Annotated in this window: 77 protein-coding genes, 1 pseudogene and 1 CRISPR repeat array (1 of these 79 running past the window's edge); of the genes and pseudogenes, 46 read left to right on the top strand and 32 right to left on the bottom strand. The window is 48.0% G+C overall.

What is annotated here, in order from left to right; translation table 11 throughout:
• Together ACJMM9_RS02530 and ACJMM9_RS02525 are read right to left on the bottom strand one after the other, a co-directional pair.
• Positions 1-569, bottom strand: the 5' portion of a protein-coding gene (locus ACJMM9_RS02530; RefSeq protein ID WP_405323557.1) for a hypothetical protein. 421 nt of this gene lie to the left of the window's left edge; only the first 569 of its 990 coding nucleotides appear in the window; the start codon lies at positions 567-569; its stop codon lies beyond the left edge, outside the window.
• 24 nt (positions 570-593) lie between these two features.
• A complete protein-coding gene (locus ACJMM9_RS02525) occupies positions 594-3212 on the bottom strand; it encodes a DEAD/DEAH box helicase (protein ID WP_405323555.1) in 2619 nt (872 codons plus the stop codon).
• 73 nt (positions 3213-3285) lie between these two features.
• Between ACJMM9_RS02525 and rfbA the strand changes: the two genes are divergently transcribed.
• The 9 genes from rfbA (at position 3286) to ACJMM9_RS02480 (ending at position 13308) form a co-directional block, all read left to right on the top strand.
• Positions 3286-4173, top strand: a complete 888-nt coding sequence (gene rfbA / locus ACJMM9_RS02520) for a glucose-1-phosphate thymidylyltransferase RfbA (protein WP_405323552.1) — start codon at positions 3286-3288, stop codon at positions 4171-4173.
• A 117-nt stretch (positions 4174-4290) separates the two neighbouring features.
• Complete coding sequence (locus ACJMM9_RS02515) at positions 4291-6492, top strand: M6 family metalloprotease domain-containing protein (protein ID WP_405323549.1); 2202 nt, start codon at positions 4291-4293, stop codon at positions 6490-6492.
• A 186-nt stretch (positions 6493-6678) separates the two neighbouring features.
• A complete protein-coding gene (locus ACJMM9_RS02510; RefSeq protein WP_405323546.1) occupies positions 6679-7320 on the top strand; it encodes a hypothetical protein in 642 nt (213 codons plus the stop codon).
• Between the two features lie 325 nt (positions 7321-7645).
• The gene (locus ACJMM9_RS02505) at positions 7646-8338 is read left to right on the top strand and encodes a hypothetical protein (RefSeq protein WP_405323543.1); all 693 of its coding nucleotides are present in this window, start codon (positions 7646-7648) and stop codon (positions 8336-8338) included.
• Positions 8339-8552: 214 nt separating this feature from the next.
• The gene (locus tag ACJMM9_RS02500; RefSeq protein ID WP_088640863.1) at positions 8553-9689 is read left to right on the top strand and encodes a dTDP-glucose 4,6-dehydratase; all 1137 of its coding nucleotides are present in this window, start codon (positions 8553-8555) and stop codon (positions 9687-9689) included.
• The gene (rfbC, locus tag ACJMM9_RS02495; RefSeq protein ID WP_405323540.1) at positions 9689-10252 is read left to right on the top strand and encodes a dTDP-4-dehydrorhamnose 3,5-epimerase; all 564 of its coding nucleotides are present in this window, start codon (positions 9689-9691) and stop codon (positions 10250-10252) included. Before ACJMM9_RS02500 ends, rfbC begins: the two co-directional genes overlap by 1 nt.
• A gap of 70 nt (positions 10253-10322) precedes the next feature.
• Complete coding sequence (locus ACJMM9_RS02490) at positions 10323-10769, top strand: low molecular weight protein-tyrosine-phosphatase (RefSeq protein ID WP_088640865.1); 447 nt, start codon at positions 10323-10325, stop codon at positions 10767-10769.
• Between the two features lie 17 nt (positions 10770-10786).
• Positions 10787-11911: a polysaccharide biosynthesis/export family protein gene (locus ACJMM9_RS02485; RefSeq protein WP_405323536.1), complete on the top strand. Its 1125-nt coding sequence runs from the start codon at positions 10787-10789 to the stop codon at positions 11909-11911.
• 17 nt (positions 11912-11928) lie between these two features.
• Positions 11929-13308, top strand: coding sequence for a mannose-1-phosphate guanylyltransferase/mannose-6-phosphate isomerase (locus tag ACJMM9_RS02480; RefSeq protein WP_405323534.1), 1380 nt, complete (start codon positions 11929-11931; stop codon positions 13306-13308).
• A 214-nt stretch (positions 13309-13522) separates the two neighbouring features.
• Here ACJMM9_RS02480 and pheS read toward each other — a convergent pair whose 3' ends face one another.
• From pheS to ACJMM9_RS02465, 3 genes are all read right to left on the bottom strand, one after another.
• A complete protein-coding gene (gene pheS, locus ACJMM9_RS02475) occupies positions 13523-14545 on the bottom strand; it encodes a phenylalanine--tRNA ligase subunit alpha (protein ID WP_073443178.1) in 1023 nt (340 codons plus the stop codon).
• Positions 14546-14636: 91 nt separating this feature from the next.
• A complete protein-coding gene (locus ACJMM9_RS02470) occupies positions 14637-21317 on the bottom strand; it encodes a hypothetical protein (RefSeq protein WP_405323530.1) in 6681 nt (2226 codons plus the stop codon).
• Between the two features lie 9 nt (positions 21318-21326).
• Entirely contained in the window at positions 21327-22640 is a 1314-nt protein-coding gene (locus ACJMM9_RS02465; RefSeq protein ID WP_405323527.1) for a type II secretion system protein J, read from the bottom strand.
• Between the two features lie 316 nt (positions 22641-22956).
• On the opposite strand from ACJMM9_RS02465, the gene ACJMM9_RS02460 reads away from it, so the two are divergent.
• Together ACJMM9_RS02460 and ACJMM9_RS02455 are read left to right on the top strand one after the other, a co-directional pair.
• Positions 22957-24294: a type II secretion system protein J gene (locus tag ACJMM9_RS02460; RefSeq protein WP_405323524.1), complete on the top strand. Its 1338-nt coding sequence runs from the start codon at positions 22957-22959 to the stop codon at positions 24292-24294.
• Between the two features lie 13 nt (positions 24295-24307).
• The gene (locus tag ACJMM9_RS02455) at positions 24308-31522 is read left to right on the top strand and encodes a hypothetical protein (protein ID WP_405323522.1); all 7215 of its coding nucleotides are present in this window, start codon (positions 24308-24310) and stop codon (positions 31520-31522) included.
• 122 nt (positions 31523-31644) lie between these two features.
• On the opposite strand, the gene gpmI is transcribed toward ACJMM9_RS02455, so the two are convergent.
• From gpmI to uvrB, 4 genes are all read right to left on the bottom strand, one after another.
• Complete coding sequence (gene gpmI / locus ACJMM9_RS02450; RefSeq protein WP_073443165.1) at positions 31645-33279, bottom strand: 2,3-bisphosphoglycerate-independent phosphoglycerate mutase; 1635 nt, start codon at positions 33277-33279, stop codon at positions 31645-31647.
• A 119-nt stretch (positions 33280-33398) separates the two neighbouring features.
• Positions 33399-34142, bottom strand: a complete 744-nt coding sequence (gpmA, locus tag ACJMM9_RS02445) for a 2,3-diphosphoglycerate-dependent phosphoglycerate mutase (RefSeq protein WP_173353400.1) — start codon at positions 34140-34142, stop codon at positions 33399-33401.
• A 223-nt stretch (positions 34143-34365) separates the two neighbouring features.
• On the bottom strand, positions 34366-35439 hold the full coding sequence (locus ACJMM9_RS02440; protein ID WP_405323519.1) for a hypothetical protein: 1074 nt from the start codon (positions 35437-35439) through the stop codon (positions 34366-34368).
• Positions 35440-35607: 168 nt separating this feature from the next.
• Positions 35608-37839, bottom strand: a complete 2232-nt coding sequence (gene uvrB / locus ACJMM9_RS02435; protein ID WP_405323516.1) for an excinuclease ABC subunit UvrB — start codon at positions 37837-37839, stop codon at positions 35608-35610.
• Between the two features lie 231 nt (positions 37840-38070).
• On the opposite strand from uvrB, the gene ACJMM9_RS02430 reads away from it, so the two are divergent.
• Positions 38071-38337, top strand: coding sequence for a hypothetical protein (locus tag ACJMM9_RS02430; RefSeq protein ID WP_088640874.1), 267 nt, complete (start codon positions 38071-38073; stop codon positions 38335-38337).
• A 4-nt stretch (positions 38338-38341) separates the two neighbouring features.
• Here ACJMM9_RS02430 and atzF read toward each other — a convergent pair whose 3' ends face one another.
• Both atzF and ACJMM9_RS02420 read right to left on the bottom strand, forming a co-directional pair.
• Positions 38342-40099 (bottom strand): allophanate hydrolase, encoded by a 1758-nt coding sequence (gene atzF / locus ACJMM9_RS02425; RefSeq protein WP_405323512.1) that lies wholly within the window; start codon positions 40097-40099, stop codon positions 38342-38344.
• 11 nt (positions 40100-40110) lie between these two features.
• Positions 40111-41109 carry an ROK family protein gene (locus ACJMM9_RS02420; protein WP_405323509.1) on the bottom strand — a complete coding sequence of 333 codons (999 nt, stop codon included), beginning with the start codon at positions 41107-41109 and terminating at the stop codon, positions 40111-40113.
• 296 nt (positions 41110-41405) lie between these two features.
• Here ACJMM9_RS02420 and ACJMM9_RS02415 point away from each other — a divergent pair, with 296 nt between their 5' ends.
• The 8 genes and pseudogenes from ACJMM9_RS02415 (at position 41406) to uca (ending at position 50797) form a co-directional block, all read left to right on the top strand.
• Positions 41406-42386 (top strand): ABC transporter substrate-binding protein, encoded by a 981-nt coding sequence (locus ACJMM9_RS02415; RefSeq protein WP_405323506.1) that lies wholly within the window; start codon positions 41406-41408, stop codon positions 42384-42386.
• A gap of 24 nt (positions 42387-42410) precedes the next feature.
• A pseudogene (locus tag ACJMM9_RS02410) lies at positions 42411-43355 on the top strand (ABC transporter permease subunit); the annotation flags it as partial.
• Positions 43356-43461: 106 nt separating this feature from the next.
• A complete protein-coding gene (locus ACJMM9_RS02405; RefSeq protein ID WP_405323503.1) occupies positions 43462-44310 on the top strand; it encodes an ABC transporter ATP-binding protein in 849 nt (282 codons plus the stop codon).
• Between the two features lie 15 nt (positions 44311-44325).
• A complete protein-coding gene (locus ACJMM9_RS02400) occupies positions 44326-45042 on the top strand; it encodes an urea amidolyase associated protein UAAP1 (RefSeq protein ID WP_405323500.1) in 717 nt (238 codons plus the stop codon).
• 10 nt (positions 45043-45052) lie between these two features.
• Positions 45053-45709, top strand: a complete 657-nt coding sequence (locus tag ACJMM9_RS02395) for an urea amidolyase associated protein UAAP2 (protein ID WP_405323497.1) — start codon at positions 45053-45055, stop codon at positions 45707-45709.
• Positions 45706-46347: a DUF1989 domain-containing protein gene (locus ACJMM9_RS02390; protein ID WP_405323494.1), complete on the top strand. Its 642-nt coding sequence runs from the start codon at positions 45706-45708 to the stop codon at positions 46345-46347. Before ACJMM9_RS02395 ends, ACJMM9_RS02390 begins: the two co-directional genes overlap by 4 nt.
• A 14-nt stretch (positions 46348-46361) precedes the next feature.
• Positions 46362-47195, top strand: a complete 834-nt coding sequence (locus tag ACJMM9_RS02385; protein ID WP_405323491.1) for an alpha/beta hydrolase — start codon at positions 46362-46364, stop codon at positions 47193-47195.
• A gap of 11 nt (positions 47196-47206) precedes the next feature.
• A complete protein-coding gene (uca, locus tag ACJMM9_RS02380; protein WP_405323488.1) occupies positions 47207-50797 on the top strand; it encodes an urea carboxylase in 3591 nt (1196 codons plus the stop codon).
• Between the two features lie 33 nt (positions 50798-50830).
• Here the strand turns inward: uca and ACJMM9_RS02375 are convergent, their stop codons facing one another.
• From ACJMM9_RS02375 to cysS, 4 genes are read right to left on the bottom strand one after another with little or no spacing between them, the layout of a single operon-like run.
• A complete protein-coding gene (locus tag ACJMM9_RS02375) occupies positions 50831-51985 on the bottom strand; it encodes an acyltransferase family protein (RefSeq protein ID WP_405323485.1) in 1155 nt (384 codons plus the stop codon).
• A 3-nt stretch (positions 51986-51988) separates the two neighbouring features.
• A complete protein-coding gene (locus ACJMM9_RS02370; RefSeq protein WP_405323482.1) occupies positions 51989-52645 on the bottom strand; it encodes an MBL fold metallo-hydrolase in 657 nt (218 codons plus the stop codon).
• A 9-nt stretch (positions 52646-52654) separates the two neighbouring features.
• Positions 52655-54013, bottom strand: a complete 1359-nt coding sequence (locus tag ACJMM9_RS02365; RefSeq protein ID WP_405323586.1) for an MFS transporter — start codon at positions 54011-54013, stop codon at positions 52655-52657.
• 36 nt (positions 54014-54049) lie between these two features.
• Complete coding sequence (cysS, locus tag ACJMM9_RS02360; protein ID WP_405323480.1) at positions 54050-55504, bottom strand: cysteine--tRNA ligase; 1455 nt, start codon at positions 55502-55504, stop codon at positions 54050-54052.
• Positions 55505-55714: 210 nt separating this feature from the next.
• On the opposite strand from cysS, the gene ACJMM9_RS02355 reads away from it, so the two are divergent.
• Positions 55715-57700, top strand: a complete 1986-nt coding sequence (locus tag ACJMM9_RS02355; protein ID WP_405323477.1) for a carbohydrate-binding domain-containing protein — start codon at positions 55715-55717, stop codon at positions 57698-57700.
• 77 nt (positions 57701-57777) lie between these two features.
• On the opposite strand, the gene ACJMM9_RS02350 is transcribed toward ACJMM9_RS02355, so the two are convergent.
• From ACJMM9_RS02350 to ACJMM9_RS02335, 4 genes are all read right to left on the bottom strand, one after another.
• On the bottom strand, positions 57778-58446 hold the full coding sequence (locus tag ACJMM9_RS02350; RefSeq protein WP_405323475.1) for a Crp/Fnr family transcriptional regulator: 669 nt from the start codon (positions 58444-58446) through the stop codon (positions 57778-57780).
• Between the two features lie 191 nt (positions 58447-58637).
• A complete protein-coding gene (gene trxA / locus ACJMM9_RS02345) occupies positions 58638-58976 on the bottom strand; it encodes a thioredoxin (RefSeq protein ID WP_405323583.1) in 339 nt (112 codons plus the stop codon).
• 180 nt (positions 58977-59156) lie between these two features.
• On the bottom strand, positions 59157-60566 hold the full coding sequence (locus ACJMM9_RS02340; protein WP_405323472.1) for an endo-1,4-beta-xylanase: 1410 nt from the start codon (positions 60564-60566) through the stop codon (positions 59157-59159).
• A gap of 119 nt (positions 60567-60685) precedes the next feature.
• Positions 60686-62086, bottom strand: coding sequence for an endo-1,4-beta-xylanase (locus ACJMM9_RS02335; RefSeq protein ID WP_405323470.1), 1401 nt, complete (start codon positions 62084-62086; stop codon positions 60686-60688).
• Positions 62087-62332: 246 nt separating this feature from the next.
• On the opposite strand from ACJMM9_RS02335, the gene ACJMM9_RS02330 reads away from it, so the two are divergent.
• Both ACJMM9_RS02330 and ACJMM9_RS02325 read left to right on the top strand, forming a co-directional pair.
• Entirely contained in the window at positions 62333-63229 is an 897-nt protein-coding gene (locus ACJMM9_RS02330; protein ID WP_405323467.1) for a flavodoxin, read from the top strand.
• A gap of 98 nt (positions 63230-63327) precedes the next feature.
• Positions 63328-63915 carry a fibrobacter succinogenes major paralogous domain-containing protein gene (locus tag ACJMM9_RS02325; protein WP_405323464.1) on the top strand — a complete coding sequence of 196 codons (588 nt, stop codon included), beginning with the start codon at positions 63328-63330 and terminating at the stop codon, positions 63913-63915.
• A 38-nt stretch (positions 63916-63953) separates the two neighbouring features.
• Here the strand turns inward: ACJMM9_RS02325 and ACJMM9_RS02320 are convergent, their stop codons facing one another.
• Both ACJMM9_RS02320 and ACJMM9_RS02315 read right to left on the bottom strand, forming a co-directional pair.
• Entirely contained in the window at positions 63954-65348 is a 1395-nt protein-coding gene (locus tag ACJMM9_RS02320) for a hypothetical protein (RefSeq protein WP_405323461.1), read from the bottom strand.
• 171 nt (positions 65349-65519) lie between these two features.
• The gene (locus tag ACJMM9_RS02315) at positions 65520-66713 is read right to left on the bottom strand and encodes a TraB/GumN family protein (RefSeq protein ID WP_405323458.1); all 1194 of its coding nucleotides are present in this window, start codon (positions 66711-66713) and stop codon (positions 65520-65522) included.
• A gap of 148 nt (positions 66714-66861) precedes the next feature.
• Between ACJMM9_RS02315 and ACJMM9_RS02310 the strand changes: the two genes are divergently transcribed.
• The 11 genes from ACJMM9_RS02310 (at position 66862) to ACJMM9_RS02260 (ending at position 78797) form a co-directional block, all read left to right on the top strand.
• Positions 66862-67458: a hypothetical protein gene (locus tag ACJMM9_RS02310; protein ID WP_088640893.1), complete on the top strand. Its 597-nt coding sequence runs from the start codon at positions 66862-66864 to the stop codon at positions 67456-67458.
• 77 nt (positions 67459-67535) lie between these two features.
• Positions 67536-67985, top strand: coding sequence for a hypothetical protein (locus ACJMM9_RS02305; protein WP_405323456.1), 450 nt, complete (start codon positions 67536-67538; stop codon positions 67983-67985).
• A 35-nt stretch (positions 67986-68020) separates the two neighbouring features.
• Positions 68021-68689 carry a (d)CMP kinase gene (gene cmk, locus ACJMM9_RS02300; protein ID WP_405323453.1) on the top strand — a complete coding sequence of 223 codons (669 nt, stop codon included), beginning with the start codon at positions 68021-68023 and terminating at the stop codon, positions 68687-68689.
• 36 nt (positions 68690-68725) lie between these two features.
• Complete coding sequence (gene rpsA, locus ACJMM9_RS02295; protein WP_088630876.1) at positions 68726-70495, top strand: 30S ribosomal protein S1; 1770 nt, start codon at positions 68726-68728, stop codon at positions 70493-70495.
• Positions 70496-70566: 71 nt separating this feature from the next.
• Positions 70567-71964 (top strand): bifunctional phosphopantothenoylcysteine decarboxylase/phosphopantothenate synthase, encoded by a 1398-nt coding sequence (locus tag ACJMM9_RS02290; protein WP_405323449.1) that lies wholly within the window; start codon positions 70567-70569, stop codon positions 71962-71964.
• Between the two features lie 9 nt (positions 71965-71973).
• Positions 71974-72921: a hypothetical protein gene (locus ACJMM9_RS02285; protein ID WP_405323447.1), complete on the top strand. Its 948-nt coding sequence runs from the start codon at positions 71974-71976 to the stop codon at positions 72919-72921.
• Positions 72922-73147: 226 nt separating this feature from the next.
• The gene (dnaB, locus tag ACJMM9_RS02280) at positions 73148-74572 is read left to right on the top strand and encodes a replicative DNA helicase (protein ID WP_405323444.1); all 1425 of its coding nucleotides are present in this window, start codon (positions 73148-73150) and stop codon (positions 74570-74572) included.
• A gap of 9 nt (positions 74573-74581) precedes the next feature.
• Positions 74582-75364, top strand: coding sequence for an MlaE family ABC transporter permease (locus ACJMM9_RS02275; protein WP_405323442.1), 783 nt, complete (start codon positions 74582-74584; stop codon positions 75362-75364).
• Positions 75365-75373: 9 nt separating this feature from the next.
• Positions 75374-76168, top strand: coding sequence for an ABC transporter ATP-binding protein (locus tag ACJMM9_RS02270; RefSeq protein WP_173354510.1), 795 nt, complete (start codon positions 75374-75376; stop codon positions 76166-76168).
• Positions 76169-76188: 20 nt separating this feature from the next.
• Positions 76189-77382 (top strand): hypothetical protein, encoded by a 1194-nt coding sequence (locus ACJMM9_RS02265; RefSeq protein ID WP_405323439.1) that lies wholly within the window; start codon positions 76189-76191, stop codon positions 77380-77382.
• Positions 77383-77525: 143 nt separating this feature from the next.
• The gene (locus ACJMM9_RS02260; RefSeq protein WP_405323437.1) at positions 77526-78797 is read left to right on the top strand and encodes a hypothetical protein; all 1272 of its coding nucleotides are present in this window, start codon (positions 77526-77528) and stop codon (positions 78795-78797) included.
• A 175-nt stretch (positions 78798-78972) separates the two neighbouring features.
• On the opposite strand, the gene ACJMM9_RS02255 is transcribed toward ACJMM9_RS02260, so the two are convergent.
• The gene (locus tag ACJMM9_RS02255) at positions 78973-80409 is read right to left on the bottom strand and encodes an alanine/glycine:cation symporter family protein (protein ID WP_405323436.1); all 1437 of its coding nucleotides are present in this window, start codon (positions 80407-80409) and stop codon (positions 78973-78975) included.
• A 43-nt stretch (positions 80410-80452) separates the two neighbouring features.
• On the bottom strand, positions 80453-81670 hold the full coding sequence (gene fabV / locus ACJMM9_RS02250; RefSeq protein ID WP_405323435.1) for an enoyl-ACP reductase FabV: 1218 nt from the start codon (positions 81668-81670) through the stop codon (positions 80453-80455).
• A gap of 243 nt (positions 81671-81913) precedes the next feature.
• Here fabV and gltX point away from each other — a divergent pair, with 243 nt between their 5' ends.
• From gltX to queA, 4 genes are all read left to right on the top strand, one after another.
• Positions 81914-83374: a glutamate--tRNA ligase gene (gene gltX, locus ACJMM9_RS02245; protein WP_173465511.1), complete on the top strand. Its 1461-nt coding sequence runs from the start codon at positions 81914-81916 to the stop codon at positions 83372-83374.
• Between the two features lie 231 nt (positions 83375-83605).
• Positions 83606-84742 (top strand): BON domain-containing protein, encoded by a 1137-nt coding sequence (locus tag ACJMM9_RS02240; RefSeq protein ID WP_405323433.1) that lies wholly within the window; start codon positions 83606-83608, stop codon positions 84740-84742.
• 20 nt (positions 84743-84762) lie between these two features.
• On the top strand, positions 84763-85746 hold the full coding sequence (locus tag ACJMM9_RS02235; protein WP_405323430.1) for a helix-turn-helix transcriptional regulator: 984 nt from the start codon (positions 84763-84765) through the stop codon (positions 85744-85746).
• Positions 85747-85748: 2 nt separating this feature from the next.
• Entirely contained in the window at positions 85749-86795 is a 1047-nt protein-coding gene (gene queA / locus ACJMM9_RS02230) for a tRNA preQ1(34) S-adenosylmethionine ribosyltransferase-isomerase QueA (RefSeq protein WP_088640909.1), read from the top strand.
• A 4-nt stretch (positions 86796-86799) separates the two neighbouring features.
• On the opposite strand, the gene ACJMM9_RS02225 is transcribed toward queA, so the two are convergent.
• The 8 genes from ACJMM9_RS02225 to ACJMM9_RS02190 all read right to left on the bottom strand — a co-directional run bounded on the left by ACJMM9_RS02225 (position 86800) and on the right by ACJMM9_RS02190 (position 99985).
• On the bottom strand, positions 86800-87324 hold the full coding sequence (locus ACJMM9_RS02225) for a hypothetical protein (RefSeq protein WP_405323426.1): 525 nt from the start codon (positions 87322-87324) through the stop codon (positions 86800-86802).
• A complete protein-coding gene (gene hpt / locus ACJMM9_RS02220) occupies positions 87321-87842 on the bottom strand; it encodes a hypoxanthine phosphoribosyltransferase (RefSeq protein ID WP_405323424.1) in 522 nt (173 codons plus the stop codon). The genes ACJMM9_RS02225 and hpt overlap by 4 nt, the downstream gene beginning before the upstream one ends.
• Positions 87842-90262: a DUF3536 domain-containing protein gene (locus tag ACJMM9_RS02215; protein WP_173830884.1), complete on the bottom strand. Its 2421-nt coding sequence runs from the start codon at positions 90260-90262 to the stop codon at positions 87842-87844. Before ACJMM9_RS02215 ends, hpt begins: the two co-directional genes overlap by 1 nt.
• Before the next feature lie 65 nt (positions 90263-90327).
• Positions 90328-92214: a glycosyl hydrolase gene (locus ACJMM9_RS02210; RefSeq protein WP_405323420.1), complete on the bottom strand. Its 1887-nt coding sequence runs from the start codon at positions 92212-92214 to the stop codon at positions 90328-90330.
• 141 nt (positions 92215-92355) lie between these two features.
• Positions 92356-94161: a glycosyl hydrolase gene (locus tag ACJMM9_RS02205; RefSeq protein WP_405323417.1), complete on the bottom strand. Its 1806-nt coding sequence runs from the start codon at positions 94159-94161 to the stop codon at positions 92356-92358.
• A gap of 188 nt (positions 94162-94349) precedes the next feature.
• Positions 94350-96239, bottom strand: a complete 1890-nt coding sequence (locus tag ACJMM9_RS02200) for a T9SS type A sorting domain-containing protein (protein ID WP_405323414.1) — start codon at positions 96237-96239, stop codon at positions 94350-94352.
• A gap of 310 nt (positions 96240-96549) precedes the next feature.
• Positions 96550-98865: a glycosyl hydrolase gene (locus ACJMM9_RS02195; protein WP_405323411.1), complete on the bottom strand. Its 2316-nt coding sequence runs from the start codon at positions 98863-98865 to the stop codon at positions 96550-96552.
• A 121-nt stretch (positions 98866-98986) separates the two neighbouring features.
• A complete protein-coding gene (locus tag ACJMM9_RS02190) occupies positions 98987-99985 on the bottom strand; it encodes an aldose 1-epimerase (RefSeq protein WP_405323408.1) in 999 nt (332 codons plus the stop codon).
• A gap of 507 nt (positions 99986-100492) precedes the next feature.
• Here ACJMM9_RS02190 and mnmE point away from each other — a divergent pair.
• The 4 genes from mnmE (at position 100493) to ACJMM9_RS02170 (ending at position 106732) form a co-directional block, all read left to right on the top strand.
• Positions 100493-101977, top strand: a complete 1485-nt coding sequence (gene mnmE / locus ACJMM9_RS02185; RefSeq protein WP_405323405.1) for a tRNA uridine-5-carboxymethylaminomethyl(34) synthesis GTPase MnmE — start codon at positions 100493-100495, stop codon at positions 101975-101977.
• Positions 101967-102821: a GRP family sugar transporter gene (locus ACJMM9_RS02180; RefSeq protein ID WP_254917478.1), complete on the top strand. Its 855-nt coding sequence runs from the start codon at positions 101967-101969 to the stop codon at positions 102819-102821. Before mnmE ends, ACJMM9_RS02180 begins: the two co-directional genes overlap by 11 nt.
• A gap of 136 nt (positions 102822-102957) precedes the next feature.
• Positions 102958-105150 carry a M6 family metalloprotease domain-containing protein gene (locus tag ACJMM9_RS02175; RefSeq protein ID WP_405323403.1) on the top strand — a complete coding sequence of 731 codons (2193 nt, stop codon included), beginning with the start codon at positions 102958-102960 and terminating at the stop codon, positions 105148-105150.
• 112 nt (positions 105151-105262) lie between these two features.
• The gene (locus ACJMM9_RS02170; protein ID WP_173465500.1) at positions 105263-106732 is read left to right on the top strand and encodes a pitrilysin family protein; all 1470 of its coding nucleotides are present in this window, start codon (positions 105263-105265) and stop codon (positions 106730-106732) included.
• A gap of 143 nt (positions 106733-106875) precedes the next feature.
• On the opposite strand, the gene ACJMM9_RS02165 is transcribed toward ACJMM9_RS02170, so the two are convergent.
• Positions 106876-107778 (bottom strand): Rpn family recombination-promoting nuclease/putative transposase, encoded by a 903-nt coding sequence (locus tag ACJMM9_RS02165; RefSeq protein WP_088640921.1) that lies wholly within the window; start codon positions 107776-107778, stop codon positions 106876-106878.
• A gap of 444 nt (positions 107779-108222) precedes the next feature.
• Here ACJMM9_RS02165 and cas12a point away from each other — a divergent pair, with 444 nt between their 5' ends.
• From cas12a to cas2, 4 genes are read left to right on the top strand one after another with little or no spacing between them, the layout of a single operon-like run.
• Positions 108223-111996, top strand: a complete 3774-nt coding sequence (gene cas12a, locus ACJMM9_RS02160; protein ID WP_405323400.1) for a type V CRISPR-associated protein Cas12a/Cpf1 — start codon at positions 108223-108225, stop codon at positions 111994-111996.
• Between the two features lie 41 nt (positions 111997-112037).
• Positions 112038-112604 carry a type V CRISPR-associated protein Cas4 gene (gene cas4, locus ACJMM9_RS02155; protein ID WP_173465497.1) on the top strand — a complete coding sequence of 189 codons (567 nt, stop codon included), beginning with the start codon at positions 112038-112040 and terminating at the stop codon, positions 112602-112604.
• Positions 112591-113559, top strand: coding sequence for a type V CRISPR-associated endonuclease Cas1 (cas1, locus tag ACJMM9_RS02150; RefSeq protein ID WP_405323397.1), 969 nt, complete (start codon positions 112591-112593; stop codon positions 113557-113559). The genes cas4 and cas1 overlap by 14 nt, the downstream gene beginning before the upstream one ends.
• Before the next feature lie 3 nt (positions 113560-113562).
• Positions 113563-113835, top strand: coding sequence for a CRISPR-associated endonuclease Cas2 (gene cas2, locus ACJMM9_RS02145; RefSeq protein WP_173465495.1), 273 nt, complete (start codon positions 113563-113565; stop codon positions 113833-113835).
• Between the two features lie 183 nt (positions 113836-114018).
• Positions 114019-115320: direct repeats of the CRISPR family, unit length 36 nt; unit sequence GGCTATACGCCTACGAAAATTTCTACTCTTGTAGAT.
• Positions 115321-115343: the final 23 nt, after the last annotated feature.

The following is a 115343-nucleotide window of genomic DNA, read 5'->3' as shown; positions in this document are numbered from 1 at the left end:
TATAAGATAACGTGTGTCCAGTCGCCTTCGATAAGTGCGCCTGTATCAAACTGGAATGTTGCGCCGAGCCAGTGCGTGTGGTAGTAGTGCGTGAATGGGGTTAGGTTTTCGTATTTGTTGTTCTGGAATTTGCAGAAACCCTCGAAGCCGAGTAGATTCCAGCCGGTTCCTATGCTTGCGCCGGCATCAAAAAGGAGGAACGGCAATGGTGAAAATGTGACGGTTACGATCGGGCGGATGGTGAGCGGTGAAAATTCCACCGAACCTTTTAGTTCGACATCGGCGCTGGATAGAAGTGCTCCTTCGCCAAGCGGGGTGGGAATCGTGTATGAGGTCGCCCAAGTTGCTTTGGCGAGAATCCCGTCGAAAGGCCCGGTCACTTTGGCGAAGTGGTCGCCACCTTTTTTGTAATCGCTTTTGAGGTAGTATGCACCATCAACGGTTAGCGTATGCTCGAATTTTTTTTCGTCTTCGGCAAAGGAATGCGTTGCAGAAAACGGAAGTATTATGGCGACAAATGCCGCTGTCGTAAATACACCTGAAGTTTTTTTTATAAGAGAATATTTCATACCAACATCCTCTTCTAATATAATCTAAACTTCGCCGATGTGTGCAAGTTTTAATAGCGGCATTCCTGCTTCTCGGCTTTCTTCGAGATTAACCGTGAAGTCGATGCTCCAGTCGTTAAACCCTTCTTCGTCCTGGAGCATTTGCTGTATCTGCATAATGTTCCCTTCGTACGTGACGATAGTGTGGCTGAGTGCTCGACCTTCTACGTCCATGCGGAACTTATGGTGCTCGGCAGTGTAGGCTGCCATCGTTTCGATGAGCCGTTTTTCCGTCCACGGCGTTCCTTCGGCATCGGCTAAAAGTTCGCCTTCGGCAAGGTCGTCGGCGAGGCTGTCCAAGACATCCGAGAAGTCTTGCTTCTGCAAGCTCATCATGATCTGGAAAATGCGCTGGCGTACCATGTTGAGGAATCGCTTCTTGTCGTAAGTGATGTCTGCGGCGGCCTTGTCTGCACCGAAAGCCTTTTCGACTTCGTCTTCGGAAGCGCCTTCGTCCAAGCGCTTCTGGTAGTCTTCCGGGTGCGCCATCTTTTCCCATTCTTCCAAGAGGCTCGAGTCCACGCGGCGGATCATTTCACCGAGGTAGTCCTGCATTTCCAAAAGCTCTTCGTTCTTATAGCCGTCGGGCACTGTCTGCGAAAGCACCTTGTAGACGCCGTTCAAGTGACGGAGCAAGATCGCTTCCATGCGCTGCAAGTTGTATTGCTTCACGTAACCGCTAAACGTCGTGAAATTCTCGAACATCTCGCGCACGATGGACTTGGGTTCGATGTTTTCGTCCACCCACGGGTGAATGTCGGCGAACGCGTCGAACGTGTCGTAAATAAAATCGCGCAACGGCTTCGGATATTCGACCTTTTCAAGTTCTTCGAGGCGCTGGTTGTATTCCATGCCTTGCGCCTTGAGTTCGTTCATGCGGGCGTCGCGAACCTTGCTCTGCTGGATGCGCAAAATGGCTTCGGGATTCTCGAGGATGCTTTCACACAAGGTAATGACGTCGAGTGCGTATTCCGGTGAATCCTTGTCGAGCTTTGGGAGTGTGTCGAGCAGGTACAGCGAAAGCGGCTGGTTCATCGAGAAGTCGTCTTGCAAGTTCATATTCACGCGCAAGTGGCTGTAACCTTCGGCGACGGCCTGCACGAATTCGATAATCTTTTTCTCGACGAGACTCCTGAACAGCAAAAAGGCGCGGTGCTGCAATTGCTTCTTGCTTGCTACGCTTTCGTGGCAATCCTTGAGGAGCGCGCGCATGGCGCGGCAGCCGTCTGTCGGGCGGCTCAAAATGTTCAAAAGCATCCCGTGATTCACCTGGAAGCTTGAAGTAAGCGGCTCCGGTGAAGCGTCAATCAAACGCTTGAACGTGTTTTCGTCAAACGGAATGTAGCCGTGCTCAGGCGGTTTACGCTTTTGGAATTTTTTGCCGGTGGTGCGCGATTTCGCTTCGAGTTTCAAATTTTCAATGACGTGTTCCGGCGCTTGTGCGACCACATAGCCGACATTGTCAAAACCTTTACGACCTGCGCGACCAGCTATCTGGTGGAAATCTCGTGCGGTCAAAATGGCGGTCTTGTCGCCGCTGTACTTGCAGAGCTGCGTAAAGAGCACTGTGCGAATTGGCACGTTCACGCCCACGCCGAGCGTGTCCGTTCCGCAAATGACTTTGAGCAAACCTTGCTGGGCGAGCTTTTCGCAAAGAATGCGGTACTTCGGCAAGAGCCCCGCATGGTGCAACCCAATGCCCTGCTTGAGCCAGCGCTTGACATCTGGACCGTACGGGCTTGAAAAACGGACTTCCTTGATGGCTTCGTTGATCTTGGCTTTTTCTTCTTTGGTGCAGAGGTCAAGGCTCATGAAGTTCTGCGCGTTGCTTGCCGCTGCGGCCTGCGTAAAGTGGACGACGTAAACTGGAGCCTTGCCTTCGTTCACGAGCTTTTGCACTTCGGTCGAAATTTCGGTAGTGCTGTAGCTAAAGTCCAAGGGCACCGGACGCTGCGTCGAGCGGACGGTCACGGACTCGCGGCCAGTGTGCTTGGTCATGTCGCGTTCGAAAAATTCCGTAGCGCCAACGGTCGCGCTCATCAAGAGAAATCTCGATTGCGGGAGCGTCAAAAGCGGAACTTGCCAAGCGACTCCGCGTTCCTTGTCGCTGTAATAGTGGAACTCGTCCATCACGATGTCTGTGATGGTAAGCGTTTCGCCTTCGCAGAGCGCCATGTTCGAAAGAATTTCAGCTGTGCAGCAGATGATGGGGGCGTCGCGGTTGACGGTGGCATCGCCGGTTGAAAGCCCGACGTTCTCGGCACCGAATTCCTTGCAGAGCGCCATCCACTTCTCGTTCACGAGCGCCTTGATGGGGCACGTGTAAACGCTACGGCGGTTGTGCACGAGGCTATCGAAGTGCAGCGCAAGCGCGACCATGGATTTTCCGCTTCCGGTCGGTGTATTGAGAATGACGTTCTTGCCATCTAAAAGTTCGAGAATGGCTTCTTCTTGAGCGGGATACAGCGTAGTTCCTCGGCTCTCGGCCCACGCCATAAATTGTTCTAAAACGTCTTCGGATGATATGTCCGAACGGTGACCGTTGAACTTTTCAATGAGTTCATTCAAAAAATCTTTGAGAATACGCTTGTTTTGCTCTGCCATAATGTCGTAAAAATAACTTTTTGAAAATAAATAGTAATAACTTTTCTATTTTCGAAATCACAGGAGATTTGTTATGAAAGGAATCGTACTTGCTGGAGGCTCCGGCACTCGTCTGTATCCGCTCACGATGGTTACATCGAAACAGCTTTTACCGGTCTATGACAAGCCGATGATTTATTACCCGCTCTCGACCTTGATGCTGGCGGGCATTCGTGACATTCTCATTATCTCGACGCCTACGGACTTGCCGAACTTTGAACGCCTGCTTGGCGACGGCTCTGCCATGGGCCTCAACTTGAGTTACAAGGTTCAGCCGAGTCCAGATGGACTTGCACAAGCCTTTATCTTGGGTGAAGAATTTATCGGTAACGATTGCTGTGCGATGGTCCTTGGCGATAACATCTTCTACGGAAACGGATTTAGCCAGCTTTTGAAGGATGCTGTCAAGAATGCCGAGAAAAATGGCCGGGCAAGCGTGTTTGGCTACTACGTTGAAGACCCGGAGCGTTTTGGCGTTGTAGAATTTGATGACCAAGGCAAGGTGATTTCTGTCGAAGAAAAGCCGAAGGAACCGAAGAGCAATTACGCCATTACGGGCCTTTACTTCTATGACAACCGCGTGGCTGAATTTGCCGAGAAACAAAAGCCAAGCGCTCGCGGCGAACTGGAAATAACCGACCTCAACAAGACTTATCTTGACAAGGGTGAACTTGACGTGAAGCTCCTCGGTCGCGGCTTTGCATGGCTTGACACCGGCACGATGGACAGTCTCATCGAAGCGGGCGAGTTTGTGAAAATGGTCGAAAACCGCCAGGGCATCCAGATTTCTGCCGTTGAAGAAATTGCGTACAGAAATGGCTGGATCAGCAAGGAAAAGCTCCTGGAATCTGCGGCCAAGTACGGGAAATCGCCTTATGGGCAACACTTGAAGAAAGTCGCTGAAGGAAAAATTCACTACTAGGGGATCGTTGCTAGGATTTTTGCTTTTTAGCTCGGCTTTGCGGCCGGGCTTTCTTTGTATAAAGAAAATTTTTGTTATATTATCTCAATTCAAGCTCAAAAAAGAAGGAGGAGAGCGATGAACCTTGTTCGGTTCGTATTGCCAATATTGTTTTTGGCTGCATACTGTTTTTCAAATCCAGCCCGTAACGTCACATTTCCATTGAAACAGCCTGACGGAACAACGGTCCAGGTCCGTCAAGTGGGCGATGAATATTTCCATTTTTACGAAACTACGGACGGCTATATATTGCAAGAAGATGAACATGGCTTTTACGCTTACGCCGGAGCTGATGGTAAATCTTCTGGAATCTACGCTCGAAATGCGGGGGATCGCAACCAGGCGGATAAAGAATTTCTCTCAAGCCTTAATGAAAGATTGATCTACGAAAAAATGCTAGAAGATGCATCGCGTACTGAAAAATACAAGCTTGATGCTCCTATGTTTTCTAATTCTCCAATAATGCGTTTGCCTGAAGTGAATAGATCAATTACGCAGGGCGATGTCCGTGTGCTTGTAGTTCTTGTTGAATATGCAGATGTGAAGTTTAAAAGTGCAGATCCTAAAACCCAGTTCAATGATTTTCTGAATAAGGAAGGGTATAATGAATATTATAATATTGGAAGTGTTAGAGATTACTTTGTAAAAAGTTCCAATGGGGTGTTTCGCCCTACTTTTGATGTGTATGGGCCTGTAACGGTTTCTGGAACGCGAGCCTCTTATAGTGTAGAATCTACTAGTAGTTTGAATTCCTATGCGGCTAGATTGATTATATACGAAGCTTTGGATATGTTGAAAGATGAAATTGATTTTAGCTTGTATGATAAAGATGGCAATGATTGGGTTGATTATATCGGCTTGATTTATGCCGGTGTTGGATCTAATGGCTCGGGTGTAAAAGAAGCTATTTGGCCACATAGTAGTTCTTTAGATTATACTATAGAATTGGGTAATGGCAAAAGTGGCTATAGATATGCTTGTGCAAATGAAATAAATGTGACTTCGTATTACTACGATGAAACTACGGATGTTATAGAGGGAATAGGCACGATGGCTCATGAATTTAGCCATGCTCTGGGATTGCCCGATTTGTACAATACCAAGTATAATGATGGCTGGGATCGTGGTACGCCGAGTGTATGGGACGTCATGGATCAAGGTTCGCATAATTGTCCGGATAATGAAGACTATGCGACCGATTGTGCTCCTCCGCTTTATTCTGCATTTGAACGCATGTCTTTGAATTGGCTTTCTCCGGTTGAACTTGATTTTGAAGGCGCTGTGAAACTTGATAAAATTGAGGAAAACGTAGCTTATCAGATTACTAATAAAGAAAATTCAGATGAATTCTTTTTGCTGGAATACCGAACGAATAAAGGATGGGAATATCAATTGCCTAATTCAGGATTGTTGATTTGGCATATTGATTATCTTCCTTCGGTATGGAGAAGACTTACTCCTAATAATGATAGAACTCATTTGCGGGTGGATATTGTTGAGGCCGGTCCTGATTTTTGGCCTCGTGAATCAAACTCGTTCCCGGGAAGTGATAATGTAACTGAATTTGATCAGTTTGTTTTTTGGAATGGGCAAAATATGAATATAACGCTTTCTGATATTAGTGAATCGGAGGATAAAGAGTATGTCACGTTTAATGTCCGCATAGAATCAAGTTCTTCTGTAGAATCGTCGTCCTCTGAAAGCTTGTCGAGTTCGGAAATAGAATCTTCAAGCAGCGAACTTGAAGCGTCCTCAAGTTCCGAAGAAGAGTCTTCAAGTTCGGAGGAATCTTCGTCAAGTAGCGAATCTGAATCTTCTTCGTCCGAAGAACAAATGTCTAGTTCTGATGAATCGTCCTCTAGCTCGGAACCAGTTTCTTCTAGCTCCGAAGAATCCTCGTCAAGCGATGTTCCTGAATCGTCTTCGTCAGAACAGTCACAGTCTAGTTCGGAAGAGAATTCTTCGAGTTCTGATGCGGAATCGTCTTCTTCTGAAGATGTAGAATCGAGTTCTAGCGAGGGCCTTGTTGGCGTTTCTTCGAAAATATTGGCTCAGGGTGTTCACGTGAATGCGAAAAATGGGGCTATTTATGTATACGCTCCGCAGCAAGGCCGAAAAGTGGTTAGAATCTTCTCGCCAATCGGTAGTTTGCTGCTCGAACGAACGATGGACGGTTCCGAACTTGTTGTGGACGACAAAATTCTTGGAAAAATGAGCTTGATCTTGTCTGTAAGTCAAGAAAATAGAGCTTTGTTTACGGGAACGGTTAATATACGCTAGCTGTGGCACTCTAAAAAAGATTCCTTTCTTTAGTAAAAGAACCCGAAATGCTTTGTAATTTTATTGTAAGTAAATTGTATTTTGTTAAAATAAAATAACTGCAATTTATATTTAAATGTGTTAATTTGCTTTAAAAAATGTTATTTTAAATATGTGTGGTACTTTTTTTTAAAGAAGGAGATAAATATGAAAAAAGTCACTCTGTCAGCTGCAATTTTGGCGTTGGCAATGATGGGCTGCTCTGATGCAGGCCTGGATAACTCTGTTGCTTCGGTGAATGACGTAAAGACCGAACAGGATCGTACGTTCTTGGCTAAATTGACGCCAGAACCGATTTCCAGTGGTGAAGTTGGCCTTGAACATTCCGGATACAAAAGATATGTGTACCCGGAAGACGGAATTGCTGTTAGAGTACACTCTAGACCTGATGACTTTACCTGGAAATCAAGAGGTCGAGCTACAATTTGGGTGGAAACTTCTGTTGCGGCTGATTTAGCTACTATTGTTTCGGTTGCTGTTGCTGGATGCACTATGGCGAACAATGGCGATGTGACATGCGCACATCATAGAGCCAATTGGGACTCTAAGGCTATGACCAGGGGCTTTGACGTTTACACCGCTGAATTGCCCGTTCCCTATGAACAAGTGGGCGTTGTGGCGGCTTATGGTGCGGTGTGGAATCTCGGTAAGCCGAGCCAGAATGAGTTTAGTAGCGTGACTTATGGTGGTACTTTGCCGGATAGCTTGGCTTATTCTGTTTACCAAAAGTACGTTTTGCAGGCTGTCTACAATATTAACCATAGACGCCCCATCGACGAAATCCCATAGTACGTTGTCTTAGGACTCTCTTTGGTAAAAAAAAGGAACTCGGCCTCGCGCCGGGTTCTTTTTTTTTTTATATGTATGGATAACTGAATTTTTAAGTGTAAAATAATGCTAGTTTATAAATGAAATTTTTAGCTTATGTTAATTGATGGAATAGTTTTGTTTATAGAATGTTGATAAGTTTGTTTGTTTTTAAAGTGATAATGAAATTTGTTGATAACATGTTGTTTGTTTAAAATAAATTTTAATTTTTTAAATATTTTATCTTGATTATGTTGTAAAAGTGAATATATTTTGTTGTACCTCATATAACATATAAGGAGATAATATGAAGAAAATTACTTTGTCTGCCGCAATTTTGGCAATGACGATGATGGGTTGCTCTGATATGGGCGTTGACAATTCTGTTGCTTCTACGAATGAAGTAAAACAGGAACAGTCTCATAATTCCTTGGCTAAATCAGTTAACTATAATTGGGCTTCTGTCTTCAATCGCCTTCAAAATATGCAACCTACGAATCCCAATGGCGATGGTTATCAGTATTTTGCGTTTCCAGAAGCCGGTATTGGAATTATGTTCCAAACTCGTGATGATCTTGATTGGGATGGCTGGGAAGCTCAAGGTGAATTGTATGTAGCTGATAAGCCGTATAACCCAAATACAATTTATGTTGCTGCAGGTCTTTTCTCTGATTGCTCATTTGATGCACCTTATTATACTACCGCGAATTGCCGTGGGTGGAAACTTGTAGGCGAGGCAGAGGGTAAAAATGTAAGCGGTGTTCTTGCTGTTTCTCCTCGAAATCCTCGTGGGCAAAAGCTTTCTAAGGATAAGTGGTACATGGAAGTAGGTGCGGTCTCTGCATTTGTCGGTGTTTGGAACGAGGGTTCACCTTATGAAACTGTGGAGAATGGGGCTACTTACCATGGTGGAATGTTCGAGGATCATGGTGATCAAAAGGCTCGTGCGATCTATAGAACGTACATTTGGCCTAAAGTTCGCGATAAAATGCTTTATTAATTCTATTTCCTAGTCCCATTTAGACTAAAAAGAACTCGGCCTTGTGCTGGGTTCTTTTTTGCATAGAAAAATAACCAAAGACAAATGTCCAATAACCATTGGCTATTGACAATGACTGACAACCAAATTCTGACTTTTTCCCCACTTCCTACATCTTACTTCCTGCTGTCTACGGTGTACCTTTCTATATTTCCCATGTAAATTGGAGAAATGCATGAAACGATCTATTGTTATTACAGGCGGGGCTGGCTTTATCGGTAGCCATGTCGTGCGCCTGTTCGTGAACAAGTATCCTGAATACAAGATTATTAACCTCGACAAGCTTACATATGCAGGCAACTTGGCTAACCTCAAGGATGTCGAAGATAAGCCGAACTACAAGTTTGTGAAGATGGACATTTGCGACTTTGACGCGTTCTACAAGCTCATGCAGGATGAACAGGTCGATGGCATCATCCATCTTGCTGCTGAAAGCCACGTGGACCGTTCCATCAAGGATCCGTTTACTTTTGCTCGTACGAACGTCATGGGTACGCTCACGCTTTTGCAGGCCGCGAAGCTCTACTGGGAAAGCCTCCCGGAAAAGTACGAGGGCAAGCGCTTCTACCATATTTCGACGGATGAAGTTTACGGTGCGCTCAAGATGAACCACCCGGAGGGCATCACGCCTCCGTTCACGACGACTGCCTCCAGTTCGGAACACCATTTGGCTTACGGTGATGATTTCTTCTACGAGACGACGAAGTACACGCCGCACTCCCCGTATTCTGCTTCGAAGGCTGGCTCCGACCATTTCGTGCGCGCGTTCCACGACACCTACGGCATGCCGACCATCGTCACGAACTGCTCCAACAACTACGGGCCGTACCAGTTCCCCGAAAAGCTCATTCCGCTGTTCATCAACAACATCCGCCACAAGAAGCCGCTCCCGGTTTACGGCAAGGGCGAAAACGTTCGCGACTGGCTCTTTGTCGAAGACCACGCCCGTGCGATTGACGTGATTTTCCACAATGGCAAAATTGCTGAAACTTACAACATCGGCGGCTTCAACGAATGGAAGAACATCGACATCATCAAGGTCGTCATCAAGACCGTCGATAAGCTCCTTGGCCGCGCCGAAGGCGAAGACCTGAATTTGATTACCTACGTGACGGACCGCCTTGGCCACGATGCTCGCTATGCGATTGACTCCACCAAGCTCCAGAAGGAACTCGGCTGGGAACCGTCGTTGCAGTTCGAAGAAGGCATCGAAAAGACCGTGCGCTGGTACTTGGACAACCAGGAATGGCTGGACAACATCACGAGCGGCGACTACGAAAAGTATTACGAGAAAATGTACGGAAATAGGTAATGGGAAAGTTTAATTTCATAAATACTGAAATTGAAGGCGTAAAGATTATTGAGCCTACCGTGTTTGGCGATGCCCGCGGTTACTTTATGGAAACCTACAGCAAGCGCGACTTTGCCGAAGGCGGTATCGATGTTGACTTTGTTCAAGATAACGAGTCGCGTAGCAAGAAGGGCGTTCTCCGCGGTCTCCACTTCCAGAAGCAAAATCCGCAGGGCAAGCTTGTCCGCGTGATTGAAGGCGAAGTTTTTGATGTGGCTGTTGACCTCCGTAAGAACAGCAAGACTTTTGGCAAGTGGGTGGGCGTTACGCTCTCCGCCGAGAACAAGAAGCAGTTCTACATTCCCGAAGGCTTTGCTCACGGCTTTGTGGTGCTTTCCGAGACGGCGTCGTTCGTTTACAAGTGCACACGCTTCTACGCCCCGGGCGATGAAGGCGGCCTTATGTGGAATGATCCTGAAATCGGTATCGAGTGGCCGGTAGGGGATGGCTTTGAACCGCTTCTTTCTGAAAAGGATACGAAGAACCCGTGTCTCAAGGACCTTGGTTTCGCGTTTGAACTTTAGTGCCTGCTGCACTGTTGCTACAAAATCGGAACTATTAACTTGACTTTTAATTTGCTATTTTTTGATTACTATGAAAAATATTCTTGTCGTTTGCACTGGGAACATCTGCCGTAGCCCTACAGGGGAATACCTTTTGAAAAAGGAACTTGGACCGGGCTTTAATGTGATGAGTGCTGGGCTTGGCGCATTGGTTGATAATCCGGCTCATGAGATATCGCAGAAGATTGCATTGCAGCATGGCATTGATATGAGCGCCCATAAAGCGCGCCAAATCAATTTGGATATTCTCAAGTGGGCTGATTTGATTTTGGTGATGGAAAACGGACATAAAAGGGAACTTTTGCATAAATATCCGTGGCTTGAAGGTAAGGTTTTCCGTTATGGTGAATCTCACCAGGTCGATATTCCGGACCCGTATCGAAGACCTGAAAACGCGTTTGTCCTCGCATGGAATTTCATTTCCAAGCTGACACCGTATTGGGTTGAAAAGATTAGACAAAGTGAAGCTAATAAATAATTTAAAAAAGGTAATGTATGAATAAAATAGGTATAGCTCTTTGTGGTGTTGCTGCCGCTGTCCTGAATGGCTGCTTTGCGGCCCCTCAGATGCGGATGGACATCCCTACAGATTCCACAACCTATAATGGAATTACTTTCAAGTTGCATTCCATTGAAAAGGGCGATATGGGTGAACCGGTGGTTGCCGCTGTTAATCCATCCGAAGGCAAGTTGGAAGAGTTGATGGTAGATACGCTCCCTGACTTGGAGTACAGGATTGGACCTCTGGATATGGTGCAGGTGGTTGTGTGGGAACATCCGGAACTGACCTCTCCGATGGGACAGTACCAGCCGGCCGGCCAGAAGGTGACGACTGATGGTAAGCTTTTCTATCCGTATGCCGGTGAACTTCAGGTGGCGGGTCTTACGGCTCAGGAACTCCGTCTTGAAATCACTAGACGCCTTTCTGACAAGATCCTTAATGATCCGCAGGTGGATGTCCGTGTGACGGGTTACCACAGCCGCAAGGCTTTTGTTACGGGTGCCGTGAATAAGCCTGGCTTTGTAAACTTTGATGAAAACCCGATGACGCTTCCGGATGCGCTTGCTGCTGTCGGGGGCTTTGACGAAAAGGCAGATCCTACGTTTGTGCAGCTCCGCCGTGGCAACAAGGTCTATAATATCGATTACATCCGCGCCTTCAAGGACAATATTGCTATAGAACGAATCCTTGTAAAGCCGGGTGACCAGGTCTTTGTTCCGCTGAAGTCTGATACGGAAAGAGATAGAAAGGTCTATGTGCTTGGTGAAGTTGCAAGAAGCGGCATTGTTCGAATGGATAACTACCTGAGCTTGGCTGAAGCCTTGGCTGCTTCTGGCGGTGTAAATGCCATAAATGCTTCTCCAAAGGATATTTATGTTATTAGAAATACTTCGCCGGAAAAAATTGACATTTATCAGCTGAATGCAAAGAACGCCATGGCGCTTGCGATGGCCGACCGCTTTGAAATGAATCCGCGCGATATTGTATATGTGGATGCTTCTGGTATTGCAACGTGGAACCGCCTTATCAGCTTGATTACACCGACGATGGGCATGGTTAAGCAGAGTCTTGATATAGGCTACGACATCCAGCTTTTACATAACAACGGCTGGAAATAATCTATCATAGGTTAAATATGATTAACTTGATTTTATGTGGTGGTAGTGGAACGCGCCTTTGGCCGATTAGCCGCTCTCTCATGCCGAAGCAGTTCGCACGTCTCTTTGACGGTGCGTCCCTGTTCCAGCGCACGGTAAAGACGAACTCCCGTATTTGCAGCGCTCAGTATATCGTGAGCAATGCGGAACAGTATTTCTTGGCCAAGGACCAACTCGAAGAAGTGGGCGCTAATGATGTCCGCTTCCTTTTGGAACCGGTCGGTCGCAATACGGCTCCGGCAATTGCCCTTGCTTGCCTTGGCCTTGATCCGGAAGATGTCGTTCTCGTGTCTCCGTCGGACCATGTGATTCGCAAGGCCGAAGCTTACGAAGAATGCTTGCGCAAGGCTGAAGAATTTGCAAAGAAAGGTTTCATGGTCACTTTCGGCATCACGCCGACGGGGCCGGAAACGGGGTACGGCTACATTGAAGCAAACGGTGACGATGTCAAGCGCTTTGTTGAAAAGCCGGACTTGGAAACCGCAAAGAAGTATGTTGCCTCTGGAAGGTTCTTCTGGAACAGCGGTATTTTCTGCTTCAAGGCTTCGACGTTCCTCGATGAACTTTCGACGTACTCTCCGGATATCTTGACGGCTGCAAAGATTGCCTTTGCCAATGCCAAGAAAGAAAACAAGGGTGCTCTTGTCCGCGTCGATCATGACGACATGATGAACATCCCGTCGAATTCCATCGACTACGCCGTGATGGAAAAGTCTGCAAAGGTAAAGGTCGTGCCGAGCGATATCGGCTGGTCTGACCTCGGCGCTTTCGATTCCCTCTATGGTGAATTCGACCATGACGAAAATGGCAACAACGTGAACGCAAAGCACTTGGCCATTGGTTCCAAGAATTCGCTCGTGCTCGGCGGTCAGCGCCAGATTTGCACGATTGATTTGGACAACATGCTCATCGTGGATACGCCGGATGCTCTCTTGGTTGCTCCTCTTGCAAGCAGCCAGAAGGTCAAGAAGGTCGTCGACGAACTCAAGGCTCGCGGCTCCGACTTGCCGAAGGTCCCGCAGACGGTCAACCGCCCGTGGGGCACGTACTCCGTGCTTGAATCGACGGACCGCTACAAGATGAAGCGCATCGTTGTTCGCCCGGGCGAACGCCTCTCGTTGCAGAAGCATTTGCACCGTTCGGAACACTGGGTCGTTGTGAGCGGTACGGCAACATGCACTGTTGGCGATAAGGTATTCTACGTGCGTCCGAACGAATCGACCTACATTCCGTCTGGAACGATTCACCGCTTGCAGAACGAAGGCAAGCTCCCGCTCGTGATCGTTGAAGTCCAGGTTGGTGAATACACCGGCGAAGACGACATCATCCGTGTGCAGGACGACTACAAGCGTTCTTAGGAGTAGACAGTAGGAAGTAGACAGTAGGAAGTCTTAACAAAGGCGGGTCTTGCGGCCCGTCTTTCTTGCTTTGTCATCCCGGCGTCCTTTGGCTTGTCATCCCGGCCCCTGTGCCGGGATCGCCATTTATAAAATAAAAAGCGAACCTCAACGGTTCGCTTTTTAATCTTTCGTCTTTAGTCTGAAGCCGCGAAGCGGCGTTCTTTCGTCTAACTTAGAACTGGCTCAGGAATCTCTGATCGTTGGCGGTCAAAAGCCCGATTTCCGGAATCTCGTGACGGAGCATGGCGATACGGTCGAGACCGAAGCCGAATGCAAAACCAGTGAACTTTTCAGCGTCGATGCCGCAGTTCTTGAACACGTTCGGGTCCACAGAACCGCAACCGCCGATTTCCATCCAGCCCGTGCCCTTGCAACGACGGCAGCCCTTGCCACCGCAGAACACGCAGCTCACGTCCATTTCTGCGGACGGTTCCGTGAACGGGAAGAAGCTCGGACGGAAGCGAGTCTTGACGCCTGCGCCAAAGAGTTTGTTCATGAACACCTGGAGCACGCCCTTGAGGTCGGCGAAGCTAATGTTTTCGTCAACGACAAGACCTTCGCACTGCTGGAACATTGGAGCGTGGGTGGCATCGTTATCGACGCGGAACACGTGGCCCGGAGCAATCATGCGGAAAGGCGGCTTGTGCGTTTCCATGTAGTGAATCTGGGTGCCCGACGTGTGCGTACGGAGCATGACCTTATTGTCCACGTAGAACGTGTCCTGCATGTCGCGGCTCGGATGGTCAGGCGGAGTGTTGAGAGCTTCAAAGTTGTACCAATCCGTTTCGATGTCGCGGCCGAAGTCCACATCAAAACCCATCTGCGCAAAGAAGTCGATGATTTCTTCGCGAACGTCGTACAGCGGATGCGTAGAGCCGGCAGCGATGCCAGCGCCCGGGAGCGTGATATCGACAGCGCCACTGGCGAGCTTCTTCTGGAGAGCGGCTTCGTTTGCGGTTTCGATAGCCTTGTCGATAGCTTCGGAAACGGCAACCTTCAGTTCGTTCACGAGCTTGCCGTAAGCGGGACGTTCTTCGGCGCTGAGCGAACCCATCTGCTTCATGAGGTCGGTGACGGCGCCTTTCTTGCCGAGGTACTTTACGCGGAGATTGTTGACCGCTTCTTGATTGGTGAGGTCCGTTTGTGCAAGTTCTGCATCAAAGGCCTGCTTGACATTGTTAATAGCTTCACTCATAGTACGGCAAAATTTAGAAAAATAGCGGCCTCATTGCACGAGTTGATGCAAAAAAACTCCCCGGTAGGGGAGTTTGCTAAAAGTGAAGGTTCTATTCCACTCTACATTTTATCATGCTTTCTTTGCAGGACGTGTAAAGGACGCGTTCACAGGGATTTTCACCTGCAAGGCAAAGACCCAGAGTGGCATCGTCGCATGTCCCGTTGCTGCATGTTGACGCGTTCGAGTTTGAACCAATGCCGTTGCCCCTTATCGTGATGTGGGCCTTTCTGTCGTCGCTTCGGCAATAGACATTTCGATTTTGCCACCCGTCAACTTTGATGAATACGGAATCGTTGCATGCGACATCGACGGTATTCCAGTCGCCCCATTCGTTGTGGCCTCCGAGCTGCTTGATGGTATAGCCAGCCGTAGTAACTTCCGTAAAGCATTCATAATTGATTTCTCCGGCATTGACGTATATGGAATATGTATTGGTGCCTGGATTGTCGGATACATAGATATCTTCTGATATGACGCCTGTGTTAGACTTGCTTCCTCCGGCGATTCGTTGACCGTTCATCCGAATTTGGATGTCATAGCAGTTCACTCCCATGTATGTTCCACTAATGTTGACTTTGGATCCTGCAAGAACCTTGTTTTTACTTGTCTTGCAGTTAAATAATGTGCTGTCGATGACATTTAACTTTGCTGAACATATCCTTTTCCCGTTTTTGGAGAAAAGCGTATAGGTGCCCGCTAAATTAGAGGTCTTGGATACAGGGATGATTTGCTCGGCATTCCTGTCGATCCATATATCTTCTGTCTTGAAGTTTGTTGATTGCAGGTAGACGTACATGCCGGATTCCATTCCGCTGGTAAAGTTTGCAATAAAGTTGGCGGAAGTTTCATTGGGTGTGAGATCCTTTTCGAAACTGCATGTGGCCTTGATTTCAGCAGGGGCGCTAGAACTGCTTTCTATCGGTGCAGTCGTGGAACTGCTTATGGTCTTAGAGCTGCTCGATAATCCAGGACGTGTGACTGTGATGGACATCGGTCCGCAGGTGGTGACGTTTTTCCCATTTAGAATAAGCTGTACAGTATAGATGCCCGAGGCAAGGTCTGCGGTGGGCGGCAGCTCATGATCGTATTTGCTTCCATGGCCCTTGTGAACGTGAGTTTCCTTGACCACTTCACTGATGTTGTCGAGAAGGACTGCTTGCATTTCCCATTCTGTTTCTGCGGTTGCGGTCAAGTCTGCGGAAACCTTCGTTCCCGTTACCTTGCAATTCGAAACCTGGATATTGTTAGAGATTGTTGCTGTTCCGCAATTTTTTTGGTTTCCGGAAACGGATATCTTGTATGTGTATTCTCCTGTTGAAAGAGCCGGAGACCATTCTTGCGTTGCGCCGGTTCCATTCCCGGTAGCGGATGCTCTTGTGATTCCTTCGGAGTCTTCGGCTGTGAGTATATATTCGCAGCTTGAATTTGGACATCCTGTAAATCCGTATGTTAAAGTGACTTTGTCTGTTCCGCTCGTCGTTTCAGTCTTTTCGACACTGCACGTGATGTCGATTGGCGAAATAATTACGGGTACTGTCGTGCAGCTGACATAGCCGCTATCAATGCTTTTGGCCCTGATTTCAAAAATGCGGGTTATTGCGGTCTCGCTCTTGTTGACTTGATCGTAAAGCCCTTCTTCGTTGAATGTGAACACGCCGTTTTCGGGGCAGGAAAGTTCGGTCATTTCTTCTATGGCACCTCCTGATTCTTTTACAGAACAGCCATTGATGGCCGCACCTTCCAGATTGGTGATGGTCGATGTCAGTCTCCATGAAATTCCGTTGTATGTCGCCTTGCAGTTGCTGATGTTGAGAGCGTAAGGGCAAGATGATAAAACAGAATTCACGTGATAAGATGAATAGGTGCTTTTAAGGGTTATTGCCTGGACAAATTCTGGGTTGAACGAATCCAGGTTCGATAAGTCGTTGACGTCAAAAGAATGCGTTCCGTTAGTTGTAATTTCTTTTGGAATGCTGAGGTTCCCGTTTTTGTCTTTTAAGTACAGGACAATCTTGTCGCCTTCTGCTTCTACGAAATCCGAAATGTCAATCAGCAAGATGGAGCCGCGTAGATTGACGATGCCTCCGTTTGCATCGACCGGAATTTCGAGAGTCTCCTCTGAATAGCCGTATATTGGAGTGTCTGAATTGTAGATCTGTGCGTTTTGGGAGCAGCGTTCGATTTCACCGACCCAGAAGGAACCGCAGCTTGTCCAGGTCCCTTCGAGGCTGGACTGGTCGGAGCATTCTGAAATCTTGACTTTGGCATCGTTGATGGTTGTCGTCCCGTACGGTGTTGTATAAGATGTTCCGTGAACATCCTCTTCGGAGAAGTTGTATATAGATCCGCTAAGCTCTTTCCCAAAGAAGACTCCGTTTGCATCATGTTCGTTCCACCATGTTAAAAACCAGTTCCTGTTGAACTTGTTCCCTTCGCAGCCGGATGTTGCGTTGCCGGTCGCATTGTCACAGCCATTGTAGTAATAGGTTATTTTGCAGCCGTGGTCTTCAAACCAGCTCGAAAGCCCGACCCACGGAGAAACATTTTTGTTCTTGGGAACGCGCCCGCCAAGGTAGTTTGCTTTAAATGAACAGTTAATTGTTGGATTTTCAAAACAGTCATCTGCGAAGAAGTAACTGCTCCAGCCGATATCGTAGATTTTGAAGGATGGGTCCGAAATGCTGAAGCCGACATAGCGGCTGTGCTCATCGCGAGAACCCAGGAACGATGAAATGTCCAGTTCGGCTGTGGCTGTGGAATTTTCGACGGTTGCCGTTATGGACAGCTTGTTTTCTATGGAAAGCTCAATCCACAATTTAATCATGTCCTCGGACCTTATCGAAAGCTTCTGTGAAGAAGATTTCTTTAGGACTGCATTTGTGCAATTGCTGCTCGTGACGGTATTTGCCTGGCTGGTTCCTTTGCAGACTCGCGCCGTCAAGGCTTTGCCGTTGCTTGCATCGCCAAAAATGTTCAGGATGGTGTAAGAGCTTGCAGAAGCGTCCGAGCTGAATATAAAGCCGGAACTCCATTTCTTGTTTGCGTTTTCAAGAATCGTTGTCTGCATCAGGGTACTCATGGTTCCGTGGATGCCAGCTTCTCTTGTGTTCAAGACGATTGTTGGGTTGTCGTTTTGTATGCCGTTGCTGAGTGTTATGGACCCGTTTTGGATTAATGGCGGAATACTTGCGCTATTTCCGTTGTTGGGGTACATGAGCTGCCAATCAGCATTGACTCCGGAAACGGAGCATGAATGGAGCTTCCCGCCTTCGCAGGAATTGATGCACTTTGTGGCGTTCCCGGAGCAGAATGCCGTTAACGTAGTAAAGTCTTCGTAGAAACAGTGCTTGTCCTTGTCGTTAAATACGGCGGTGATGGTATTGTTCGACGTTATTGGGCTAAGCGTGTATTCGTGGCCTGTTATGGATTTCGATGCTGTTGCGCAGTTTTCGCCATCGCATTCCCAACGTGAGAACTTGTCAGAACCTTCTTCTATATATTTTGTCTTGAGCTTCCAGCCGGCATAGACATTGCAGACGATGTTTCCATCGCTATTATTTTGACAGTAGCTTGAATTTGTGACGTCCGTGAAGTTGTCATCGTCATCGGCAAGCCAGATGGATACGCCGGAACCGCTAATTTCTGTACCCTTTGTTTTTACGGTCAATGTATACCGCTTTCTTTTTAAAGAGGCGTAGAGCTTGTATTCTCCATTTTGCTCGGCCTGCTGTATGGAATTGTTTTCTATGGGCAGCAGAAGTTCACAGTAGCTAGGAACATTGTTCATGTCCTTCAAGTGGATGGCCGTGTTTGTTGCGACGCTCCATTTATTATTTGCTGTTGTGACCTTTACGTTTGTTCCTACGGCGCGAACCCATTCTCCAGAGACAAGGTCGTCGCAGTCGAGGTTGTTTGCCTTTTGGTCGAATCCTTGTTCGGAACAGATTTGGCTGTTCTCGCTCTTGCTGCAGTATTGACCTATGCTGCCACGCTCTACCGTAACATAGCCCGTCATGGTAACGCTTGTTGAAGAGAATTGCTTGATGATGCATCCGCTCATCGGGGTTCTTAAATAGATCTTGACGCTGCCCTGTTCTGCCGTTGCGGTCGTGGATACCGTAAACAAGTCAATTGTAGGTTGGTTGGGCGTGAATGTCAACGTGTAAACATCTTCAATATCGGAGGTTTCGCGCTTGACTAAAGAAGTTCCTGTAACTGGAGTGACGTGCCACCCGCTTGGGCGCGATGAAACGGCGATGTCGATTGTTGCGGGGCTTGGGTGCGAAGACGTTTCAACGGATGCGGAAACGGTTAAGTTGTTGCTTGTGGTGATGTCTATGAATTCAGCCGGGAATCTAATGGCAGGAGAAGAGCCCGTCTCGCCAGTGACGACTACATAGAAGGGGATGTCGCCCGTTTCGCCTTGGTGCTTACAGTTGTAGACATCGTCTGCGAGCATGTTGCCGTTTTGGTACAGCAGTCCATAAGTATTTAACGATGGATCGCAAGTGATTTTTGAGGGGTCTTTTTGTTCGTGTGCGCCATTTAGGTTGACAATGTCGTAGTAGTCGATGAGTTTCCCGTCAGGATTTTTAGTCAAGTAAATAACACGGGGGAGTATGACTGCTGAAGGAGATATCGGCTGTGCGGCTGCATTTCCGGATGTCTCGATTTTTTCGCGGCTTGAGTATTGCGATTCCAGAGAGATGATGAGCTGCGGTGACGTGGCTACATAGTAGGAATCGTATTGTACGGATGATCCTGAAATGACTGTTCCGCCTTCCTCTTCGTCTGTGCCTTCGGAGAGCTTCGTGTATTCCGGATTTTCTTTAATGATGCCTGCGTTTGCAAGAGACTTTAAAACGCTTCCGTCAAATTCAAGATTGTTGCCGCCCTGGTATTTTTTGAGCTTTTTCCCGTCGGCCATGATAACGCTACCCTTGAAGTGGATGCCGTTAATTTCGTTTATATCTTCTTTGGAATAGACGAGATAGTTGTAGGTGGCTCCCTGGCGCCCTTTTAGCTGGCCTGAGGCCCCTTTTTCAAGATAAAGAAATACGATGCTTCCGTTAGATGTCGGCGGCAAATTTACGTTTCCAAGGGATGTGGTGACGTCAAAGACGAATTTACCTACAAGCTCTTTGTTGACCGATTTGTCTTCTTGATACTGCCATTCGATAATCAGGTATTCGTCGTTGTAGAGCTTGTTTTCCTTTTTGGCATTGACATAGCACATGTTGAGTCTATCGATAAAGCTATCGTCGATATAAAATTTTTTATTGAGCCCGCAGAATGTATTTGCTTTCGCGGCTTTCCATGCGGATTCGTTCTTTAAAAGAATGGGTTCCGGGATTCTATGCGTTGTCGGCGAAATCATCTGGCCGTGTTTATTCATTTTATTGATGTGTTCCCAATAATTCCCGCTGACATTTTTGAGAACGTTGTCTGTTGCGCTCCATTCCTGGATTCGTTCATTGGAAACTTCACTTGCGTTAAACGAGAAAATACGCGCTTGTCTACAGTTGTCTTCGTCATCGTTTTTGCAGCGGTCCCTGTTGGCAAATGGGCGGGTCCATCCGTCCATATAGGCTCCGTAAGTATAGCTGCTGTTTGTTTGCGTTTCGATTTCGAATTGATCGTTGTTGTAACGGTAGACTTTGCCGCCTACGGTAAAGACGCGCTTCCCGTTGTAGTCGCCGCAGTTGTTGTCGCCCGTATTGCAGTAGGTCTTGATCTTGTATGGCATGTACAAATTTGCGCCGATGGCAAAATTTGTGTTGTTGTTTACATATCGAGACAGTTCAAGCTGTTCGTTTCCGCCGTCAGGGGCTGTATACTGATTGGTGAACACCCAGTTCAAGCCGACGTTGATGTCGTAGTCGTTCTCTCTGACAATTCTACCGCCGATAGTCAAGTTCCTGCTTACAAAAATTTTGCATAGTTGACTGATGTTGCCTTTTACATAAAGGTCTCCGTAAACCCTGATGGGCTGACCGTGTGGACATGTGACATTCCCGCCAATGTAAATGATGGATGTGTCGATGCCTGTTGTGCCGTAGATGAGTTCGCCGTCGCTGTTTAGGTTTCCACCGAGATAAAAATCTCCATAGTGATGAACGGTTCCTCCGTAATTTGCGTTGCCTGTGACAATCATGTCGCCCTTGACGACAGGGGTGTTGCTGTATGCCCAGTCGCCGTTGATGTTGCCTGAACCAATGGTGTCGTTACCGGTGATGCCATTGCTTGCGCCGTGGAATGCCTTGTTGAATGTGAACCGTTCGCTGTTCTGGGGAATTTTTATACGGTAAAGTCCGTCTACTTTGAGAATGGCGACTTCGGTGTGTTCTGTTCCATTGCGAGATGTTCCCTTAGAAACAAGCTTGAGCTTGTATGTATTTTTTTCGGTATTGACGCCGGTAAGCCAGACGTCGTAACTTTGGCTTGTGCGGTCTAATTGCTGCAAGACGGAGTTTAAATGTATTGGCCGCTTGTTGTTTTCGAGATATTGCTTGATGACTCCGCCGACGTCGTTTGCGTGGTTGGTCATCCAGGCGCGAGTGTTTTCGATGCCTGCTATAGCGCTTTGGTAAGCTTCTTGCCGTAGCATTCGCGTGGCACTGGAGCGGTTCTCTGATGTGAGCCATTTAAATGTCGCTGTTGCTGCGATTGTTGCAACAAGCATGAACAGAAGGACTGTTATTAAGGAAACACCTTTCTTGGACATGAACATAATTCCTCCTTAATCCTTTGTGCCATTGCTTGGAATGGGGATTATGAGCGAAAGAACGCTGGATTCTCCGTGGACGCCTGTGGTTAGCTCTAAACGTAAAGCCTTGACGTTCTTTTTTTCGGTGGGTGCTATTTCTGCACCGCTAAATGTGTAATTCGCGGTTTCAACTTTTTTAAGTACAACTTCGCTAATCGTTATTTTTCCGCCGGCGACAACGGGGGAGTAGCTTGCGAAAGTAAATGACATGCAGACATTTTCGATTTTGTGCATTGTTCTGAACCTGAACTTGCGTGCGCCTTCGGATGCTCCTGCATGTGTGGGCGGGTAGAACATGAAGTCGTTTATTTCGTTTGGACGTGCTCCGTCGTTTGTGTAGCGGAATCCGACTCCCATGTAATCGCGACCTGGGCAGAATAGACGGCTTGCGTCGCTTGCGTACGGCATTGAAAACGAAATTTCGTACTCCGTATTGGTTTCAAGCGTGATCTTTGCGCATCGCTCTTGCCAGTTGCCTGAAAGGTCGGTGGCTTGTGCAAGGAAAACCTGATTTGCGTTTCTTCCGTCGAGGACCGGTTCCTGATTGTCGAAATTGTAGTTCGATGCAAATCCGGATAAGACGACGCTTAAATCGCCGTTGGGCGGTTCGACTTTTGTGAATGCCAGATTGTCGTCGCCATAACGGGGGATCAGTCTAAATTTGTGGACACTTGTGTCTGTGGATGGCAAAATGTGCGATGTACTTTCGGTTGCTCCTGGTTCGGCGGCTGTAATATTGAATCTTTGGACGCCATCGGCCATTGCGACAACGTTTGCGCTGCTGCTTGGGCATAGGTCTGTATCCTCTGTTCCAGAAACGGTCTTGCATCCTCTCATTAGGACGCTCCCATCGACATACCAGAAGATTGAATCGACGGCAACGTAGTGCCCGTCCTGATCATAACGGATGCGCTTGTATATCAACGTGTCTAGGTTGCCGTTATTCCCGATGCGGTAAGATGAAGAGTCTTTTTTGGTATTGTCTGCGTTGTCAGGGTCGATAAACACATCGTGGATGTGGTCTGTGCTAAAGTTGTCCATTGAAGCGCCTGCGGCGGCTGCTTCTTGTGAGCTTTTTGCTCCGAGTTGTGTGACGTCCTCTTTAAGTATGGAACTTATGTTGCCTGCGTTCTGGTTGGCCTGTAGCATGTTCTGGGTACGGACGCGCATCTTTGTGCTGTCGCTGAACGCCTGGCCTGCGATGAGAACGATTCCTCCGAGGAGAGCGATGTAGACCATCAGCTCGATGAGCGTAAAACCTGATGACGCTTGGCTAAAATTCTTCATTCTCTTCCCTCGTAATCGTTTTAAGTCAATAGAAGTAAAAATATGTAATTATGATTACATTTTCTAAAATTAAAAATAAGTTTTATGTATGCAAAAGTGATAAAAATTTCTTTTTTATTGTCTGATTTTGCCCTAAAATTGATGAAAATCAATGCTTTCTGAAATCTTTGAAGATTTCTGTCAAAAAAATTCCACATTTATGTTTTTTTACATATATCCGCTGCGTACGGCCTTTTCATGTTTTTTTGAATTTATCTTTCTCCATATATATAAATGAGTTGTCTTATTCCCTGTGTGGAATAGAGTTGGAATGAGTATGATGTTTTGTTCTGTGGGTGATTTGTGCCCGAAATGTCGCCGTAAGGCGGGCTTTACCTTAGTGGAATTGCTTGTCTATATGGCGATTCTTGGTGTTGTTGTCCTCGTTGCAGGGCAAGCTCTTACGGACAGTACAAGAGTTCGTGTTCGTACTCAAAACATGCTTGCTTCTTCGCAGAATGCAGAAAATGCGGCGAGTCTCCTGAAAGAGGATATCGCCCAGATGGGGGCGAAGGAATACGAAACAGACAAGTATTCTGGTTCATTTAATGTTGTCCGTGGTGTATTCATGGATCCTGACAATGCAGATGTTGGTCAGGTGGACAAGTCTTCTTATTCATTGCATCAAGGAAGTGGCGAATTTGATAGCCTGTACTTTAGACGTATCCGCTATGATGATGATGGCAAGTATGTGGCCCTTGAAGCAGTCTCGTGGTATGTGCGCGATGGAGTCCTTTATCGTCGCTGTGCGCGTCTGGAAAGTGCGTCCGGGGCGTCTGCGGATGAATCCTGTCCTGACGACGGAGATCTGGAAGTCGCTATCGCAAAGGATATGGCGCGTTTCAAGGTCGTTCCGGCGAAGCCCAAATTGCTGAATTCCAGCACGGGCAAAATCCTTTTCCCGCCTTCTGAAACGTCTTCGGATTTTCGTTTGCTTTCCCGTTACGATGGCAGCAAGATCCTCCGCTTGAACCTTGCTCCAGAGGAGGGCGGCAGCATTGTCAAGATTTCAGGTTTCACTTCGAATTTCGATGATGAAAACGATTCTTACTCGACTGAAAATAAGATGAACCAGGTCTATGCCGCAGAGGCAAATTCTAGTGCCGGAAACTGGTCTAGCCTGTGCTCTGAAATGACGTTTGCTCCAGGAATAGAATATGAAATTTCTTTTAAGCAGCCGCTTATGACGGGGACCGATTATTCGCAGTCTTTTATTCCAGGTAAAGATCATTTGTCTGTTGGATTGCGTACAAAATCAGGTGGAAAAATAGCGGGCTTTGATGATTTTCTGTTCTTGCCGCCGAACGATGAATCCTCTGCCGCCATTATTCGCAATTTCCGATTCTCTGTAAATAATGAAATCAAGGCGTGCCTTGCCTTTACGTTTGTCTTCTTCTCGCCGCTTGCAGAAAAAGGAACTTTGAATATTGCAAACTTGACGGTGAAAAAAATACAGGATGTGAATTACGAGTTTGATCCGAGTTATGTTCCTGATGTCTTGGACAAGAAAAATATTCGTGCGTTCTTTGTGGATCTGAGAATAAATAAGCACGGCGAACAAGGTGGATCAAAATACGTTTTTGCAACGCCGAGTAATGGTGCGGCGGCAGAGTAGTAGGGGTGTGTTTATGCAGAAAAATTTTAAGCAGGGTGTATCCCTTATAACGGTGCTCTTGTTCATGCTCGTGGCAACGATTGCTGCTACGGCGACTTTTAAGTGGCTGAATTCTGAAGGCCGTTCGAGTGCGGCGCGCCTGATGCGCAATGAAGCGCGTCAAGCGGCTTTGGCGGGCATTACATCTGCACGTACATGGATGACGTACCACGGAAATGAAACGGGTGCAATTATCCGGCAGTTCAGAGGGAACGGGCACAAGCCGGTTCATTTGAACAATGTACTTGGCAATAATATTGATAGCGATAATCAGAAATTCGATGTCTGGCTTGTCGGTGCTGAATCAAATTCGTCTCCTTACACGGTGAAAATCCTTTCGACAGGTGAATCTCGTAATGGCACCAAGCACAGCGAAGTTGCGATTATGAAAATTTCGGGACTTTACCAGGTGAAAGTTCCCGAGAAGAAAATAAGCATATCGTTTGATAGGGCCTTCTTTGGTAAAACCAAAGGTATTACTGGCGATGACGCGATGGAATCCGCCATTGTCAATGGTGATTTTGGCGAAGACAACAACGTCCCGTCGATTTCAAAACCTCTTTTGGTGACGGGCGATTTTTCGTTCCAAGGTTCTGCAAATATGGGCGGTGACTTGTATGTTGGCGGCAATTTCAGGAACAAGGGCAGCATTTATTTTGGAAATGTCGATATGGACAGGAACTCCAATAACTATGCAAACTGCAAAGATCCTGACGCCAATGATGATACCCTTATTGTTTATATTGGCGGCTCGGTTGGCACCTGCGAAGGCGGCATTATTGCTGTTTGCGGAGACCTTTATGTCGGTGGAAGTGTCCCGCCGAATTGCGATATCAAGGTTGCTGGTAATTTTACTGTCAATGGACACATGGAACGCGGTACTGATGATAATTCAAAAGGTGTTGGCGTAAAAAAGAACATGGTCTTTACGGATAGGGCCAGCTGGACAAAGAATGAGATGAATTATTTCAGCAGTACCGGCGGCGGTACCGTTTCTTCGTTTAAGGTGGGAAATAATCTTGTCTTGCCTCCGACAATGGATGGCAAAATGGATTTGCAGAACAATTATTCGTTTAGCTTGTCTGGAAAAGTGATGAGCTATACCACGGCCAATACGATTTTGATGAATCAGAATCAGGGATTTGGATTTGCTCAGAAGCCATATGGCGTATTTGTCGAGGGAACGACGGCTTTGGAGGCTATGGGGCCAAGACCTCAAGATAAACGATATTTTTCTTTTAGTGCGACGAAGGGCATTGAAAACCGTAGGGTTTCCAAGTGGAGTGAGTCAGACCCGCTGTTAAAAGCAATTGGCGATGAATATTGGTCTCGCCTCAAAAAGATGTACACTTATCAGGGACTTATTGGCCCTGATGGTGAAGTTCCGGTGCCTATTTTGCTGAATAACGAAGATTTGTGGACAACGAAAACCATGAATAAGTTCTGTGAAATCGATACCGTGTTCAATATGGACGATAACCATATTCAGAAGATCAATGAATGCTATGCGAAGGCGGGCGAAAATGAATTGTACAATGGTTTCTTGATTCTGGAATGGAATGAAATTGAAAAGGTGGACCCGACTAAGACCTTGGATGGCAAATTTGTCTTATATGCGCGTTCGAAACTGGGTGACGGTCACATGGTCATGATGCCTGCAACGACTGAAAATTCCGTGGTTCTGCTATTTCTTGAATCAGGTGCCGGCTTGCTAAAGGGCGACGGCAAAGTGATGAATTATTTCATCTATTCCAGAGGCGATATTGATGAAGTCCAGGAGATGAATGTCGAAGGTTGCGTCATTATGGACAATGGCTCGACGCTTTTGAAATATCAAGGCCATAACAACTTCAAGTACAAGGCTGAAGTTGTCGAAGCTGTGCAATCAGCCGGGTTCATTATTGGAAACGAGGAATTTGAAAAACTGGCCAATAAGACTAGTGGCGCTACGACGACATCGGGAAGCTCTGAATTGAGCGATACTGTTTATGTCGCAGTCTCGTCCCAATTGAAAATTACGATAGAATCTGAATATAAAAATGAAGAATCTTATGGCGGTAATACTGAAAATGTGAAACCTTCGATTCTCATAATGCCACGAATTATCTATCTGCCAAGAGATGCTAAAGGCAGCCTTTCGGATTATTACAATGTCGTGAATTTGAATGGCGCGAATGAACAAAAGAATCCGAACAACGTGTCCTGTAGCCCAACGGGGCTTCCCGCTGTTGAAAAGTTTAAGCTGTATGGTACGACTCTCCCGCAGGACGTCTTTAGCTGTAATTACACAAGCAATAACTATGAGAAAATGGGATTTTATGTTGTCGTTAGCGGTTCTGCTGGCGATGTCCCGGAAATTTCATTTGATAGGACTTCTGCTGAAATTACTAAGGGACATTCGGTCCTTGTGAATTTGCGATCCACAAAATCAAAGCCTGCGACGGTTGATATCTACCAGTCCCGTGAACCGGAAGGCTGGACCGTTACTGGGGCGACTCCCAAGAAGGAAAATGCGGATGGCTCTAAGCTATATACAATGCCTGTCTCTGGTAACATGACGGCATTCGAAGTGAAAATGGATGAAACCGCATCGGAGATGGGTTCTATTGAATTTCAGCTGGTGGAACCTTGTGAAAACTGTACGATTGCACCGGCAGGCCCTACAACGATGAGCGTTGTTGCTGAAGGTTCGTTTACGGTGGAACGTCGAGAAGTTGGAACGTATTGCAGTTTGCCTGAACACAAGGATGACGATGCTTGCAAGCCGGGTGGCGAATTGCATAATAAGATCCAGGCTCCAGATTGTGGAAGCCTTGTTAAAGATGGGGTTACGTGGGTAACCGCAGAAGGTGTTGGCTGCAATACTGACGAGCTGAACAGAAAATGGTTCTGTAGTATTTATATTACGACGCCGGTTACATTGAAAAAGTCTGATAGTTTCGATGATACTTATTGTGAAGTCATCATGCCGCCGAACAATAAGATCATCTCTGCAAAGAATGACAAGGAATACCTTTACGCATCGATAAAGCGTAAACAGTATAATTTGCATATCGAGTTTAACGGTGCCGAAGATTCGGGTAATTATGTTGATGTATCTTCTAAGACTGGCTTAAATGGGGAAGCCCGTAAAATTTATACATGCCGAAAAGGTGAAATTTGCGATTATCCGATTTATGCCGGCAACTATTATGAATTGAAGGTTGGTGATGATGCCGGGTCGGACCATTTTACGCATTTCTCGTCTGAACCGAGCAATGTCGCCAATGAAGGCCGTAGACTTACAATTTATGCGTCGGATAGCTATTCTATCGTTGCTAACTATAACGACCACGATACTCATTGTTTCTACGAAGATTTTGCACCAGATGAAAATAACAATGGATTTACAGCGTTCTGCGATAAGAGCGACGATTTTCCGCGCTGTATCGATGTGTGTTTTTCTAATCCAAATCCGGGACAGTCCTGCAAGATTTCAGAGGCTAAGCACTGGGCCGGACTCGAAGATGGCGCAAATCCCGACTGGGTGATGGTCTATGACAATAGGCAGGCGACATCTTCATGCCATTGGGACTATTCTTCGTGCAACTGCTCTACTGAAAATTATAAGGCTTGCCGTCTCCAGTGCAGAAAACGTGTTTGCACCACGGTTAAGTCTGGCGATCTTTTGGAACCTTCTATTTCGAACAACTACATCGCCGCTAATGCGGCTTCGGACGCTTCTGCGGAAGAACCGAATGGCTCGCAGAGTGTCATTCTCAATACGAAAGAAAATGGCAGCAATGGTACGCTCACTTCCATTTTCTCTACAGCGATTATCGATGTCAATACAGTTACGAACGACTTTTCCAATTCAGGCTTTATCTTTAGATCGAACGATGATGGCTCGGAATACTATTCCTTGAGCGTCTATGGCAAGCATGCGGGTGGTGCTTTCTCTCCGTATGTCTACGCAAAACTCTGCTATGTCAAGGGGCAGACGGCTTCTGATGAAGACGGCGCCTGTGTCGAAAGGTTCCTTTCTACAAACGAATGGAATGTTTCTGAAACGGGCGGATTTACCAATTTGACAAAGATTGCCCTTGTCCTCAAAATCCAGAGTAATGTTGTCGTTGCGGATTTGCAGCTTGATGGTAATTCTATTACAAAATCTTCAACGGAGTTTATGTTTGATCTTGGCGAATTGTTTGGTTCGACGCTTTTGCTGAACGATGCCTTCCATGAACATTCTGGATTTAAGCTTTCGAATAAGGACTTTAAGCTGTACGATATTTCCTGGTCGAATTCGGCTTATGGCGATAATGCCTGCTGGGATCATCCTAAGTTGGTCTGCTCGTTTAAAACGAACTACCTGGGTGGCGTTGTTCCTCAGAATGAATATGTAACACCCTGGGTGGGCGTTAGCTCGTACACGATGAACAGCTATAAAAAATGCCAAATAAAGTATTATTACAATGGCTGTGACAATACGACGATGATCCGGCTAATTCCGACGATGCCGAACTTTAATATGGGCTTGCTCTATCAGCGTTACCAGTGCTTTATGGGAAATGGCTTAGGCTATTATTGGGATAACGGCTCGGAACTTGAAGGATCCAGCTATCGCTTTGCTACAGAAGGCAAGCATGGCTATTATTATCAAGATGTCGAATCTAAACTAGGTGGCTTTGCGATGGATGCTAAAGTCTCTCTGGAATGTCCTCCTAGTGTCAAGACTGAGGTGCCGTCATCCTTGCTTGCAGTCCAGTCTTGTGGTGAATTCTATGTTGGCGATATTATGATGTGCTCCAAGAATATTGATTTCTTGAATAGCACAGAAAATGTCGTCTGCACGGATTCCTGTAGTTTTGCCGTTTCAAATGAAGATGGCGTGAATGTCCGTAAATCGAAACTTCTGGTAGGGCTTAACAATCCCAACAATTTCAATATGCGAATTTCGTTTACGGATAAGAAAGGAATCCTTTCCTCGTTCTATACAACTTCAATGGATGGAAATCTATCTATTGATGTGAACGGTATATCGAATGAAGATGGCTTTGATCCGCAGCATGTGATGCGTGTAAACATAAAGGTGATTGATGGTGGCTTTGTTGAATTGAACCAGCTGAAAACGAGCTGCCCTAACGCGCTTAGCATAAATTCTTGCAAGGTGCAGTATAATGGTACGTATTGGGATATCTCGGCTGATGTGAATAACGCGGATTACTGTACGGTTGAAAAGCCTGTAATATCAAACGCTGAATTTGTGGGGGGCAAGGAACCAACGGGCTGCCAAAAGACTTTCCGCTTAAAAGAAGAAGATCTGTATTCAAAAGATGACTTTGAACAAACTTATGAGTTTACAATTAAAGCTTCTAAAGGCACGGGAACGGATCAGGAAAACGAAGAGCTTACATGCGATCCGTATAAACTGATTCCTCTTGAAATCGCCTGCAATATTGATGAAACGAAAAATACTGTCAAGCGTGGCGCTGGTGTCCCGCCTTTGAATATATCGTTTACGAACTGCCCCGAAGGTGGTTGCTCTTATTCGATTAGCTTTGAAGGTGAAAATGTCGCCAGCGGTAATACCAAAAAGAAGGGTTCTTCTGATGAAACCTACACGTTCAATGATCTGAATACTCCGTCAAAAATGCTCCGCGCTGGAGAATACAGCTTTACAGTTTCTTCGGGTGGAAAAGAAAATTCGGATTGTAGTTTTGTTGTCGAAGACGTTCAAGGAAAGGCTGAAGCTTCGAACTGTGTCATTGATGAAGATACGAAGGTGTTTACGGCAAAGGTGAATCTCCTTGAAGGCGAAAGCTGGTCCGGTCAGATTTATGTTACGGATCAGTTGGGTTTCCCGATTGGTAGCGCTCAGCAAGTCTATGAAAATGAGACTGCTTCGGAAATCAGCGTAGATTTGTCCTCGGTGCCATTCTCCAAGGGAATCAATACAATTAAGTTTATTGTAAATGGCGACCTGAATGGAAGTCATGGGTGTGAAGCCCGCTATACGCCACCTGAGGAAAAGGATGATTTGGAACTGGAATGCCCTTCCTTCATTTCTGTTGACGGCTATAGTGAAACTTTTGAAATGACCCCTTCCAAGGTTGTAGGCTGCGATGATGGAAAGTGCTTCTGGAGTGTTTCTGGAGATGCTTCGATTTCCCCGTCAAGTGGCTATACATCTGGCCCTGTTACGGTTACGGAATCTTACGTGAGCAGCAGTAAGGAATACACGTTTACGTTGGGACACGAAGATCTTGAAAGCCGCAGCTGCCGCGTTGTTGTAGAAAGAACTTCGGATTTTGAACTGGATTGCAATATTGCAACGCAAACGGATGTGGAGCCTGGAGAGACGATTAACGTTCAGCCTTATTCCGTGACCGGCTGCAATTCGAATTGTTCGTACCGTATAGAAATGCAAAATTCTTCTGGCTCTGATGATTACATCAGCGTGGTTGGAGGTTCTGGATCCAATTACAATGGCGAAAGGATTTCCTTTAAGGGTGCAAATTCGGGTGGAACGAAGAGGTATCGATTGACGGTTACCGACGCGATGAAATCCTCGAAATCCTGCCTGTTCGATATTGTTTATGCGAATTCCGGATGTCGTTCGACTGGTGATGACTATTTGATTTCGTATGATAAAAAAGATGTATCGTTGAACAAGACTTTTGTCGCTGGCTGCCATGATGTCAAAGTGGGCAAGCTTTGTGCGAATGCCAAAATTGAAAAAGAAGCATGCCGTTGTGAAGATGGTATGCCTCATAAGTTCAAGGTCAACGGACGCGAAATTGAATGTGGAATTTACTTTGATAATACGATTCCGAAACAGTTGACTCTGAATATGGAAATTCCGGAAAATTGCTCGGTATATGGCGATATAAAACTGTACGACTGTGAGTATGATCCGGATTATGTTGGAGTTGGTACAAAGTTGACGTATGAATTTGTTCCTTTTGGACCGGGGGCAAATGAAGTTTATACGGCGGCATTCAGCTCAGGTCATAAATTGTATTGCAATGTGGATCAGACGGAACCTTATGATCGTGTTGTCGGATCTATTGGCGATTGCGAGATTAGAATTCCTGCGTACAACACTCGAAATTACGGTAGTGCTTGCGAACTTCTGGGTGATATGGATTATATCCTAAATATCAATGAGGATGCTCCCAACGATTTGACGTGCAAATTAGATTGGTAAATAAGAAATAGGACAATGCAAAAAAGGAACCCTCGCGGGTTCCTTTTTTAATGCTTTTGGATTGCTCTCGCCTTGAACGTCATTGCGAGCCACGAAGTGGCGTGGCAATCCAGTCACAATGATTACTTGATGATGAGCATGGAATCGTCCCAAGCTTCGTGCTTTTCGAGGCCGAGGAGGTTGGCCGTCGTTGCAGCGATGTTGGAAAGACCCCAGTCGCCTTCCTTGAGGCCGAGCTTGCCGCCAGTGACGTTATCGTAAAGGATGCACGGCACCTTGTTGAGCGTGTGGCTCGTCTTGGCCTTGAAGGAACCATCCTTGTTGACCTTCGGCATGCCGGTCTTCTTGTCGATTTCGTACATTTCGTCAGCGTTACCGTGGTCTGCCGTGATGATGGCAACACCACCGAGAGCGTCGATCACCGGGAGCAAACGGGCGAGACCGATGTCCACAGCTTCGATAGCCATCGTTGCAGCGCGGAAGGAACCGGTATGGCCCACCATGTCGCCGTTCGGGAAGTTGCAGCGGAGAGTCTGGTACTTGCCGCTCTTCAAAGCTTCGATCATGGCGTCGGTGATTTCGGCAGCCTTCATCCACGGGCGCTGTTCGAACGGAACAACGTCAGATTCAATTTCGAGGTAGGTTTCGCCGTCAAACTTGCTAGAACGGTTACCATTCCAGAAGTAGGTCACGTGGCCGTACTTCTGCGTTTCGGAACAAGCGAACTGCTTCACGCCGGTTTCGGCAAGCCATTCGCCGCTGGTTTCCTTGATGGCCGGAGGCGGAACGAGGAAGCGGTTCGGGAGCTTGAGGTCGCCGTCATACTGGAGCATGCCTGCGTAGCAGACGTGCGGGAAGCGCTTGCGATCAAATTCATTGAAGGATTCTTCTTCGAAGGCGCGCGTGATTTCGATAGCGCGGTCGCCACGGAAGTTGAAGAACACCACGGAGTCGCCATCGTTGATGGTGCCAACCGGAGCGCCGTCCTTAGCAATCACGAACGGCGGGAGGTCCTGGTCGATAGCCTTGGTTTCGCCACGGAGGGTTTCGATAGCCTGCGTAGCGTTGTCGAAATAGCGGCCTTCGCCGAGCACGTGGGTCTTCCAGCCGAGTTCCACCATCTTCCAGTTAGCGTTGTAACGGTCCATGGTGATCTGCATACGGCCACCGCCGCTAGCAATGCAGACGTCGAATTCCGGAGAGCGGAGTTCGTCGAGGAACTTTTCGAACGGGCCAACGTAATCGAGTGCGGAGGTTTCCGGAACGTCACGACCGTCGAGGAGGATATGAACGCGAACCTTCTTGACGCCTTCCTTCTTGGCCTGAGCAACCATGGCCTTGAGGTGAGCGATGTTGGAGTGGACGTTACCATCGCTGAAGAGGCCGATGAAGTGGAGAACGGTGTTCTTTTCACGAACGTTGCCGGAGATTTCCTTCCAGGCGTCGCGGCCGAAGATGTCGCCACTGTTGATGGCGTCTGCAACGAGAGCTGCACCTTGGTTGTAAACCTGGCCAGCACCGATGGCGTTGTGGCCGACTTCGGAGTTACCCATGTCTTCGTTGGTCGGCATGCCGACGGCGCGGCCGTGAGCCTTCAGGAGGACGTTCGGGTACATCTTGAAGAGGTTGTCGAGAGTCGGGGTGCGGGCTGCCTTGATGGCGTTGCCTTCAACCTTATCGGTGATACCAAAACCGTCCATCACGATTGTGACAACGGGTCCCTTGATGCCAGGGAAATTGGAAAGCTTCTTGAGCATGTTGTGTCTCCTTGTACACGGCCCTGCATTTGGCCTCTGAAATTAATTCCGAGCACAAATTTAGAAAACACCGGAACCTATTGGTTCCGAGTTTTCCAAAGACACAATGATATGGCGCGCTACTTTTTCTTGCCCTGGTTTGCGACGGCTTCCATCTTGGCTTTGAGAGCTTCCTGGTCACCCAGGTAGTAGTGCTTTACCGGGTTCAAGTTGTCGTCAAACTCGTAAACAAGCGGGGTCGCTGTCGGAATGTTCAGGCCGAGAACTTCTTCCTTGCTCATCTTGTCGAGGTACATCACCAGTGCGCGTAGGGAATTGCCGTGTGCCGCGATCACAATGCGCTTGCCGGCCTTCATTTGAGGCTTGATTTCTTCAAGGTAGTAAGGGATCACGCGGGCAATTGTCGTTTCGAGGCTTTCGTTCTGTGGGAGGAACGATTCATCGACATCGCGGTACATGGCCTGCTTCTTTGCGCTGCGTTCGTCATCATCGGCAAGCACGGGCGGCTTGATGTCAAATGAGCGGCGCCAGATTTTCACTTGATCCTCTCCGAACTTTTCGGCGGCTTCGGACTTGTTCTTGCCCTGCAAGTCCCCGTAGTGGCGTTCGTTCAGTTTCCAGCTCTTTACGACTGGGAGCCAGGCGCGGTCCATTTCATCAAGCATGTGGTTCAGCGTGTGGATGGCGCGTTTCAGGTAAGAGGTGTAGCAGAGGTCGAAATCGTAACCTTCAGCCTTCAAGAGTTGGCCTGCGGCAGCCGCTTCTTCGTGACCCTTTTCGCTGAGGTCTACGTCCATCCATCCCGTAAAGAGGTTCTTCTTGTTCCATTCGCTTTCGCCGTGGCGTACAAGCACGAGTTTAATCATGAGGATTCTCCTATTCTATTTAATCATCACGATTTAATTATAGAAAATAATTTGATAAAAATTAGAATAGACTAATAAAATTAGATTTATATAATAAAGTTAGATTTGTCTAATTTAAATTTTATACCATGTTATTCAAAATAAGATGGTGCGAAATAGCTAAATACAAAAAAGACCTCCACGGGGGAGGTCTTTTTAATGAGATTCCGTATTTAGACGGTTATTTCTTTTTGTAGAAATGCAAGGTCAATTCTACGTCGCCGTTTCCGTCAGGAGTGGTGTTCTTCAAGATAACGAAAGCGTAGAATCCTGCACCGGTACTCGGCTGGTAGTTCGGAGCGATTGCGACGAAGAATACGTCACCGGCCTTGGTTATGTCCGTAATTGTGGGCTGAAGAGCGCTTTCCTGATAGAGGAAGTCGTCAGTAGTCGGCTGGGCGTGATCGTCTTCCGGAAGCCATTCGCGGCCCCAGTCGTCAGCCTTCGGTTCGCGGGCCAAGTTGTCGTAGATTGCGAATTTGATGTCCGTTGCGCTGCTGACGTTGACTTTACCCTTGCTGTCGACGCGAGTAAAGCAAATATCGCCAGTTTCGGTCTGTGTGATTTCGCCAGTAGCCATATTGATGCACTTTCCATAAGCCGTACTGAACAAGACAGTCATGGTGTCAAGCGGATTTGTCGGAGCAGCTTCGCTTGAAGAAGAGCTTTCCGGAATCTTGCACTTGGCTTCTGGACGCGTAAACGGAATGGAATCGAGTTTATTGGATTCGATATATCCGTCAGTAGCTTCTGCGAAGATCATGAGCTTAAAATCGCCGCATGCGGAATAGCCTGGATCGTCGAGGTTTGTCTGGAGGGCGTATGCGCCAAGATCGACTGTTGTGCGGCCGAGCGCATCAACGTCAAGCACATTGCCGAGGGAATTGCCTTGTTCATCCCTGAACTCTGCAGATCCCATCAAGGTTCCTGTAGCAACGTTGACGACATTTACCGTAACCTTTGTGAAATGGGCTGCGTCCATGTCTTCTACGGAGGAGGAGTCGTTTAATTCAAGCCTTAAAATACCGTCGAACTTGACGTAGTTTAGGGATTGAGATAGAATTTCAGCATTTGTAAATAAAATAGCGGTATTTTCGGAGGGTTCTGGTGGTACCCATACGCTAGAAGATGAATTCTGCGGATTAGGCGGCTGGATCGGGCCATCCCCGCCACTTTCACCACAAGCAACGAATCCCAATGTGCCTAATGCAATAACCGATGAAAAAAGAAGAGGTGTTGTAAATTTAGAACTCATTGTAATACCCTTTTTAAGTAACCTTTTAGTGAAAAATAAACAAAAATTGTAGAAAACGTACCAGGAAATTAACTTTTTATAATAATACAAAAATGAATTTACATTACTTTATTGGCGTGTATGCGAATGTGATTTAAATTATAATAGTTTTGTAAACAAAATTATACACTAAGCGTCGAACGAGCGTATAATATCGCGGATTCGGGCGGCTTCTTCGAAGTCGAGGCGGGCTGCCGCTTCCTTCATTTGACGTTCCAGGTCGGCAAGCTTGGACTGGACTTCACTGGATCCTTCGCGGAGCTCAGGATGACGATTGCCGGTTGCTGCATTCTTTCGTCCCTCGTCTGTAGCTCGCTTGCGAGCGTTCTCTCGTCTAAATCGCGAGGGCTGCAACGGTTCCATCGGGCGGATACCGGGGGTGAAGTCTGTGGAATCATCATCAATTCCGAATTCCGAATTCCTATCTCCTAATTCATCCTCAAGCGGGTCGATGATTCGCAAGTCTTCTTCAATCTTGCGGGTGACTGACTTAGGCGTGATATGGTGCTCGGCGTTAAATTCTTCCTGGAGGCCGCGGCGGCGGTTCGTTTCGTCGATAGCTTTTTGCAGACTTTCGGTCATGTTGTCAGCGAATAGGAGTACCGTGCCGTTCACGTTGCGGCTTGCGCGGCCCATCGTCTGGATGAGGCTGCGGTAGTTGCGCAAAAAGCCTTCTTTGTCGGCATCGAGAATCGCGACCATGCTCACTTCGGGGAGGTCGAGGCCTTCGCGCAAGAGGTTGATGCCCACGAGTACGTCAAATTCGCCACTGCGCAGTCCACGGATGAGTTCGTGGCGTTCGAGCGTCTTGATGTCGCTGTGGAGGTACTTCGCGCGGACTCCAGCTTCGATGAAAAATTCCGTGAGGTCTTGCGCCATCTTCTTGGTAAGCGTCGTGACGAGCACGCGGTCGCCGTTTTTGACGACTTCTTCGATGCGGTACAGGAGCACGTCCATTTGCCCTTGGATCGGGAATAGCTCGATTTTCGGGTCCAGAAGCCCGGTCGGTCGGTTGATCTGTTCCGTGACAACGCCGTTTGTCTTTTTCAGTTCGTAGTCGCCGGGGGTGGCGCTCACAAAAAGCACCTGTTTCGGGTACATGTACTCGAATTCGGCAAAGTTCATCGGGCGGTTATCGAGAGCACAGGGGAGGCGGAACCCGTATTGCACAAGCGTCGTTTTGCGGGATTTGTCGCCTTCGGCCATGCCGCCTACTTGCGGAATGCTCACATGCGATTCGTCGATCATCAAGAGCCAATCGTCGCCAAAGTAGTCAATAAGCGTGAAGGGGCGTGTGCCCGGGGCGCGGTCTTCGATGATGCGCGAGTAGTTTTCGATGCCGTTGCACATGCCGGTTTCGCGGAGCATTTCCATATCGTAGCGTGTGCGGCTCGAAAGGCGGGCCGATTCCAGCACCTTGCCTTCCTTGTCGAGTTCCGCAAGGCGTTCGGTCAGTTCCATCTGGATGCGTTGCAGCATGCCCGCGCGATTTTCTTCTTTGGTCACAAAGTGCTTTGCGGGGGCGATGGTGAGTTCTTCGACTTCCTTGATGACTTCGCCGGTGACAATGTTAAAGCGGCAGAGGCGATCGACTTCGTCGCCGAAAAGCTCGATGCGCAGCCCGTCTTCGTCGTAACTCGGGTGGACTTCGATGACGTCGCCACGGACGCGGAATGTGCCGCGGTCGAGGCTAAAGTCGTTGCGTGAATACTGGATGTGGACAAGGTCTCGCAGAATCTTGTCGCGGTCGTAAATGTCGCCCTTCTTGATGCGGACCATCAAGTCGAAGTATTCGCTCGGGCTTCCCAAACCGTAAATGCAGCTCACGGAAGCGACGATGATGACGTCGCGGCGGGTGAGCAAGTTGGCCGTAGCTCGCAAGCGGAGCTTGTCGATTTCATCGTTGATGCTAGCGTCTTTTTCGATGAACGTGTCCGTGTGCGGAATGTACGCTTCGGGCTGGAAGTAATCGTAATAGCTCACGAAGTATTCTACCGCGTTGTTCGGGAAGAACGACTTGAATTCCTGATAGAGCTGGGCGGCGAGTGTCTTGTTGTGCGTGAGGATGAGCGTTGGCTTGCCGACATTCTTGATGACGTTTGCCATCGTGAAAGTCTTGCCGGAACCGGTCACGCCGAGAAGCGTCTGGAACTGTTCGCCGTTCTTGAAACCTTCGGTCAACTCTTCGATGGCTTTGGGCTGGTCGCCTGCGGCACCGTAAGGACTAACGAGGTCAAAATCCGCACGAGTGGGCGCCTGGAACTGCTTGAGTTTTCCGGGCAAGCTCTTGGAAGGCGGTAGCGGTTTCGCTATCGGTTTTGCATACGGATCAGGAGTAATAGTCTTACGTGCGCGTGCCATAATTTTAGACGAGAGAACGGACCTGCGGTCCTACAGACTAAAGACGAGAGAAAAAATAGTAAGTGAAATTAAGCTTGTCATCCTGAGCGAAGGGCGTAGCCCGAAGTCGAAGACAACTCAGAAGGCGAGCGTTGCAAAAATGAGCTTGATCATTTTTATAACCGAGCCAAGGAGTTGGAGCTTCAGCTCAATCCAGTGAAGTCTTGCTTTGAAATTTCTATATTGCATTTCATGCTTTGCAATCGAATTCTTGGTACGACTCATCACGGCACTTACAAGAAAGTGGTCGATGTTCCTCTTTTGCGTGAGGAACTGACGGCGCGTTCTATCCGCTGCATTGCACGCGATGGCGTCGAAATAGAAATCGATGTTTACGAAGACTTGCAAGAAGGCGATATCGTCGCCGAGACGGACTTTAACGTGTACGCGATAAAGATTTATGTGCCCAAGAAAAAGCCCGCTGAAGCTCCAACTCCGAAGTTTAAGAGCTATTTGTAGAAATCTAAAGAGAATTTCTGTATTTTCTCCAGTCTCCGTATTCCGAAATGTCTTTCGCTTTGCCCTTTCGATACAGTTCTAGGACGGAACTGTCGGCTACGAATCCCGAAACGAATCTCCCGTCAATAGTTTTTACTTTTCCAATTGAGAGTGGGGCGGGAACGCGCTTGACGAATTCGCCGAAGTCTTGTGCTGAAAGTCCGTAAATCTCGATGTAGAAACTTTGGCCTTCGCCATTGGATGCTGCGATGAGGGCTGGCTTGGGAATTGGACCGCTCAAGGCGAGCATCTTGTATTCGGGGGCGGTATTGGTAGCTTCGAGAAAAACGGCACGGGAAAGTTCTTTGTGAAGAGGGCATCCTTTGAGGTGCGCTCCACAAACGGCAAGTGGAATTTTTGAGGCGAGATAACCTTCTACTTTCTTAGCGGCGTCGAGCAGTTTGTAGTCGTCGAATGCTTTCCCGACGAGAGTCACGCCAAACGGGAGGCTTGATGTATTCCCGTTTTCGCAGAAGGCGTCTTCGGAAGGAATCGCCAATGCGGAATAATCCAGCAAATTCATGTAGTTGGTGTAGTACCCTAAATTCGAGTTTAGTTCGATGGGGTTCTTTTCGACATCGGCGGTCTTGTAAATGGTCCCTGCGGTGGGTGTGAGCAAAAAGTCTACGGATGAGATAATCTTGTCTGCAATTTTCTTGTAAGCTTGCAGCGTGTGGAACCCTTCGAAAACTTCAGAAGGGTGCGGGGTACGCTTGGGCATGATAATTGATTTTGTGACCGGATGGATTTCATCCGGGTGTTCTTCGATAAACTTTCCTACGGCGTTGTAGCGCTCGAATACCCACGGGCCTTCGTAAAGGAGCTTCGCTGCCTTGAGGAATGGCTCGAATGGAATAATGACCTTGGTGCCGCCTGCTTTTTCGAATGCTTGTACAGTCTTTTCGAATGCTTTGCGGTAACCTTCGTTTCCAAAAAATTCCAATTTGTCCGGAACACCGAATGCCCATTTTTCAGGGAGGCGTGTGCGATTGGCTTCTCCGTGAATCCATGGCGCTTCGCGAGAATATGGGTCTTCGCTATCTTCGCCTTGTGCAATGTTCAAAACTTCTTGGGCGTCATTAGTATCTAGCGCAAATATGCTTACGCAATCAAGGCTTCGGCAGGCCGGAATAACGCCGCTTGTGCTGAGCAATCCTCGAGTCGGCTTTATACCAACCAGTTTGTTGAAGGCTGCGGGAACGCGCCCAGAGCCTGCGGTATCTGTACCGAGAGAAAAGCTGCATAATCCGTAAGCGAGCGCTGCGGCAGAACCGCTGCTGCTTCCGCCAGAAATGTATTCGGGTACAAATTTGTTTGGAATGGAACCATAAGGACTGCGGACGCCGACAAGCCCTGTGGCGAACTGATCCATGTTTGTTTTGCCAAGCGGTATGGCGCCTGCTTCGATGAGACGACTTACGACGAACGATGATTTTTGCGGCTTGTAAGCGTAAGCGGGGCAGGCTGAGGTGCTTTCTAGACCTTCGAAATCAATGTTGTCCTTGATGGCAAAAGGAATGCCGAATAAAGGCTTGTCCGCAGGAATGGCTTTGTAATTTTCAAGCGGTTCCAAGTATTTTTCGAGAGCTTCTCGAGAAAGTCGGCTAATCCAAATCTGCGATGGCGCTTTGTCCATTTCTTTAAGGATGTTTTCGATGACCGCGCGTGGAGTCGTTGTTCCATTGCGGTAGGCATTTAGCAGAGTTGAAATTCTAAGGTCCATAAAACCTCCTTTTAGGATTCCAGTATGCAATCCATTGCAAGGCTGTAGAGTCCTGCGAAATATTCGTTTTCGGTATTGGGTTTGATGATGATTCGCGGCAACTGTAGGCGATTCAAATGTTTTCGCAGATGTAGAACGATGGCTTGTTCGCTTATTTCGTTGGCGAGTCCGCCGGTAATGACAATCTGCGCGGGGTCCAGAAATACGGTGGCGGCGACAACAAGCTGGTTGACGATGGGAGAGGCGTATTCGATGTCGCTGAATGCGGCGTTTTGACTGTTCTTGTCGAAGCTGAACGGAAAGTACGAAAGTTCTCCGGCCAAGTTTGAAGTCCCTCGTAAAATTTTACCATCGACGATAAAGCCTCCGGCAGGCGTGTTTCCCTTGGGGAAGAACAGCAGGGCGACATTCTTCTCGTCGCTGTTTGCTTTGGAGTAGCCTAGCGCAATCGTGTTCATGTCGTTTTCAACGATGGTCGGAATTTTGACGGCCTCTTCGATTCTTTCGGCGAGGTCGATCCCGCGAAGTTCCTTGATGTCGCAGAATTCGATTATTCCGTTGTTGACGCAGCCTTGTACTCCGATGACGAGGACGCCTATGCCGGATTCCTTTTTCAAGATTTTTCGGATGTTTGCAATGATGACTTCTGCTGAAAGATTCTTTTCTCTAAAGGCTCCGTTTTGCTTGATGTTCCCGGCGGTATCTTGAACGCGGTAACGCAAGAATTTTCCTTCGTGATCGGCGTGGGCGAATAGGCAAAGAATTTTTCCTTTTTCGTGATTGTACTGGTAGGCCATTGCTGGGCGGCCTCCGCTAGAAATTCTTTGTTCGTCTTCGATGATTTCACCGGAGGCTGTTAATTCGTTTAAAATGGTACCGCATGTGACAACGCTCAGCCCTGTTTCTTGAGCGAGTTCTGCTTTGGTTGCGGATCCCAAAGAAAGTAATGCCTTTTTTATGGCTTGCTTATTATGTTGCTTTAAATCGGCTGTCGTGTTAGTTTGTTTCATGGTCAAAAATATAATGACGGTTTGGTACTTTTGTAAAGACATTAAAAAAGTTTTTTTTGAAAAATTTTTTGAATAGACTAAAAATTCTTTTATTTGCATAAAAATGTCGTTTTACATTCTGTGAAATACCCCTATACTTTTTAAAAGTCTTTTACAAAGTGTGGTGCTACAGAACTGTTACAAAAACCATAAATTCCAGAAATGTGGCGATTTTGACGAAAAAACGGCAGTTTGAAAGTTTTGGCACACCGTTTGCTATTGGTGTTGTGAAAAGAAATCCAAAAAGTGAGGAAAATATGAATTTGAAAAAGATCCTTCTGACATGCATTGCCGTTGCCGCCGCTTCTGTATATGCTCAAAAGCCTGTGCTGAAAATTGCCTACAGTGATTGGCCGGGTTGGACCGCTTGGGAAATTGCCGACAAAAAAGGTTTCTTTAAAAAGCATGATGCCAATGTTAAACTGGAATGGTTTGATTACGGCCCGTCTATGGACGCGTTTGCTGCTAAGCAGGTCGATGCCGTTGGGGTGGCTAATGGTGATGCGATGATGATGAACGCTACGGGCGCCCGTAACTCGATTATCTTGATCAACGATTACAGTAATGGTAACGACAAGATTATCGGTGCTCCGGGAATCAACTCTGTTAAGGATCTCAAGGGCAAAAAAGTCGGTGTCGAAATTGGATGCCTTTCTCACGCGCTTTTGATCAATGCGTTGACGAAAAATGGACTCAAGGAATCTGATATTACTTTAGTCAACATGCCTACGCATCAAGCGGTGCAGACTCTTGAAAGTGGCGAAGTTTCCGCTGTTGTTGCCTGGGTTCCGCACTCTGTAAATGCTCTCGAAGTCGTTAAAGGATCTAAAGAGATTTATACCAGCGCAAATGAACCCGGAATCATCTACGATGTCCTTGCCGTCTCTCAGGAATCGCTGATGAAAAACAAGGCTGAATGGCAGAAGGTTGTTGCCGCTTGGTACGATGTCATCGACTTCTTGAACGACCCGAAAAATAAGGATGAAGCGGTCAAGATCCTTGCAGCTCGAGTGGGAATTTCCGAAAAGAAATATGCCACGTTTATGAGTGGAACTCGATTCTTGACGGCAGAAGAAGCGTCCGCACGATTCAAGAAGGGTAGTGGCTACAGCTCCATTTATGGCTCCAGCAAAAATGTCGACGCCTTCTTTGTCAAGAACAAGGTTTACGACAAAAGCGTGAATGTCGACCGCTATATCATCCCTTCGTTTACGGAAGCTTTCCTCAAGACGAAATAATGAACCTTTAAAAATGGAATAATCATGGTAAACCCGATTGGAATTCAAAAGCATGTTGGGAAAAAGTGGACGACTGTGCTGACGGTACTCTCGTTCATCATTCCCCTTGCCATCTGGAGCGTGGTGAGTTACGTCCCCTTTGTGTACCACCCGCTCGTCAAGGTCGTCGATGCCGGCGGAAGCATGTTTTGCCAACCGGGTGACGAAATTGAACGCAGTAACTTTGAAGAAGAGAACCGGAATCTCCTTGAAGCTAATGAAAAGCCTATGACGGGAATCCGCGTGAATCCCGCTTATCTTCCGGCTCCGCACAAGGTTGCAAAAGCTCTCGTCACGGCTTTTATGACCGAACCGAAGCGCGATGGTGATGTCTGGTTTTACGAAAGCATTCTGCATTCAATCAAGATTGTGTTCCTTGCATTTTTGCTTTCGAGCTTGATTGGTGTGCCTCTAGGTGTTGCGTGTGGCGCAGTTCCGTTCTTTGAAAAGCTGACAGGTCCGTTTATCGAATTTTTCCGGTATTTCCCGGCGCCTGTGTTTGGAGCTTTGGCGGTTGCCATCCTCGGCATCAATGATGCTCCCAAGATTGCGATTATCATCATCGGTACATTCTTTCAGCAAGTTCCGATGCTGTGCGCCACGACGCGTCGCGTAGATTCGACTCTCATCGAAGCGGCCCGTACTTTGGGAACATCGCCGATGCGTATTATGTTCAAGGTTGTATTGCCCGATATCGCTCCGAAGATGTACAAGGATATGCGCATTCTTTTGGGTTGGGCTTGGACTTACCTCATTGTCGCAGAAGTGGTGGGAACGAGTTCTGGCATTACCTGGTTTATCAATCAGCAGGCGAAGTACCGCAACTTTGACAACGTCTATGCTGCCATCATCATCTTGGGCATCATTGGACTTGGTTGCGATATGATCCTCAACTTCCTCGGTCGTGATTTCTTTGCCTGGGAAGGTGGCCGCGTGGGTGTCAGCTCTAAGATCAAGAAAGAAATTCTTGCCCCAAAGGATAATGTTTTCACGTTCTGCCTCACCCCCGAAGAAAAGGCGCTCAAGGAGAAGTATCATGAAAGGCCGTAAAGATTGTTTTGAAGATTACATTTTGGAAGCCTGCCATATAGTCAAGGACTTTGAGAAGACTTCTGAAAAAGGAACGCATCGGGTTTTAGATGATATCTCTTTTGGTGTGCGTCGTCGCGAGTTCCTTTCGATCATTGGCCCGTCTGGTTGTGGAAAGTCGACTCTCATCCGCATTGCGGCGGGGCTTGAAACTGCGACTCGTGGAGAGTTTAGACTTGATGGAAAGATTGTTCGCGGTTCCGGAGCTGAAAGAGGAATGGTTTTTCAGAAATATTCGCTTTTCCCGTGGCTTTCGGTAAAGAAAAATGTCATGTTTGGGCTGGAATCTACAGGGCACGATAGCGATGATGCCGAAGAAATTGCTTCTCAGTGGCTTGAAATTGTTGGACTTGAAAAGTACGGCGAATATTTCCCGAAGCAACTTTCTGGCGGTATGCAGCAGCGAGTCGCTATTGCGAGAGCCTTGGCCCCGCAGCCGCGCGTGCTCTTGATGGATGAACCGTTCGGAGCGCTTGATGCGCAGACGAGAGCGCAGATGCAAAAGTATCTGCTTGAAGTCTGGAAAAACATCGATATCACCATCATTTTCGTGACGCACGATCTTGATGAAGCCGTATTCCTTTCGGACCGCATTTTGACTTTGCAAGCCAATCCCGGAAAGGTCAAGGAATTGGTTGATGTCAACATTCCTCGCCCGAGAAATAAGGAAACCCTTACTTTGCCTGAGTTCGTCGAAACGCGCAAATACATCGAAGAACTCATTCGCCCGCCCAAGGTAAACGAAATCACTGAAGAAGAATTCAACATCGTGAACATGGTCGGGAAACAACTTTAAAAAACAGGAGCTAATATGTCTGAATCTAGAGTCCTTTGCGAACAAGTGATTGCCGGTGGCTGGAACTATTCTCGAATCGTCAAGCGCGGCCAGAAAATTCGACTCACCGACATTGAGGGTGGTGCGAACGCCTCCTTGATGTGCTACAACGCCCACAATTTCACGGAACGCTTTAACCTGGGCGATACCCTGAAAATCCAGCACATTTGCAGAATTGCAAAGAACTGCTGCCTTTATGGCGATATGGGCCGTATCTTGTTGAGCGTTGTCGAAGATACTGTGGGCTGGCACGATCCGCTTTGTGGCTGCACACATGCCTCGCTGATCAAGGAACGTTTTGGCGAAAAGGATTATCAGAGCGCCCACAACGATTTTTACCGCAATGGTTACGACTCTTTGCTTGTTGAAATAGGCAAGCACGGCATGACCAAGAGAGACTTTACGGAACTCATTAACTTTTTCAGCAAGGTTGTGGTGACTTCTGACGGAAAGATGACTTTTGTAGAGAATAATTCTAAGCCTGGTGACTATGTGGAACTGCGTGCCGAAATGGATACTTTGGTCGTTATTGACACGGGTATGCATCCGTTGAATCCGAGCAAGGAATATTTGCGTAAGCCCGTGAAGGTCGAACTCCTCACTTGCGATATCGCTGGTGCCGAAGATCCTTGCTTTACCTGGTGCCCGGAAAACGGTCGCGGCTTTATCAACACGGCAAACTACAACTTGTAAGAGGTCTATCATGTTTACGAAGTATTTGGAAAGTACGCTCAAGGAAGAAGACGCTTGTTATGTTGAAGATGTGGCTGCAGGAAAGGGCTGGCTGCATTTGATCAAGAAAGGTCAGATTTTCCGCATTTTGGACCTCAAAGGAAACCAGGCTGTCGATACGCTGTTCATCAATGCGAATGACCCGTCGGAACGCTATAGCGTCCAGCAGACGGTGCAAAGACAGGCGAACTGCTTGGTCGGTGTTGGCACAAAGCTTTATTCCAATGACGATCGCCCGATGCTTACGGTTGTTGCGGATACTTGTGGCGACCATGATACGCTCGGAAGTGCTTGCTCTTGTGAAAGCAATACTTGCCGCTATTCGCTTGACAAGCGTTATATGCATGCCTGCCGTGAATCGTTCTTGAAGGTGCTGCTTGAAACGCCGAATCTGGACAAGCGTGATCAGGTGAACAACTTGAACTTTTTCATGTATGTTCCGTTTGACGAAAAGGGAAACCTCAACTTTGCCGATGGCATTTCTTCACCGGGAAAGTATGTGGAAATGCGTGCCGAGATGGATGTTCTTGCCGTCGTGAGCAACTGCCCACAGCTGAACAATCCCTGCAATGCTTACGATCCGACGCCGGTAAGGATGATTATTTGGGATTCAAAGGAGTCCGTATGAACTCGAAGCTTCTTGAAAGCCCGCGTCGCGTAGAAGATGCGGTATCGGATGTGACCGTCCTTGCCGGGGACGGTTACATGCTGCCCCTCAAGAAGGGACAGATTCTCCGCTTGGTCGATGTAGAAGGCAACCAGTCTGGCGATGTGCAGATTTATAATGCGAACGACCCGACGGAGCGCTACAATGCTAACAACACCATTACGGCCCAGGCGAATACGATGATTGAGCTTGGTACTGTCATCCGTAGCAACTGCGGAAACGCCATGCTTACGGTTATTGCGGATACCTGCGGCGAACATGACACGCTTGGAAGTGGATGCTCTGCGGAAGGAAACGTTGTGCGTTATACGAATAAGACTCGTTATATGCACAGCTGTCGCGATACATTTGTGCGGACGCTTGAAAATTACGGTTTGAGCAAGCGCGATCAGACTTGCAATTTGAACTTTTTCACGAAGGTCATTTTGGATGATAAGGGGCGCCTTGAATTTGCCGATGGCATTTCGGGTCCAGGAAAATACATTGAACTTCGCGCCGATATGGACGTTCTGTTTTTGCTTTCGGATTGCTCGCAGTTGAACAACCCTTGTAACGACTACAACCCGACTCCAATTCGACTTTTAGTTTTTGACAAATAATTTTGGATGCCGCTATGGACAACAACTACGTTTATCGAAACTTCACCAGGGAATCGCTTGGAAAAGCCTACGACAACAGCAGTGCTGTTGAAAATAGTTCTGAAATTTTGGAAGGCTTCAATGCTCGAAGCGCTGAAATTTCAAAGCAGTTCCAAGATTCGATGAATTTGCATTATGGCCTGGATTCTAGGGAACGTATTGATTACTTTAGTTGTGGTAAAAAAGACGCCCCGCTTTTCGTCTTTATCCATGGTGGGTATTGGCAAATGCGTAGTAAGGACACCTTTCGCTTTTTAGCGAAGGGGCCTCTTGCTCAAGGATTCGATGTGGCGAGTATTGGATACCCGCTTGCTCCTAGCGCAAGTATTGGTGAAATCGTTGCAAGCGTCCGTAATGCGCTCTATTATTTGCGCTGTAATAGTGATGTCCTTGGCTTTGACGATTCGTGTATTTACGTATCGGGCTGGTCGGCTGGAGCGCATCTTGCTGTTAGTGTGCTTGATGAAACTGGCGTATGTGGGGCGCTTGCCATCAGCGGTATTTATGACTTGAAACCTATTTCGCAATGCTTCTTGAACGATAAACTACAGCTTACCGAGAATGAGATTCTTTTGTACAGTCCGCTCCGTAGGCCGTTTGTCAAAAAGCCGATTGCCGTAGTTGTTGGTGCAAATGAACTTCCGGAACTCCGTAGGCAAAGTGCAGAATTTGCGATGCACCGCGCCGAAGAAGATATTCCCGGTTCGTTCAATTTGCTTTCGAACCATAACCATTTTACGATCCTCGAAGAGCTTGAAAATCCCGAAGGATCCCTGACGCAACTTCTTGTACAATTGATTAAATACTAAAGGAGATAGCCATGTTCAACAAAGTGCTTGTAGCAAACCGTGGCGAAATCGCTTGTCGCATTATTCGTACCCTGAAAGAGATGGGAGTAAAATCTGTTGCCGTTTATTCTGACCCGGATGAAACCGCAGCTCATGTATTGATGGCTGATGAAGCCGTTCGTATTGGCCCTGCTCCAGCTAAGGACAGTTACCTGAATGTTCCTGCCATTTTGGATGCTATTAAGTCGACTGGAGCCGAAGCGGTTCACCCTGGTTACGGTTTCTTGAGTGAAAATGCTGATTTTGCAAAGACTCTAGAAGATAATGGAATTGCTTTTATCGGACCGACTCCGAAACACCTCATTGAATTTGGCCTGAAGCACCGTAGCAAGGAACTTGCACAGGAATTTGATGTTCCGCTAGTTCCCGGTTCCGGTCTTTTGGAAAGTTTGGATGATGCTATTGCTCATTCCAAGGAAATTGGCTATCCAGTAATGCTTAAGAGTACCGCAGGTGGTGGCGGTATTGGCATGAGCATTTGCCACAGCGAAAAGGAACTCGTTGAAAGCTTTGATAGAATCAAGAGGTTGAGCGAAAACAACTTCAAGAATGCAGGCCTCTTTGTTGAAAAGTATGTGGAACGCGGTCGTCATGTCGAAGTACAGGTCTTTGGCGATGGCGAAGGAAATGCTGTCGTGCTTGGTGAACGCGATTGCTCTGTGCAACGTCGTAACCAGAAAGTCATTGAAGAAACTCCTGCGCCGTGCTTGCCCGAAAAGACCCGTGAAGCTCTCCATGAGGCGGCTCTGCGACTTGTACAAGGCGTTTCTTACCGTTCTGCCGGTACTGTTGAATTTATATACGACGCTCCGAACGATCGTTTCTATTTCCTCGAAGTCAATACGCGTTTGCAAGTTGAACACGGCGTCACCGAAACGGTTTATGATGTTGATTTGGTGCGTTGGATGATTGAACTTGCTGCTGGAAATCGTCCCTTCGAAATTGGCGCAAAGTTTGTGCCACATGGACACGCTATGGAATTCCGCGTTTATGCCGAAGATCCGGGAAAGAATTTCCGCCCGAGCAGTGGCCTTTTGACGGAAGTGAATTTCCCGGAAGGCATTCGCGTTGATACATGGGTTTCTCGTGGCACGGAAGTCAGTGCTTTTTATGATCCGCTTTTGGCGAAAGTCGTTGTCGCTGGTGAAGATCGTGAAGACAATATCGAAAAGGCAAAAAAGGCTCTCACCGATGTCAAGCTTTATGGCTTTGAAACGAACATCAAGCTCTTGCGCGATGTGCTTGAAATGCCGAATTTTGTTTCGGGAAAGGTTTCGACCTGGATCTTGAACGACTATAAGTATCGTGACAAGATTTTTGAAGTTCTCGCGCCGGGTTTGCAGACAACGATTCAAGATTATCCGGGCCGCTTAAAGTATTGGGATGTGGGCATTCCTCCTAGCGGACCTATGGATAATTACAGCTTTAGGCTTGCGAACAAGATTGTTGGTAATGCCGAAAATGCGGCTGGAATCGAAATGACGCATTCGGGATGTACGCTTGCGTTCCATACGGATGCTGTGATTGCGTTTACCGGTGGTGATTTTCCGGCGACTGTAAACAATATGCCGTGCCTGAAGAATACGCCTGTCGAAGTTCACGATGGTGATGTTCTCAAGTTCGGAGTTTCTAAGGCTGGGCAACGCTGCTATTTGGCGATTCGCGGTGGCATTGATGTTCCGGACTATTTAGGTAGCAAGTCCACCTTTACTTTGGGTGGCTTTGGCGGTCACGGTGGACGCGCATTGACTGCAGGAGATATTCTCCATATTGGAAACGATGCTTCTGGTGAAACGGTTATTCCGGCGGCATCGGCGATTCCGTCCATTGGAAATGAATGGAAAATCGGTGTAATGTATGGTCCTCATGGCGCTCCGGATTACTTGACGACCGAAGACATTGAAGAATTCTTTGCGGCAACATGGGAAGTGCATTACAACTCTTCTAGAACGGGTATTCGCTTGATTGGTCCACAGCCTAAGTGGGCGCGCCCCGATGGTGGTGAAGCTGGGCTTCATCCCTCGAACTTGCACGATAATGCGTATGCCGTCGGAACCGTAGACTTTACGGGCGATATGCCGATTATCTTGGGTGTTGATGGTCCGAGCCTTGGTGGTTTCGCTTGCCCGGTGACGATTGTGTCTGCGGAACTTTGGAAAATGGGACAGCTGCGCAGTGGCGACAAGGTTCGCTTTATTCCGCTTTCTGTAGAAGAGGCTGAAAAGATCCGGATCACTCGCGAAGAAATGCTTGCCGCCCCAGAAAAGGCTTCGAAAGCGGCTCCGGCGCTAGTTCCTGCTCCAGTGACGTCGCCGATTATTTCGGAATACAACACTGATTCTGAAATGGAACATATCGTTGTTCGAGCTGATGGCGATGATAACGTACTTGTCGAATTTGGCCCGGCAATTATCGATTTGCGCCTCCGTTTTACGGCTCATGCATGGATGCTCGCTGTCAAAGAAAAGTTTGCGGATGTGCTGATTGATGTTACTCCGGGTATCCGCTCTATACAAATTCACTACGATATCAAGAAAATCCGTCAGAAAGATGTCTTGGAACGTCTCTGGGATTTGGCTGAACACTTGAGAAAGAACAAGCTTACGAAAGTTCCGACGCGAACTATTTATTTGCCGCTTTCGTGGGATGACCCGCAGACTCGAGTTGCTATCGAAAAGTATGTAACGACGGTTAGACCGGGCGCTCCTTGGTGTTGCCCCAACAACATTGAATTCATTCGCCGCGTCAATGGCCTTGATTCCATTGATGATGTTAAGCGGATTGTTTTTGATGCGGACTATCTCGTGATGGGACTTGGGGATGTTTACCTTGGCGCTCCTGTTGCAACTCCGCTCGATCCGAGACATCGTTTGGTCACGACCAAGTACAACCCTGCACGTACATGGACTCCTGAAAATGCAGTGGGCATTGGTGGTGCGTACATGTGCGTTTACGGAATGGAAGGCCCTGGCGGTTATCAATTTGTCGGACGTACGGTGCAGATGTGGAACCGCTTTAAAAAGACTAGTGATTTCCCGTTGCCGTATCTGTTGCGCTTCTTCGACCAGATTCGTTATTACGAGGTTAATGCGGAAACCCTATTGCAAATGCGAAAGGACTTTATTGCTGGCAAATTCCATGTCACCGTAGAGAACAGCTCGTTTGATATCGAGGAATACGAAAAATTCCTGAAGGACAATGCTGCTTCAATCTCTGCATTCGAAGAAAAGCGTACCAAGGCTTTCGAAGAAGAAAAGGAACGCTGGATTGCAAATGGCCAGTTCACTTTTGAAAGCCACAGCGCAGAGTCCGCTCCGGAAGCCGAAATTACGCTAGCCGAAGGAGAAGATGGTGTTTACAGCCCTGTAGCCGGTTCTCTTTGGAAGCTGGTTGTCGCAAAGCCTGGAACGTCGGTAAAGGAAGGTGATACTCTCGCGATCATTGAAAGCATGAAGACCGAAATTCCTGTAATCGCAACGAGTGGTGGCGTTGTGTCGCAGATCTTTGTGAAGGAATCTTCTGAAGTTCGAGCTGGGCAATGCCTAGCATCCGTGAAATCCTAAAAGCAAACCCCTAATCACAATCAAGCCTTTGCATTATTCCCTAATGCAGAGGCTTTCTTTTACGCTGATTTTTTCTTTGCCGAGTAGGCGGTGGAGCTTGCAGCGGAAAAGCGGGATGGCGGCGATGGTGCCGAGGGCGACAATCGGAATGGCGATATAGGCGATTCCTGGTTGGTTGATTTGCGGTCTGAAAAAGAGTCGCAAAATCAGGACAATCCACCAGTGAACTGCGAGAATCACGAGAGCGTTGCGGGAAATGTTTCGCAAAATGCCTTTGGTGATGCGGATGGGTGCGATGTCTGGAATTTTGCTTGCAAGCAGGAATGTGGCTATGAGACCGATAATGCCTGTGATGGAACTTGCAATAAACTGAGGGAGACTCTTGCCCAAGTCGTTGTTCATGATGCTGAAATTCGGACTCGGCGATTCCAAGAATGCGTATGCGATAAAGCTTGCGATTCCGATGGCGGCAACGATGGCCGTATTTCTTGCGGCGTGGGCTGCGCCTGCGGAAATGGCTCTGTGAATCTTCTTGATTGGTTCCTTGCAAAGATACCCGCATCCGAAGAAGAATAAAATTGTGAGGTCGCGCTCGATGCCCAGCGGCAAGTGAAAGTGGCTTTCATTCAGAAGCCAACCGCAGAGAAGGCCTTCTATGGACATCACGGCAAAAAACAGCTTGGGGTTGACTTGCTTTTTGGACATCTCGTGAAGCAGGTAAAATAGCAAGCTGACGGAATAAAGCGTAAACACGAACCACAGTGGCCCCGCGCCGACTGAAGATTTTCCGGCGATGAAAATTTTAGCGATGTTCCAATAAATATATTGCCATGTGTTGTTGATGTCGGGAATGGTATTCACGACCATCATCGTGGGCGATTTCGGAAACAACGCGAAGTTATAAACAACGGGGTCTAGCGCGAAAAACAGAAACGAAAGGAAAAGATAGGGGAGTAAGAGAACGCGCGTTTTGTGGGTAAAGTAACTCTTGAAATTGGTGAAGCGCTTGGTGCTGAAAAGGAATCCCGAAATAAAGAAAAATGCCGACATGCGGAGCGCACTCAGGTGCCACATTCCGAGGTGCGCGTTCGGAAAATTTTGTTCAATGTGGAACAGGCAAACGAGCAAAAGGACGAATCCCTTGAATTCGTCAATCCAGCCGATTCTCGCTTGCCCGTTATTGCCCACGATTTAGTACCATCCCTTTTCGTTGCCGATTGTGGTGCTTGGTCCGTGGCCGGGGAATACGACTGTTTCTGCCGGGAGCGTGAGGAGTTTTGATTTAATGCCACTTACGAGGGCAAATTCGTCACCGCCGTAGAGGTCGCTGCGTCCACGGCTCCCTGCGAAAATGATATCGCCCGGGAAAAGGAGCGGAGGAATATTATCTTGTCCGTTGACCTTGCCCGGATTTTCACAGAAGAATGCGAGGCCGCCCGGGGAGTGCCCTGCCACGTGAATCACTTGCAGGCGGATTTCCGCAATTTCGACGATGTCGCCTTCGTTAAGGTTGCCGCCGAGAGCCGGGGCTAAATCGTTGCAGGGGAGGCCGAACATTTGGGCTTGTTCGTTCTGTACGCCTAATAAGAATTCGTCGTCTTTGTGCGCTTCGGCCTTGACGCCAAAAGTGCGTTCTGCAAATGCGTTCCCGAGAACATGATCCAAGTGCAAATGCGTGTTCAAAACGCGCACGACTTTGAGACTTTCGCTCTTGAGGTAATCCGTGAGTGCCGTTTGTTCACGGGCATTGCTCACGCTCGGGTCTATCAGGATGGCTTCGCCCTTGCTGTTGCTCAGGATGTAGCAGTTCACTCCGAATGGATTGAATACAAATTGCTTTATTTCCATAATAAACCCTTAATGTTTCCTATGGCGATTGCGTAAGCGACGCTGGAGACGGCGTTCCCGTTTGAGGGTGTCCATCGAGACCGTGTGGAGAATGTCAATAACGCGTTCGCGGGCATAGGACTTGTTCAGTTTTTTGTGCGTCACGTAGTCCAACAGGCACACGCATAAAAGTAACAATCCGACAAAAATCGAGAGCGAAATCGGCCAAAGATGAACGGTGAATTTGGCTGCAACGAGACCGAAAGCGGGCGGCATCAGGATGGAACCGATGTAGGAACCGGCGAGCTGGATGCTGATCGCTTGACTCGAAAGAGATTCTCCAAAACGTGCAGGGGTCGCGTGAATCAGCGAAGGATAAACGGGAGCGCAACCGAGTCCGAGCAGACAAATGCAGGCGGGCTGCAAGTTTAGCGGAAGCGGGATTGAAAGAATGAGGCAACCCACAGAGACAATGAAAATTCCAGCGTAAATCAGTCGGTGGTCGGTGAATTTAATCGCAAAGAAACCGCTTGCGATGCGACCGATCATCACGGAGGCAAACATGAGCGAGACGATGAATGCTCCGATTTCGGGCTTGAATCCGCAGGCGATGAGGTAAGTGCCGCACCAAAGGCTTGTCGAGATCTCGAGTGCCGAATAAAAGAAGAACGTGAGGAACGAAAGTTTCATTCCCGGGACGCGGAGCGCTTCGCGGATGCTGATGTGCGGCGCGTTGTTTGAATTGCTGTCGGGGCGCGCGGCATTCCCTGACGCATTCCCAGATGAACTGTTGCCAGGACCCGCAACTTTCGCATTTCCAGGATCGGTGCTTCTAGAACTTGCCGGGATGGTGACGTTTTCCGAGAGTCCTCCGCGCGCTTCCGCTCTTTTCCACAGCGGAAGTGAAATTAGAATCAGTACGAATATTGCGGCGAGGGCGATGGCGACATATTCGTATGCCCCACGCCAACCGCCATCGGTCATAATCGAGAACGAAAGGAGTGATGGCCCGAGCGTAGCTCCGATGCCCCAGCTTGCATGCAACCAGTTTGTGTGCTTGGATTCCAGATAAATGGCGGCGAAGTTGTTCATCGCTACGTCAACGGCTCCTGCTCCAATGCCCATCGGAATGGCCCAAAGGCAAAGGATGTTGAACGAGTCTGCGAAACCGTAACCGAGCGATGCAATTGCGGTCAGTGCAATGCTGTACGCGACGAGTTTCCCGGTGCCCAAGATGCGGAGAACTTTCGGTGTGCAAAGGCTAGAGACGATTGTCCCAAGCGATGCGATAATGGATAGAATGCCCGCCGCAGAAATCGGCGTTTTAAGGTCTAGATGCATTAAGGGCCAAGCCGCCCCAAGAATGGTGTCGGGGAGACCTAGCCCAATAAATGCAACGTATATGACAACGAGGAGGAAAATAACTTATTCCTTCACGCTCCAGGTCGTGCCTTCCTTAGAGTCCTTGATCACGATGTTCATCGCGGCAAGTTCATCGCGGATGCGGTCGCTTTCGGCCCAGTTTTTGTTGGCGCGAGCTTCCTTGCGGGCTGCGATGAGAGCTTCGACCTTGGCGGTATCGATGTTGTCGTTTGCGCCCTTCTTGGCGTATTCTTCGCGCGGCTGGTCGAGCTTGAGACCAAAGATCTTGTCGAAGTCAGCCACGAGTGCAGCCTTTTCGCCGTCATCGATTTCGCTCTTGAGCATCGTGTTCATGATGCCGAGTGCGCGAGGCATGTTGAGGTCGTCACCGATCGCGTCCTTGAATTCCTGCTGGAAAGCCTTGGCTGCTTCGCTTGTGATGGCGGTTGCCTTGCCAATTAGCGGGTCTGTCTTTTTGTGCAAGCTCTTGAAGGCTTCCTTGGCACCGGTGAGGGCTTCCCAAGTGAAGTTCAGGTAGTTGCGGTAGTGGCTGCCGAGTGCAAAGTAGCGGTAGTCGAGCGGGTTGAATCCGCGTTCCATGAGGAGCGTGACGGTCAAGAATTCGCCACTGGACTTACTCATCTTGCCAAACTTAGTCTCGGTCGTGCCGTCTTCAAGCTTTTCTTCGCTTGCGGTGCGGAGGAATTCTCCGTGCATCCAGAAGCGGCTGAACGGAACGCCGTTCGCGCATTCGCTCTGTGCGATTTCGTTCGTGTGGTGAACGCGGATATGGTCCGTGCCGCCGCAGTGGATATCGAGCGTCGGACCGTTGTACTTCATGGCCATGGCGGAGCATTCGATGTGCCAACCCGGGAAACCAACGCCCCACGGGCTGTCCCATTCCATAGCGCGCTTCTTGTCGGTTGGGCTGAACTTCCAGAGAGCAAAGTCAGTGGCGTTCTTCTTTTCGCCCATGTCGATGCGGCTGCCTTTACGGAGGTTTTCCACGTCGAGGCGAGCAAAGTCGGCGTAGCGCGGGAACTTGAGGCTGTCGAAGTAGATGCCGTCCGAAGTGCGGTAGGTGAAGCCCTTTTCTTCGAGCGTCTTTACCAAGTCAATCTGTTCCTTGATGTGGTCGGTGGCGCGGGTCCAGCGGGTCGGTTCCTGGATGTTTAAACGGTGCCAGTCGGCCATGAAAGCGTCGGTGTAGAACTTGGCGATGTCCCAGACGGACTTGCCTTCGCGTTTTGCGCCCTTTTCCATTTTGTCGTCGCCGGTATCGCCATCGCTCGTGAGGTGGCCCACGTCAGTGATGTTCACGATGTGGTTGACCTTGTAGCCGTAGTAGTTGAGCGTACGGACCAAAAAGTCTTCAAAAATGTAAGTGCGGAGGTTGCCGATGTGGGCAAAGTGGTACACCGTCGGGCCACAACAGTACATACGCACGGCGGGAACGCCTTCGGGAAGAGTGAACAGTTCTTTCTTGCGTGATGCGGTGTTGTAGAATTGAAGTGCCATAAAGCCTCCGGTTAATGCGGCGCAACATGCGCCAAACATGCTAATGCGCGAGGCAATTTAGAAATTTTTACAAGGGGCGGCAATTGTGCAGGACCAATAACCAGCTATAGGATTTATTAAACCCTGTTGTGTTGACTTCAACAGAAATTGCGTGGCGACAAGGTCTATTTTGGAGTATGGAATTTATATTAAGAAAAAATGGAGTGTTCTATGAAATTATTGAAATTGTCCGCGGTCGCTGTTTCTGCGGCCTTGGGCTTTGTGGCTTGTGGTGATGATAATGGTTTAAATGGTCTTACGCCTGTGGAAACGTCCTCAAGCAGTGAGGCTTTGGGCGGTGATGTGTTCAGTTCGAGCAGTGATGCCCTGGGTACGGTAATTTCCAGCTCTAGCGAGGCTGTTCCTGGCATGGAATCATCGAGTTCTGGTAATGGCAATCCTGGCGGTGAAATTTCCAGTTCGAGCGATGCTGTCCCTGGTGTAGAATCTTCTAGTTCTGGCAATGGCAATCCTGGTCACGATTTATCCAGCTCTAGCAACGTCGTTCCCGGCAGTTCTACTTCAGGTGATGATGAATCTGACCTGGAAGATTCGAGGACCTTGGACGGAACGCAAATTCTCCTGAAACTTGCAGGGACTACGGCGACTGTCGAAAACAACAATGGCTGCGTTGAAGTTGCGGATAAGAGTGCAACTATCACTTGCCCGGGCGCGTATTACGTGACCGGCGAATCGTCTGACTTCCAGATGGTGGTGAATACTCCGGCTGCAGAAAATGAAGGCAATACGGGAATTTATCTGTACAACGCGACCATCAAGAGCTCGAACGCTCCGATTCTTGTGAAAAATGCTGACAAGACGGTTCTTCATCTGGTCAAGGGTACGACCAATCTTGTTGAAGACGGTAGCGGAAATCATTTGTTTACAAAGGTCAATGGCGCTCAGGATACGGCGAAGGCTGCCATTTATTCCAGGGACGATTTGAACATCAAGGGTGCAGGTTCCTTGACTGTCAAGGGCAAGTTCAGAAATGGCATCCAGTGCAGTAACGATCTTAAAATCAAGAATGGCAACATTACAGTTGAAGCCGAAGAAAACGCCATCAAGGGCAAGGGCAGTCTCCAGATTTCTGGCGGTACGCTGAATCTCACGGCCAAGAAGGGCGACGGTCTCGAAAGCGACGAATGTGAAGAAGGCCCAGATGGCAAGTGCAAATCCTTCATCGAAGGTAAGGGCATTGTCGATATTCGCGGTGGTAACATCACTATCAAGGCGGGCGACGACGGTATCGATGCCGCAAACTTCGTTGTTGTGAGTGATTCCACCGAGGCCGCTACCGTCAAGGTGAAATCGACGGGCAAGGGCATGGTGGCCGAGAAATTTATTTATGTCAACGGCGGTACCATTAACGTGGAAGCTGAAGACGATGCATTGCATACAAAATATAAGGTTTTTATGAATGCCGGAGATGTGACCGTTTCTTCGAAGGACGATGGTATCCATGCGGATTCAGCTTTGCATTTGAAAGGTTCGACAATCAATGTCATCACGGCTTCCGAAGGTCTTGAAGCTTACAAGATTTTTGCAGAAGGTGGCATAACCTCGACATTTGCAACCAATGACGGCTGGAACGGTGCTGGTGGCGCTAAGGAAAATTCTGGCGGTTATTCCATGTTTAGCGAGAGCAGTGGCCATATTGTCGTGAGCGGTGGTTACCATTACATCAGCGCTAAGGGAAGTATGATTGATGTTTTCGATGCGAACGGTTCTGGAAAGCAGACCGGTGGCGTGTTGATTCTTGAAATTACTGGTCAGAGCTACGAGTCCGGCATGGGCGGTGGCGGCGGTGGCTGGGGCGGCGGTTTCCCAGGTGGTGGTGGCTTCCCCGGCGGTGGCATGGGTGGTGGAGGATGCTCTTCCAACATGGCCGGAGGACTTATTGATACGGATACTGGTTTCGAAATAACCGGCGGTGTCCTCCTTGCGTTTGGCGACTTTTCGACAGACATTCCCAAGTGCGCCTCTATGGCCTACACAAGCGAAAACTTCTATGGCTCCGATAAGGCCGCTTTCAAGCCGCAATACAAGGGCAATACGATCCTTTACGGTGGTGAAGTGACTGCTGTTGGTCAGGTGCAGACCAGTGGAATGAAGGAACTGAAGTTCCCGAACGGCATGGTCTACATGTACAAGTAGTTTTTTGATCTCAAAATTAAAAGGCTTCTTCCTGAAAAATGGAGGAAGCTTTTTTTGCTATGTACGTTTTGCTGCTTTTATAGCAGTTGTTTCAGTCCTTCGATATTGCGAATGACGATCGCTCCGCGCTTGATTTCCACAAGACCTTTGGCGGCGAAATCCTTGAGCATGCGGGCGACCACTTCTCGGGCGGAGTTCACGTCTCGCGCAATTTCTTCTTGCGTCTTTTTAATCTCGGTTTTGCCTGTGCTTTTGTATGCGTCAAAAAAGTAAGAGGCGAGGCGCTGGTCAAATCGCTTGAACAGCATTTGCTGAATGGCCCAAATTGTCTGTGAATAGCGTTCCGTTTCGCGTTCAAAAACGAAGGAGCGCACGTGGATGTTGGTGTCCATCAGCTTGGCGCAAACGGAGGACGGAATGACGAGTACAGTTGTATCTTCTTCGGCGGTGACGATTGCTTCAAACGTGAGTTGGTGGATCACGCACGAGGCTGTCGAAACGCAAAATTCGTTCGAGTGCGCACGGTAAAGCGTGACTTCTCGGCCTTCATCCGAGATGAGGCTCACGCGGATGCCTCCGCTCAAAATGAGGATGATCCCGAGGCATGCGGAACTGTTGCTGCTGACAATCTGGTCTTTGTTGAAATGCTTTGTCAACGCGCGCTGTGAAACTAACGCTTTTTCTTCAAGCGAAAGTTTTTCCCAAAATGGAATTTTCTTGACAATTTGACTAATCGGTTCGACCATAACGTGCTCCCTCTAGAGGGAATATATAAAATCATTTTGTTTGTCATTCCCGGCTTGACCGGGAATCTCCTTTTTTAAAGGAGTAGGAAGTATTTGTGTTTGAAGTGCTTATGCATAAAATGCCCGCGCACTCGGACTCTGCTCCATACAGACTGTGGCGGGCTTGGTTGGATTGAATGGGAGAATAGAAATTATATCATTTTTACGATTTGGTCTTTCGGGCGGACGCCGACGGCAGAATTTGTGACCTTGCCATTTTTCATGACGACGAGCATGGGGATGCTTGTCACGCGGAACATCGCGGCGAGATCCCCTTCTTCATCGACGTTGACCTTGCCGACCTTGACCTTGTCCTTATATTCCTCGGCGATTTCCGAGATGGTGGGCGAGAGCATACGGCACGGGCCGCACCAGCTTGCCCAGAAATCTATCAGAACGGGCTTGTCGGATTTGAGGACTTCTTGTTCAAAGTTTTCTCTAGTGATTTTTAATTCAGCCATTGTTTTACCTTTCCTTTTTTTTGTTTTTATTTTAAACTCTTCTCTGGGGTTTATCCCCTCTTTACACCTATATTTTAGATATTCGCAAGGCTTTAAACTGTGACTAGGTCACATTAACGAAAAAAAATTTTTTTGGGTATAAAAAAGGCCGCGATTTATTTCGCGACCTTTATCAGAGTTGTCATCCCCGTCGATGAAAGGGAATCTCCATTACTTGATGGCGATTCGTTTGGTAAGTCTTGCTATTCCTTGACGAACGCGAACAACGTATAATCCTTCTGGAATTGATGAAAGCTCTATGTTGCCTTTGACATTCTTTGTGCTGAATACGAGGTGACCCTGCATGTCGAATATGTCGATCTTCGCGGCAGTCTTCGAAGCCAAACCTGTTACGAACAATGTGCGTCCGGCAAGGTGTATGGAAATGTTGTTTGCAGAAACACTCGGTTTGATTGCGATTAAAGAATCGCCGCAGTTCCCGGTTTCGCAATCTTTAGGCGGGTTGAGCACTGAATCTGGGTAGGGCGTTTTGACTTCGGAGGCGGGGTGTGCTTTGAGGCTTGCCATGACGCTGTCATATGCGGGCTTTGGGTTGTATTGCTTGTCAAAGAGAAGTCCTTCGGTCTTGCCCTGCTGTTCGTCGAGCCAGCTGTGCGCATCGGTCAATCCCCAGATCACGAATTCACCCATGTTCGGTTCTTCGAGGAACACGTCCATGAATTGGCGGTACAGGTGTCCTTGCTTGGCGTAGTCTGCATCAGTGAGCTTGCCTGCCGAACCTTTCGGAAAACCGATGTCGAGTTCGGTGATGTTGAGTGTCACGTTGAGTTCTGCAAGAGCCTTGGCGAGTGCGCGTACGTTTTGCGGAGTCGTTTCGTGTGCGATTTCGATGTGCGTCTGGGTGCCTACGCAAGTGATAGGAATGTTGTTTGCTTTCCAGCGCTTGACCTGCTCCACGACAAAGCTTGCCTTGGAACCTTCGCGGAGGCCCCATTCAATGGAATAGTCGTTGTAGCAGAGTTCTGCATCCGGGTCGGCTTCGTGCGCCCATACAAATGCGGAGTCCAGAAATTCTGCGCCGATGCCTTCGTACCACACGGAGTTTGTAGAACGCCAGTCGGCATTGTAGTCGTCATTGACGGCTTCGTTTACCACGTCCCATTCGGCGATTTGACCTTTCCAGTGGCCGACGACTTTGGTGATGTGGTTCTTGAGGACGGCGAGCAGCTTTTCTTTTTGTCCACTGTAGTTGTTCACCCAGTTTGCAACTTGGCTATGCCAGGCGAGAGCGTGTCCGCGAACGCGCAGCCCGTTTGCCTGTGCGTATTTGACCATCTTGTCACCCTTTTCGAAGTTGAATTCGTCTTCCTTGGGCTCGGTGGCGTCGAACTTCATTTCGTTTTCGGCGACGACGACGTTGAATTGCGTCTTGTGTATTTCTTCGAATTCCGGTTCGATGGCGTCGTTGAACCATTCGCTGTTCAAGATGGTGCCGATAAAGCGGCCGCGCTCCTTAGCGAGTTGCCGGATGGTTTCGTCGTCGGCGTTGGCGTTCATAAAGCCTGCGCCAATAATTGCGGCACCGAGTGCAATACGTGACAAAGAATGAATCTTTTTCATTTTATATCCCTCTATCAACCCATTTGCACCAACCCGAAAGATATATAAAACATTCGCGAAAGTCAAACAAAAAAGGGACCAGGAAAAATCCTGATCCCTGGTTCATTAAGAGGTGAAATCTATTTTATGGAAACCTTTTGTGTTAAATTCGAGAATCCGCTTTGCACTCGTACCACGTAAAGGCCTTCGGCTATTGTAGTGAGGTCAAAGACGCCCTTGTTGTTTTCTGTGCTAAAGACTGGGCGGCCTTGCATATCGAAAATGTCCACTTTGGCTGTCTTCGAGGTAAATCCCGTCACGAACAGCGTACGTCCGGCAACATGCAAAGAAAGGCTGCTCGGTGCGATGAATGGCTTGATGGCGTCTGTCGTATCCTTTTTCGTTGAATCCTTCTTGCTGGAGTCTTGAACAACGGTGTCTTTCTTGGCTGTATCTTTGGGCGGTTCGTAAGTCTGGAGTCTCACCAAGATGCTGTCGAAAGCGGGCTTCGGCTTCAAGTTGTCGTCATAGATAAGGCCTTTTTGCCTGTTTAGGCCGCCAAGCCAGCTCCATTTGTCAGAAACGCCCCAAATCAGGTACGTGTCCGCATTCGGTTCTTCGAGGATGATGTCGAGGTATTGACGGAAGGTTTGTCCTTGGCGTTCAAGGTCTTTCTTGCTGACGTTCACGCCGCTCTTGAATCCGATATCGAGTTCGGTGATTTTCAGCTTGACGTTAAGTTTTGCAAGTTCCTTGGCTAGGGAACGGAGGCTATCCGGCGAACCGATAAAGTGCTTGTCGGTGGTGGTGTCTTCCACGTGCGTCTGGGAACCCACGCAATGGATAGGAATGCCGTTTGCAACCCAGCGCTTCACTTGTTTCAGCAAGAACCCTGCCTTGGCTTTGGGGTTGATGCCTTGTTCGAGATTGTAGTCGTTATAGCAGAGTTCTGCATCCGGGTCCACAGCGTGCGTCCAAACGAATGCGGAGTCGATAAATTCAGGACCGATACCCTGGTACCAGACGGAACCGGTGCGCCACTGGGGTTCGTTGTTGCTGATGGCTTCGTTCACCACGTCCCATTCGGCGACTTGACCTTTCCAGTGGCTGACAACCTTTTCGATGTGGTTCTTGAGAACGGCGAGCAATTTCTTTTTATCGTTCTTGTAGTTGTTTACCCAGCCCGGAACTTGGCTGTGCCAGGCGAGGGCGTGGCCGCGAACGCGCATCCCGTTTTGTTTGGCGTACTTGACCATCTTATCGCCGTTGTTGTAATTGAATCTTCCTTCTTGCGGTTCGGTCGCATCAAACTTCATCTCGTTTTCGGCAACGACGATGTTGAACTGTTGTTTGTGAATCTGTTCGTAATTTCCAGGAAGTCCGCCGCTGAACCACTGTGAGTTCAGAATGGCGCCGATGTAGATTCCGTTTTTATCGGCTAGGGATCTAAGGGTTTCATCTGCGGCGAAGGCGTTTGCCAAACCTGCGCCAAGTAGGGCCGTGCTAAGCACAAGACCCGCAAAAGCGTGAGTCTTTTTCATCTTTTGTACTCCTTTTAACCCTAATCCTAATGAGTACCCAATATTATTTAAGATAAACAAAAAGTAAGCTAAAAGATGTAAAGAAAAATATGCAAGGGAATGAGTTTATTTTAGGTGGCTAAAATCAATCAAAAAAAGCGAAATTATCAAAATATTTTCTTTTGGGGGTTGTGGCAAAATCTATTGAACACCTCTTTGAGGAAAATAAATATCTTTTTATCTGTAAAGTTTAAGTTGGAGGTTCTCATGTCTCGTTCCTTGAAGTTTTCGCTTGCTTTGTCGGCTGCGGTTGCCGCATCCGCATTGCTTTCTGCCTGTGAAAAACAGGATGCCCAGCAGTCTAAAACTCAGCCCGCGCCGATTGCTGAAGTAGCTCCGCAACAGTCCAAGTCCGTTGTGGTTTATTTCTCTCAGACCGGTGCGACCAAGAAGCTTGCTCAGATTTTCAAGGAAGCCCGCCATGCCGATGAAGTCGAACTCCAGCTTGTAAAGCCGTTCCCCTCGACATACGACAGCACGATTGCCGAAGTGCGTGCCGAACGCGAAAGCAAGCAGTGGCCAGCTCTTGTGAATGCAAAAGTGGAACTCGCCAAGTACGATACCGTGTTCCTCGGCTATCCGATCATGTTCGGGACTTTCACGCCGCCGATTTACACATTCCTTGAAGCAAATGATTTGAGCGGCAAGGCTGTGGTGCCGTTCTGCACTTACGGTAGCGGTGGTCGCAAGGCTAGTGCAAGCGAACTCAAGACTCTTGAACCGAACGCCAACGTGACGCTTGCTTATGGAATTTCTAACAAGCGAATCAATGCTGAAGGCGGTGTCGAAAAGGCTAAGGAAGAAGTCGCAAAATTCTTTGCAAATCTCGAAACGGGCAAGACTGAAGAAATGCTTGCCGGTGGCTTCTCGGAACAGCGCCCGCTCACGGCTGAAGATTCAGCCGTGTTTGCCGCAGCTACCAAGGATTACGCTTATTTGGGCTTGAAGCCGCTCAGCGTCTCGACGCAGGTTGTCGCTGGAATGAACTACCTCTTCGTTTGCGAAATGAAGGCTTTCGGTGGGCCGGTTACACAGACGAACGTCAAGATTTTCAAACCGCTTCCGGGCCGTGGCGAACCGGAAATGATCGTCGTCGAAAAGTAAATCATAACGTCATGCCCGACTTGATCGGGCATCTCTCATAACGTCATTGCACGTCATTGCGAGCGTAGCGAAGCAATCTATACAATCAAAATTTCACAATGAACTATTTATCTTCTATCCTCCTTTTAGCCCTCGTCGCGTCCAGCGCATCTCTTGCCGCCCCCAAAGCAAAAAAGCAAGAACTCAAGGACCCGCGCGATAAGCAAAAGTACCGCCTTGTCAAAATCGAAGACCGCACTTGGATGGCAGACAACTTGAATTACAAAATGCCGGGCAGCACTTGCTATAGGGAAGATGACGATAACTGCATGGTCTACGGGCGCCTCTACACTTGGGATGCGGCAAAGTCCGCTTGCCCTGCCGGGTTCCGTTTGCCAACAAACGAAGATTTCGAAAGCTTGTGGAAAGCTGCTGGTGCCGACTTCAATGCCGGCTATTTGATCAAGGCGAATTACGGATGGTCTGGTGAAACGAACGGAAACGATACGCTCAAATTCAGCGCTATGCCATCCGGCAACATGTTCGATGACGGCACTTATGGCAACGAAAGCAAGTTCGCGTTCTTCTGGAGCGCAAACGTTGAAGGGAACGAAGCTTCGGTGTGGTATCTTTCGTCAAAGTCAATGGGCTTTAGCTACATGATGAAACCGAAAGCGTTTGGATTCTCAGTCCGCTGCGTGCAGTAAGCGGACTCGTCCGATCGCCGATATGGCGTGTTTGCTTGTTAATCTTCTACTTCATCGTCTGCATATTTTGCTTTGATTGCTTTAACTACTTCGTAACGGCCATAGGTGAATTCTTTGAATATCACTCCTTCCGAAACGCATTGGTAAATCGTGCCTGGCTCTGCTAAAGCTCTATATGAAGTTACTTCCACTCTCGGTAAAGTGAATATTTCCGTTCCTTCTTTTTCTTGTGTGCATCGATTGTTTTCTTTAGCTTCTGCTATTTCTTTATCTGTTTGTAAAATCCATACCCCTTTTTCATTCTGATGATAATGGACTTCTTGCGTCCAGGAACCGTTTTCATATCGGTAGTAATTTTGTGGAATACAGAAATTAAGGATAAAATCTGTATAGGTTGGATTTGGACCTGTGAACGCTCCTGTTTTCTGATTATAAAAACATACTTCCAGCAGACCTCCGACAAGGTCTCCTGTAGAGGCTTCTTTGGGTAAATCTAAAATGTCATATTCTTCGTCTGTTAACCCATTCCTTCGAGAGTCGTTATCTTGCTGCGGAATCAATTCGGTTTCGGTCCACTTTAGTTCCGGCCAACTCAAATATGGTTTCAAACCTTGAGAACAGTAATAACGTTTGCCGTCTTTCTCACCATATTTTTGCTCATCGTTAAACGAGCAAAAACCAAGTTCCGGGTCATAATCGATTTTAATCCAAACGGGAAAGTGTGAGGGATCGGCGTCTATTTGTGTTAGGTAATAATTTTTTCCTTCATCAGTTTCTAACACGCAGGTATCTTTTGCGTCAAATTTCGAAAAACAGTTGTATTGGAATTCTTTAACCTCGCGCCAACCACCCCAACCAGCAAATTTGAAAAATGCCGTATCTCGTCCGTTTTCTGTTCGGATGGTGAACTTTCCTAAATCGCGATCTCCGCTATAGCGCTCCCAGCCACCGTTGCTCGTATAGGCATAAATCTCGTTAAATTTCATTCCGGTTCCGTCTGCATAGGAGTGTATGCAGGCATCGCCTTCTTGAACGTCCTTATCGCAACGAATCCAAGACTCTCTTTTTACCCAAGAGCCTTTTTCACATCTATAGTAATCACGGTACCAGTCGTAGCCGAACTTTCCGTAGTGATTTTCTATCGAGTCTATCATGCTCTCGTTCTCGGCGGTACATGGTGTTTCGAACATGGATTGATCGACTTCAGCGGAATCTGTTTCGACAGAATCAACTTTGGCAGAATCTGTGGTGGCGGAATCAGTTTTTACTGGTTGGACTTTGGCAGAGTCGGCTTCAATGGGATTGACTTCGGATGACTCTGGCGAAAAAGGAGTTCCTTCCGATGCTGTATCGCTACAGGCAATGAGCGATGCGGATGCGACGGCAACAAAAGCGATTGCCGCGGTGCTGAAGATACGGCGAGAACGTAACATAATATTCTTCTCCTAGAACAGGATGTTATGAATATATCAAAATGTCTTTTGGAATATTTAAAATAAATTGTGTTTTTTTTATTGCGGTTAATGACAGTAAACTAAAAAGTCCGCTTTTGTGCGGACTTTTTATACAAAGTAATTTTTGACATCTAAAATCGTTTACGCAGACTAGAACGCCTGGTAAATCTTGAAGATCGCGAGGATCTTCCCGATGATTGCCGGGATGCCTGGGCACAGGAAGCAGAGGATGACGCGCGTGACGCGGTTCTTCCACCAGCGCTTGACCTGCCAGATGTCGTCGGTCAGCGTTTCCATTTCGGATACTCGTGGCGGTCTGACATAGACTTGCGTGAGTGCCGTGAAAAATCCGACTCCGATAAGCGGTGTGAGGCCTGTAAACGGAGCCATGACCAGCGCTACCAGAATGGTCAATGGGTGACCGCCTGCGATGATTGCTCCGAGCATGGCGCCACCGCCGGTGAGCATGGCCCATTGTAAACTCAGCTGCCCTGCTTTTTCGATTCCTGCGACATAGCCCACAAAAGCGATGCTTGCGATGATTAAAAATGTTAAAGTCCAGCCTAAAATTTTCCAGAGCGAGGTGCCCTTCGGGATGACAGAAATGGATTCTTCGCTTGGAAGTTCCTTGTCTCCTTCGATGATGCTTGCGATGCCGCGCATGTGACCTGCGCCTACAACGGCGACGACCTTGTCTCCTGGAGCGTTCTTGATCTTGCTTGCGAGGAACTGGTCACGTTCGTCTATGAGCACCTGCTTCACTTCAGGAAATGTCTGGCCGAACTCCTGCATCATGGAATTGAGCGCGTCCTTTTCCTTGATTTTCTGGAGTTCTTCTTCGCTAATTTCGGTCTTGTCGAAAATGCTTGCGAATAGCCCGCCCAGGAGGCTGAACTTGCGGTACCACGGGGTACAGGCCCAGGTGCGCTTGAGCGTAATCTTGATGTCGCGGTCGGCCAGTACGATGGGGATGTTCTTTGCGCTTGCGACGTCAACGGCTTCCTTGAGTTCTGAGCCTGGCTTGACGCCGGTTTGCGCGCCCATGCGTTTCTGGTATGAGCCGAGCACCAGGTTTGCGATGAGGGTGGCCAGCTGCTTTTTGCGGATCACGTCTCTCAAGTCTGTGTTCTTCCAGCGGTTCGGGTCCTGGATAGACTTGAGGCGGCCCTCGTCAAGTTCTACACATACGGTGTCCGGGTTTTCAGTTTCGATGGTTTCGTGGACAAGGTCCTTTGAAACTTGCGAAATATGGGCCGTCCCGACGAGGACTATTTCCCTGTCGTCCTTGGTGCGGATACGGTAGATGTCGGACTTTTCTTCAGACTGAGAATAAACTTCGTTCATAAGGTAGTGGTAATGTAGAAAAAGAAAGGAGCATTTTGAGGGAAAAGGCAATTTTGGGTACATTTTATAGAAAAATGGAACAATTATGTGGATGTTTGTAATATTTATGTTTATATTTTGGTAGGATTTTTTTTCGGAGGAGTACCCCATGAAAAAATTGTTGGTTATTTTATCTGCAATTAGCTTGTTCCTTATGGGCTGCGCAGGCACCCCGAAGGACGAAGGCGAGGCTTTGGATAATGCCCTCGTTTCTTTCACATCCAGTGTCCAGAGTTCCCGTTGGCAGGAAGCTCTTAGCTATGTGACTCCGGACGAAGCACGTCAGATTGGTACATCGGACGGCTATGAATTCTTGCCGGAATACCAGACGGCAGCAAGCCGCTTGCCGCTCTCTACGCTCCGCAAGGCCGGACTTGGCGTCGATAGCGATGGTCGCCTCGTTGGTATCAAGGCCGTCATGGACGAAACGAATGAACGCTACAAGGTTTCTGAAGAACAGGCTAAGGTCGGCACGAACCTGAAGCAGATGGAAGATGATCGCATCAAGCGCCGTCTCGAAGAAGGCCAGAAGATTCTTCAGGAAGAAGAAGCTACGGCTCATCAGGAGCAGCAGGTCGAAGTGCTCACGAACCGCCTCACGGACGACGAAAAGCGCAAGTACGGCAGCACGGGTGAACTCCTTGCTCCGGAATCCACTCGCGAAGATGGTACCGCTGAAGAATCTTACAACGGTGACTACAAGTAATCGGCTCGTTTCCTGCAAAAACTTTTTGTAGATTTTCCCTCGACAGTTAGTCGGGGGATTTTTTTTAGGAGTGTCCTATGAATCGAATTGTTACATCATTTGCCATGCTTGTAACGCTTGCCCTGATGGCTTGCGGTTCGGACTGGAGCGTTGGGCCTAGCGATGGTGGAGCCTCTTTCAACAGGCGCTTCCACTATTATTACGAAGAGGACTGCCGTTACGATGCTTTTGGACAGTCCTACGACTGTTTAGACGTCTTTTCCATATCGCCTTCCGTGAGCGTTGATTTGCGGATTACCCACGATGGTTATGCGACCCTTTGCGTTGACGATGATTGCTCATACTATAACCCGCGCGACTACGATATCGGTTACAATCACGGGGACCGCTATTATGATTTTGAGGGGGATGATACCCGCATGATTGTCTATGCGGATGGCTCCGAACTCGTCTACATCGACAAGAGCAAACGCTACGCTACCTATTATTATTACGATAACCCGGACTATTACGACTATAGCTATTGATTTATGGCCGTAATTTTCTATCTTTACCCCCACTCATGAGTAATTCGGAAAATTTTGTTATCGCCCTTGATGGGGGCTCTGGCACTGGCAAGAGTACCACTGCAAAGATTATTGCAAAGAAATTGGGCATTACCTACCTCGACACGGGTGCTATGTACCGCGCCGTGACACTTGCCGCCCTCGATGCTGGCCTCGCCGCCGAAGAAGGTCCGGCTATGGACGAATTGCTCTCTAACCTCACGCTCGGGTTCGACTCCGAAAATCACATCCTCGTTAACGGTGTCTGTCGCGAATCTGAAATCCGTGGCATGCGCGTTTCGAGCAACGTGAGCATCTACTGCGCTCTCCCGTCTGTCCGCGCCGCAATGACCAAGCAGCAGCGTGAAATCGGCAAGAAGCAGAGCTGCATTTTGGATGGCCGCGATATCGGAACCGTCGTATTCCCCGACGCGAAGTACAAGTTTTTCATGGTGACGGACGTGAAGGTCCGCGCCGAACGCCGCTACAAGGAACTCCTTGAAAAAGGCGAAAAAGTTACCCTCGAAGAAGTCCTCAACAACTTGGTCGAACGCGACCGCCTGGACTCCTCTCGTGCGACCGCCCCGTTAAAGAAGGCGGACGATGCTATTGAAATTGACACTACACACATCTCAATCGAACAACAGGTTCAAAAGATTCTCGACTACGTAGGTGTAGTGGCGTAGCCTGAATCCTTTGTTACCACAACCCAATTAACTAATATGTCTCAAAATCTCAAATTCGGAACTCAAGAAGATCTCGAAGAAATTCTCGCCGCCCAGGGTGAATGCTCCCCGGACTTCCGCAAGGCTAACGCTGACGTCTATGCCGGCATGGGCTGCCTCGAACAGGGCAAGCTCGTCACGGGTAAGATCAGCCAGGTGAACGACCAGGAAGTTCTCGTCGACGTGAACTACAAGTCCGAAGGCGTTATTGATCGCGCCGAATTCAAGGATACTGATTCTCTCGAACTCGGTTCCGAAATCGAAGTGTTCGTCGAAAAGCTCGAAGACGAAGACGGTCGCCTCATCCTCTCCAAGCAGAAGGCTGACTTCGTTCGCGTGTGGGATCGCATCCACGCTGCATTCGAAAACAACGAAGTCGTACGCGGCACTCTCACGAAGCGCATCAAGGGCGGCGTTGTCGTCGACCTCTTTGGTATCGATGCCTTCCTCCCGGGCTCTCAGATCGACCTCCGTCAGATTCCGGACATCAACGCTCTTATCGGCCAGGAATTCGACCTCAAGGTTATCAAGGTCAACAAGGCTCGTCGCAACATCGTCGTTTCTCGCCGTGTTGTTCTCGAAGAAGAACGCAACAAGCAGCGTGGCGACGTTCTCGAAACTCTCGAGAAGAACCAGGTCCGCAAGGGTATCGTCAAGAACATCACCGACTTCGGTGCATTCATCGACCTTGGCGGCGTAGATGGCCTCCTCCACATCACCGACATGAGCTACAAGCGCATCAACCACCCGTCCGAAATGCTCCAGCTCGGTCAGGAAGTCGAAGTCATGGTCCTCGACTTCAACGACAAGAAGGAACGCATCTCTCTCGGCATGAAGCAGCTTAAGCCGCATCCGTGGAAGGATATCGCCGAACGTTATCCGGAAGGCGCTATCGTTAAGGGTAAGGTTGTTTCCATCACTGATTACGGTGCATTCGTCGAACTCGACAGCGGTGTTGAAGGTCTTATTCACGTTTCTGAAATGTCCTGGACCCAGCACGTCAAGCACCCGTCCAAAATCCTCACCGTCGGTCAGGAAGTCGAAGCTGTTGTTCTCAAGGTTGAAGAAGATGCAGAACGTATCTCTCTCGGCATGAAGCAGCTCGAATCTGATCCGTGGGATTCTATCGAAACCGAACTTCCGCCGGGCGCACGCGTCGTCGGTGAAATCCGCAACATCGCTTCCTTCGGCGCATTCGTCGAAATCAAGGAAGGTGTTGATGGCCTCATCCACGTCTCTGACATGTCCTGGACCAAGAAGATCACCCACCCGAACGAAATGGTCAAGAAGGGTGACAAGGTTGAATGCGTCGTTCTCGCCGTCGATAAGGAAAAGCGCCGCATTTCTCTCTCCATGAAGCACCTCACCGAAGACCCGTGGGATTCTATCGATTCCACCTACCCGGTTGACTCCGAAGTCAAGGGCAAGATCGTTCGCATGCTCGACCGCGGCGTCGTGGTTGAACTCGCTGACGGTATCGAAGGCTTCATCCCGGTCTCCAAGCTCACTGCTGAATACATCAAGGTTCCGGCCGATGCATTCAAGGTTGGCGACGAAGTTCCGGCTGTCGTGACCGAAATCGATCAGAACAACCGCAAGATCTACCTCTCCGTTGTTGACTACTTCAAGAACCGTGAATCCGCTGAACTCAAGGCTTGGATGGACTCCCACAAGCCGGGCGAAAACGGCACCACGATTGGCGAAGCTGTTGCTCCGAAGAAGAAGGCTTCCAAGAAGAAGGCTGAAAAGTCTGAAGAAGAAGCTTAATTTAGTTTCTGACTAAAGCTTAAAGGAATCCCGCGTTCACTCGCGGGATTTCTTTTTCTATCTTGCGTTTCATGAATCTCGCTGGAAAGAAAATTCTTCTTGGAGTCTCGGGCGGAATTGCCGTCTACAAGTCTTGTGAACTCTTGCGCCTGTTGCAAAAGAAAGGCGCCGAAGTGCGTGTCTGCATGACCGAAGCCGCCACACAGTTCGTGGCTCCGCTTACATTTGCAAGCCTCTCCAAGTGCCCCGTTTACTTGAAGAATGGCGCCGTCGAAGCCCGCCCTTTCCAGCACATCGATTTTCCGCGCTGGGCGGACCTTTATCTCGTCGTTCCGGCGACTGCAAACGTTATCGGAAAGTTTGTCTATGGCATTGCCGATGACCCTGTGAGCCTCTGCTTTATGAGCTGCACGGGACCGCGTTTTATCGCCCCCGCAATGAATGTCGCGATGTACAATTCCCCGGCAGTCAAACGAAACCTCGAAACGCTCCGCAGTTTTGAGAATACGTTCGTGATGGATAGCCCGGCCGGCGAACTCGCCTGTGGCGAAGTTGGCAAAGGCCGCCTCCTCGACCCCGCTGAAATCGTAGAATATTTAGAGACGAGAGACGAAAGACGAGAGACGAGAGAGGGGGAATGCCTTCCCCTCGCTTCTGCCGCTTGTGCGTCATCCGCTACCCCTTCGAACGGGGGACACCCCCGTAACGCCCCCGAATCGCAAGCAGCTCAGTACCTTCAAGAAACAGCTTTGCAAGACCTTCCCGCATCCGGTGAACGTGTTCCTCGTGTCCTCATCACAGCAGGCCGCACGGAAGAAGCGATTGACCCTGTGCGTTACATCAGCAACCGCAGCAGTGGAAAGACCGCAGTCGCAATTGCCGCGACGTTCCTTGCGAATGGTTTCGATGTGAATGTTGTCGCAGGCCCGATGGAAGCCGAATTCCCCGGTGGCGTACGCGTCAAAAAAGTCAAGAGCGCTTGCGATATGCACAAGGCCGTTCTCGAACAGATGAAGAACGCCGATGTGCTCGTGCATTGCGCCGCCGTGGCCGATTACCGTCCGAAAGTGACCGCTACCGAGAAAATCAAGGATAGCCGTAGCCAGCTTATCTTGGAACTCGAGCCGAATCCGAACATTTTGCGCGACAGCGTCGCTCAAAAACGCGCTGGCCAGGTCATTGTCGGTTTTGCGCTTGAAACGGACCACTTCAAGGAACATGCGGCCGAAAAGCTCAAGAAGAGCGGTGCCGATGCACTTTTGCTCAATGCTCCCGTGGCCTTGAACAGCGGTTTCGGTTTTGACGAAGTGCGTTACGCCTTGATCCGTGCGAACTCTCGCAATGCACAAGAATCCGGCGACTCTCGAAACGCCGCAGAGGTTGAAATTCCCGAGATGAAGATGGGCTCCAAAATTGATCTCGCGCAAGAAATTGTAGATTTTAGCCTTGATCAGTTAAAGAACGCTTAGAGGAACGGTATGCCCGAAGAATTTGATTTTAGCGAACTTCGCAAGTATCTGCAAGGCCAGATGGACATGGGCGAGGAAGATTTGCTCCTCGATGAACCGTGGACATTGACTCGCAAAAAGTCCGCTGCTCCGGCTCCTGCCCGTCCTGCAAATCCGATGCCGCAAATGTCGCGCCCGGTGAACCCAGCGCCGTTTCCGCAGCGTTCTGCACCCGCGAATCCGGCACCGATTCCGCAGCAATCTCCGTTCCCGGCGAACCCTGCACCGTTTGCAAATCCGGCGCAGCCCGCTTTTCAGCAGCCTGCGTTCGGCGCTCCCGCGCAACCCGCGCCGGCTCCGCGTCCGGCCCCGGCGCCAAAGCTCGATGCTGGCCTTACCATCGCTCCGCGCACCGTCAAGAAGACGACTGCCGCATACGAACTCGCCGATTCCATCGGCGCCTTCTACGAAGCTCTCAAGACTGACGCGCTTTACGCCCGTGCTGCAAACGTTGTCCGCTACGAAGGCCCGGAACATCCGCGCCTTCTGATTCTCCTTGCGGCCCCGAAGCCCGGCGAACCGGCCGGCGCCTTTTTCCAGTCTCCGACTGGCGAGATGATTGTTCGTTTGTTCGGAAGCCTCGGTTACGCCCCGGAATCCCTTGGCGCCACGTATTTCTACAAGGATGCTCCGCGAGCACTATCTCCGATCCTGCTCGCTTCGCTCCGTCGAATGCTAACAAAGGAACTTTCCTTTATCGCTCCTGAAATCATGATCACCTTTGGCGAACCGCTTTTCTATGACGTGTTTAGCAAGGGCAAAAACTTCAACGATCTCGCAGGAACTGCGCTTGATTTCAACGGCACAAAGACTGTTTCTCTTGTCGATGCTTATGCAATGACTTCGGATAAACAGCTCAAATGGCTCACGTGGAAGGTGCATATTCCGCGCAGCGGCCTCTTTACCGCCGCTAAGTAGCCGCGCTATGTCACCCCGGACTTGTTCTCTTTGACCACTTAGAGCTTTAGCTCTTACGTGGTCATGATCCGCGAATGGGGACGGGACCAGCATACACACTTGCTATTGCGTTGTCACCCCGGATTTATTCCGGGGTCGGCATTTTTATGGCCCATTTCACCCCGCTTTTACATCATCTTCAAAAGTTCCATGTAAATTTTTATTGTATATTTAAATCGGTATAGTTATGTCTGAAGAAAATAATTCCAAGTCGTTTGATGGTCGCCAAATGCCTGCCGATGTTGAGGCGGAGCGTTGTCTGCTGGGTGGTATTTTGCGTGACCCCGAAGTGATGGGCGTCGCTGTGATGGCCATCAGTGACGATGACTTTTTCTACATGGAACGTCATCAGCTGATTTGGAACGCACTTTGCAGTTTGAACAAGGCGGTTACTCCCATCGATCCTGTGACGCTTTCGGCGGAACTCACGAAAATGGGCAAGCTCGACCTTGTCGGTGGCCGCGAATACATCTTTGAATTGATGGAATCCGTTGCATCGTCGGCGAATGTCCCGTGGCAGTTGGAACACCTCCGCAACAAGGCGGTGCTCCGCAAGCTTATCCGCACATCTTCTGAAATCATCCGCAAGTCGATGGACCCGGCCTCAACGCCGGACAATGTGTTACAGGATGCCGAACGCGATATCTTTGCGATTGCCGATAACCAGGTGCGCAACACCTTGAAGTCTATCGACAACTTTGTGGCGCCGCTTCTGGAACGCATCAATAACCGTCGTGATGGCGGCATTACGGGTGTGCCTACGGGCATTACGGAACTGGACGAACTCACGAACGGTCTCCAGAATTCCGACTTGATCATTCTTGCTGCCCGTCCGGGTGTGGGTAAGACGTCTTTCGCGATGACGGTTGCCGCAAACGCAGCCATTCGTTATGGCAAGAACGTCGCCTTCTTCAGCTTGGAAATGGACGGCATCCAGCTCGCCCAGCGTCTGCTCTGTTCGCAGGCACAGGTGGACCAGAGTAGGCTCCGCAACGGCAAGCTCAGTTCTGACGAAATCAAGAAGATTATCGCCGCAGTGACGCCTATTAACCAGGCTCCGCTGTTTGTCGATGACAACGCTGACCTCGGTATCATGGAACTCATGAGCAAGGCGCGCCAGCTCAAGCACAAGGGCCACCTCGACCTCCTCATCATCGACTACTTGCAGTTGATGAAGACCGGCAAGGAAGAAAACCGCGCGGTCGCTATCGGTGCTATTTCCCGTGGTCTCAAGATTTTGGCGAAGGAATTGAGCATCCCGGTCATTGCGCTTGCTCAGCTTAGCCGTAAAGTCGAAGAAAAGGGTCGTGAACGCCCGCAGCTTTCGGACTTGCGTGAATCTGGTTCTATCGAACAGGACGCTGACATGGTGTGGTTCGTGGAACGCCCGTTCGTGCAGACGCACAAGGACGAAGACCGCTACAAGGCAACGCTCATTGTGGCGAAGCACCGTAACGGTTCCGTGAAGGATATTGACATGAGCTTCGTGCCTGAATACACGACGTTCTACGATGCGACAGACCAGCAAGGCGTGGAAGGTGACGAAGATTATCAGTATGGCTCAGATGACGATGGCGGTGGACCGCAGGTTGCCGACTTTGGGAGCTTTTAAGGAAGTGCAATGCCGTTGATTCTGAAACCGATAAATTGGATAGGGCAAAAGATTGTCGATGCAATCGCCGCCGTAGGCGAGTGCATTTGCATCCTGTTCATTACGCTCAAGCAGTTCCGCTTCGTGCACAAGAATCCGGCCCTGATCGTGAAGGAGATGATTTCTGTTGGCGTCTCCTCGCTCCCGCTTTTGTTTGTGACGTCCATTTTTACAGGAATGGTCGCAACCATCATGGCCGAGTTCGAATTCCACAATCTCGTGTCTGACAAATTCGTGGGAACGGCTGCATGCAAGATGGTGCTTATTGAACTTGGACCGCTTCTTACGGCTATTGTGCTCTCGGGGCGCGTGGGCAGTGCCGTTGCTGCAGAAATCGGTTCCATGAAGGAGAAAGAAGAACTCTCTGCATATGTGGTGCTCGGGCTTGACCCGTACCGCTACCTCGCCATGCCGAGATTCTTTGCGTTCTTGACGATGATCCCGTGCTTGACTGCCATTTCTAACGCGCTTGCGCTGATTGGCGGTTGGATTGTCTGTGTGCTTGCGCTTGATATCACGACATACACGTATTCGACGGGTATGCAGTACCTGTTTAGCAATATGGATCTGTGGGCGGGGATTATCAAGTCGATTGTGTTTGGGACGATTATTTTTGTGCTCGCTTACTATCACGGGACGCACTCCAAGCCGGGGGCGCACGGTGTTGGCCTTGCAACGATGAGCGTCGTGGTTTCTAGTTGCCTTATGATTTTGATTTCTGACTTTATTCTTGATGCTTTCATGTTCTTCTAGAGGTTTGTTATGCCGAATGTAAAAATCGATCCGAATGATATTGCGATTCGACTCAAAGGGCTTAAAAAGTCTTTTGGCCCTCAGACGGTTCTTGAAGACGTGAACCTGGACATCCGCCGTGGCGAAACGATGGTGATTATCGGTAAGTCTGGCGGTGGCAAGTCCGTGATTCTAAAGCACATGATTGGGCTTTTGCAGCCGGATGGCGGTGAAGTGACTGTCGATGGCGTGACGATCAGTACGCCGCAGTTCTTCGATACGCGAACCATCCGCCGCAAGATGGGAATGTTGTTCCAAATGGGCGCCTTGTTCGATTCCATGGACACGGGCGAAAATATCGCTTTTGCCCTTCGCGAGCATCATCCGGAAATGTCTGAAGCCGAGATCCAGAACGTGGTGACGGAAAAGCTCCAGATGATCAACCTCGTGCCGTCATTCCGTACAAAGATGCCCTCTGAACTTTCGGGCGGTATGCGTAAGCGCGTGGCGCTTGCAAGAGCCATCGCCTTGAATCCGGAAATTCTTTTGTACGATGAACCGACGACGGGCCTGGACCCGATTACAAGCGACGTGATCAACGACCTTATTCTCGATATGCAGAGCAAGCTCGGTGTCACCTCGGTCGTTGTGACGCACGACATGGTAAGCGCCTTCAAGGTGGCTGACCGAATCGCCATGCTTTACAACGGGCGAATCATCGAAGTTGGTACTGTCGATGAAATCAAGAATACAAGCAACCCGTATGTGCACCAGTTCATTACGGGACAACGTAAAATTTCGGTGGATGGGGAATCGCAGGAGTAGAATTTAAGATGGGGAATAATATGGATAGGAAAAAGTTTTTACCATTATTGCTTTCGTCGGCAATGGTGCTGTTCTGGGCTTGTGGTGAAGGTGATATCGCTAAAGCTACAGATAATGACGAATTGGCAAAGAAAAAAATTGAAGAAACTGATGAACTTGAATTAGCCAATTTCTTTATCAAGGAACGCTGTAAGGGAAAAAAGAACTGTGATATAGAACTTATAAAGAGTAGCAGCTCCAAAAAGAATGACTCGAAAAGCAGCAGTTCTGCGAAGTCTTCTTCGTCCGGAAAATCATCTAGTTCTGGTAAGAGCAGCAGCTCTGCGAAGTCTTCTTCATCTGGAAAATCATCTAGTTCTGGCAAGAGTAGCGGCTCGACGTCGTCAAGTTCGTCAAAGATCGGCTCTAGCTCCAGTGGCGCTTTGAAAGTCTCTGGTAAGTGCAGCGTTGAAAAAGACGATATTGTTCGCATTGGTGACGCTGTCACGTGGAGCTATGTTCCCGATGAAGGAACGCTGGATGAGGGCAAATACAAGTGGGACCTGAGTCCCGATGCCGGAAGAAAGCCTAGTGTCCTTGTCGGTTCTGTTGAAGAAACTGGTTTCCCTGAAATTACGGTGGCTTTTGAAGCAGAAGGTCCTGTTATCGGTCCGCTGCTTACCTTTGCTGGCAAGGAATTTGATTGTGGCGATTTTGTAAAGCCGTTTACGGTATATCCTGCGGGTTATGAGCCGACGTCTTCTTCTGCAAAGGTATCCTCGTCTTCTGAGGCTGAATCGTCTTCTTCTGAAGCGAAGTCTTCTTCAAGTGCCGTTCGTGGCTATTGCATGGTTAGCAAACGCGAAGCTTTTGTCGATGAAGAAGTGTTCTGGTACATTGTAGACGAAAACGGAGTCGAACTTGAAGGATTTCATAACTGGACTGGTCTCGGCGCCTTTGGTACACTTGTATCGGGCGAACGCGAAGGAAATGGTTCCACCAGGATTAAGGTGAAGTATTCTACACCGGGACAAAAGGAACCTGCTGTACAATTCGGATTGCAGGTTCTTACATGCGATGTCGATGATGATCTGGATCCGTGGCTTCGCATTATACCTAAGATCGAGGAAAGTTCATCTTCTGAAGAACCTGAGGAAAGTTCATCATCGTATGTTGAATTGAGTTCCTCTGATCAGGCTTCATCTTCTTCTGGTAAGCCTCCGGTGATCGATTAATATACAATAATCGTATAATTAACTTTACAAACACCCTGAACTTGTTGTCTGGGGTGTTTTTTTGTGAACTTCCTCAATAAAAAACGCTTACACCATTTGCATATTGTCGCGATTTAATTTATTTTTCGCCTAAGAGGTTTTTTATGAATAAAAAGTTTTATTTTGGAACGCTTGCTTTTGGTGTTGCTGCAAGTTTTTGGGCTTGTGGTAGTGGTGATATTTTGAACCCAAATAATGGAGACGATATTATGAGTCTCCCGATCACCTATAATGATTCTGGCGAACCTGACGATGGTAGTCTTAATACTAATACAACTTTGATGAATTCTACCAACTGCCCAGACTGTTTTGTAAATGTTCAGCCTAGTTCTTCATCTAGGGGGAGAGTGAGGTCTTCGAGCTCGGTCAATCCAGGCTTTTCTTCGTCCCGCTATTCCAGCGCTATAGTTTCTTCTTCTTCTATACCTGGCTATGTAAGTTCTTCGTCTACGACGAATCCTCCGCCTTCTTATTCGTCGAGCGCTGTTGTGGTTTCTAGCTCTTCTATACCTTCTGGCCCGATTTCGGATATTGGAACCTGCCATCCGGATCTTGCTACGATTTCCAAAGGTGGAACGGTTACATGGGTGTTTGACCAGGATGCAAGCATTTCCGCTCTTAAGTTGCTGAAGGCGAAGTTCACATGGACGTTTGAGGGCGGTACGCCTCCGACTATTGAAGTTGATGGTGCTAATGGTACTGAACAGAAGGTGAAGTACGTCAATTCCGGTAAGTATGGTGCTTCGGTTGTCGTAAGCTTTACGGATGGTGCTCATGTTGTGCCCTGTAGTCCGCTGCAGGTGAATGGTGAACCGATTTCTTGTAAGTGCACTGGTGCTGGCGGCGATGTCACTACCGATGCTGGTGTGGCTACTTGGACCGCTACTTGCACTTCTACGGCAAACATCATTGATTACGAATGGGATGGCGTTTCTGCCGGTGCAACAGGCACTACTGGCACTCATACCTTTACGAAGAAGGGCCAGTCCTACGCTCCTGTTCTTAGAGTAAGCAACGATGATAATTCTGTCGAGACGGTAACCTGCCCGGCTATTATTGCTTCGGATGCTAACATTCCGGACTATAAGATTGAAACGACGCAAGATAAAGTTGAATTTGACAAGGTTGGCGAATTTACCTTGGTTGCCGACTTGCCGCAGAATTGGCATAATGATGCGACAACTTGCACCTTGGTCTGCCAGGGTGGTAATTCTCCGTATGAGTTGACTATCGATGGTATTGAAGTTTCTGGTACGAACTATCAGGACATTAAGGGCAAAATGCTTGTTGCTCATACCGTTGGTAAATATCCGATCCCGGTAAAGGTGACGAAGATCGCTGCTGGTGAAACCGTCTCTTGCGGTGTTAACTGGTAACAGTTGTGAAATTCTAAAAAAGACCTCCCGCATGGGAGGTCTTTTTGTATGCTTGCGAAATGGCTTTGCACCACCCAGTTAAGTCTTGCTCATAAAAGGAAAGCCCGCTTTCGCGGGCTCTAATGATCAATGACTATTGACCAATAACCAATGACTAATGACTAATGACTACTGACTACTCTTTTTCTCCCTTGAACTTCGCGAGAAACGTCTTTGTTTCGTTTGCGACAATGCCAGAGAGAAGTATTAGTGCCACAAGGTTCGGGAATGCCATCAGACCGTTGAAAATGTCGGCGCTTGTCCAGACGGCGCTGACCGTGAGGTATGGTCCAACGAAAATCGCGAAGATATAAATCCAGCGGTAGGTGAGGATTGCTTTCTTGTCTCTGCGTCCGAGCAAGTACTGCAAGCACCTTTCAGAGTAGTAGGCCCAGCCGAGAATCGTCGTGAAGGCGAAGAACACGAGAGCTATTGCAAGGAAGTACGGGGCGATCACAGCACCGCCTGGGATAATGGCAAGGCCGCGGGAGAATGCTTCCATCGTGATGTTCACGCCTTCGAGTCCGAGCTTCGGATCCCAAGCGCCCGAGACGACAATCGCAAGGCCGGTCATCGTACAAATGATAATCGTATCGAAGAACGTGCCTGTCATGCAAACAAGACCCTGGCGCACCGGTTCCTTTGTCTTTGCGGCGGCAGCTGCGATAGGTGCAGAACCGAGGCCTGCTTCGTTACTGAAAATACCACGAGCGATACCTTTCTGCATTGCAATGAAAATGGAACCGACAACGCCGCCGGTGACTGCAGACGGATTGAAAGCGGCCTTCACAATTGTTTCGATGGCGGAAGAAATCTGCGAGAAGTTGAGGAGCAAAAGGAGAATGCAGGCAATGATGTAGATGATTGCCATGATAGGGACAATGTACATCGAGACTTTTGCAATGCGCTTGAGACCGCCGATGATGACGGTTGCCGCAAAGATCGTGACGAGGAGGCCTGCGATAGCGGTCGTGACGCTCACAGAGTTTCCGCCGATGTTGACAAATTCAGCAGCGTTCGGAGTGAGACGCGCCATGGCGCTCGTGATGCCGTTGACCTGTGTGATGGTGCCAATGCCGAGGAGACCTGCGGCCATGCCAAAGATGGCGAAAATCACGGCGAGCCATTTCATGTTCCAGCCAAAGCGTTCCTTGATACCCGTTTCGATGTAATAGAACGGACCGCCGAGAACCTTGCCGTCTTTGTCTACTGTGCGGTACTTGACGGCGAGCAAGCCTTCGGCATACTTTGTTGCCATGCCGAGGAATGCGGCTACTTCCATCCAGAAGAGAGCGCCCGGGCCACCGGTGCCGATAGCGGTTGCCACGCCGACGATGTTACCTGTACCGATCGTGGCTGCAAGAGCCGTGCAGAGAGCGCCGAAGCTAGAAACTTCGCCTGCGCCGTCCTTTTCGCTGTGCGCCATGAAGCGGAGCGCGTTGTGCAAGTTCATGACTTGCAGGCAGCCAAGACGGATGGTGAGGAGGATGCCTACAAAGAGAATGATGACAATGAGGGGAACGCCCCAGACGTACCCATCGATAGCATCGAGAATGGAATTGAGTGTTTCCATAAAGAATCCTTGATGTTAAGGGGTTTTGCCACAAAAATAGAAACTATATGCTTGTTAGTGTTGCTACTTCGGCCTCGTAGTCCACGCCTTCAATGTCGAAACCGTTAGTGGCTAGGAAGTCGTGTCGGTATCCTTCGAGGTCGCCGATTTCGGCGAGGTTCTCTTGCGTGACTGTTGCCATGCGCTTGTCCACTTCGGCCTGGACTTTCGGGTCCAATTCGTAGTCGTCGATGCGGATGAGGTGATTCTCGTCCGTCGGGACTTTGGAACCTGTATAAAGTCTCTCGGTCATCAAACGTTCCATCTGCTCGATGCAACCCTCGTGATTACCCATTTCCTTCATGACCTTGAAGAGCACGGAAATGTACATCGGGATGATGGGGATGACGGCGCTGGAGCGCGTGACAAGTCCTTTGTTCACAGAGACGTAGGCTTCGCCGTGGAGGTTGTTTTGCAGTTCCTTGTTGAGTTCAAGTGCTGTTGCTTCGAGGTGCTTCTTGGCGCCTCCGATTGTACCGTCGCGGTAAATCGCATGTGAAAGTTTTGGACCGATGTACGAATAAGCGACCGTCTTTATGCCCTCGGCGAGAACGCCTGCTTCCTTGAGCTTGCGCACCCAAAGCGCCCAGTCTTCTCCGCCCATGACTTTAACGGTGTTGGCCGCTTCTTCGGCGGTGGCGGGTTCTGCGCTGATGGTGCTGATCTTTCCGCTAAGGCAGTCGATTGTGGCGCCTGAGAAAACTTGACCAATAGGCTTTAGGACGCTGCGGTAGATTGTTCCGTTGTCTGGATCGACGCGCACGGAGCTTGCGACACTGTAAACAAGAAGATCAACTTTCTTGCCCATCTTCTTGAGAGTGTCGATAACGTTTTGGCGCATTTCGTGCGAGAAGGCGTCGCCGTTGAATGTTACGGCTTCGAGGCTGGCTTCTTTTGCGAATTTGTCGAAAGCCATGTTGTTGTACCATCCCGGAGTTCCTGTCTTTTCGCGGGATTCGCCGATTCCTCCGTCGGAACCTTCCTTTTCGAATGAAACGCCGATAGTTGTTGCCTTGTAGCCAAATGCTGCGACAATGCGGCTTGCAAGTCCGTAGCCGGTAGAACAACCGAGGACGAGAACGGTCTTCGGGGCATCGGCGGGAATGTTACGCGTGGTGAACTTCTTTTCGATAAATTCAATCTGGTGCTTGACATCGGCAGCGCAGCCCTTCGGGTGGGCGTTAATGCACATGTTGCTGCGGATCATCGGTTTAATAATCATAGTGACTCCCATTTTGACGCTCGCAACTTAGCAATAAAAAGGTCTGCCGTTATGGCTTAAAAACAAAGTCTTTGAATGTAAAGTATTTGCGTAATATTTGTGTAATAATTTAAGAAGTTTGTAAGGGGTTGTGCGGTAAAGAAGTGCTAAATATGTGCCTAAAAGATGAATGAAGGATAAATTTTATACAATGGAATTTGCTATTTTCTGTCATAAAAGTAAAAAGGATCACTAGAGGAAATTATGACTGAAAAAAGTCCTGTTCGTGTACGCTTTGCTCCAAGCCCCACGGGTTACTTGCATGTGGGCGGCGCTCGCACGGCAATTTACAATTACTTCTTTGCAAAACACATGGGTGGTACGTTCTACCTGCGCATCGAGGATACAGACCGTAAGCGCTATAACGAAACGGCTCTTCACGACTTGATGCGAGACCTCAAGTGGCTTGGCCTCCAGTGGGATGAAGGTCCGGGTTGCGAAGGTGACTGCGGTCCGTATTTCCAGAGCGAACGTCTGGACATCTACCATCGCGAAATCAAGAAGCTCCTGGATGCGGGTTATGCTTACTACTGCTTCTGTTCTGAAGAACGCTTGCAGGAAGTCCGTACCGAACAGGAAAAGTCTCACGTGCCGGTCACAGGTTACGATCGCCACTGCCGTAACATCAGCCGCGAAGAAGCCGAAGCCCGCATTGCTGCTGGTGAAAAGGCTGTCATCCGCTTCAAGGTCCCGGAAACGGGCGTCACGGAATTCGATGACATGATCCGTGGACACATCAGCTACCAGAACGAACTTCTGGACGACCTCGTGCTCATCAAGCGCGATGGTTACCCGACTTATCACTTTGCAAGTGTTGTCGATGACCATTACATGGGAACGACTCACGTGCTCCGTGGTGATGAATGGATCAGCTCTACGCCGAAGCACGAACTTTTGTACAAGGCTTTCGGCTGGCAACCGCCTGTGTGGTGCCATTTGCCAGTGATTCTTGACAAGAACGGCGGTAAGCTTTCCAAGCGCAAGGGCGCTGCTTCTGTCGGTGACTTCCGCGACCTCGGCTACTTGCCGGAAACGCTTGTCAACTACTTAGCACTCCTCGGCTGGAATCCAGGTGACGACCGCGAAGTGATGAGCGTCAAGGAAATGATCGACTGCTTTACGCTCGAACGCATCAACCCGAAGTCTGCAAGCTTTGACGAAAAGAAGCTCCAGTGGATGAACGGCCAGCACATCCACATGTGCGATGATGAATTCCTCAAGAACATCATGGTCGAAGGTCTCAAGGCTATGGGCGTTGATACGAGCGCTGAACCGAACGAACGCTTGCTCGAAATCGTAAAGCAGCTCAAGCCTCGTGCGCATTTTGTGCAGGACCTCGCTACGATGGCGAAGTACTTCTTTGTCGCTCCGACGGAATACGACGAGAAGGGGGCGAAGAAGCATTTCGGTGAAGGCTCCAAGGAAGTCGCGACGCTCGTGCGCGATATGCTTGCTTCCATCGAAGACTTCAAGACTCCGGTGATTGAGAAGGGCTTCTATGAATTGGCTGAACGCTGTGGTCACAAGGTCGGTGAACTGGTGGGCGCTCCGCGCCTCGCTGTTTCCGGTGTGACTGCGGGTCCTGGCCTCTGGGAAATGTTCGAAATTATTGGCAAGGAAGAAGTGCTCCGCCGCATCGACGTGGCTCTCCCGCTGATGAAATAATTAGGAATTCGGATTTCGGAGTTCGGAATTGAAATAATCGCGGCAGAGCCGCCATATTAAACAATTCCTACTTCCTAATTCCGGATTTCAAGATTTATCTATAACCAATCTACTAACGTGCGTCAATACTTTCCGTACAGATTATATTCACAGCAGCTGTACTGCAGGCAATGCCGGCAGGCAGTTCGCCATGATATCTGCGCGATGGAAGAGTATTCGACGTATGGAGGTTTGGATCGTGGAATCCCGCTGCTTTGCGTTTGTACGCACTGTGGGACTATCCATGTGGCCTTTTCGCAGGAATTTGCATTTGGACGTAAGGACGAAGCTCATTCCGAATACGCGAAAGTCTATGGACACAATCGAATTTTCCCGGGCGACTGGCTTTACTTTGACGGGGCGACTAGGCCTTGTATTGTTAAAAGCTTTTTCCAGTCCAGAGACCGGGAAGTTGTTGTGTTCAAACGGAATGGCATGCCCGATGAAAAGTATGAAGGGCCGAAAATTCCGATAAATCATGAGGTGGCGCCTGAAGGCTACAGGCTCCTGCCGGCACAGTGTGTAAACACCTTGCTTGGCGATCATGTCTATCATGTCCTCCGCAAACAGTTTGGTGTGGCTGTTGGCGTAGTTAAGGATGATACTAAAGACAAACTTGTGGTAAAGATGGATGATGGGTTGTTGGTCTTTATGAGTTATCCGCGTTATGCGGAAAATCCGCCAAACGACGAGGTTGTTTCCGTTGTGCGTAAGCGACTGGAAATTTTGTCGAGCGGACTCAGTGAAGACGTCTCCATCGATGCCGGACAAGGAATTGTTTACTTGCGCGGTTTTGTAAATAGCCTTGCAACAAAACGGGCTATTCAGACAACTGTTGGAGAAATTATGGGACTCCGTGGTTGTGTGAACATGGTCCGTGTCCGTAAAAGCTCCAAGATGACCGATGGTGACTTGGAGCGGCGGATCTGGGATGTTTTGGATGATGTTGCACATCCGATTTTTAAGTACAGCGTCAAGGTAAAATCTGGCGCTGCGAAGGTGACTTTCTATTACGAGGACGAAGTCTATCCTGATGAACTGAAGGCTCGTATCGAAAGTATTCCAGGCATAGTCTCGTTGAATATGCATGGAACTGCCATTTTAAAAAAGAATTTGGGAAAACAAGATCTTTGCCGGAAGATTATGGATAAACTTGCGTCATACAGCTTCTTGAAAAATTCTTTTGTCCATGTTACTTATGTGGGAAAGCGTTTTTTGGTCGAAGGGCGTGTACGCAATATTATTCAGAGAGAGTTTGCGCTATTGGCTGTTGCAGGATTTGCGCGGTCGGTGGCGGTGGGTAACCGGTTGAGAATACTAAAAACTTAGGAGTAAAAAGGGGATAACAAATGGCTACAGGCTATGAAAAAATAAGTAAAATCAAGTGTAAACTTCGTGTGCCGATGACGGTTGCAATGCTTGCCGAAGCTATGGATTGTGGTCCGCGAACCATATTCCGCCACTTAAACGCTTTGGAGCAGGAAAACTGTGGCTTGCATAAGTTTAAGAAAAATGGTGAGACTTTCTACGTTATTCAAACGGAACAGAAAGTTGATTTTAACCAGAAAATCGTCAAACAGCTTGAAAGGCTGAAAAAGACGATGAATGACACGACTCCGCTTGACTTGAAGAACAGAAAGCTTATTGACAGTGTCATCTCGTCGATGCAAACGACAGACCCGGATGGCTTTAAGGCTGAAGCGATTACTCTTGATCCGAACTATATCATGGATTATGGTCCGTTCTGTGATCATAAGGCTCAAGACTGCATGGTCTCAAAGCTTTTGTCTGCAATACGCGAAGGCTTTAAGATTCGCATCGTGTACAGAAGTACAAACGAAGGTACCGAAAAGGAAACGAAGGAAGTTTGCCCGATCAAGCTTGTAATGCGTGTGGATACGCTTTACTTGATTGCAGCGGATGAAACTTACGCAGAAACTCATGTTTTCAAGAATTATCTTGTTGAAAATATCATGAGCGTGGCTCAGACGAATAACTGCTCGATGACATTCCGTGAGCCGTTCTGTGTGTATGACCATTATAAGTATGCTTTTGGCAAGTATGTTTCTACGGACGATCCAGAAACCATTTCGCTTGTTGTTAAATCTGGCTGGCTCAAGACTCAGTTTAACAAGTCCCGTTTCTCGCCTCCTGCAGAATTTGCCGAAGATAAAGACGGCAATATGATTGTGACATTGAAGCTCCGTTTGACTCCGGACTTTAAGACTTGGCTGTTTGGAGTGCTTCCGGATGTGAAAATTTTGAAGCCGGAATCCTTGAAAACGGAAATGCTTGAACGCTTGAAAAATACTTTGAAAGAAATGAAGGCTTAGTGATGGAGTACCATCTTTCTGATTACAACTTTGAATTCCCGAAAGAACTGATTGCGTCCCGTACGGCGGGTAAGGGCAAAACGCGCATTTTGTATTGTCCGAAGAATGGCGGCGAACGCCGCATTATGAAGGCTCCTGAAATTGTCGATTTGTTCCGTCCGGGCGATTGCCTTGTGGTGAACAACACGAAGGTGATTCCCGCTCGTCTTTATGGTGAAACTCAATTTGGTGGCCAAGTCGAAGTGCTTTTGGTCCAGGCGCTGAACCCGTCTGAATCGGGCGAGGCCCGCTTTGAAGCGAAAGTGCACCCGGGTAAGGCATTCCAGGTTGGGCGTGAACTGACGCTTGCTGGAGTGCGTACTTTTGTGGAAGAAGTTCATGAGGAAGACGGTAATCGTGTCTTGCGCTTTGAAAAAACGCCTTCTGAAATGGAAGAGGTCATGAATAGGGAAGGCCATGTTCCACTGCCTCCTTATATTGACCGCCCCGATGATGAAGACGATAAAAAGGCGTACCAGACTATTTTTGCAAAGTATGCTGGCGCCGTGGCCGCTCCGACGGCAAGCCTCCACTTTAGCGAACAAATGCTAGATGACTTAAAGGCCAAGGGCGTCTATGTCGCTGAAGTCACGCTCCATGTGGGTCCAGGGACGTTCCAGAACATTTCCGTCGAAGATTTCACGCAGCATAAAATGCATGGCGAGCATTATGAACTCACCAAGGAAAATGCGGACATCATCAACAAGGCAAAACGCGAAGGCGGCCGCATTGTGACAGTCGGCACGACGAGTACGCGCGTGGTCGAGACGATTGCCGATGCGAACGGATTCTTGAAACCGCAAAAGGGCGTGACCTATGCATTCTTCTATCCGGGCTACAAGTACAAATTGATTGATGGACTTTTAACCAATTTCCATTGGCCAAAAAGTTCTCTGATTTTGCTTGTGTCCGCATTCTATGGCCGCGAAAACACGCTCGACGCATACAAAATGGCCGTAGAGAACAAGCTTAAATTGTTCAGCTACGGCGACGGAATGCTGATTTTGTAAGGGATTACTTTGTAGGCGTTTCGGATTCCATTTCGAGCGCCTGCGGAATCTTTTCGTCCTTGCAAAGGATTTCTTCGCGAATCTTGAATGTGAAGTCCTCCAGATTGTTTTCAAACATCTTCTGGAAGGGCTTCTTTTTTTGTACACGTTCCAAGGCGCAAGAACAGTAATTGATGCGCTGGATCAGCTTGACTTCATTGGTTGGCGTATCATGCGAAAACACGCATTCGTGCATGATGGCGTATTCCATGGAACGGTCGTAACGGTATTTGCATTTGTTCGGGAGGTCCGGCTGTGCGGCGATTTTCTCGATGATCTTTTCAGTCGGGATCTTGCTGCTGAACCAGTTGTTGGCTTGGTAGCCCAAGAAAAAAAACAGCAAGCAGACGATGATACGGATGGTATTCCTTCTGCGGTATGCCATTCTATTGAAACTGCGCTCAATGGCTGCAAAAGTCATGGTCGCATGTTTCTTGACTTCGTTCAAGTCATCGTTTTCGTTATTGTTTGTGTTGTTGTTTTCAATCATGCTTCTTCAAGTGCCCATACTTCTGGATAGGAGCGGTACGTGTTTGCATAGTCGAGACCGTAACCTACCACAAATTTATCTTCAATTTCAAAACCAACGAAGTCGGCATGGTAATTCACCGTTCGTCTTGATTCCTTGTTCAACAGTACACAAGTCGTGATGGATGCGGGGGAGTAGTCCGCGAGGGCTTTCACGAGGGAATACATCGTGTTGCCAGTGTCGAGAATGTCGTCAATCAACAAAACGCGCTCGCCCTTGATGTCGAGACCTTCAAGGCCCGAAATAAGGACGTTTGCGTTAGGTTGGTCGGATTCGCCGTAGCTTGACGCCTTGATAAATGCAATGCGCAATTTCGGAGTCGCGATACGGCGGGACAAATCGGCGGTAAATATATAGCTGCCAGTCAGTGCAGATAAAATCACGTCGAAATCAAACGCCTTCAGTTCTTGGGCGAGTGAGTCCAGGCGCGCGTTTATCTGCTGCGCGGTAATGAGTGGAGCGCTTGGCAGCTTGTACATTAGACCACCTCAAAGTTCAACCATTGGAACATCGGCTTGAGGGCCGCGAACTTTCCATCTGGTTCAGCCTTGTATTGCTTGTAGATGCCGAAGACGTGGTTTTCAAGAGATGTTTTGTTGATGAAAAGCTTCAGCCAGTCGGCGACCGTGATGAGGTCGGTGATATAGTTGAGCGTTTCTTCGTTGAACTTCTTGGAAACTTCGTCAATGAGGAGCGTGAGCTTGTGGAAGAACATGTGACCAAGCCCGCCGAAGCTAAAGTGCGTGTTGAGTGCAGTAGCTTCGTCAATGAGTTCATGGATCTCTTCGATGGTCGCCTTGTTGTGTTCGTTCAAAAGCTGCAATGCGGCGTGATGAATTCTGGCGTTGATTTCCACAGTGAGGATTTTGCGCATGGTGTCCGGCAATGTGTGATCCGGGTCGGCAAGGCTGTCGATGGAAATGCCATGGTTCAGAGCAAAGCCGGAGAACGACTTCGTAATGTTCTCAAGGTGCTTTTGCGTCGAAAGCAAGTTGATGCGCTTCAAGGAATCGCTCGCGAGATTGCTCATGCGGACAACGTATGCTGTTGGGTAAAGTTCGTGGAGCTGTTCCGTCGTCATGTTTGGATTTTCAACAAACGTGAGAGCGCTTTCCTTTTCTTCGCCCATGGCGACGACGATGTTTACGCGGCTGAGCTGGTCTGTGACAACCAAGTTCGTGGTCACGCAAGATTCACCGAGATCGTTGTCTTCGTAAGATGTGCGTACGAGCGTCTGGCGACGGCGGGACGCGATCTTCGTAGCCGTGATGCGGGAATCCTTGTTGAGGTAGTCTTCTTCAAGTTCGAGGTGGTAAATCGCTGCACGTTCTGCCATCTGCTTGATGACGGACGGGACGTTTTCTTCGGCGTACTTCGTGAAGACTTCGGCGCCGTTCCACTTGTGTTCGTTACTCGTGGCGCGGGCGAGGATGTACAGAATTTCGCTCTTGAGATTGTCGCCCATCGGGAGGAACGGCTTCAAGAGTTGCATCGCGCGGAGTGCGTAACGCATGTTCTGCACCGGTTCCAGACCTTCGATATCGTTGAAGAACCAGCCGCAGCTCGTGAAGCTGAACAGGCAGAATTTCTGGATTTCGAGGAGTCGAATGGCCTTGGCGCGGTCTTCTTGCTTGCTGTAATCCTTGAGCGTTTCCTTGAGGTATTGTTCCTTGCGGGATTCGTCTTCGGGCGCGACAATGACCTGGATGTAGTTGTTGCGTGCTTCCCATGGATCGATCTTAGAAATCTTTTCGAATTCGCGAACGAAAATATTGTCGGCGACTTCCTTGAGATGGTTGAAGGCGTCGCGGAGTGGGCCTCTCCATTTCTGGTTCCAGTCGGCGCCACCGCCGGTAGAACAGCCGCAGTCTCTGTACCAGCGGCCGACTCCATGAGCGCAGCTCCATGCACAGCCTTCGCCGTAGAAATTCTTGAGCTCGACTTCGTGCTTGGGCGGGAACTTTTCGAGGAACCAGCCGTAGTTCACCGGAACCATGTTGTTCTGCGGTGCAAACTTGTTGTAAAGCCATGCGGCGCACATGTCGCCAAACGGTTCGTGATGGCCATAAGATTCGCCGTCAGTGCCGATGCTTACGAGCTGAGGTTCGCTGCGATTGGCATCCCAGGCGCTTTCAATGCGGTGTCCAAATGTCCCGGCGTCGCGGAGCAAGTGCTCGAAGCCGACGGCGCTCGAAAGCCACGGATTGTAGAAGAATACGTCGAGGTAACCGTCACAGACGAGGTTGCCTTCCTTGTCGCGCGGGTAAATGCGGTACGGGCGCGTCGTGTCGATGTTCGTGTTGCTGCAATCGGTCCACTTCTTGTCGCCAAACTTGCGGAACTTGTCGGCCTGCGTGGGCGAGAGAATGGTGTACTTGATGCCTGCTTTGATAAGTTCAACGACGGTCTCAAAATTGATGGCGGTTTCGGCAAGCCACATGGCTTCGGGCATGCGTCCGAAATGGAACTTGAAGTCTTCAATGCCCCAGCGGATTTGTGTACGCTTGTCCTGCGCACTTGCAAGCGGCATGATGATGTGGTTGTAAACTTGAGCAATTGCGTTACCGTGCCCGTTCATGCGTTCCTGGCTGCGCTTGTCGGCGTCCTGAATGCGCTTGTAGGTGTCGGGCGTATTGGTGCGGATCCAGCCCATGAGAGTCGGGCCGATGTTAAAGCTCATGAAATCGTAGTTGTTTACGATATCGACAATTTTGCCTTTAGAATTTAAAATACGGCTTGCGGAGTTTGGGCTATAGCACTCGCTTGCAATGCGTTCGTTCCAGTCGTGGAACGGACGTGCGCTTGGCTGGTTCTCGATAACGCCAGTCCAAGGGTTTTCGCGAGGGGGCTGATAAAAATGTCCGTGAATGGTAAAGTAAAGGGGGTTCTTTTCGGTCATGGCTTAAAAATAGAAAAAAGGTTCAAAAGTGAACCTTTTTTTTAGAATACATGTTACAGCGCACACTATTTTAAGCGTAATATCTGCATTGTGTTGTGTTTGTCGATACTCGCTTTGATGATGTAATTTCCGGAGGCGATGGATTGAAGGCTTAAATCATGAGTTCCGGCGGAAATATTGCCTTGCATAAGCGTTGCGACACGGTGGCCCGTCAGGTCAAAAACGGTGACGGTGGCGCGGCCATTTTTATTCGTAAAAAGCGAAAGCGACTTGCCGTTTACGGCGAGACTTATGTTGTTTGTTGCAATGCGCTTTGATCCAGAATTGCGGACGGTGACTTTATCCCAACCGGGCATGTTGTCAAGGGCGATGATTCGCTTGTCGTCGAGGTTCCTCTTCCACATTTCTGTGGTCGTCTTTTCCAGGAAGTTTCCGCTCCAGGTCTGGCTCCAGGTCATCCAATAGCTCCAATTAGCCTTGTCTTCGGCGATGCTGTCGATGTCTGGGATGGCGCCATTTTCGCTCAAGGCAATCATCTTGTTTGTGCCCACGTCGCTTACGATTTTGTTGTAGTAGTTCGCGCCGGAATTGTGGTCGTTGAGCGGATCGTAAATATCGACGGCAACGATGTCTACGTATTCATCGCCCGGATACCAGCTTGCATTGAGGGCGGAGTAATCGTAACCGAATTGCGGGTCGGTATTGATGTTCCAGACCCAAAGCAAATTCTTGAGGCCATTTGTCTTTACCATGCGGTCAAAGACGAGGCGGTAAAGTTGCTTGTAACAGTCGCCACTGCCGACGCCCCACCAGAACCAGCCACCGCTTGCTTCGTGAAGCGGGCGCCAGATGACGGCAACGTCTTTATCTTGCAACTGCTTGAACAATGCAGAAACTTTATCGATGTCGCTTACGATGTCCTTGTATTCTTGAGAGGCTTCGTTGATTTCCTTGCAAGTGGAATCCTTGAAAGCCTTGGTGTAGTTGAAGCATGTGTTGCTTTCGCTAGAACCCTTTGCGCCATTGGCACAGCCGCTGCTGCGGTAGCCGTTCATAGGGTAGGTGTCCTTGGTGTAGAATACAGTGTCTTCGCCGACTTTCCAATGCCATGTGAATGTCGGAATGCCGCCCAGCTTCCAGAGTTCTTCTGCCATCAGGAGGTTGTTTTCGGAATAGCCTCTGAACCAGCCTTCATCGGAATGCCCGCCGGCGGCAAAGAGCATGTCGAAGCCGCCAATGGCGGGGTAGTGTCCAGTGCGCTTGTAAAATTCGGCAATGTCCGTCTGGCCTTTCCACGAGACTTCTGCATCAGTGTACTTGCAGGAATCGGCAGGAGTGCAGCCACCCGGCGGGATGATTCTCATGTTGCCGTAGTCGTAGTTGAAATTCTGGTCGCTGATCATCATGCCGCTAAGCGTTGTTTTTGTGAAATTGTCACGCAAGAACGAGAATACTTTGCGGGCTGATTCTGTCGCGTTGGGCGTGACAGGTGCGGTGCCGATTTTGTATTCTGGATCCGGGTGGCGCTCGACGGTAATGTAGTCCACGCCGATTGCCTGGTTTCCGACGGTAATCTTGTTTTCGCCGACCTTCATTTTGGCGGAAGCCGATACGACGTAGCTCGAATCGCAATTGCGCGGGGTCGTGAGCATGGAGCCTACATCGACGCCGTTGACCGTGATTTTAGAGGTAATCCAGTCGTATTGCTTGATGAGAACTTTTGTGGTAATGTCGTAAACGGCGGTCTCTTCGACTTTGACCGTAAACGTGATGCCGCTTGCGTCAGCGGGCTTGGCGTATTTACCGCCCGAAAAGTCTGCGCCTTCGGCAACAGTGGCGCCGCTCAAGTCTTCGGCTTCGTAAGTTGTCGGTGCCGCATAAACTGATGTTGATGCGACAGCTGTGGCAAAAGCCATTGCGGAGCAAGCGCCCGCGATTAATTTACATCCCATATCTACACTCCAATTTTTTTGCATTGTCATCCCGGCCTTGTGCCGGAAACGTTTTTTTTGCAATGTCATCCCGGCCTTGTGCCGGGAACGTTGTTTTTTACATTGTCATCCCGGACTTTGTTCCGGGATCGGTATTCTCAATTATTTTACCAGTATCTTCTCGTTCTGCGCAAATCCTTTGCCTTGCACTTGCACAATGTATTGCCCGGCTGCAATTCCGTTCAAGCTGATGCTAGTGTTTGCACCGTTGATAGCACGGCTCATCACTTGGTTGCCTTGCATGTCGAAAATCGCGACTTTTGCGGTGTAGCCTGTGGCTGCGTTCGGAACGCTAATTTGCAAATTCTTGCCGATTACGACCAAATTGGCGTTAGCTTTTGTTGCGGTCACTACGCTCTTGATTCCCGTTGTCGGCGGCGGGACGATTTCGTACTTGTTCCAGCCCGGCATGTCTTCGAGCGTCAAGGTGTATTCGTTGTTCATCACGATTTTCCAGCTTTTGGCATTGTTGTCGTTTGCCCAGCCTTCCATCGCGTAGTCGCCATACCACGGCATGAACCAGCTCCAGTTAGCGCCATCGGCCTTCATTTCGTCCGGGTAGGGCACAGAACCGTTTTCGCTGAGCGTTACAATCTTTCTGCCACCGAAAATTTCCTTGACGGTTTCAAAGCTCCCGACAAGGCTAGAGTGGTTGGATTCTCGCGGGTAGTAATAGTAGTCGCGTCCAACAACGTCTACGTATTCATCGCCCGGATACCAGTCGAGTGCGTCAGTCGCTTCGTCTGTCGTCCATACCCAAATTAAGTTGTGCAAACCCTTCTGGTTTACGAAAATGTCGAACATGAGCTTGTACAAAGCAACGCACGGCTTTGCACCATCGGTACCCCACCAGAACCACTTGCCGCTTGCTTCGTGGAGCGGGCGCCAAAGAACGGCGACTCCTTCTTTTTGCAAAGTCAAAAGCGAATCGGCGATCATTTCCATATCGCGGACCATTGCCTTGTACGCATCGCTTTCTGTTTTCCATTTGCCAGTCGCTTCGTCATATGCCTTGTTGATGCTGAATTCTACGAAGGGCGTGTTGCCGCTAGATTCGGTGTAGAATGCTTCAACTTCGAGCGTCGGGTCTTTCCAATGCCAGTTGAATTGCGGAATGCCGCCTGCTTTCCAAACGGTCTTTGCCATTTCGAGCGAAGCGTGCGTGTAACCCTGATACCATTGCTGATCGGAATTCTTGCCCGAAGCGTGTAAAAAGTCAAAACCCACGAGGACCACGTTCTTGCCGCTTGCCTTGTTGATGTAGCTAAGCTCGGTTTGCGTTTCGTAGGTTTGCGGGGTGTACTGACCATTGTTTTCGAACGGGCGTTCCGTCATGACGCCGCTAATCACATGCTTGCCGAAATTGTTGAGCAAGAAGTTGTAGAGCTTCTGCGCGCTTTCGGTCGGCTCCGGCGTAACGGGATTCGGTGAAATGCTCCACGGGCTAGCTTCGTATTCCGTGAGTTCGATGTAGTCGAGGTTGACCCAGCCCCAGCTATGCACGATGCCAATCTTGTTTTCGCCTGCGGTGAGTTTGATTTTGCCCGCGCCCTTGATGGTCTTGAAATCATCAGATGTGCCGAAAGAAATCTGTCCGGCAGAAACGTCGTTGACGGTCAAGTTCTGAATTTTGCTCCCAGAAGCGGTTGGCAACTGGTATGTGGCCCAAAGTGTGTAATATCCCGTAGCGGGAACAGTCACCTTGAATTCCAGGTTACCTTCTTTCATCTGAACGTACTTGCCGCCAGAAGCCTTTGCGTCTTCGGAAACGACGACTTTGTGGTCATCGGCGAGGACGGCATCTTCAGCTTCTAAACGGATGGGGGTGGCGGCAAAAACGGTGCCTGCGAGTGCTGCGACTGTTGCCGTAGCGACAAAATTTGTGTAGTTAAAGTGTTTCATAAACATCCATATCTCCATCTGTAAATCTATATTTTTGCGCCTCAAATTCAAAGGATTTTCGTCACTGCATTCGTCTAAAACGCAGTATTGTCATGCCATTCGTCATCCTGAGCGAAGCGAAGGATCCAGTTATTTTTCATGAACTATAAAACACAAAAAGCCCCGCTTTTGCGCGGGACTCTCGAAGCTTCTTGTTACTTCACAATCACGGGCTGTGTCGTGGTGATTCCAGCACCTTTCATGCGGACGATGTACTGTCCCTTCGGCATGTCGGCAAGGGTGAACACATAATTGCCTGCGCCGAGTTTCCCGTTGAAGAGCGTGGCGATGATTCTTCCGTTCATGCCGAACACGTCAACGCTGACCTGGCCTTTCGCCTTTGTGTTGAGCATAATCTTGTTGCCGCTGATGGTGAATTTGGAGGTTGCGGCAAGCTTGTTCTTGGAAATCGTGGTTCTTCCATAGGCGTAGTTTTCATCGAAGACGATCCTGATTTCCGGGATCATTTCTTCGGTGTTGTTGTAGCCGCGCTTGAAGGCGTCGTACTTGTCGGTGTTAAAGTCAAAGAGCGTCAAATCGCCAGCCTTGATGTCGTCGTAAATTACCGTGCCGGTGTAGCCTGCGGCGTAGTTTGCAAACGTAATGCTGAGCGTCTTGTTGCGGTTGGCAAAGCTAGAGATGTCGATGGAGCAAGTGACCTTTTCGCCTGCCGGAACCTTGCAGCTGCCGTCGGTTTCTGTCCAGGTCCATGCGTCGGTGAGCTTAAAGATCAGGTAGATGTCGGCTTCTGTTGCTCCGTTGTTCTTTGCCGTCCAGGTGAACGTCGTTGCGCTGGAGAGGTCCCAGCCGCCCTTGTTCTGGTATTCGACCTGGCCGTTATCTGCACCGTAAGTCACGGCCATCATGCCGTTTCCGCCCGTGGAGCCGGAAATGTCCACATCCTTGATCTTGATGCTAGCTTCTTCTGCTGCGGCGAGTTTCTTCATGGCATCAAGTGCCGGGTCGATCGAGTAGCTGTAACCGCCAAATTGCGATTCGGTCTTGTCGCCGATGTACTGCCAGGCGAGAGCGCCTGCGTAACCGCCGTCAAAAGCCTTGCGGTAGCATTCTTCTGTCGTGATTTCGGTCTTTGTCGCAAAATTAGATCTGTAGGTATCGCCAGCCCAGCCGCTTGCCGGAAATTCCCCGATGATCATCGGCTTGGAATCGTAGCTGTATTTCGTTGCCATCTGGGCGGCCGTGTTCATGAACGGGCTAACGGAATTATCCTGGTAGTACGGATAATAGTGGGTCTGGAAAAAGTCGAGTGTACCCTTGGCTTCGCCACCAGCTTCGATGAGGGCTGCGTCATTCCAGTATTTCTGATACTTGATGTTCACGCTGCCGGTTGAAACGAGGAGTTCCGGGTTTGTCGTGTGGATGGCGGCGGCAACCTTGTTCGTGAACTTCTGGATCTTGGCAAGTGCCATCTTCTTTGTCGTCCAGCCGCTGCATTCGCTTGTCATGCCTTCGGGTTCGTTGAACACTTCCCAGGTCATGAGTGCGTTGTGGTTGCCGATTGCCTTTACGACCGGGATGAGTACATTGTCAATGAAAGCCTTGGTGCCTGCGTCTTCAAAAAGCAATTCGTTTGCGGTAATGTCGAGCTTTTCGTCTGCGTAAATGCCCCACTGGTTCGGTTCCATCAAGTTGTGACTGAAAAGGCACATCGAGACCATCACGCCGTATTCTTCGGCAATGTCCAATGCTTTCTTCATGTTGGCGATGGTGTTTTCCTTCGGACCCGTGACCAAATGCGTGGATTCGTCAATCGTCGGACTCTGGCTCATGTTGTTAAAGAGCCACCAGCGGATAGCGTTACCGCCTGCGGCACGTGTGCCTTCCACGGCCTTGCGCCATGCGTTTTCGTCAAGCGGGGCGGCGCCCACGTCGGAGTTGTAGTCGCTCCAGGCGAGGTTTGTGCCCGAGAAAAAAATCTTCTTGCCGTTGTATTGGAGATCCGTGCCGTTTACGGTGAGTCCCGGTGCTGCAAAAGCGGCGGTTCCGAGAAGCGTTGCGGCGATTAAAGTCTTGAAGCTATTCATAGAATATCCTTGTTTTTCTTTGAAACTAGATAAATAACGATGAAATAGGTCTATCCCGACTTTTGAGTGTTGACAAAACAGTGGAAAATGTCCACACCCCCAAACATCCTAAATATCGTTAATAGAAAAATAGATTCGGTAAAAATGAAGTCAAGTTGCCCTGTGATAAAGTGCAATTTCTTCAGGGAAATGTAAGCGGAATAAATGCTTTATTTGGCGATTTTGGGGTAAAAAGTGACAAAATGCACACACGAGAAAAGGCAGCCGCTTTCGCGACTGCCTTTGTGTATTTAGCTTTTTGTGTTATAATCTACTTGAGGAGTACCTTCTGGGTGGCGTTGAGTCCGGCGCCCTTGGCGCGGATGATGTACTGACCCTTGTTGAGGCCCTGAAGGCTGAACGTGTGGCTGCCTGCGCTGAGGGTTCCGCGGTGGAGTGTCGCGACGCGCTTGCCGATCATGTTGAACACGTCGATGCTTGCAAAGCCGGAGGCGTTTGCTGTGAGCGAGACGTTTCCGTTCTTGACGCTCATGTAAGATTTCTTTGCAGCGGCAATTGGCTTGATTGCGGATGTGCCAGCCGGCGTACCGTCCTTGTTGTAAAGTTCGATGCTTGCAATGTGGCCCTTGCTCTGGTCTGCGGCGGAGAAGAGTTCAGTCTTCTTGTTGAATCCGTTGATGATGATGCCGTTGTCCGTGACCATGTTGTCGAAGAGGACTGTGCCTGAAAATCCGTTGGCGCCAGCCAGAATGAAGGTGACGGAGAAGAGGTTGTCAAGATCCATCGGGTGTTCTACGCCATCAGCGTCGGTGTAAGTCTCGATGGCGAATTCGCAAGTGGATTTTGCGCCGTCATTGAGCCAGCAGCCGTCAGACGGTGACTGTTCCCAAGTCCAAGCCTTGTCCTTGGAACCGTCGCGGACAAATGCCATGCCGATCCAGATGCCGTCCATTTCGCCGCCGGAACCCTTGTTTTCGATAGTGACGGCGATGCTCTTTGCGCCGGTCAGGTTCGGAACCTTCTTGAATTCGATGTTTGCGCCGCTATCGTTGATGGCCTTGTAGGTCACGCCCATGAGCAGGTCTACATTTTCGGAATTGGCCTTGGCGGTGTCTGCACCGAACTTGGCATTCTGCGTGGAGGTCGGGCAAGCGTTTGTTGCGGCGGCAGCTTCGTTGTAGTTGTCCCAACCCGGCATTTCGTCGAGGGTGATAATGCGTTCGTCGGCGAGGTTCTTTGCCCATACGCTTGCTGCGGTCTGGCTCACGTAACCTGCGGACCAGGAATCGTACCACGGCATCCACCAGCTCCAGGTAGCGCCATCTTCGTACATCTTGTCAACGTCAGGAATCGGGCCGTTTTCGCTGAGCGAGATGATCTTGTTGGTGCCGGCCTTGTTCGTGAGGTCGATGAATGCGGAGCTGTTGCTCTGGTGATCGTTGGCGTTGTTGTAAATATCGACGCTTAAAATGTCATAATAGGTTTCGCCCGGAGTCCAGGACATCGTAGCGGCGTCCTTCGGGTTAAAGTCCCAAATGAGGTTGTTGACGCCGTTCGTGAAGACCATGCGTTCGTAGAGCAACTGGTAGAGTGCTGCGAACTGCTTACCGGTGTGGGTGCTCCACCAGAACCAGTTACCACCGGATTCATGGAGCGGGCGGAAGATGGCGGCGACGCCTTCTTTCTGGAGGTCAAGGAAAATCTTGGAGACGAGGTCAATGTCAGAGACGATGGCCTTGTAAGCTGTGGAGAGCGTATCCCAAGTGGTCGTGCCCGTGACGAATGCTTCGGTGAAGTCGAATTCGGTATAGGTGTCGTGAGCGCCCTTGACGTAGAATTCCACTTCGTCGCCCGGACGCCAGTGCCATGTGAATGCCGGAATGCCGCCCTTCTTCCAGGTGGTCTTGGCGATATCGATTGCCTTTTCGGTGTATTCCTGGAACCAGCCGTCGTTCTTGTTCGCGCCCGTGGCGTTCATGAGGTCGGAGCCGACGAGTGCCGGGTACTTGCCACCAGCCTTGAATACAGCCTGGACGTCTTCGTGCTGGGTAAAGTCGCCCTTGGTGTAGGCGTCCATGTTGCCGGTCATCACGCCGGAAATGGTCTTTTTGCCGAAATTGTTGACGAGGAAGTTGTAAAGCTTGACGGCGGACGGGGTTGCCGTTTTGGTGATCGGGGCGTTGCAGAGGTTGAACGCCTTGGCTTCGTAGCCCTTGACTTCGATGTAGTCGAGGTCGATCCAGCCCCAGCTATTGGTAATGGCGATGGTGTTCTCGCCGGCTGCAAGGTTCATGACCGTTTCGACGTCGGCAAATTTGCCCTTGTCGGTCACGTCGAATGTCACGGCAGAGGAGGCTCCGCCGACTTCGACGTTGTTAATCTTGGATCCACCGTAATTGTTCATGTAGTGGAGAACGATGGTGTACTTGCCTGCTTTTTCGACCGTCACCTTGGAAAAAGTGATGTCGCCGCCGTTCATCTTAACGTATTTACCGCCGGATGCTGCGGTGTTTGAGGCGACGGCTGCGTCTTTGGTGATGGCGGCGTCTTCGGCTTCATATGGTGCCGCGAAGGCGGTGCAGGCGGCAGAAAGGCCACATGCGAGGAAAACTTTCTTAAAATCCATGTTCTCTCCTTAAGAAACGTGTTCTCAAAATATATTGAAAAAAGCGAAAATGCAATAGCATTTTCGCTTGGAAGGAAAAAATATGTTTACGGGCGTTTTTGAGTGCCGGTTTAACCCGTTTTTAGCGTTTTTGGAACTTTGCCCCGAAGGTGAATGTGCGGCTTTCGCCCGGCTTGATGACGATTAAGTCGCGGTGATGGTTTAAAGTATCGGGTTCTGCGGTCATCGGTTCGATGGCAATGCTCATACGGTCAGGCGGTGTGTAAATCTGGATGGCGTTATATTGTTCGTCGCCTGCCTTTTGCCAAATTTGGAGCGATTTTGTGTCGCTCTTGAGTTCTACCGTAGCTAAAATGTTCTCAAAATTTTTCTTGTTTTTGAGAACGTATGGATTTTCGCCCTGGTTTAGGCAGAAACAGTCGTTGATGAACTCGTCGTTGATGAGTCGTCCGCCTACAAAACGGGTGTCCGGCTTGAATTCGCCTGTCGGGATGTCTGCCTTGTCGAGGATTGCGAGGTTCGATTCCGGGAGGGTCATCCGGAGACCGTTGATTTTTTCACCGAGCGTGTAATAGGGGTGCCAACCTTCGGAATAGGGGAGGTCGCTTTTGCCGATGTTCGTGACGGTCGATTCGATGGTGTAGCTTTCGCCTGTGAACGTGATCTTGTTGACGGCGCGGAAGGGGAACGGGAACCCGGTAAATGCACCCGGCCAGTCGATACCGAGTGTCGCGATGCATTTTTCGCTATCGCTTTCGAAACTCAGGAGGTTCCATTCCTTGTTCTGCAAAAAGCCGTGGAGGGCATGCGGTGCCCAGCTCACGTTGTTCACGAGCTGGTAATCGCTCCCGTTCCAGTTGAACTTGGCGTATGCCACGCGTCCCGGGAAAGGGGCAAGTCTGCAACCCGCGTTGGTGTCGGGACCCATTTTGAAAATGTCGTCGCCCTCGCGGTAGCCAAAGAGAAGGTCTTGGAGCTTGCCGTTATTGTCGGGGATGCGCCAGGCGTTGAGACCGGCGCCATAACCGCTCAAAATTTCAAATTCAGCGCCGTCGTCACGCTGCAAAACAAAGCACTGCACAGTGCCCAAAGGACGGGAAATAAGTTTGAAGTTGCTCATGATTTAGTTATTAGCTGATAGTCAATGGTTGTTAGAGAATTTAGTAATTAGACGAGAGAACGCTCGCGGGCTTCCTACAGACGGGAGCCTGTTTAAATTACTGCATTTTTCTCTTGATTTTGATTTTTTGCCGTTTTTTACGTCAAAATGATAGAAAAACTTCATTTTTTGACGTAAAATTTTATACAAATTAACTAATTTTGGCTAAAAAAAACAGATTTTGGTGGCGCTGGGCTGCTTTTTCCTTCAAAAAATTGCCTGTTTTGTCAGTTTTTTGAAAAATTTGCCTCTAATATTTCGCAAATTTCTCAAAAAATTACAGACAACGTTGAAATTTTACGTCAATTTCTTTTAATATGCACCATTTTTGACGTAAATTTTGACCTTTTTCAATTTTACCCCTTTTTAGATTGCTGAATTCTAAGTTCAGCCAACTGCGGTAAAATCGCGATTATTATCTAATGGCTAATAACTAATGACTAACTGCTAATTACTATCTTTCTCTTCATGGATTCTCAGACGATTGTTGCTCCGATGACGCCTGCGGGCGTGAGTGCCGTTGCCGCCATCCGCGTGAGTGGCTCGAAGGTGCGCGAAGTGGTGCGCCTCTTGTTCGGCGAATCGGCGTTCAAGAATTTGAAGCCTCGCGAAGCAAAGCTTGCGACGGCTCGTGACTATCGTACAATGGTTGGCGATGACCGCAAAACGGCGCAAGTCATCGATAGCCTCCTCTACATCTTTTTCGAAGGTCCGAATTCCTATACCGGCGAAGACGTGCTGGAACTTTACCCGCATGGTAACCCGATTATCGTCCGCGAACTCATTCAGGTCATCAAAAGTGTCGAGGGTGTGCGCTTGGCAGAACCGGGCGAATACACGCGCCGTGCTTTTTTGAACGGTCGCATGGACTTGGTGCAGGCGGAATCTGTCGCCGATGTGATTCACAGCGCTAACCGTGACGAACTCAGGAACGCCCATCGATTGCTTGGCGGTGCGCTCTCGAAAAAAGTAAAGACGCTCACGGAGCAAGTCATGGATATCTCGGCCCGCCTCGAACTGGATGTCGATTTCTCCGAAGAAGAAGCCGACCCGGATTATGCGACTTGGGGCGTGAAAATCTCTGCGATTCGCGAAAGCGTAGAATCTATTTTGAAAAGTTTTAAGGGCAAGGCGGCGGTCAGCCGTTTGCCGCTTGCTGTTTTGTACGGCGCTCCGAATGCGGGCAAGTCGAGCCTCGTGAATGCGCTCCTTGGCGAAGACCGAATCCTCGTGAGCAATATCCCCGGCACGACCCGCGACTTTGTCGAAGTCCGCTTGTTCCTGGACGGGGGAGAAATCCGCCTTGTCGATACCGCCGGTATCGCGGACAAGGCGACCGACGCTCTCGATGCGCTTAGCATGGAAAAGAGCAAGGAAATCCTCGCCGAAGCTGACATGAAGATTCTCGTCGTGGACGGAAGCCTAGACGAGAGACGAGAGACGAGAGACGAGAGCTGCGCATCTTGTCATCCTGAGAATGGCGTTGAAAAGGAAAACGTCATTGCGAGGAACGTAAGTGACGAAGCAATCCATCCGGATTTTGTCGTCATCTCGAAGAGCGATTTATTAGACGAGAGACGAGAGACGAGAGACGAGAGCTGCGCATCTTGTCATCCTGAGCAAAGCGAAGGATCCAGTGAATCTTGCCTTCACATTTCCTCCAAAACAGGCGAGGGCCTTGCTGATCTCAAACGCGCCATGAATGCCACCCTTTTCAAGAAAACTGAAAATTCCGAAGACCTCTGGATTACAAGCGAGCGCGAAAAGACCTGCCTCGAAGAGGCCCTTGCGGGCATCGACCGTGCATTGAACCTTATCCGCACGAATCCGGCGGTGGAACTTTTGGCTTTTGAAATGCAGCTGGTGCGCCGTTCGCTCCAGAGCATAACGGGCGAAATCTCGTCTGAAGACGTTTTACAACAAATATTTGCGGGGTTCTGCATTGGGAAATAGTTACGTTGGTCTCGTTCTTGCCGTCTTTGCGTTCGGCACATATATGGTCCCTCTCAAGGCCTGGTCCAAGTTCTCGTCGTGGGCGTACCTCTCCTGCATGGCCTTGGGCATGTTCATCGGGCAACTTTGCATTTCGTTTGCGACGGACTCGTTCCGCTTTTTGCCGGTAGGCATCCTTTGCGGTTTCCTTTGGGTGATTGCGGGCGCATTCTGCTTCTGGGCGGTCAAGGCCGAACAGGACTTGACAGGTGCTGGAGTCCGCTCGATGGGCGTGAGCATCCTCGCTTCGTTTGTGAGCGGTGTACTTGTATTCTCGGAATCCACGCTGCTTTATTTTTCGATCCCGGCGATAATCCTTTTGCTTTTCGGCTTGAGCCGACTTGCCCCTCCGCAAGGGAACATTTTTAGAAATTGGCGCTCCCTTCTGGGCGGTCTCATCTTTGGGCTGTTCCTCATCCCCTACAAGTTTGCCGAAGTCCCTATACTTGAATTTATGGGTTCGTTTGCCTTGGGCATTTTTGTATCCGCAGAGCTTTTGGTTGCAATTTTGAGTATAAAGCGACGTGCACTTTTTGAATATGGCGTTGCTCCGTCTGTGACGTCCATGTTTATGGGTGTCCTCTGGGTCATCGGACAGCATGGCTGCTTCTGGGCTATCGATTCGAATGGCGCTTTGGGTTACGCCGTTGGCTACCCGCTTACGCAATTGAATCTTTTGGTGAACCTGCTCTGGGGTGTAGTGGTTTTTCACGAATATCCGACCAAGCCGGAACGGATTAAGCTCGCTATAGCGGTTTTTGTTATTCTTTGTGGCGGAGCCTTGCTTGCACTGTCGAAAATGTAAAGTGCTGTAACTTTTTGTAGCGGTTGCTAATGCCGTTGGCGTTCTGTCAACGGAAAACATGTAAAAAACACATTGCTTTTTTGCACATCCCCGATTCTGAATATATGTTTATAGCATGAGTTGGTGGAAGTGCATATTGATTGGGTCTTTAGTCGGTTCCGTATCCGTGTGGGCCGTTAAAGCAGCGCCGTTTTTAATCAATTCGACGCAGCCGGATGGTTCTGTCGTGCAGATTCGGAAGGTCGGAAACGAACACTTTAATTACACGCTGACTGGTGAAGATAGTGTGCTTGTGGTTCGTGATTCCGCCGGTTATTGGAACTATGCCGACGAACATGGCAAAAAGACGGGTATGAGGGTTCATGCCAAGTCCAAACGTGGTGCAAAAGAGAAAAACTTCCTCAAAAAACGCAATTCCCGCCAAATTCTGGAAAAATTCCGCGAAAATCGCTTGAAAAAGCTCCAGGAACAGCAGGCGGATTCATCATTGGGTCCCATGATGCTCCAGTCTTCTACGGGAACTCCCCAGATGGCGAATGAGTGGGGATGGGGCGGCAGGGGTGAAACGACCCAAAGTACTGGTGTCCCGACACGTCCGGCGCTGAATTCTGTCCGAAAAGAGGGCGAAGTTCGTGGCCTTGTTGTTCTGGTCCAATTTAGCGATGTCAAGTTCAAGCGGGATAATGCCGCCGAAGAATATTTGAATTACCTCAATCAGGAGGGATATTCCAATTTCTATATGAGCGGTAGCGTGAGGGATTTCTTTATTTCAAATTCCAACGGTAAGTATCAGCCGACATTTGATGTTGCTGGGCCGATTACTCTGAAAGGAACTCGCGATTCGTACGGCTCTCAAGTGAATCCGAATAACATTGCCGCTGGTGCCGTCAAGGCCGTTAGCGAAGCGATGGACTCGCTTGTTGCGAGCAATGTAGATTTTTCGCCTTACGATAGCGATGGTGATCGGGTTGTTGACTTTGTCTATATGATCTATGCCGGTGTCGGCTCTGCGGATACAGATGTGCAATCTGCGATTTGGCCCCATTCATACAATGTTGCAAAGCGTCTTACGCGTAACATGTCGATGAACCGTTACGCTTGCTCTCCAGAACTTGATGGCCAGTCGTATATGTATAATAGAAATACGACCGCATTGAATGGCATCGGGACGTTCTGCCATGAGTTTAGCCATGTGCTTGGACTCCAGGACCATTACGATGTGCAGGTCAACGACACGAGAACGAAGGTCCGTTACACGCCTGGTCAATGGGACCTGATGGATGCCGGGTCATACAACTGCCCGCAAAACAGATCGTATACGACGTCTTGCTCTCCCGCAAACATGTCCTCGTTTGAACGCTTTAGCTTGGGCTGGCTTGATCCAAGGTACCTAGAAGTCTCGGATACGACATTTGTTCTAAAGTCGATTCAGGAAAACGACGGACTTGTGCTGACATCTAAAAAAGATAATGAATATTATTTTGTCGATTTCCGGTTGCTGACTGGCTTTGACAAGGGACTTCCCAATAAGGGTGTCTTGATTTGGCATATAAACTATGACCGGTATTCATGGACGTATAATGAAGTCAACACATCGGACCCGATGAAGGTGGATTTGATCGAAGCCGATGGCAAGGCCGATATGTATTCTGTATCTGGAGATGCTTTCCCGACGAATCGTGTCAATAGCTTTAATGGCTTTGTGACCTGGAGCGGCGATAGCCTCGGTCTTGAAATTTATGATATCAAGATTGTTGATGACCATGCCGAATTTAAAACCAGGGGGAATCGTACCCCGCGTGAGACCGTTTCTTCTAGTTCGGCAAAGGTTTCTTCTTCGAGTGTTGCTGCCTCGTCGTCGAGTAAAAATGTTTCGTCGTCAAGCCGGATCGCTTCGTCGTCAAGCCGGATTGTTTCGTCTTCAAGCCAAATTGCATCGTCCTCAAGTCTTTCTGAAAAGAACTCCTCTATTGCCGAGGTCGCTTCAAGTTCATCTGAAGCGGCAAGCAGTTCTTCAGATGCATCCTCGATTTTGGAAAGCTCAAAATCTAGCTCTTCGAAGGGTACTATTGCCTTGGATAAAAAGAATTCGACCATGCCGAATGTCCGCATCTCTGTAATGGATGGCGTTTTGATGGTGCATTCCAAGATTGCAGGCCGTAAGACGGTCAACCTTTTCGATGCCAACGGAACGCTCCTTAAAACGGAAATGTTCTATGGCGAATCCTGTGAAATTCGTTTGGGCGAAATTCGCGGAAAATCGTTTGTCATCGCGACGGTTGAAAACGAAGGACGGATAATAAAATCGTACAAAGTTCGAATGAACTAGAAACTGGGGCGAAAGCCCCTTTTTTACAATATGTCATCCTCGCCATGGTAAAATGTCATTCCCGCCTCCGAGCGGGAATTTCCTTTTTTAGAAAATATCTAAATTGTCTAACATGAAAAAACTTTTCGCTAGAATTGCTATGAGCTGCGCGCTTGTCCCGGCACTTTTGACGGGGACGTCTAGGGCCGCAGTAAACTTGCCCGTGCATAAGGAAGTCCTTGATAACGGGCTTACCGTACTTTTGTACCCGAACAAGCAGGCTCCGACAGTGAGCTTCCGCCTGTTTTACGTGACCGGCTCCGTCCACGAAGTTCCCGGCAAGTCTGGACTTGCGCATATTCTGGAACATGAACTCTTCAAGGGCACAAAGAAGGTCGGCATCTCCGATAGCGTTGCCGATGTCAGGTTCATGGCAACCCAGGATTCCTTGCAGGCTTTGATCCGCTCGGCAAGACTTGCTGACGATACCGCCCGCGTGAAAGAGCTGACTGTAGAACACGATTCCGTGCTGAATGAGCACCGCAAGATTTTCATCAAGGATGAACTGTGGGGCGCCTACCAGGCTGCTGGCGGAACAGGTCTCAATGCCTTTACGAGCGACTTGGTCACGGCTTACACCGTAACGCTCCCCAAGAACAAAACGGAACTCTTCATGTGGCTAGAATCGGACCGCATGCAGAATGCCGTGTTGCGCGAGTTCTATTCGGAACGCTCTGTTGTCCGTGAAGAACGCCGTATGCGCTACGATGACCGCCCGACGGGCCGCTTTTACGAAACGCTGAATTCCATGATTTACGAAGCGTTCCCGTATCGTGTGCCGACCATCGGCTGGCCAAGCGATATCGAAAATTTGACACGCGAACAGGCCGAAGAGCATTACCGCAAGTATTACAAACCGCGCAATGCAATTCTCGTGATGGCAGGCGATTTGGACACGCTTGAAACGATGAAGCTTGTCAAGAAGTATTTTGCACCGATCCCGGCCGGCGAAGCATTCCCTCCGCTTACCGTGCGTGACCCCGAACAGGCTGGCGAAAAGCGTTTGACTGTCAAGCGCAAGGATGCCCCGAACCTTTACACGCTCGTCTTCAAGACTCCTGCCGTGGGCGACAGCACCCTCTACGCACTTGACATTGCCGAAGGCGTGTTGAACGGACGTTCCGGCCGCCTCTACAAGCGCCTTGTCGAAGAAGAAAAAATCGCCGTTGGCGTGAGCGCAAGCAACAGCCCGAACAAGTACATCTCCGAGTTTTCTGTCCGCGTGAATCTGCGCCCCGATGCCAATCGCGAGAAGGTCGAAAAAATCGTCTGGGAAGAACTTGAAAAGTTGAAATCGCAGCAGGTCAGCGAACGCGAATTCCAGAAAGTCAAGAACCGCGCTTATGCAGGACTCGTCCGTAGCTTGACCGATATGGAAAATGTCGCGACCATGCTCGGCTGGTACGAAGTCTATGGCGATTACCGCATCTTCCTCAACTGGGCTGATAATTTGGATAAGGTAAATGTCGCCGACGTGCAAAACGTCGCAAAGAAAACATTTGTCCGCGAAAAGTCCATTGCCGGATTCCTCGTGAAAGAATAAAAATGAGCGACGCTAATGCGTCGCTTTTTTGTATTGTCATACTCTCTTCGAAACATGACTGCTGCGGATATCAAATGCGAGTCTACAAGTGACCTCTCGCTTGATACCCTTGCATGTCATTCCCGGCTTGACCGGGAATCTCCTTACAAAGCTTCGATTTCTTCTTTGGTGAGACCGAATGTATCAGCAATGATATCTATTGAAACACCTTTGCTTTTTTGCAATTTTGCTTTTTCTTTCAACACTTTCTCATCGTGTTTTTTGAACGCATCTGAATCGTGCTGTTCAATGTAGTCCAGCACAACCTCGTTATCCCATCTGGCGTTCTTCATCATAAGATACTCCTCAAGTTTGTCTCCCTTCAAATTAGATATTTGAGAGACCGAAGTCAAGTGCTTGAATTTTTTGTTTTGGAGAGGAGGAGGAAGTTCTTTCAGTAAACTTGAGTATCTAAGTGCGAATAACCATTGGTTTTCGTTTTGTTTTAAGTCTATTTCTCTATAAATCTTTGGAATTTCAATGATGGTGAAGTTGTAACTGTCCATCATTATTTCGCCTGTCTTAAGGTCGCAAATGGAGCTTCGGTGAATAATGCGATCATCCTCAAACAGTCTATGTTGAGCGATTGCCATGATGTAAGTCGGCTTGACCTCGTATTTCCATCCGGGATAGCCTTGCGATACGACCATCTGTCCTGCGTAAAAAGCGAGTCTTTTCATAAAGTTTGTGAAAGGACGAATTTGAACTTCAATTTCAATGAGTTTTCCGGAATCGTCGGTGCAGTGCAAATCAAAAAATGTAGTCTTTGATTCCTTACTGCCAGTCGCGTTTTGCTCCGAACCACGTCTGCGGACGTCTGTAATAGGGTGGGGAAGCTGTGGCCCTAAAATATCGTTTAATAGGTTGATGAGGTTTGTTTTAGAATCTGGTTTGTCCGGGTCAAAAGCCTGCTTGAAAGCAGGATCAATTAGAAGGTCTGTAAACGGGCTTGTTTCGCCTGGTTTGATGAAATATTCAGACAAGGAATCTGGATTGTTTTGTTCCATATTAAACGCCTTTTCGCGACGATCCCTTGATTTTTGAAAATGTATCGTAGGGACCTATCGCGATGAATTTGCAACGCATTGCAAAAATATGCAGTGAACGTCGTGTTGATACAAGCAGCAAATGCTGCGCCGATTCATCGAAATGTTCGTCCGTCTCCTATACGGACGTGGTGCCCTACGTTGATTCAGACTTTATCTGAGTTCGGCCGGGAAGCTCTTTCCCAGGTACCCTGCGACGTCCATTTTTGATAAATGTCGTCACGACCGTCAAGCAGAGAGTTTAACTTGCCTACACGTATGCGGATTAGTTACTCATAAATAATATACACAAATGTGTACTAAAACGCAAGAGAAATAAAAATTTTTTTTCAAATAAATTTCAAAATGTCAGTATTTGTCGTGCAAAGATGTTATATTAAAAATGGATAAAATATAGGGACAAAAATGAATCAAAATACAAGCTTTTCACAATTTATTGGACTTTACCCAGTTTCTAAGACTCTTCGCTTTGAATTAAAGCCTATTGGTAAAACTTTAGAAAATGTCCAAAATAAGGGCATTATCGAACAGGATGAAGCTAAATCTTTAAAATATGTCGAAGCAAAGCAAATCATTGACCAATACCACAAATATTTTATTGGCGAAGCCCTCGAAGGCGTAAATCTTGATTGGAATCCTTTACAAAAGGCTTTTGAAGATTATTTAACGAACCGCAATGCACCAGCCAAAAAGAATCTTGAAAAAACGCAGGAATCTTTTCGGAAAGAAATCGCTAAGAAGTTGTCCGAACATAAGCATTTTAAGGAATTAACCGCTGCAACTCCTAAGGAACTATTCGAAAAGATTTTGCCTGAACATAACGGAAAACAGGAGGCCATTGAGGCTTTCGCAAAATTTTCAACATATTTCAAAGGATTCCAAGAGAATAGAGAGAATATTTATTCAAGTGACGCCATTAGCACGGGAGTTCCTTTTCGCATTGTTCACGACAATTTTCCCAAATTTTTATCAAGCATTCAGGTTTTCCAAAACATAAAAGAAAACTGTCCTTGCGTTCTTGATGATGCCGAAAAAGAACTTCAAGAGTTATTGAAAAGCCAAAAGTTGATCGACGTCTTTAACATCAATTACTTCAACAACGTAATCTCACAAGATGGTATAGATTTCTTCAACCAAGTTATTGGTGGCTACACGACTCCTAACGGAACAAAGGTCCGAGGCATAAACGAATTTGCAAATTTGTACCGTCAGCAAAATCCAGAATTTGCGAAAAAACATATTGCAACAAAAATGATTCCGCTATATAAACAAATATTAAGCGACAGAGAATCGATGTCTTTTGTTTTGGAATCATTTAACAAAGACACCGATGTTCAGGATGGCGTCAAGGAATTCTTTGAACACCATCTTCTTCGATGCGACATGGATGGAAACGAAATCAATGTCTTAGAAAAAATAGGGGAATTGATTTTAGGTTTAAAAAATTACGATTCCTTGAACAAATTTTTTGTCTCTAGGGATTCTTTATCCTCCATTTCACAGAAATTATTTGATAACTGGAACACGCTAAACAACTACTTATTTAATTATTGGGAAAATAAAATTGGATCTGTCGAAAAAGCGAGCAACAAAAAGAGAATTGATGCTAAATTAAAGGAAGACTACTTCTCAATTGAAGAATTGAATGAAGTTCTCAAGTTTAACGAGTCTGACGCAAACATCTGTGATTTTTGGACTGATTATACATCTCAGGCAAATAGTGTCCTTTCTGGAGAAATAAAGAAAAACTACGAAGAATTTCTTGCCGCAGACTACAGCAACAAAGCCTTAAGAGAAAACGAGGCCGATGTTCAGAAACTCAAGGATTTTCTAGATGCTATTGTCAATATTCTTCATTTAGTAAAGCCTTTAATGATGGATTCTGACCAAGGAGAGCCTTCTTTTTATAACGAATTGAACCCACTCTATGATCAGCTTTCTAGCATCATTCCTCTTTACAATAAGACTAGAAATTATATAACACAAAAGATATCTGATTCAACGAAAAAATTTAAGTTGAATTTTGAAAATCCTACACTTGCAGATGGTTGGGATCAAAATAAAGAAGAAGCAAATACTTCCATAATTCTTAAGAAAAATGAAAAATTTTATTTAGGAATAATGAATGCCAAGGATAAGCCTAAAATTGGCCTCTACAAGGTTAAGCCTGAAGAACCACATTACGACAAAATGGTTTATAAGCTTCTTCCTGGCCCAAACAAAATGCTTCCTAAAGTATTCTTCTCTGCTAAAGGAAAAGAAATTTATAAACCGTCCAAAGAAATACAGGACGGATATGCAGCAGGAAAACATAAAAAAGGAGATTCTTTTGACAAACAATTCTGCCATCAATTAATAGACTTTTTTAAGGAAGGCATTTCTAACCATCCAGACTGGAAAAATTTCAACTTTAAATTCTCAGAAACAAGTTCCTATGAAGACATTAGTGCTTTTTATAATGAAGTATCTGATCAAGGCTATAAACTTTCATTCTTCCCCATTCCCGATTCACAAATCGATACATGGGTCAACGAAGGAAAGCTATTCTTGTTCCAAATCTATAACAAAGATTTCGCTCCAGGGGCAAAAGGCAAGCCCAATTTACACACACTATATTGGAAAGCGACTTTCTCTCTCGAGAATCTAAAGGATATTGTATTTAAATTAAATGGTAGAGCAGAACTATTCTACCGTCGCTCCAGCATCAAGAAACCATACTCTCACAAAATCGGTGAAAAGATGGTGAACCGAATCACAAAAGATGGTAGACCAATTCCCGATGCAATATTTGGAGAACTTTTCCGTTATTTCAACAATTCGTCAAAAACATCTTTGAGTGATGAAGCAAAAAAATATCTTGATTTTGTGACAGTCAAAGATGTAAAGCACGAAATCATTAAAGACAAGCGCTACACCGAAGACAAGTTTGAATTTCATGTACCAATAACGATTAATTTCAAAGCCGATGATGGCAGTAGGTATATAAACGACCAAGTAAAGGATTTCTTAAAGAACAATTCTGACGTCAATATCATTGGAATAGATCGTGGTGAACGCAACTTGATTTACATGACTCTTATCAACCAGAAAGGAGAAATTCTAGCACAAAAGAGTTTTAATCTTGTTGGTAATACAAATTACCATGAAAAACTATCCATCCGTGAACAAGAACGCGATGCCGCAAGAAGAAGTTGGCAAAGCATAGGAAAGATCAAGGAACTCAAAGAAGGCTATCTCAGTCTTGTTATCCATGAAATTGCTAAAACAATGATTGAAAATAACGCCATCATTGTACTTGAAGACTTGAATTTTGGATTTAAACGTGGACGATTCTGCGTCGAAAAGCAAGTATATCAAAAGTTTGAGAAAATGCTCATAGATAAGCTCAATTATCTAGTTTTCAAAGATTGTGCTGATTCTGAGTATGGTGGAATACTTAAAGGATATCAGCTTACGCAGAAATTTACAAGTTTCAAAGATATTGGAAAGCAGAATGGTTTTCTCTTCTATGTTCCGGCCGCATACACCTCTAAAATTGACCCAACCACTGGTTTTGTAAATCTCTTCAATTTTAGAGACTTGACAAACGCAGAAAAGAAAAAAGATTTCTTAACAACCTTAGATGACATCACATTCAATTCCGAAACGAATTCCTTTGCTTTTACTTTTGATTACAGTAAATTCAAAGTATTTCAAACGGATTATCAAAAGATATGGACCGTCTTTACCAATGGGGAAAGAATTGTCTATGACCGAGAATCAAAAAAACATAACATAATTGAACCGACAACGATAATACAGGAAGCCTTGGAAAAACAGGGTATTCAATGTGTTGATCAATTAAATGTATTAGCTGAAATTGAAAAAATTGAACCCACTCGTGAAAACGCCCGTTTATTCGATTCTATCTGTTACGCTTTTGAAAAAACATTGCAAATGAGAAATAGTAATTCCGAAACTGGTGACGACTATATTCTTTCTCCAGTAAAAAACAAGAATGGAGTATTTTTCAATAGCAACGAGGCGGGTGATAAACTACCTAAAGACGCCGACGCAAATGGAGCATTCCACATAGCTCTGAAAGGATTGTTCCTGTTACAGCATATATCAGAAACTGACGAGAAACTAAAGATACCTCATGAAAAATGGTTTGAATTTGTACAGTCTCGGAATAAATAATTAAGGGGATCCCGGAGACAAGAACTCCGGGATTTTTGTATATGGATAACTACATACTTATATCTACATTGAACGATTTCATCTTCTGTCCTTATTCCATATATCTCCATAATGTTTATATGGAGACAGATGAATCCATATACTATGCAACACCACAAGTTAGAGGGAAAATTGCTCATGAAGGAATAGACAAGAAGACGTATAGTACTCGAAAGGATGATATCACGTCACTTCCAGTTTTTAGTGAAAAATATGGTTTGATTGGTAAAATTGATTTGCTGAAAAATAAGGAACACCTTTTAATTGAGCGAAAATATCAAATCAAACAGATTTTTCAGGGGCAGATTTATCAGTTATGGGCTCAGTATTTGTGTTTAAAAGAGATGGGTTATCAAGTAGAAAAACTTGCTTTTTATGAAATTTCTACAAATAAAATGATTCCTGTAGAACTCCCAAATGAGGAGGAATTCAAGAAATTTGAAGATTTTTTAATTCAATTTAGAATGTATGATCCGTCAAAAAAAATTGATATTATAAAAAGTAAGTGCATGCACTGTATATACAATAATCTTTGTGATAAAACGGAGGTGAGCAATGTTTACACATAAAGATATTGAGTGTCGCAGTATATTTGTCATTAATTGTATAAAGGAGCGAAATTTAAGGGTCTCTTCAGGAGAACTTCTTTTAGAGGAGGCTACAGAGAGGAAAACACTGACTAAGTTTCCTTTTCAAAAAATATTAGCGCTCTTTATAATCGGGCCGATTTCTATTACGACTCCGTTGCTTGAAAAGTGCAAAAAGTTTGATGTAGCTCTTGTTGTGATGAAATCAAATTTGCGCCCTGTATTCTTTTGGGCAAATCATGCTGAAGCAAATTTTATTCTCCATAAAAAGCAGTATTTATTCGAAAAAGAAAATATTTCTTATGCAAAGCAAATTGTTCGTAATAAAATTTTGAACCAAGAATCGGCTTTAAGTAAGATTAGAGAAAAAGGTGGCCTTTTGAGTGAGGCTAAACAGATATGCTTTGATGTTCTGGAAAAACTAGCTGATGTTACTGAATATGATGTTCTGATGGGAATGGAGGGATATGTCTCCAAAAAGTTTTTTGAGTCCTATTTTGAAAATTACAATTGGGTCGCCAGATTGCCTCGCGCAAAAAACGATATGATAAACGCAACTCTTGATATCGGTTATACAATTTTATTCAATTACATAGAAGTCTTTTTAAGATTATTTGGATTTGATCCGTATGTTGGAGTGTATCATTGCCTTTGGTTTAAACGAAAATCGTTGGTTTGTGATATAATGGAACCTTTTCGCTGTTTAATTGATATTAGAGTTCGTAAGGCTTTAAATCTAAAACAGATAAAAGATGGCGATTTTAATGTTGTTAAAGGGGAGTATCTCCTAAAGTTTGAAAAGTATGCTGAATATTCTGCGCTGTTTATTCAGGATTTGGTTGCGCATAAGAATGAGGTGTTCTCGTATGTTCGTTCTTTTTATCGCGCTTTTATGAGAGACGATGCTGAGTTGATGGAACCTTATTTATTGGAGTGAATTATGCTGCTAATAAGTTATGATATAAAAGATGATAAACTCCGCAATGCCTTTTCTAAAATGCTACAATCCAATGGTGCTATTAGATTGCAGTATTCAGTATATGAAGTTTGTCATACCAAAAGGTTTCAAGATGTTTTAAAAATGCAGATAGAAACGATTTTTAAGAAGGAATTTTCAGCAGATGACAGTGTTATGATATTTGATATAGATCCAGAAAAGACTGTTAAATATGGCAATGCGATTCATCGTGATCAGGATTTGCTGATATTCTAGCGCAAACCTAAGTGTTTATTTTTTATAAGAATTTTGGCCTTTTTTACGTAAATAACCAAGAGACAATGAGTTGTACTTTGATTTTGAGTACGTGCTTTTTTGTTTAGCATGCTACGGAAGATTGTGAGAAAAGCCTTTTTTCCTTGAAAAATAACTGGGAAAAAGCTATTTTAAAAATATAGAGGCTATACGCCTACGAAAATTTCTACTCTTGTAGATTATTGCCGCCTTCGGAGTCGGTGAAGAGGCTATACGCCTACGAAAATTTCTACTCTTGTAGATAGTTTATGTTTTAAATCTGGTTCCGAAGGCTATACGCCTACGAAAATTTCTACTCTTGTAGATGCATAATCTACATTTCTGTTGCGGTTCGGCTATACGCCTACGAAAATTTCTACTCTTGTAGATACAGATGCGAAATTGTTCCTTTTTGTGGCTATACGCCTACGAAAATTTCTACTCTTGTAGATCCATAATTTCAATATAAATTGCAAGAGTGGCTATACGCCTACGAAAATTTCTACTCTTGTAGATTCCTGAAGGCGCATATAAGCCGCACGAGGCTATACGCCTACGAAAATTTCTACTCTTGTAGATCGAGACAAAGATAATAGTACATCCGTTGGCTATACGCCTACGAAAATTTCTACTCTTGTAGATACGGGTGTCCTCTTGGTGGTCATGGGTGGCTATACGCCTACGAAAATTTCTACTCTTGTAGATAATCTTGGTGTAAGGTTTCTGGCCTCGGGCTATACGCCTACGAAAATTTCTACTCTTGTAGATTCTTCTTCCGGTTTTGCTCGGCGAACCGGCTATACGCCTACGAAAATTTCTACTCTTGTAGATTTACGCACCCTTTACCCCGTTCGCCAGGGCTATACGCCTACGAAAATTTCTACTCTTGTAGATTAGTATTTTGTCCCAGGATTTCCATAAGGGGCTATACGCCTACGAAAATTTCTACTCTTGTAGATATAATGCCACAGGCAAGGCACCAAAGGGCTATACGCCTACGAAAATTTCTACTCTTGTAGATTGCGTAATACTCTCTTGAGATGCATTCTGGCTATACGCCTACGAAAATTTCTACTCTTGTAGATTTGATAATGCCCGCTGCTAGGCACCAAAGGCTATACGCCTACGAAAATTTCTACTCTTGTAGATCTTATGGGGAGACTCTACATTATAACGAGGCTATACGCCTACGAAAATTTCTACTCTTGTAGATCAAGTGACCGTAAGCTAAAAGGTGCTTCGGCTATACGCCTACGAAAATTTCTACTCTTGTAGATTTACGACCCCCAAACGATAGATTGGGTGGCTATACGCCTACGAAAATTTCTACTCTTGTAGATTTATCGCCGGCAGCATTTTGGTAGACTGGGCTATACGCCTACGAAAATTTCTACTCTTGTAGATAAGAGTTCCAATAACCACCATCCTTAAGGCTATACGCCTACGAAAATTTCTACTCTTGTAGATCTCATCATCGGACATGTAAACGA

Source organism: Fibrobacter sp. (genome assembly GCF_045112255.1).
In the GTDB taxonomy this organism is placed as follows: domain Bacteria; phylum Fibrobacterota; class Fibrobacteria; order Fibrobacterales; family Fibrobacteraceae; genus Fibrobacter.
The sequence above is the reverse complement of the archived record's forward strand: the minus strand, read 5'-3'. Positions and strand labels throughout refer to the sequence as shown.

What these genes read in the sequence shown, in the direction of transcription:
- cas4 (WP_173465497.1), top strand. Translation starts at nt 112,038, where the DNA reads ATGGATAACTACATACTTATATCTACATTGAACGATTTCATCTTCTGT.
- cas12a (WP_405323400.1), top strand. Translation starts at nt 108,223, where the DNA reads ATGAATCAAAATACAAGCTTTTCACAATTTATTGGACTTTACCCAGTT.
- cysS (WP_405323480.1), bottom strand. Translation starts at nt 55,504, where the DNA reads ATGGCACTTCAATTCTACAACACCGCATCACGCAAGAAAGAACTGTTC.
- ACJMM9_RS02195 (WP_405323411.1), bottom strand. Translation starts at nt 98,865, where the DNA reads ATGGATTTTAAGAAAGTTTTCCTCGCATGTGGCCTTTCTGCCGCCTGC.
- ACJMM9_RS02470 (WP_405323530.1), bottom strand. Translation starts at nt 21,317, where the DNA reads ATGTTCATGTCCAAGAAAGGTGTTTCCTTAATAACAGTCCTTCTGTTC.
- ACJMM9_RS02320 (WP_405323461.1), bottom strand. Translation starts at nt 65,348, where the DNA reads ATGTTACGTTCTCGCCGTATCTTCAGCACCGCGGCAATCGCTTTTGTT.
- ACJMM9_RS02440 (WP_405323519.1), bottom strand. Translation starts at nt 35,439, where the DNA reads ATGAGTTCTAAATTTACAACACCTCTTCTTTTTTCATCGGTTATTGCA.
- ACJMM9_RS02265 (WP_405323439.1), top strand. Translation starts at nt 76,189, where the DNA reads ATGGATAGGAAAAAGTTTTTACCATTATTGCTTTCGTCGGCAATGGTG.
- dnaB (WP_405323444.1), top strand. Translation starts at nt 73,148, where the DNA reads ATGTCTGAAGAAAATAATTCCAAGTCGTTTGATGGTCGCCAAATGCCT.
- ACJMM9_RS02335 (WP_405323470.1), bottom strand. Translation starts at nt 62,086, where the DNA reads ATGAAAAAGACTCACGCTTTTGCGGGTCTTGTGCTTAGCACGGCCCTA.
- ACJMM9_RS02200 (WP_405323414.1), bottom strand. Translation starts at nt 96,239, where the DNA reads ATGAATAGCTTCAAGACTTTAATCGCCGCAACGCTTCTCGGAACCGCC.
- pheS (WP_073443178.1), bottom strand. Translation starts at nt 14,545, where the DNA reads ATGAGTGAAGCTATTAACAATGTCAAGCAGGCCTTTGATGCAGAACTT.
- ACJMM9_RS02510 (WP_405323546.1), top strand. Translation starts at nt 6,679, where the DNA reads ATGAAAAAAGTCACTCTGTCAGCTGCAATTTTGGCGTTGGCAATGATG.
- ACJMM9_RS02270 (WP_173354510.1), top strand. Translation starts at nt 75,374, where the DNA reads ATGCCGAATGTAAAAATCGATCCGAATGATATTGCGATTCGACTCAAA.
- ACJMM9_RS02325 (WP_405323464.1), top strand. Translation starts at nt 63,328, where the DNA reads ATGAACTATTTATCTTCTATCCTCCTTTTAGCCCTCGTCGCGTCCAGC.
- ACJMM9_RS02165 (WP_088640921.1), bottom strand. Translation starts at nt 107,778, where the DNA reads ATGGAACAAAACAATCCAGATTCCTTGTCTGAATATTTCATCAAACCA.
- ACJMM9_RS02400 (WP_405323500.1), top strand. Translation starts at nt 44,326, where the DNA reads ATGTCTGAATCTAGAGTCCTTTGCGAACAAGTGATTGCCGGTGGCTGG.
- ACJMM9_RS02350 (WP_405323475.1), bottom strand. Translation starts at nt 58,446, where the DNA reads ATGGTCGAACCGATTAGTCAAATTGTCAAGAAAATTCCATTTTGGGAA.
- ACJMM9_RS02305 (WP_405323456.1), top strand. Translation starts at nt 67,536, where the DNA reads ATGAATCGAATTGTTACATCATTTGCCATGCTTGTAACGCTTGCCCTG.
- ACJMM9_RS02490 (WP_088640865.1), top strand. Translation starts at nt 10,323, where the DNA reads ATGAAAAATATTCTTGTCGTTTGCACTGGGAACATCTGCCGTAGCCCT.
- ACJMM9_RS02275 (WP_405323442.1), top strand. Translation starts at nt 74,582, where the DNA reads ATGCCGTTGATTCTGAAACCGATAAATTGGATAGGGCAAAAGATTGTC.
- ACJMM9_RS02235 (WP_405323430.1), top strand. Translation starts at nt 84,763, where the DNA reads ATGGCTACAGGCTATGAAAAAATAAGTAAAATCAAGTGTAAACTTCGT.
- ACJMM9_RS02515 (WP_405323549.1), top strand. Translation starts at nt 4,291, where the DNA reads ATGAACCTTGTTCGGTTCGTATTGCCAATATTGTTTTTGGCTGCATAC.
- ACJMM9_RS02330 (WP_405323467.1), top strand. Translation starts at nt 62,333, where the DNA reads ATGTCTCGTTCCTTGAAGTTTTCGCTTGCTTTGTCGGCTGCGGTTGCC.
- atzF (WP_405323512.1), bottom strand. Translation starts at nt 40,099, where the DNA reads ATGGACCTTAGAATTTCAACTCTGCTAAATGCCTACCGCAATGGAACA.
- hpt (WP_405323424.1), bottom strand. Translation starts at nt 87,842, where the DNA reads ATGTACAAGCTGCCAAGCGCTCCACTCATTACCGCGCAGCAGATAAAC.
- ACJMM9_RS02225 (WP_405323426.1), bottom strand. Translation starts at nt 87,324, where the DNA reads ATGATTGAAAACAACAACACAAACAATAACGAAAACGATGACTTGAAC.
- fabV (WP_405323435.1), bottom strand. Translation starts at nt 81,670, where the DNA reads ATGATTATTAAACCGATGATCCGCAGCAACATGTGCATTAACGCCCAC.
- ACJMM9_RS02290 (WP_405323449.1), top strand. Translation starts at nt 70,567, where the DNA reads ATGAATCTCGCTGGAAAGAAAATTCTTCTTGGAGTCTCGGGCGGAATT.
- ACJMM9_RS02525 (WP_405323555.1), bottom strand. Translation starts at nt 3,212, where the DNA reads ATGGCAGAGCAAAACAAGCGTATTCTCAAAGATTTTTTGAATGAACTC.
- rfbC (WP_405323540.1), top strand. Translation starts at nt 9,689, where the DNA reads ATGGGAAAGTTTAATTTCATAAATACTGAAATTGAAGGCGTAAAGATT.
- ACJMM9_RS02485 (WP_405323536.1), top strand. Translation starts at nt 10,787, where the DNA reads ATGAATAAAATAGGTATAGCTCTTTGTGGTGTTGCTGCCGCTGTCCTG.
- ACJMM9_RS02170 (WP_173465500.1), top strand. Translation starts at nt 105,263, where the DNA reads ATGAAAAAACTTTTCGCTAGAATTGCTATGAGCTGCGCGCTTGTCCCG.
- ACJMM9_RS02260 (WP_405323437.1), top strand. Translation starts at nt 77,526, where the DNA reads ATGAATAAAAAGTTTTATTTTGGAACGCTTGCTTTTGGTGTTGCTGCA.
- queA (WP_088640909.1), top strand. Translation starts at nt 85,749, where the DNA reads ATGGAGTACCATCTTTCTGATTACAACTTTGAATTCCCGAAAGAACTG.
- rpsA (WP_088630876.1), top strand. Translation starts at nt 68,726, where the DNA reads ATGTCTCAAAATCTCAAATTCGGAACTCAAGAAGATCTCGAAGAAATT.
- ACJMM9_RS02465 (WP_405323527.1), bottom strand. Translation starts at nt 22,640, where the DNA reads ATGAAGAATTTTAGCCAAGCGTCATCAGGTTTTACGCTCATCGAGCTG.
- ACJMM9_RS02405 (WP_405323503.1), top strand. Translation starts at nt 43,462, where the DNA reads ATGAAAGGCCGTAAAGATTGTTTTGAAGATTACATTTTGGAAGCCTGC.
- cas2 (WP_173465495.1), top strand. Translation starts at nt 113,563, where the DNA reads ATGCTGCTAATAAGTTATGATATAAAAGATGATAAACTCCGCAATGCC.
- ACJMM9_RS02480 (WP_405323534.1), top strand. Translation starts at nt 11,929, where the DNA reads ATGATTAACTTGATTTTATGTGGTGGTAGTGGAACGCGCCTTTGGCCG.
- ACJMM9_RS02460 (WP_405323524.1), top strand. Translation starts at nt 22,957, where the DNA reads ATGATGTTTTGTTCTGTGGGTGATTTGTGCCCGAAATGTCGCCGTAAG.
- ACJMM9_RS02430 (WP_088640874.1), top strand. Translation starts at nt 38,071, where the DNA reads ATGCTTTGCAATCGAATTCTTGGTACGACTCATCACGGCACTTACAAG.
- ACJMM9_RS02395 (WP_405323497.1), top strand. Translation starts at nt 45,053, where the DNA reads ATGTTTACGAAGTATTTGGAAAGTACGCTCAAGGAAGAAGACGCTTGT.
- ACJMM9_RS02455 (WP_405323522.1), top strand. Translation starts at nt 24,308, where the DNA reads ATGCAGAAAAATTTTAAGCAGGGTGTATCCCTTATAACGGTGCTCTTG.
- ACJMM9_RS02205 (WP_405323417.1), bottom strand. Translation starts at nt 94,161, where the DNA reads ATGTTTATGAAACACTTTAACTACACAAATTTTGTCGCTACGGCAACA.
- ACJMM9_RS02385 (WP_405323491.1), top strand. Translation starts at nt 46,362, where the DNA reads ATGGACAACAACTACGTTTATCGAAACTTCACCAGGGAATCGCTTGGA.
- ACJMM9_RS02210 (WP_405323420.1), bottom strand. Translation starts at nt 92,214, where the DNA reads ATGGGATGTAAATTAATCGCGGGCGCTTGCTCCGCAATGGCTTTTGCC.
- ACJMM9_RS02505 (WP_405323543.1), top strand. Translation starts at nt 7,646, where the DNA reads ATGAAGAAAATTACTTTGTCTGCCGCAATTTTGGCAATGACGATGATG.
- ACJMM9_RS02190 (WP_405323408.1), bottom strand. Translation starts at nt 99,985, where the DNA reads ATGAGCAACTTCAAACTTATTTCCCGTCCTTTGGGCACTGTGCAGTGC.
- ACJMM9_RS02315 (WP_405323458.1), bottom strand. Translation starts at nt 66,713, where the DNA reads ATGAACGAAGTTTATTCTCAGTCTGAAGAAAAGTCCGACATCTACCGT.
- ACJMM9_RS02415 (WP_405323506.1), top strand. Translation starts at nt 41,406, where the DNA reads ATGAATTTGAAAAAGATCCTTCTGACATGCATTGCCGTTGCCGCCGCT.
- ACJMM9_RS02310 (WP_088640893.1), top strand. Translation starts at nt 66,862, where the DNA reads ATGAAAAAATTGTTGGTTATTTTATCTGCAATTAGCTTGTTCCTTATG.
- gpmI (WP_073443165.1), bottom strand. Translation starts at nt 33,279, where the DNA reads ATGCTCAAGAAGCTTTCCAATTTCCCTGGCATCAAGGGACCCGTTGTC.
- gltX (WP_173465511.1), top strand. Translation starts at nt 81,914, where the DNA reads ATGACTGAAAAAAGTCCTGTTCGTGTACGCTTTGCTCCAAGCCCCACG.
- ACJMM9_RS02355 (WP_405323477.1), top strand. Translation starts at nt 55,715, where the DNA reads ATGAAATTATTGAAATTGTCCGCGGTCGCTGTTTCTGCGGCCTTGGGC.
- ACJMM9_RS02255 (WP_405323436.1), bottom strand. Translation starts at nt 80,409, where the DNA reads ATGGAAACACTCAATTCCATTCTCGATGCTATCGATGGGTACGTCTGG.
- ACJMM9_RS02370 (WP_405323482.1), bottom strand. Translation starts at nt 52,645, where the DNA reads ATGGAAATAAAGCAATTTGTATTCAATCCATTCGGAGTGAACTGCTAC.
- cmk (WP_405323453.1), top strand. Translation starts at nt 68,021, where the DNA reads ATGAGTAATTCGGAAAATTTTGTTATCGCCCTTGATGGGGGCTCTGGC.
- mnmE (WP_405323405.1), top strand. Translation starts at nt 100,493, where the DNA reads ATGGATTCTCAGACGATTGTTGCTCCGATGACGCCTGCGGGCGTGAGT.
- ACJMM9_RS02390 (WP_405323494.1), top strand. Translation starts at nt 45,706, where the DNA reads ATGAACTCGAAGCTTCTTGAAAGCCCGCGTCGCGTAGAAGATGCGGTA.
- ACJMM9_RS02420 (WP_405323509.1), bottom strand. Translation starts at nt 41,109, where the DNA reads ATGAAACAAACTAACACGACAGCCGATTTAAAGCAACATAATAAGCAA.
- ACJMM9_RS02500 (WP_088640863.1), top strand. Translation starts at nt 8,553, where the DNA reads ATGAAACGATCTATTGTTATTACAGGCGGGGCTGGCTTTATCGGTAGC.
- uvrB (WP_405323516.1), bottom strand. Translation starts at nt 37,839, where the DNA reads ATGGCACGCGCACGTAAGACTATTACTCCTGATCCGTATGCAAAACCG.
- rfbA (WP_405323552.1), top strand. Translation starts at nt 3,286, where the DNA reads ATGAAAGGAATCGTACTTGCTGGAGGCTCCGGCACTCGTCTGTATCCG.
- cas1 (WP_405323397.1), top strand. Translation starts at nt 112,591, where the DNA reads ATGTTTACACATAAAGATATTGAGTGTCGCAGTATATTTGTCATTAAT.
- ACJMM9_RS02215 (WP_173830884.1), bottom strand. Translation starts at nt 90,262, where the DNA reads ATGACCGAAAAGAACCCCCTTTACTTTACCATTCACGGACATTTTTAT.
- uca (WP_405323488.1), top strand. Translation starts at nt 47,207, where the DNA reads ATGTTCAACAAAGTGCTTGTAGCAAACCGTGGCGAAATCGCTTGTCGC.
- ACJMM9_RS02340 (WP_405323472.1), bottom strand. Translation starts at nt 60,566, where the DNA reads ATGAAAAAGATTCATTCTTTGTCACGTATTGCACTCGGTGCCGCAATT.
- ACJMM9_RS02285 (WP_405323447.1), top strand. Translation starts at nt 71,974, where the DNA reads ATGCCCGAAGAATTTGATTTTAGCGAACTTCGCAAGTATCTGCAAGGC.